The sequence below is a fragment of the Terriglobales bacterium genome (assembly GCA_035567895.1).
GTDB lineage: Bacteria > Acidobacteriota > Terriglobia > Terriglobales > Acidobacteriaceae > Gp1-AA112.
Genome location: DATMPC010000102.1, coordinates 1 through 115,343, shown reverse-complemented (window position 1 = coordinate 115,343; position 115,343 = coordinate 1). Strand labels below are relative to the sequence as shown.

Here is a 115,343-nt window from a genome sequence, read left to right as displayed (position 1 = left end):
CCTGGGGTGATCTTGGGATCGAGCGGGCGATGGATTACGTCGTCCATGTCCAGGGCGGAGAGATACCTGAGCTTGACAACCCAGACTCACCCATCCGCTACCGCGGGCGGTACTGCCCCGGCGCGCTAGGGTTCCAGCGTGCAGATCGAGTAGTGCTGAAAGACCTGTGAAGAAGTGGGTCGGCCACGATACTTCCGATACAGCTCGCCGGTACTAAAGTTCTCGACGACCCGCAGGCCCAGTTCGCGAGCGAGGCTGTGGATATCGTCGATTCCGGACACCCAGGGCGCGCCCATCCCCTCGAAGCTCTCGACGAGAATCGTGAGATCCGCATCGCCGGTTGTTTTGGTGATCACCGACTCGGTCAGATAATCGAACGACAGCCGGAAGCGCTTCAGGTGTCGCTTCAACTCCAGCATCGTGTGCTTGCCGTGCCCGAGCGGCATGTACATGACGTTACCTTCCCAGATGAGATACGTCGGCACGTCGAACTCGAAGCCGTTTGACCGCAGCAGGTCGATCAGGCCATCGGTGACGTAGTTTCCTGGAATGTGGGTCACGCCGGCGTCGATGCACGCGTCCGCGTAGCAGCGCCGCTTCAGTTCCATCGTTGCCGGATCGTCGATCTCGAAGTAGCGCACCCCGGCTGACTGCTTGCGGACGGCACGGGTATCGAGCCCGGCGCCGAGGATCAGCACCTGGCCGATCCCAGCCGCGATCTGTGCGTCCAGCATGTCGTCAAAGTAACGCGTCCGCGTCTTGACCATATCCTTGACCTTGGGAAAGCGCGAGGCAACGCGCTCAGCAGCCTGGCGGCTCGCGTCGCTGAGAAAGAGCCCGACCACCGGATCGTTGTAGATGGGCATGAGCTCCCGATTTTCTTCCGCGCGGTATTCAGCGACGACAAACGCAGTACCGCTGACATCCTTGATAGTGGACATGAGTGCTCCCGATGAATTCCCGCACATTACAGCAGGACTTACTAGACCATTTTGGGATTAGCCGCCGGCAAATTCAAAACAATGTGTGCGCAGCTTTGGGACGGCTTGCCGACAGAGAACGTAGCGTTCATCTCCAACCTAGCACGGCAGCGCTTGAGCTTCCCCTGCAATCTTCAAATGGAGGAAGAAAAGCGGGGATGAAGCTGGGGACCAGGCGGATGGTTTCCTTAAGTGGGAAAGTTGGTTCAGGATTGTAATTCACGGACAAGAAAGGGACGACCAGACAAAAAAGCGCCCAGACGGAATGTTTTCCTACTCTGGGAACAATCTTCAGAGAACGTTCCGTCTTTCGCCGGTTTGTTAAACGTGCTGGGTGGACGTGGACCTGCCTTTGCTGCGATATTCAGCCATGCTTTCTCGCCGGGATTTCCTCCGCTCAGGACTTGCCGCCGTAGGGTCGCTTGCCGCAAGTCGGTACCTCTTTGCCGACCAGTACATACATCCGCCGCTCGGTGTACAGCTCTATACTGTGCGCAGGCAGGCCGAAGCTGATCTGGCCCCCCTGCTGAAGCAAATTCGCGCAATCGGTTACGACGAGGTCGAGACTTACTGGAACGTCTATTCGCGCCCAGCAAAAGAGCTGCGCCAGATGATCCTCGACGCCGGGCTCAAGGTGCCCAGCGGACACTTCGATTACCAGGGGCTTCCGGCCAAGCTCGATTACGCCAGGGAGCTTGGCGTGAGCTTTGTGATCTGCCCGATGCTGCCGGAAAACCTTCGGAACACAGCCGACGACTTCCGGCTGGCTGCGGACCAGTTCAATCGTTGGGGAGAACGGGCGCGGAGTATGGGCATGCGCTTTGGCTTCCACAATCACAATTACGAATTCCGCCAGCTCGGCGCCACGACCGGCTTCGATATCCTTGTTGAGAATACCGATCCCAAATTGGTCTGCTTCGAAATGGACTGCTACTGGGTTACCCAGGCCGGCCAGGATCCGGTCGCGATGCTGCGAAAACTTGGCAATCGCGTGCGTATGCTCCATCTCAAAGATCGTCGCCAAGGATTCCCGCCATCACGGGAACTTAACAAAGCAGCCGAGCACTTCACCGAGGTTGGAAATGGAACTATCGACTGGAAAAAGGTTCTGACTGCAGCGGAGCGACTGGAGGTTGAGCACCTCTTCGTCGAGCAGGACGAGAGTGATAGGCCGGCGGTTGAGAGTCTCAGAATAAGTTATCGACATCTAATCGACGTGTACCTCGACAAAATGGGCGTCATAAGCTGACTGCTCCTCTGTAATGAGGGCCATAACGAATGGTGGAAAATCGGGGACTTTCGGAGCGCTACTGAGCAGCCAGCTCAGGTTCTCCGACGAATACTGAAGGGTCGAGGTGCTGAAAGAGTTCGCTGTGCTTGGCGCGGAGTGAGGGGTGACAGTCCATGGTGGGGCCAGCGTTGCCTGAACCACTCACATAGACCCTCAACGCTTTGCGTCATTTATGCCGCTTGCCCGCATGCCTGCATCGCATCGAACTCCGACGTGTAAATTTCCAGTACAGTATTCAGTTTGGTAATGCGAAGCAGGTCGCGAACTTTCTCCGAAGTGCCGCCAATCAACAACAAGCATCCCAATGATCGCGCCTTTTCCACACATCCAACCAAGGTGCCCAAACCACGAGCGTCAATCTGACGAATGGCCGTCAGACTCAACACACAAATCGAGAATTGCGACAGCACACTATCGACACACTTCTTCAACACTTGGCACTCTTTTCCGAACTTTAATTGTCCGCGACAACGTATGAGAGCGATTCCCTGTTCTGCAAGGATTTCCAAATTCAATTGCAATGAATCCTCCATGGCACAGCTACTCCTATCAGTTGAATCGGCCTAGTAAGTGAGACGGATATGGAACGAAAATGTTCCTTAATCTTGTAGGAAATTATTTACTTAGCGGGCGCGCGTTCTTGGTGCATTCAAGCGATTGCGGATTGTGACTAGAGGTAAACATCAAAACTACTCTACCTTTCCTTCTACATACGTTCAAGCGAGCCGGTTCGTTGCATACAGCACGCCTCTCATCCCGCAAACGGACTATCGATTCTCAATTTGGGACCACTACTTGCGATAGTGGAGTGCAGCGATATGCAGCGACGTTGCAACGGAGACTGCGTGTATGCGCGCCAAGCTCATCAATGCCCGTATTGCGTCGTATAGTGCAGCTTGATGACGCCGCAGGTGCCCTGCTGGTCAGAATAGACCACGCAAGTATCAAAAGGACGTGAATAAACGTGAAGGCTGACCGCGCGCTGCTTTAGTTCTGCTGGGTTATGCACACGATGCACCGGCTCCTGCGGATCGACGGCAACTGGGTTGGTTTGATTCATTTCCAAAGTGTCAGTAGGTTCAATCTTGCATGTGCCGGCTTCAATATCCTGCGCCATCACGCGGTAGTTCTGAACCATCAGCGTGCCAATCGGAGCCGCCATCCAACAATTTTGATCGCGATGATTGTGGATCGAACTTGCCTGTCCAACCTCCCAACAGATAGCGACCAATTCATAAAGATCGCTCTTGTCAATCAGGTTTCGCGTGTAGTGCTGATGGTCCCAACAGAGATAAGGCGAGAGACTGTCGGGATCGACAGGATGCTCGCGCAGAAAGCGTTGCACGGCGTCGACACGCTCGAAGCTCGCAGGAGGCAGTTTCCGAAGTTCGGAGGTGAACTCCTGAATCGACAACTGACTTTGGGCACGCGGGGTGGCTATGGACATACATCCCTATTATCGATCATTTCGATTCGAATTGCTCGTCTGTGGATTCGCTTGAGGTTCGTCGCGTCCCTGAATTCGGGAGATTCTTCCGGCTTTACTTTCCTAGGAGGCGGGTGCTCTCGTTCGCCTTCTTAGACTCTGTCGTCCTGAGCCTGCCTTTGGTGAAAGATCTTCCGGAATGTTTCGGACTCGCTGCCTTTCTCGGGGCATTAAAGATGAGCACGTATAGATCTGGCGAGGTCCATATTGGGAACAAAAGCGCTCGCGCTAATCGTGAGGTTGAGCGCTGAACTCCGCCAGTTCCTTTGCGCTCGAAAGTATATGGAAGAGTTCGTACAAGAATGTAGTTCGCAAGGCGCTCTCGACCTTCCGGGAGGGAGCAATGAGTTTTAGATCGCCTCCTCGAGTTCGAGTGGAGGTGAGCAGAGAGGCAAGCGCGCCAACCCCAGTGCTATCGATGTGATTGATGCCGCTAAGATCAAGCGCGAACGTTGGGCGATTCCGCTGAAGCATCTCTGAACATTTTGCGGAAAAATCCTTGGCTGTGTCGCCGATGCTGATTCGGCCGGAACAGCGCAGGATGGGAATGGAACGGACCTGATAGTCTACGATTACATCGAACTTGCGGCGATCGAGGCCGCTGCGACGATCGGCAACACGGCGTTCCGGCCCACCGTTGGCCCTGCCAATGCGACGGTCACCTCCAACCCGGGTTGGACCCTTTCGCCGTTGCTGTCTTCTGCGCTCCATCATCAACTCGTTCCAGAAATGGCCGCATCTATAGTTGTCGCACGTTAGCTGGAGTTATGGCAAAAACTCTTTAGGCAGGAGTTGGCCGGGCCTCTCCTCGTCCCATTCTGCGAAAGTGATCCACCAGCGATGACCATCGAAAAGCATTTCGATGCTGTTGATGCCGCGAGCGGTTGGAAGCCCATCAGGAGTCTCGCGCGATTCGTATGTGCTGAAAACATGCGCGATGTGTCCGAACTGGTGCACGGTGCGGTGAATCTCTTTCTCAAAGAATCCGTTTTTTGCGAGACCAGGCTGGGATGATTCAGCGAATGTCTGATGATCGAGGATCAGTGCAGCAAGCTTTCCGGTGCGACGCTCAGTGACGCTAATGAAGCGGAGATCGGGAGTGTACAGTGTGCGGTCGCGTCCCCAATCACGTGGTTGTCCTTTGGGTCCAGACACGACTTCGTAGAACGCCTTCATCATGCCGTCGATCGTTGCTACATCGAGAGCGCGGACTGGTGAAGTCGTGATGTCCAAAGCGGAAAACTTCCCGCAAGGATGAGCTTTCGTGCACAGCACGACATCAATCGATGGTTGGTCGGTTGAAGTGGTGGCAGCTAGCGGAAAAACCAGCAGTGCAACGAGCAGTGATTTGAACATGGCCGCCAGAGTGGCACAAAATGCGATTTGTTTCAAAGCTTGTGAATGTCGTTCCATATCGCAGCATTAATTGGGATGCCGCGGGACAGGTTCTCGCTCCGAGTCTTGAGTACCTGTTCGCCGGGATAGCGAACGGCTGCGCCGGAATACTTCGAGCCACGCAAGTTCTCGATGACAGCATCGGCAATTTGGCTCATTCGCTCCGGAGGTCCAATTAACGATGGAGCGATCGCGATGAACACTTGAGAAAGTCCTGTTTCCCGTTCTGGGTCAGCCGGAATCTGGTGCGTTGCCTTGCCGCCGGAGAGCACGCTGGCAAGCAGATCGAGCATCAGGGCCAGACCAGAGCCCTTCCAGTATCCGATCGGCAGCGGTCGATAAGACTTTTCAATCGCTCCGGGATCGGTCGTCAGTTCTCCATCGACGGTAAATCCACCGGGAACGGGCAGTGGTTGTCCCTTCAGCCGATACGACTCGATAGCTCCATACGAAAACTGCGACATCGCCATGTCGAGGACAACATGTCCTTGTGCTCGAGGCACTGCGATGATTACCGGATTGTTGCCCAGTCGAGGATCGCTCGCGCCCCATGCAGGCAGGTTCGGCATCGTGTTGGTCCAGCAGATGCCGATTACTCCGGCATCGGCCGCCTGCCATCCATAGTTGCCACCGCGCATCCAGTGGTTCGTATTGGCCAGAGCTACACAGCCAATGCCATTCGCACGGCTCAATGCAATCGCTCGATCCATGCATTGCTGCGCGTTCAACATGCCGGGACCGAGACGGCCATCCCACCGCTCCAGCGCCCCAAACTGCGAGATCACCACGGGCGTTGCTTTCGGATCAACGACTCCATTCCGCAATGCACGCACAAAGCGCGGGAATCGATTCACGCCGTGGGAATAGACGCCATCGCGGCTCGCGTCGGCAAACAGGCGTGCTGCGCGAAGCGCGCGATCTTCGGAGAAGCCAAGTTTTGCCAGAATAGTGGCCAGTTCATGGACGAGGTCGTTGTAGGGGACACGAATTTCGGTGAGCTCCGTCATCTGTCGCTAATCTCGTATTCCGGGACGCTGAACAGCTTTGTTGAAGATTTTATGTGGAAGATTCCGTACACTCTCATGCTGCTTGGCATGAATTCGCTATTTTGCGTTGTGAAATCCTCAGGAGAGTCTCACAAATGCTCATCGGTATTTCTCACTTCAGTGGTTTTCTGGCGTTGCTGACCGCCGGAGTCATGGCGTTTGCTCAAGGCGCGAGTCCCGAAAAGACGAGCGCAACAGTTCAAACTGCGGCGAGCAGTGGTGTGAAGTACTACTCAAAGGACGAGGTTGCTGCGTCCTTCGCCAAAGGCGGCACGCTCGTCACGGAAAGCAATTACAGGGTGATGACCGCTCATCGCACCGAGTCGGGCAATGTAGAAGTTCATCGCAGCTACACCGACGTCTTCTACATCGTGCAGGGCAGCACGAACATCGTGACCGGGGGGAAAGTCATCGGTGAAAAAGCGACCAATCCGGATGAGCCGCGCGGGGATTCGATCGAAGGTGGAGAAACGCGGAAGCTCTCGGCAGGAGATTCGATCGTGATTCCCGCAGGCGTGCCGCACTGGATGAAGGATGTTGAAGGCACGCTGCTTTACTTCGTCGTGAAAGTAAAGAATCCGTAGGTTTTCAGTGGAGACGCAGCATGCTGCGTCTCTACCGTTGCAATCTAATTCTGGTGAACAAATAATGCGAACTCGCATACAGGCGACACTCCCGCTGCTGCTGCTCTTCCTCTCTTCTTGTCTGGTCGCGCAAAGCGCGTCCAAGACGCTCCAAGTCTACTCAATCGACGTGGAAGGCGGTCAGGCGACGTTAATCGTGAGCCCAACCGGACAATCGATGCTGATCGACACCGGCTGGCCTGGATTCGATGGCAGAGACGCTGACCGGATTGTCGCGGCAACAAAGCTCGCTGGCGTGCAGCAGATCGACTACTTGGTGATCACTCATTATCACCGCGATCACGTCGGCGGCGTTCCGCAGCTTGCTGATCGAATTAAGATCGCAAACTTCGTCGATCACGGCGACAACATGGAAAACGCCGATCAAACGCGGACCGGCTACAGTGATTACCTCGCTACAATCTCCCAAGCACACGGCAAACGCCTGACCGTAAAACCGGGAGACCACGTTCCTATTTCAGGAATCGATGTCCAGGTCCTCACTGCCGCGCGTCAGCACATCAGCCGTCCTTTGCCAGGAGGAGGACAGCCGAATTCCCTCTGCGCGTCCGAACCGGCACAACCCGACGATCCCACCGAGAACTCGGCTTCCCTCGGCGTGCTCGTCAGCTATGGCAAGTTTCGGTTGCTCGACATGGGCGATCTGACCAAGAAGGCTGAGCTCGCTCTGGTTTGTCCGAATAATCCCCTCGGGCGAGTGGACGTATTCTTCGTCACGCATCACGGACTCGACCAGTCGAACTCTAAGGCTTTCGTGCGCGCTGTACATCCGCGTGTAGCCATCATGAACAACGGCGCGCACAAGGGCGGCAGTCCGGAAGCGTGGCAAACCGTGAACGATACGCCGGGGGTTGAAGATCTCTGGCAGCTTCACTACGCGATGGACTCGGACCAGAAGCACAACAGCGCCGAGAACCTGATCGCGAACGTCAATGACGCCGAAGGAAATTATCTGAAGCTGGCTGCGCAGAACGACGGATCGTTCACCGTTCAGAATTCGCGCAACAACTTTCAGAAAAGCTATGCGGCGGCTGTGCGGCGGCGTTAGTCCCTCCCCTAAGAGCCAGTTTGAGATTGCGCCTCATGCAAAAAAATCTGATTTTTGCGTGATCCCCAAATCTAAAGACTTAGCTGGCGAGATCCCCGAGTGATCCCCGCAGTTTCGGGGATCAATCCCCGGGAATCCTTGGAGGCTCCGGGGATTTCTCGGGGATCATCGAGCCTAAGGTGCCGGACAACTGGCCGTCGCGTTGCGAACGGCCGCCCCGGTTTTCATCTGACCGAATATTCCCATATTGGAATTCACGCGCACCTCCGCATGATGCCGCAGTTAACCCAGGAAAAGCAAGTCTCGTCCGTTGCTCTAGAAGTTTTGCGATCCAGTCTGCTCAACAGGTTACAAAGGAAGAAAGGAATATTTTCGCAATCCGTTGCTCTAGCGAAAAAGGAGGCACGCTTCGTGCAGGTTGCCGGCGTCGATCATCTCGACACAGCATGCTGCGTCTCCACTTTTGCGTGCGTCACGGCTATGTGACTTGTAAGAACGCTGTCGGAATACCCTTTGAGGAAACGCTTACCTGGGAGCTGCCACCCTTGCGCATAAGAGAGATCATGGCGCGTCCGTTGCAGAGTTCTACCACGCGGGCTGCGGTGTTAACTCCAAGATCGTCGATCAACTCACCATCTCCTGCGAGCGCAAAGCCTACAGCATTACGTGCGTCAAGACAAAGAACGCCGGTGGCATCGGTCACCTGGGCTTCAATAGTCACGCGATCTCCATCGCGGGCGACTTCACGAAGCTGAAGTTGCGCCGGCTTTTGCCATTTCTGCGTCTGATATCGAAAGCTGATCTCATCCTCGACCGTCCTGTTCCCCTTGTGACCGACAGCACGTACTTGGTTCTCGGGGGAAGGGTCCACCATCCAGCGCAAACCGGCAGCAGGAAAGTCCTGGCTGTCCCGTTTCTTCACGCCTAGTGATTTCCCGTTCAGAGAGAGCTCTACGGTGTCGCAGTTCGAGTACACCTTGATGAGCTTCTTCTCCCCGGCGTCACCCCAGCGGATCGGCCAGGTATGCCCATAGATGCGGATCATCGGCTTCTCTGTCCAGTAGGACTGAAACACGTAGTAGCCTTCTTTCGGAGTGAGGTCGCGCTCAACAACTCCCTTCTGGTTCACTTTGGGAATTGGATTCTCCGGGCGCTCAGGCGTTGAGAAATCTTTGAAGATCCACTGGGCTGAGCCGGTAAGATTCGGCATTGTTTCCTGCTCTTTCAAGTGCCAGTCGAACAGGTTGCAGATGTAGCTCTCCGACCAGTCGCCATCCCGCGATGCCCGCGCAATTCCGCCGGTACGGAGGAAGTCCAAACCGCGCTCGTCGGTGCCTTTGCCCGTGGCGATCTGCGAGATCAATTTGTCGGGATCTTCGGAGTGACGGCGAGCATGACTGTCGCCTCCCCACTCCATGTGGAGGAAGTGGTACACCTTCTGCATCTCTTCTTCTGTGGACGCCTTGTACTCGGTGTAGCGCCCGCGATACCAGCCTGCCCAGATCGACGGCGAATACACATCCGGAATGTCTTTGCAGAACTCGCAGCGGCGAATGCTGGTCACGCGCGTGGGATCGAGCTTGTGTGCCTCGTCGTTCAGTTGCGACAGAAAACCGCGAATCGCCTGCTGATCCTGTGACGGGAATTCGCCGGGCCAGTCATTTTCGTTGCCCAATCCCCAGAGAATCACCGAGGGATGGTTGTAATGCTGATCGATCATGTTGCGCAGCATCCGATGCGCTTGCGCCTGCCACACGTCATTGCCTACTCCGCTGCGACACCACGGAATTTCTTCCCAGACCATGATGCCAAGCTCGTCGCAGAGATCCAGCACGATACGCGACTGCTGATAATGCCCGAGCCGAATGAAGTTTGCGCCCATCTCCTTGATCATCTGCAGCTCTTTGCGGATCAAGTCCTCGGTCATGGCCGCGCCGAGCCCAGCGTGGTCCTCGTGCCGCTGAGTTCCGCGAATGAGCAACCGCTCGCGGTTCAGCTTGAACGGACCGTGATTCACGAATTCAAAGTGACGGATTCCGAAGCGCTCGAAGACAGTCATTTCTCCGTGCGCATTGCTGAGAGTGACTTCGCAGCGGTAAAGAGCTGGATGTGAAGGGGACCAAAGTTCTGCTTTGGGAATCGTGAATTTCGCAATTTCGCGTTCGCCAGTCCAATTTCCAGGCCCCGGGCCGCTGTGAACGTTTGTCCCCGAAGGAGAAAAGACTCGGATCGACACACGTGTCGGATCAGCGATTGGGACCGGGCTGTAAAGCCGGGCCCGCACTGCAACCTCGGCAGAGCCATCTGCCCTTAACGTGGGAGTGATCAGCACACGCTGGATTGAAACGGCCGGCACATAGATGAGATCGAGATAACGGTAGAGTCCGCCGTACAGATTGAAATCGCTGAAGTCAGAAGGAATCATCTGCAGATCGTGTGAGTTATCGCAGACGATCGCGAGCGGAATCGCACCTTTGTTCTCAGCATTCGCGAGAGCCTTGGCAGCCGCATCGGTGATGTCGACCGTCCATTCGTCGTAGCCGCCAACATGCTCCGCGACTTGATCGAGATCAACGAACACGCGCGACTTCTGTCCCGCGCCTTCAAACCGAAGGAGCGTGCGGCCATTAGGAAATGGATTCGCGACCTTCAGATTCGTCCGGTACCAGCCCTGCCCGCGATAGTAGGACGTGTCAGGATCGACGGCATCGCGAGCGTTGAAGCAGTGAGGCAGTTCCACCTTCCTCCACTGATTTGGATCTTTGGCAAACGATCCATGCCAGACCTCCCACGGACTGCCGAGGGAGCCGCGATGGTGCTCCCAGCCGCTGATCAACCGCTCAGAGCTTGTTGTAGCCAGGGTTGAATCCGCGCTTAGAGCCTGAGAATTCGTTGTCAGGGCGGCAGCGGTAACAAGTGCAGATGTCTTCAGGAAGTCGCGGCGAGTTACTTGATCCATGGGACGAACACCAACTTACAGCAAAACTCCGCTTGACTGTTCACTTTCCTTTCATATAATGGTCCGCCGTGCCGCATAGTAAGACAAAGCGTGACGCAGGGTCGCCTTATCAGATCCAGGTAGTCGACCGAGCTCTCGCGCTGCTCGAGGTCTTGGCTCATCAGGGACCCGATCTCACGTTGGTTCAGATCTCCGAGATGCTCAAGCTGCACAAGAGCACAGCGCATCGCCTGCTCATGGTGCTGGAACGCCATCGTCTGATCGAAAAAAATTCCAACACCGGAAAGTACCGACTCGGTCTGAAGCTGTTTGAACTCGGTACCAAGGCTATCGGGCAACTCGATCTGCGCGAGCGCACGCGTCCATTCCTGGAGCGGGCAGTGCGCGATACCGGTGAGACAGGACACCTCTGTGTTTACGATGACGGCGAAGTTGTGTATCTCGACAAAATCGAGCCCTCACGCAGTGTTCGCCTCACCTCCAGTGTTGGACGCCGGAACCCGGCATACTGCACGGCCGTAGGCAAAGCCATCATGGCGTTCTTGCCCGAGGCACAGGTAGAAGAGGCGGTGCACAAACATGGCCTTGCTCAGCTCACGCGCAAGACCATCACCAACATGCTCGATCTTCGTGCTGATTTAGCAAGGGTGCGCAAGCTGGGTTATGCGATCGATGACGAGGAGCACGAGGAAGGCGTTCTCTGTGTGGGCGCTGCGGTCTGGAGTGTCGGCGAGTATCCGATCGCCGCCATTAGCGTCTCTGGGCCGGTCTTTCGGCTGAGCCACGAGAAGGTTCCAGCAGTCGCGGAATCGATCATGGCTATCGCCACGACGCTCTCAAAAGAATTAGGAATGCAAACGCCTTCCAGCAGGAACGGAGAGTATTCGAGGGATTCGCAGGTTGAAGTAATCGGGGCCTAACGCAATTACACCGCTCGGCTACGGCCGGGCTTTTTATTGGCCAAGTGCAGATGCGGTACATAGTACCGCAATGCGAGACAAGAAAAAGTAGCCTGAAAAAGGTTGGAGGTTCTTCACAATGCGCGTGCGCAAAACAAAAGGGCTGCTTGCCCTCGCAGTCTTGCTGAGTCTTTTCGCCGTGACCTTGCCCGTCGTTTTCGCGCAGGTCACCACAACAAACATAGCTGGAACAGTCACTGACGCCAGCGGAGCTTCTGTAGCAGGCGCGCAGGTCACCGTTACCAATACGGGAACCAATCAGATTCGCACTACGCAGACCAATGCGCAGGGCGACTACCGCCTGGAATTTCTGCCGGTCGGAAGCTACAGCGTGGAAGTCAGCGCTCCCAGCTTCAAGAAGATGATCCGAAGCGGCATCGTGCTGCAGGCCGATCAGCCTGCGCGTGTCGATGCGCAGCTGCAGCTCGGGCAAGTAACGGAGACCGTCCAGGTAACCTCCGACATCCCGTTGGTGAATACCTCGAATCCCGAAATTGGGCGAACGATCGATTCGCATGAAATCATCAATCTGCCGATCGTCAATCGCAACGCTTACACTCTGCTCGACCTCGTTCCCGGAGTTCAGAAGAACGACAACAGCATCGTGCTCGGCTATCCCGAACAGCGCACGTTGATCAACGGCGGCATCGATGCCGGCGCCGGATCCGTGAACTACTACCTCGACGGCGGCATCAACATGACCGGGCTTCGCAATACCGGTAATATCCTGCCCAATCCGGATGCGATTCAGGAATTCCGGGTTCAGACAAACAACTATGCCGCCGACTATGGGCGGTTCCAGAATGGGATCGTCAACACGATTACGAAGTCGGGCACAAATAATTTTCACGGCTCACTTTTTGAGTTTGTTCGCAACACCGTTTTCAATGCGAACACCTGGGCCAATACCGGTGCAACGCCTCCTCTGCACCGGAATCAGTTCGGCGGGACCATTGGCGGACCTGTCATAAAGAACAAGACGTTCTTCTTCGGCTCCTACGCCGGACTCCGTGAGATCACAAATACATTCCTGAACGGCGCAACCGTTCCATCCGCGCTTGAGCGAACAGGGGACTTCTCGCAGTCGAACGGCAGACCCGTTATCCCTGGCAGCCAGACCACCACGGGCACAGGGGGCACGCGATATGCGAACGACCAGCTCACCGGTCTCGATCCGGTTGCGATGAACATCATCAACAAATTCATTCCAGTGGCGAATCTGCCGAACAACAAGTGGCAGGGAGTGATTCCCAACCCATACAACAGCGACGAGTTCCTCGCGAAGGTCGATCACAACCTGAGCGACAGCCAGCGGCTGAGTGTCAGTTACTTTGAAACCAGCGGAGAAAATAAGATCCGTTCCGGTACGGCCAATTTACCTTGGTCAATCCAGCAGTTTTCGTGGAGGCAGCACAACGCCAATGTGAGCCACACCTGGAGCCTGAATCCCAATATGGTAAACCAGGTTTGGATCGGTTACACGCGCAACTTCGGGGGACGCCTAAACTTACCGCAGACATCGCTCAGCGATTTGGGATCGGCGGCCGTCATTCAGGGCACACCGTCTCTGCCACAGATCGGCGTTACCTCATTTTTCAACCTCACGCAGGCGATTGCCGGCCCGGTTGCTGGAACAAACTACTACTCGCTGCGCGACGTATTCAGCGTTACACACGGACGTCATGCCTTCCGTTTCGGAGGCGAGCTTTCGCTGGACAAGGACATCCAGGCCACGTTGTTGAACAATTACGGCGTCTTTGGCTTCAATGGCACGGCGACATTAGCGGGAACAAAAGGCGCAAGCTGCCTGGCTTGTGGTCTTGCTGATTTCGAACTGGGAATTCCGAATTCCATCTCGCAGGATGCTCCCGTAACCGCCCTCACTAACAGTTGGTATACATCGTTGTTTGCTCAGGACGATTTCCGCGTTACTCCAAGGCTGACGTTGAACCTGGGAGTGCGTTGGGATGTCCAGACGCCGCCAACCGATCCGCAGGACAAGGAATCAACCTTCGTTCCCGGAGTGCAATCTACAGTGCGGCCCACCGCACCTGCTGGCATCTTGTTTCCCGGCGATCCCGGAATTACACGCGGAATTGTCCCCATTCAATGGAACCATGTCTCGCCGCGCGTAGGTTTTGCGTTGGACCCATTTGGAACCGGAAAAACCTCAATCCGGGCCGCCGCGGGAGTCTTCTACGGCAGCGTCTCCGGAAACGAATGGAACACTACGTCAAACTTTGAGCCTTTTGCTGTTCGCCTCAGCCTTGCGAATGTGAATGTGAAGGGGACAGGGGCAACCTTGTCGAACCCATATAAGGGCCTCACTCCGGCGCCTTTCCCATATAACGGAGGGTTCGTATCCGGAGGCAGCATCTTTGGTCCGTCTCCTAATTTCCGTTGGCCTTACACCTATCAGCTGAATTTCTCTGTTCAGCAGCAACTGACTCAGAGCCTTAGCTTGCAGATAGCTTACGTAGGTTCCCTGAGCCACAATCTGCCGTTTGCTACTGACATTAACTACCCGCTCCCATCCAGTACGGCCACCACTGCGGGCGCCAACATCCTGTCGCGTCGGCCGAACAAAGCTTTCGGTACGATTTTCGCCATGCGTTCCGATCAGACGGCGTCCTACAACGGCCTGCAGATCAGCGCGCAACAGCGTATGTCGCATCACCTCACGTTCAGTGGCTGGTATGCGTGGGCCAAGGCCTTCGACAGCGTACAGATCGACAACAGTACCGCCCAGGGACTGGTTCAGGATTTCAGTAACCCGCGTGCCGACCGCGGCCGAGCCGACATCGACGCGCGGCACACGGCCGTGATCTCGCTGACGTATCAGCCGGACTACTACACCGGCGACAGCCGGGTAGTGCGGAGTCTGATCAATGGCTGGTCGATCTCGCCGATCGTCCGGCTGCACACCGGACTTCCGTTCTCGGTTTCGAATGGCGCGGACGCCAACCTGGATGGCAATAACAACGACCGCGCCCAGTTGATCGGCGACCCGCATATTTCCAATCCGAACGCCGCGCAGTGGTTCAATACCGCTGCATTCGCGAAGAATGCAGTGGTAACCGGCGTTCCGGTCGATGGAAGTTCACCGAGGAACTTCCTTGATGCTCCGGGATACAAGAATGTCGATCTGGCGATCTTCAGGAATTTCCCGGTGACGGAACGATTTAAGTTGGAGTTCCGTGCTGAAGCTTCGAACGTTCTAAACATCGTGAACTTAAACACGCCGAGTGCAACAGTGGGAACCAACAACTTTGGGCAGATTACAACGGCCCAGCCCATGCGGCAGCTTCAGCTTGGATTGCGTCTCACATATTGAACTGCAGTAGCGGTTTCCCCTGATCTAACCGGATAATGGAAGCCGGAAATGAATCGAGCTGCACATCGTGAACTCGCACTCACGCTGGGCAGCTCGATCAATCCTTTATTCGCAGCTTCTCCTGAAGCTGCAGCGGAGTTGCAGTTATGAGCACACAGCCCCAGGTCTTTACCGAGCCGGTCACGCGTGAGGGCAACGTATTTCGCAGAACTAATTCCCACAAAGGGCGGAAGGTCTTCATTACTCCGGCGAATAGCACGATGAAGCATTTGTGCTACTCGCGCATCATTCTGGACAAGACTGTTTCCACAGTACAGTTCGAGAATGGCAAGCAGGAGACCGCTCTTATCTGCTTGTCGGGAGAGGTTGAGGTTATGGTTGGCGTGGAGCGTTTCAAGTTGAGCGAACGCGACTCTGTGTACATCCCGCGCGGATCCTCCATCAGCCTGGAAACCAGCAGTTCAGCGGACATCGCGGAGTTCTCTGCCGATGTCGATCAAAAATATCCGCTACAGATCGTCCGCTACGCCGACGTAAAAAATGACAAATCTCTTCATTTTACCGCCGGTGGTGCCGCTACTACTCGCGATCTGAATATTCTGATCGGCAAGAACGTGCAAGCAGGACGTCTCCTCGCTGGTCTTACCATTTCGGAACCGGGCAATTGGACGAGCTGGCCTCCACATGAACATGCGGCGATGTTGGAAGAGATGTACGTTTACACGCACATGCCACCGCCTGGCTTCGGCATACAGTTCGTGTACACCGATACAAAGGAGCCCGAGTTGGCAACCATTGTCCGCGATGGCGATGCCGTCTTGATGCCGCGCGGCTATCACCCCAACGTTGCTGCCCCTGGACATCGCATCGGATTCCTGTGGGCCATGGCCGCACATCGTGAGAAAGAAGACCGTCAGTTCGGCGTGGTGAACGTGCAGCCGGAGTTCAGCCAATCGGGATCGGGGCTGGAGGCGAGCCGAAAATAACTCTTGATCCTCGACCAATTCAGACTTGACGGCAAGACGGCGCTGGTCACGGGCGCTTCGGCTGGGCTTGGTGCCGCGATAGCAATTGCACTCGCGGAAGCTGGAGCGGATGTCGTTTGCCACGGCAATTCGCGGTCGCCCCAGGAAACCTGCAACGCGATCGAGAAGCTTGGGCGGCGCGCAGCCGTGATTCAAACCGATCTGGCGCAATCTGGAGCGGCGGAGAAGCTGTTTGGAAAGGCCCAGCAATTTGCACCAATAGACATCGTCGTCAATAATGCTGGGACTATTCGGCGCGCCAAGGCAGTCGAGTACAGTGATGCCGACTGGACCACGGTTCTCCAGGTGAACCTGAATTCGCTGTGGAAGTTGTGTCAGGCTGCCGGCAAGTCGTTTATTAAGAGACGGTCGAGCGGCAAGATCGTGAACATCGCTTCGCTGCTGGCGTTTCAAGGTGGCATCACGGTACCGGCGTACGCTGCCTCAAAAGGAGCTGTCGTGCAGTTGACTAAGGCATTAGCCAACGAATGGGCGTCGCAGGGGATAAACGTGAATGCCATCGCGCCAGGTTACATGTGCACGGATAATACCGCTGCTCTGCAACGCGATGAGACGCGCAACCGCCAGATTCTCGAGAGAATTCCGGCACAGCGATGGGGAGAGCCGGGCGATGTCTGCGGAGCGGCCGTATTTCTTGCCTCTCGAGCGAGTGACTACGTTCATGGTCATGTACTGGTAGTCGACGGCGGTTGGATGGGCAGGTAAAGCAGCAACAGATAAAGGGAGCGCGAGTTGCATCAGACGAGGCTTGACCAATCAGCGGACGCGCCGCCGAACGTTGGGGCTGCTGTTCAGACTACCGCGGGCGGGAACTATCGTTGGGTCATCTGCGCTCTCCTGTTTTTCGCCACCACCATCAACTACATGGATCGTCAGGTGCTCGGCCTGCTGGCTCCTGACCTGCAAAAGATCTTCCGATGGAACGAAATTCAATACGGATATATCGTCACCGCCTTCCAAACCACTTACGCCATAGGACTGCTCCTCATGGGCCGGTTCATGGATCGTGTTGGGACGCGAATTGGCTATGCGGTTTCGATCGCGATCTGGAGTCTCGCGGCGATGGGGCATGCGCTTGCCAACTCCGTGCTTGGATTTGCCTTTGCTCGCGGAATGCTCGGACTGGGTGAGTCTGGCAACTTTCCTGCTGCGATAAAGACCGTCACCGAATGGTTTCCAAAAAAGGAACGAGCTCTTGCAACCGGCATTTTCAATTCCGGCACCAATGTCGGAGCCATTATCGCGCCGCTCACCGTTCCCTGGGTGGCAGTTCATCTTGGCTGGCGGTGGGCGTTTCTGTTCACGGGATTCTTCAGCGCAACCTGGCTGGCGTTGTGGCTTCTGCTGTACCGTCGTCCGCAGGAACACCCGCGCCTCTCGCCGGGCGAACTTCAGTACATTCTCAGCGATCCGGTTGAGCCGACAACGCGAATTCCATGGATGCGGCTATTGCCGCATCGCCAGACGTGGGCATTCGCGCTCGGCAAGTTCATGACCGACCCAATCTGGTGGTTTTATCTGTTCTGGCTGGCCAAGTTCTTTGCCTCAGCGCATGGCCTGACTCTTACGAAACTTGGCCCGCCGTTGGTGGTGATTTACCTCGCAGCCGACGTTGGCAGCATCTTTGGAGGCTGGCTTTCGTCGAGCCTGATCAAACGTGGCTGGAGCGCGAATCGCGCTCGCAAGACCGCAATGCTGATTTGCGCGCTGTGCGTGGTACCCGTGATGTTTATTTCTCAGTTGACCGGCCTCTGGCCGCAAGTCGCGCTCTTCAGTTTGGCAACGGCTGCGCATCAGGGATGGTCGGCCAACATGTTTACCACCGCTTCCGATATGTTCCCGCGCAGGGCTGTAGGCTCAGTGGTTGGCATCGGCGGCTTTGGAGGCGCCGTGGGCGGTATGTGCATCGCAAGCTTCACCGGATACCACTTGCAACACACACACAGTTATTCACTGCTGTTCGTCATCTCGGGGTTTGCGTATCTCTCAGCATTGCTCATCATTCAAGTGCTGGTGCCCAGGCTGGAACCAGCGCTCATTGAAATCGAGGCCAAATAAAACATGACCAAGGAAGAAGTTCGCGCGCGAGTACTGGAAGTCGGGATCGTTCCTGTTGTGCGGGCGCCTTCGGCCAAACATGCCATCGCGGCTGCCGTAGCAGTCGCGGCCGGCGGGATCTCCATCGTCGAAGTCACTATGACGGTTCCTGGAGCGATCGACGCCATCACGCAGCTTATTAAGACCCTTGGCGGCGAAGTGATTGTGGGAGCGGGAACGGTCCTCGACGCAGAGACTGCGCGCCGGTGCTTCGACGCAGGCGCGGAGTTCCTCGTTACTCCTGGTCTCGATTTGGGAACGGTGAAGGCGGCGAATGATGCAGGGAAATTGATTATGGCCGGCGCGCTGACTCCTACCGAAGTCATTACTGCCTGGAAGGGCGGAGCAGACTTCGTGAAGATTTTCCCTGCGAGTGCGATGGGCGGTGCAGCCTATTTGAAGGCCCTGCGCGGTCCTCTGCCGCAGGTGCCTCTTGTCCCAACCGGTGGCGTGAACCTGAACACCGCAGCTGATTTTCTCAGGGCAGGCGCATCTGCTCTCGGAGTTGGAGGCGAATTGGTGTTGCACTCTGTGCTCACCAGCGGCGATGTTTCGCAAATCACGACGCTGGCCAGGAAATATCTGGAAATTGTGCGGCAGGTGCGCGAGACCGAGAAACCGGCGTTGGCGCCCGCTTAGAGCCTGGCAACAGGCGCCCTCGCCTGTGATTTGGAAGCCCAACACAGGCGAGGGCGGCTGTGCCACATTGATTCCATTACATACGAGAATGAATACAAAAAGCGCCGTTCGTGTATGCGCAGTATTGTTGAGCCTGGGTGCTACTTCCCTTCTGTGGGCAGAGCCGCACCTCAAATCAATCAAAATCGCAATCACCAACTCCACAGACCAGAATCGTCCGGCAGAGAACATCGTTCTCGCAGTTGCTGAGCTGCGAAAAGTCGCTCCCGATATCTACATCGGCTCTCATATCGTGACTGCCACTGATGCAACCACGGTTGCGGAAGATGCGGCTGTTCTGCACACACAGGAACTTCCGTCGCAAGTCGATGACATTGATGGCGACCTCAAGCCCGACGAGCTTGCATTTCAGATTGATCTAAAGCCGCGTCAGACACGAATAGTGACGATCACCTGGGGTCCCCCGGATCGTATCTTTCGTCTCCGTGGCGACTACGAGCCGCAGACCAATGCCATCTTCACGAAGAAGATCGACGGCATGGGCTGGGAGTCGAAGCGAGATTCTTTTCGTCTTTACTTTGACAAGCGAAACGCCATTGATCTGTACGGAAAGCCGCGTCCCACTTTGCAACTGGAGCGTTACGCAACGCCTGGGTACATCTACCACAATTACTCGCCGGATGGCCGCGACATCTACCTCGTGGCGGACGCGCTGGGCATCGGCGCTCCCGGCGCGTGGGTGAACGGAGAGGCCCAGCACATCTCTGAGGTGGACAATCGCACTTGGCGCATCATCTCTACAGGACCCGTGCGAGCGATCGTGGAGTTCACATATCAGGGCTGGAAGATCGCCGGCAAAAGTGTGAACCTGCGCGTGCGTGTGACGCAATGGGCCGGCGAGCGCGGTTTTCTCCAGACCGCCGCCTCGGCAGATGCTGGCGATCTGACCCTTGCTACCGGTCTCACCCAGCAGCAGGGGATTCCCGAGGTGCGCTCGAAGGCTGGTGATGATCCGGCGTGGCTTGCAATGTGGGGAGAGCAGGCGGTTGAAGGCGGAAACAAAGCAGTCTCTCCGATTCTGCATGGGACCAATTTAGGACTCGCGATTGTTGTGGCTCCGGGTTCCGGAGCAGCTCCAAACAAGGACAGCAAAGATTATCTCTTCACATTCCCACTCAAGAGCGGTACTGCAAGCTGGTACTCGCTGGCAGCTTGGGATCAGGAAGGAAGCAACGATCCTGTTCCCGTGGTGGGAGCGCGAGAACCACGCGAATACATCGCTCGCGTTTCCGGAGTGGATGCCATTACCAGTCAGGATCAACTGGTAGCCTCCGTCAGAGAGATTGCTGCGCGGATGAAGACACCAGCAAGTGTAAAAATCCTCTCCGGCTCTCCAGAAGTACAGTCTGGCCCGCCGGATACGCTACATCCTGCAAGCTCCCGGACCTACAAGCAGGCAATCGATCTCTTGCAGAAAGAGATCGACCGCACCGCTGTGAAGTGGGAACCGGCTGTTTCCGCGGCCCAACCGTCAACAGTCACCGCCCATGGAGGCGATGGATTCTTTACCGATGGCAACAATCAAACCGGCGAATGGCAGAAGCAGAAGGGCTTCTTCTGGACCGGAGCGTTCTGGGCAGGCGAGTTGTGGAAGATGTACGCGCAAACTCACGATGAGAAATACCGGAGGTGGGCTGAGTTGTGGACCTCGCGCATCGTAGACAAAGAGTCCGAGCAGAACCACGACACGGGCTTCCTCTATTTCTATTCGTCGGTCGGGGGCTACCAGCTAACTCACGATCAAAAGCTAAAGCAGAGCGGGATTCGTGGCGCCGACCATCTTGTCCAGATGTATAACCCGACCACACAACTGATTCCAGCATGGGGTCAAAACGGGGACGACACCATCATCGACACGATGATGAACCTTCAGCTTTTGTGGTGGGCAAGCCACGAGACCGGCGATCCCAAATATCGTGACGTCGGGCTGAAGCATGCTCTCCGTACCGCGGATTGGTTCATTCGTGCTGATGGATCGGTGATTCAGTCGGTTCACTACAACCCCGGCGACAATCGCCAGGAATTTCGCCTACACGGCGGCAGCCCGAACGATCAACCCCTGATGTTTCCGAACAAAGCGCGCCCAGGAGAGCGAGTCTTCTACCACACGCATCAGGGATACTCGTGGGAAACCGGTTGGTCGCGCGGCACAGCGTGGGCGCTCTACGGTTTTGCCAAGGCGTACCAAGAGACGCACGATGCGAGACTGCTGGCTACGGTACAGAAAGTTGCAGAATACATTCTCGCGGAGCTTCCTGAAGACGGTGTGCCTTGGTATGACTTCAACGATGAGGGAGTAATGTTCCGCAATCGGGATACTTCGGCTGCTGCGATCATCGCGGGAGGCTTGCTGCAACTCGCCGCCCTGACGCAAGACGCGCAAAAGGCTCAGCTCTATCGAACTCAGGCGGAGCGCATTACCCACTCCCTGATTGACCGTTATTTAACTCCCGCATACCAGGGAGATGACTCGCCGCCTGGAATCTTGCGGCACGGCAGCGGCACGCGTCCCGCGGACGGGATGCTCATCTACGGACAGTACTATCTGCTCGAGACGCTAATGACTTTGGACGCTGCCCGACCATAGCGATCGATGGAACCGATTATGCACTTGTCATTCATTCTGTTGTTGCTCTCGATTGCCCCAGATGCGGCTGATGCAAAACTCCCGCGAGTCTTCCTGCTGAACGCCAAAGTCCTCCAGCAGGAGCGTCGATCCGCTCAGTCTCATCCTGACAAGCCGAGTGATCTCGTGCGAGCTGCGCTCAGTGAGGCCGACAAAGGTATGAGTGAGGGCCCGTTCTCTGTAATGCAGAAGAATTCAACACCTCCCAGCGGCGACAAGCACGATTACATGAGCCTGGCGCCGTACTTCTGGCCCAATCCGAATACTCCGGATCATTTGCCCTACGTTCGTCGAGACGGTGAGCGCAATCCTGAGATCAATCAGATCGCCGACCACGAGACCATGAGCAAGATGTGTAGTGCCGCTCGCACGCTGGCCCTTGGGTACTACCTTACGGGAAACGAAAACTACGCCGCGCGAACAGCCTTGCTGCTGCGTGCGTGGTTTCTTGATTCAAAGACAAAGATGAATCCCAATCTGGAATTTGCTCAAGCGATACGCGGCGTGAATACCGGGCGGGGAATCGGCATCATCGAATCTCGCGGGCTGACCGAAGTTGTTGACGCAGTGGGTTTGCTCGAGGGCTCAAGAAATTGGACCGGCGAGGACGACGCTGGATTGCGCAAATGGTTTACCAGCTTTCTCGATTGGTTGCAAACCAGCAAGCACGGGCAAGACGAGTCGAACGCCAAGAACAACCATGGCAGCTTTTACGACGATCAGGTCGTTGACTTCGCTCTGTTTGTGGGGCGTCGCGATCTAGCTCACGAGGTTGCAAGCAAAGCAGCTCAGAAGAGAATTGCAACCCAGATTGAACCCGATGGCAAGCAGCCACTCGAACTGGCGCGCACAATGTCATTTGGGTACAGCGCTTTCAACCTTCGCGCGCTTACGGAGCTGGCATCGCTTGCCGATCAGGTCGGAGTAGATCTCTGGCACTTTCAAACAGCCGATGGACGAAGCATTCGGAAGGCTCTCGACTATCTTCTTCCTTATGCCATGGGAGAGAAGCAATGGCCGTACCAGCAGATCGAAGAAACGCGCCCTGACGAGCTAGCGGTGCCGTTGCTGGAAGCGGCGGCGATTTACAAAGATCAGAAGTACGAGGCAGCAGCAAGAAAACTATCTGCGGGCCATCGCAACGTCAGCCTTGTGTCGTTAGAAGCTGGCACAGAGTGATCGGCGCGTCCCGCCTGCATGGTAGAGACGCAGCATGCTGCGTCTCTACGTTGGTGCGTGGGTGTTGGTTGCTGTCTTAAACGTACACGCGCTCGGCTCGTCGAATTGCGCGGTAGCGCTGGAACGCTTTGCGCTCATCTTCCAATCCCAACACCGTTTTTAGAGTGCAGCCCCGAAAAGTATGGGCAATCATCTTTTTGCCCTGGCGCAATACAAACCCGGGATTGCGAAACAGAGCGACCGGGAAGTGCGCTGCCTTCATCCATCGCTCCGAGCGCCAGCGCAGGAACTCGATCTCCTCTGCTTCCAGCTTTTCCGATCGCACAACGGCGGTAGTGCCGTCGTACTCTTCGACGCGCTCGTTGATGATGAGCCGGCGCTGGCGGAAGTCTTCCGTCATTGGGGTGCCGGGATATGGTGTTGGGTGCTGAATGTATGGCCAATCGATGTAGCGACGCGCAAAACGCAAATTTGCTTCGACTGATTCGCGAGTGTCGTTGGGATTGCCGACGATTAGCCCGCCAACCACGTACATCTTGTTGCGATGGATGTATTCGATGGCCTGCAGGGTAGCGTTGCCGACCTTTTGTCCCTTCGCGCGCATGATGTTTTTGGAACTGGCGCGCAGGAACTGAAGGTCGTCTTCAAGTATGTTTTCGATTCCCAGAAATACATACTTGAATCCGGCTTTTCGCATAAGGGGAGCAAGCGTCTCACCATGGTTGGCGATGGCCGAGGTCATACCTTGGATGACGTACTCGATATCGTTCAGACCCGCAGCGACAATCGCCTTGCACAGCTCCTCAAAGCGATGAACATTGAGAGTGATGTTGTCATCGACCAGAAAGAGGGTTTGCGCGCCATGTTCGCGAGCATCGCGAATATCTGCCAGCACGCGATCGAATGAATAGGTGTGAAAGTTGCGTCCGCGCATCTGGATGATCGAGCAGAAGCTGCAATCGAAAGTACAGCCACGCGAGGTCTCGATTACATCTACCTGCCGCCCGAGCATCGTGTATCCATGAAGGACGCGAGCGTCGCGATTTGGCAATCGAATCTCGTCGTCTTCCAGACTGTGCACAGGGCGTAGAGAATTTTGATGCCAGCCCTCTCCGCTGCGATAAGACAATCCGGCGATACGGCTATAGTCGCGGTCCTTTTCCATGGTCCGAACGAGCTCGCGAAGCGTGACTTCACCTTCGCCGCGAACGATGAAATCGATGCCAGAATCTGGTTCCATGTAAGCGGCGGGAGCCAGGCTAGGATCGTAGCCGCCAACTGCGATTTGTACATTGGGCTTAAGCGTGCGAATCAGGGCGGCGATCTTCAGCGCGGTCTTTCGCTGAAAGGTCATCACCGACATTCCCACCAGTGCAGGATCGATCTCGCGAACCAGGCGCTCCACCGTTGCACGCACGTTTCTTTGGACAAGAATGAGATCGGCGACGGCAACGCGGTGACAGCTATCCACATTTCCCGCAAGTGACGTGAGAGCCCCATTGGGCATGCGAATCGCCACTGCGGGCATGTGCTCGAAGGAATCCGGCATCGAGAGCAGGAGGATATTCATTCAACCACCGAAACGAGGAGACCGACCAAGGGATCTTCTCGATTACGAAAAGATACTCTCAAACCGGGCTCTTGCGTAGTAGGCGAAAACTCGGGGGGACAGGTTGCATGGTGGCAATCGCTCACGCTCCGTCCCGCGGCTTATCCTTGCGGACGAAGATGTTGTCCTGCGTCGGCTCCGAGTCGCACTCGATCGCGAGCGTCGTAACCGGATGATCCGGCGCCTGCTGCGGCAGGTTATACATGTGGAGCTGATACGGATCCTGCTTGAAGTCGACCTTCTGATTGGTGGCATATAGCCGCACCGATTTGGCATTTGCCTTCAGGCCGCACATATTCACGTCGCCGCCCGGCCAGTAATGGACATGCATAAATAACGTGTTGCCCGTTCGCGTATAGCTGGCGTATGCGGAGCGGCGTGGCTCGCAATGGTCGGATTTGTAAATCGTGTCTCCATTCTTGGTCATCCACTGGCCAACTTCCTGGAGAATGCGAATGGACTCTTCAGGAATGGAACCGTCTGCGCGAGGACCAATGTTCAGAAGGTAATTTCCACCGTCGCGCGAGCACGTGATGAGGTTACGAATCACAGTCCTGGCGTTCTTCCAGTTGTCGTCGGCGCGCTGATATCCCCAGCTATCGTTCAGCGTCATGCAGGACTCCCACGCGCGGCCTCCGGCTTCTGCGGTGATGTGTTGTTCCGGAGTGGAAAAATCGCCCTGAAGTTTGTTGCGATTGTTCACGATGATCTCCGGTTGAAGCTGGAAGACCATCTCGTTCATCTTCACCGACTCCCAACCTTGCGCGTCGAGAGGCCAGGCTACGTCGTACCAGAGGACGTCGATCCTGCCGTAGTTGGTCAGCAGCTCGCGGATGAGCCCATGCGTGTAGTCGACGAACCGTCGTCGCGCAGCTTCGTCAGTAGCGCACTTGGCTCCGTCGGGATGATGCCAATCCATCAGTGAGTAGTAGAACCCAACTCGCAAATCTTCAGCCCGTGCTGCGTCTACATATTCGCGTACCAGATCGCGTCCGGGACCTTGCTTTGCTGCATTGTAGTTCGTGAGCTTGGTATCCCAAAGACAGAAGCCTTCATGATGCTTGGTGGTCATCACGATATACTTTTGTCCCGCCGCCTTAGCCAGGCGAGCAAAATCACGAGGCGCATTCGGCTTGGGCTTGAACTGCTTGGTCAGCGCCATGTATTCCTCAACTGGGATTGCTTCATTCTCCATGGCCCACTCATGGCGAGCCCGCGCGCTGTACAGTCCCCAGTGAACGAACATGCCAAACTTTGCCGCATGCCACCACTGCATGCGCTGCTCACGATTCGCGGCAATCGCAGGAGGTTCTCCGACTTGCTCTTGCGGATCAAGCAAGTGAGTTGAGGTTTGTCCCTCGGGGATCTGCTGCGCGGGAGGTTGAGTTGCAGTTTGGGCCTTGAGTGTCGCGGCCGTTAGCAACGATGCGCCAACGCCCTTGAGCCAATCACGTCGATTGATGCCTTTGTTGTTCATCCTTCCGTGTTCCCCCTATAGTTCGACTTGATCAGTAGACACTGTCATCCCTCGCGTCCGCCGCGGCGGACGCGGGGGCTCTGTTGTTCGTCGTTCCTCGATGCGGTTGACCAACGCCAGATCCCCCGCTCCTCTGTTAAATTTCTTCAGTTATCGACATCGTCGCGGCGGAGCGAGGGATGACAGTTCACATAAGTAGTTAGCGCGAGCATTACTTCTCGAGCTTGAAGATTCGTTGCATCAATAGCCACTTCTCTCCCGGCTTTGCTTGCGGAAGAGGCTGCTGGAACTTCCACATCAGCGTTTCCCATTCCTGCACCCTGGGATTACTGCGATCGGCTGCTCCCTTAGCTTCGAATGAGAAGCGGTCGTTGACTTCCATGATCATGAATAGTCGTGTGCCGAGCAGATAGATCTCGAGATCCTCGATTCCCGATTGCTTAATGCTCTGCGCAATCTCGGGCCAGATCTTTTCGTGATATTTCTTGTATTCGGCGATCAGCTTCGGATCATCTTTGAGATCGAGAGCAAGACAATAGCGGCGATTCATGCGCGCTGGGCTCCGACCGCCTGCTGTATAGCGGATGTTCCTGAAGGCCTGTATCCCGCGAGAGCGAAGTACAGGATGTATACATAGCAAATCAGTGGGACGATGAATGCGGTCTGGATATTCGTAGCATCGGAGATGCGTCCCATGATCGGTGGGAAGAGTCCTCCCCCCACGATTGCCATCACCATGAGCGAAGAGCCGCGCTTGGTAAGGGGTCCGAGATTCTTGATGCCGAGCGCGAAGATGGTTGGAAACATGATGGAGTGAAAGAAGCCGATCAGCACAACAGCGCACACCGGCACGACTCCATGTGCTAGAAGAGCTACCGAGACAGAAACCAGACAGCCAATCGCGAAGATTGAAAGCATGCGCGCCGGAGCAATAGTCTTCATGAGTGCTGATCCTATAAAGCGGCCGGTCATGAAGCCTATCTGGTGTCCCAGCAAGTAATACGCAGCGGTGGCCTGAGTGATGCCGGCGAGAGTGTGCTGCGCAAACCGAATCACGAAGCTGGCAACTCCCACCTGCGCTCCCACATAAAAGAACTGCGCAATCACACCTTTGACCAAATGCGGATGCGAGAGAACTGAGGCACCGGAGTGCAGTTGAGCCGCTGCTGATGAATCAGCTTCCTCAATCACGTCAGGCAGATGTGTGAAGTAAATGGCTGCCGCGACAGCAACAAATATCGCGGCCATCAGCAAATAAGGCAGCTTTACCGTGCCAGCCTGAGACGCGCGATACGCCTGAACCTGTGCAGCGCTCATCAAGGCAAGCTGCGCTGGAGTGTATTCGACGCCAGTCAGAATGAGCGCACGACCGAGGAGTGGCGAGATAGTTGCGCCGACGGCATTAAATGACTGAGCGAAATTTAATCTGCGCTCAGCGCTCGCTGCTGGACCGAGTACCGTTACATAAGGATTGGCGGCTACTTCCAGGAAACTTTGGCCGCACGCCATGACGAAGAGTGCGACCAGGAAAAACGCATAGAGCCCAATCGAGGCAGCCGGCAGGAAGAGCAGTGCTCCAGCCGTGCACAACATCAGCCCGAGCAGTATTCCCCGCTTGTAGCCGATTCGCTCCATCAATTTGCCTGCGGGAAATGCGGCAAGACAGTAACCACCAAAGAAAGCGACCTGGATGAAGGATGATTGAAAGTCCGTCAGCCCAAAGGCGAGCTTGAATCGCGGGATCAGGATGTCGTTCAGGTTGACGCCGAATGCCCACAGAAAAAAGAGGGAAGTGATGAGCACAAACGGAACGAGGAATCTGCGCTCCGTGATTGGCGCCGATGTAACGGCGACAGATTGAGATGGACTCGACATTCAGCGGCCTCTCTATGTAATTGCGCGATCCAAGTGCACGTAACCTCCGTCCACGAACAGTTGCTGTCCAGTCGTATGGCCTGACCGTGGACTCAACAGGAAGATCGCGGTCCACGCAATCTCCTCAGCAAGCGTCATGCGTTTGCCCAGCGGAATCTTGGCGGTGATGGCGGCCAGCTTTTCGTCAGGATTTGGGAACGTATCGAGCCATTGACGATAAAGGGGCGTCATCACTTCGGCCGGCACGATCGCATTAACGCGGATTTGATATGGGAGGAGTTCGACGGCCCATTCTCGCGTCAGTGCCAGGATCGCACCCTTGGCTGATGCGTATCCTGAAGTACCGCCCTGTCCCGTGAGTGCTGTTTTGGAACTAATGTTGACGATCGCCCCGCGCGCTTTCTTCAAATGCGGCAACGCATAATGCGCCATGTTGTAGTAGTGCAGAAGATTCCGTTCAAGCGATGCGATGTATTCCTCGGGACTACCTTGCTCGAGACCAACTTTGTCATTTACGCCAGCGTTGTTTACCAGCGCATCGATTCGCCCGAGCTGACGGCTGGCTTCAGAGATAATCCGGCGACACTCTTCCGGCTTGCTCAATTCGGCAGCCATACATACCACTTGCTTGTGCTTGGCCTTCAGCTCCTTCTCGATTTGTTGCAACGCCTGCTGATCGCGATCGACAATCACCGGGATCGCGCCCTCGTCGACACTGGTATGCGTGATGGCTGCGCCAATCCCCTTGGCGCCACCCGTGATGACGATGACCTTGTCTTTAAGCTGCAAGTCCATAGAATCGGGCTGCGTTCAGTCCAAAGATGCGTGCCTTCTCATCCGCGGAGAGATCTCGTGTGTAATTCTCGATAACTTCCTTCACCTGCGCGTAGCTGGCAGCCAGCAAACATACCGGCCAATCAGACCCGAACATGAGACGATCTGTTCCAAACGCCTCAAATACAACATCCAGGTAAGGACGAAGAGTCTCGGCGTTCCAGGAGGCCCAATCGGCTTCAGTCACCAGACCTGATAACTTGCAGTACACATTTGGGCTCTTTGCCAAATCGCGGATGTTCCGAGCCCACGCGTCAATCTCCCCCGATTTGACCGATGGCTTGGCAAGATGATCCACGACGAACTTCTGCGCGGGAAAGCGTTTGACAAATTCGACAGCAGCCGGAAGCTGGCGCGCGTAGACAAGGATGTCGTACGTAAAGTCGTGGCGAGGCAGAGCGCGTATTCCTCGGAGGAAGTCATCGCGCATCAGGAAGCGATCATCAGGTTCGGCCTGAACGATGTGCCTGAACCCCCGCAGCTTCGGATTACGCGAGAATTGTTCCAGTCGCTGTTCGACGTTCTTGTCCAGTAAGTTCACCCACCCCACCACTCCTGCGATCGCCGAATTCTTTGCTGCAAGATCGAGCAAGAAGTGAGTTTCCGTTTCCGACTGATCCGTCTGGACAGCGATCGAACAATCAACCCCGCTCTCCCGCATTCGCTCACTCAGCTCCTCGGGCATGAAATCCCGTTTCAGGACTGCCATTTCCTGTGTAATCCAGCCGTCTCGTACCGGGTCATAGCGCCAGAAGTGCTGGTGGGAGTCGATCCGCATGAAGGAGTCCTGCCTGCCTGACCTAGCCGTGCAGGTTGAGAAATCCTCCGTCAATCGGATAATTGGTTCCGGTTATGAAACTGGAAGCGTCTGAACAGAGAAATAGAGCGAGCGACGCTACCTCGCTTGGCTGGGCCATTCTGCCCATCGGCTGCGATTGGGCAAGCTTCTGAAACATGTCCTGCTCGCGTCCGGGATAGTTCTTGCGCACGAAACCGTCGACAAAAGGAGTGTGAACGCGGGCGGGCGAAATGCAGTTACAGCGAATATTCTGGGCCACATAATCGCGCGCCACCGAGTAGGTCATCGTCAGCACTGCTCCTTTGCTCATGGAATATGCAAAGCGATCCGCGAGTCCGGCAGTGGCCGCAATCGAAGCGAGATTCAGGATTACGCCGCCACCGCCCGTCTTCATGTAGTCGATCACGGCGTACATGCAGTTGTAAGTGCCCTTAACGTTGATGCGGAAGATGCGCTCGAAATCTTCCTCTGTTGTGGTTTCGAGTTTGCCAACGTGGGCGACTCCGGCATTATTCACGAGAACGTGAATTGGATTGCTGCCACCGATTTTGCAGAACACGTCCTTGACTTGCTGTTGGTTGGAGACATCACAAGTGTGCCACTCTGCCGTCCCGCCCTGCTCACGAATGGTTGCCGTCGTCTGCTCTGCATTGGCTTTGTCTAGTTCAAGAATGTGGACCGCGGCTCCCTGTTGAGCGAAGCAAAGCGCGATCGCCTGTCCGATACCGCTGGCGCCGCCGGTGATGACGGCGGTTTTTCCATCAAGACGAAACATCGCCGGATTGCTGCCGTTAGGGTTCAGAGCGAAACGCCTCGTTTCCAGGGAATGAAATCGTCTTGTCCAAGCAGTTCCGCTTTGGTCTTCATCTCGCCACTTGCAACTTTTGTGATCACACCAAGGATGCGTTCACCAGCGTCTTCCACGGACTCCTCGCCGGCGATGATTGTTCCCGTGTCTACGTCGATCGCGTCCGCCATGCTTTGAGCCAGTTGTGAATTGGTCGAGATCTTGATTACGGGGGCGATGGGATTGCCGGTGGGAGTGCCGAGGCCTGTAGTGAAGAGAACAACGTTTGCCCCCGCGCCGACTTGCGCAGTCACGGCCTCCACGTCGCTGCCTGGAGTGCAGAGGAGGTTCAGCCCAGGTTCGGTTGCGTACTCCGGATAATCCAGGACGGCGGTCACCGGGGAATCTCCGCCTTTGCGTGCAGCCCCTGCGGACTTCATCGCGTCGGTAATGAGTCCATCTTTAATATTTCCCGGCGACGGATTCATTTCGAAACTGGCGCGTACAGCCTTGGCACGCGCCGCGTAGTCGCGCATCAACGTGATGAATCGATCAGCGACTTCTTGGCTCGTCGAGCGATTGATGAGTGCTTGCTCGACTCCGCAAAGTTCGGGAAATTCAGCAAGGATGCTGCTTCCACCCAAAGCCGCGAGCAAATCGGAGACATGTCCGATAGCCGGATTGGCGGAGAGTCCAGAGAAACCATCCGATCCGCCACATTTCAATCCGACACAAAGTTTGTCGAGACTCGCGGGCTCTCGTTGCGCGCGATTGGCTTGCACCAACCCGAGGAATGTCTCTCGTATCGCCTGCGAAAGCATTGCGCGCTCCGAGGCGCTGCCTTGTTGCTCGAGAAGGATCAGCGGCTTGGCAAAATGTGTATCGCGCTTAGCGATCTCCTCGCGCAGGATGTCCGCCTGAGAATGCTGGCATCCGAGGCTAAGGACAGTAGCCCCGGCAACATTGGGATGGTGGAGATAACCGGCGATCAGCCCGCACAGGTTTCTCGCATCCTCGCGCGTGCCGCCGCAGCCACGCTCATGCGTGAGGAATTTGACGCCATCGACATTTTCAAAGAACCCGTGAGGTTGCCGGTGTCCATCTTCGCTCGTGTGCTGGTACGTCTTGATTGCATCGACTCGCCCTTCGCGATACAGGCGAGCAAGATCCGCCACCTGCTGACGGTAAACCTGCGGCGGAGCGTATCCGAGTCCTTCGTCGAAAGCCTTGCGCAATACATCAATGTTGCGGTTCTCACAAAAGACCAGCGGAACAACCAGCCAGTAATTGCGCGTGCCTACCTGTCCATCGGCGCGCTTGTAGCCCAGAAACGTGCGGTTCTTCCAGCCCGACACATCAGGAGCGTGCCATGCATAGTTTTCTGATTTCTGGTGAAAGTCGGAGGCTTCATGTCGAATGTTGCGAGTAGTAATGACCTCGCCTTCGCGGATGGGCTGCGTTGCCTTGCCCACGACCACTCCGTACATAATGATCTGATCGCCCGGCGCAAACTCCTTCAGAGCAAACTTGTGCTTTGCCGCGACGTTGGTCACGACGCTGTGAGTCTCCTTCCCGAGGCTCACCTCTTCTCCCGCACGCAGGTCTGCGAGCGCGATCATTACATTGTCGCGGCGATCAAGTTTCAGTATCCGGGTTTGAGTCAGAGTTTCAGGCACGCTTTTCCACTACGGACGTATCCGCTCCTTCGGCAAATGCGACCTCCTGCACGCCCTTCGGCACGCGATTCAATGCCAGCACTACATCCCGCGATCCCGGTCCATGAAATTCAAGCAGAGCGCGGCTCGACTCCGGCGCCTGGCAGGACGTTACAGATACATTTTCGACCCGTTCCATGCGAATCACAACCTGCTCCGGAGCTGTTTTCGCTGAACGAAACCGAGAGATTTCCAGATCGCGCACATCACTGAAAGAGAAGGAAGGGCCGGTGTCTGAGTTCACAGTAAGACGTTCAAACCGTGCTTGCTGCGTGTTGGAGCAGTTTAATCCAGTTCCAACGCCATTCACACTTACGTTTTCCAGGCTAAATTCCCGAATCGGATTCTCTGGCAGGCCTTCGACGATTACGCCATGAGGCGCCTGTTCAACAATGATGTCGCTGAAATGAAAATTCCGAAACGTAGGAGTGGCCTCGTTCTTCTCCACGCGTGCAGTGCGGTCGCTGCCGGTATAGAACATTCCGACGTGGACTGCAGTGTCGGTAATGTTTTTGAGCACGACATTCGAGGCCCTGAAGTTCTCGACGATATTTCCCCGTCCTCGAGCGCTCTTGATGTACAGCCCACGCCGCGTGCCGTTGCACACACAATTGCTGACGGTAACGTTGCGCACCCCTCCAGAGGTCTCGCTGCCAATCGCGACTCCCGCATGGCCAGTACCGAACACACAGTTGGTGACAGTGATGTCTTCGCTGGGAATCTGTTTCACCCCGGGCTGGTACTTGTAGCCGGACTTGATGACCACGCAGTCATCGCCGGTACTGATGTAGCAGTTAGAAATGCGCACCAACCGGCAAGAGTCAGGATCGATGCCGTCTGTGTTCGGAGAATCTCCCGGCGCCCAGATGGTCACGCCGTCGATGCAGATGTCCTCGCAGAGCACAGGATGCACCTGCCACGAGGGCGAATTCAGAATGGCGATTCCCGAAATGTGGACGTTCTTACAGCGATACAGATTAATGAGGCGGGGACGAGGCCATTGCAGCGGCGATCCCGGAGGATTCTCCGGCTCACGCCCTTCGAGGCCCAGCTTGCGCCGTAGTGCCTGAGTCTCGCGGTGCGCCTTCCACCATCCCTGCCCTTGACCATCGATAGTTCCGCGTCCCGAGATCGTGACATTCTCGAGATCCTGGCCGGTAAGCAGGGAAGCAAAGATGGTACGGTCGAGCCCTTCCCAGCGGCCCTGGATGGTCGGATAGTCATCGAAGTTCGTGCTGCCGAGCAGATAGGCGCCGGGCAGAAGCTCAAGCTCCATGTTGCTGCGCAGAAACAAGGGAGCGCTCAGATATCTGCCCGGCGGGATGACTACTTTTCCTCCACCGGCTTCGTGGCACTTGTCGAAAGCAGTCTGGATTGATTTTGTGGCCAGTGTCTTGCCGTCTGGCACTGCGCCGAAGTCACGTACGTCAAGAATGTAGCGGCGGTCTGCCTGTCCGGAAGCCCTTGACTTACTGCCGCCAGGAGAAACCGCTTGTGCGATTCCTGATATGGGAACGGCGGTTAGTCCCACCGCGAGGTTTCGGACAAAATTACGCCGGCCTGGAAGCTGTTTGGTCGACATTAGAGCTGTAACTGTAGACGACTGAGGCCCGCTGCTTCGGTCAATATCGACCGCCGAAAACAGCGAGCCCGAGAAGGTTAGAACACGAACCGCAGGCCGAACTGCATCTGCCTCGGCGTTGTTCCCTGAGCAAGGGTTGTGATTTGCCCTGCTTTCGGATTAACAGTTGTCCCAGACGAGTTGATCGTGACCTGAGACGGAGCCTCCCAATTCTGCACGTTGAAGATGTTGAAGAACTGGAATTGCAGCTGCAGTCTCATTTGTTCGCCCAGTAAGAAATTCTTCATCAGAGCAAAGTCCGTGTTCCAAACTGCCGGACCCCGGAAACCATTTCTTCCAAAGTTTCCAAATGAGCCCTGAGGCTGTGTGAAGGCACAAGGATTAAAGTAATTTGTACTGTTCCCTACCACGTCAGGGGCACTGCCCTTTTTCCCGGCGCTGGGCTGGCCAGCAGGAATCGTTTGAGAAACAGTGAAGTGACATAGCGGATCGGGATTGGCAGCAACTGGTCCAGCAGCGAACGGATTGGCGATGACGTTCGGCCTTCCATAAGTGCCGATGCTGGGAGCGCTGCCTTTCAGGTTCGCAATATCACCGCTCACCTGCAAATTGTAAGGAGTTCCCGAACGGGCCTGCAGAATGGAGTCTGATTCCCAGTTACCCAGCAGCCAGGACAGAGGACCACCGGTGAGGAATCGTTTCCCGCGTCCAAAGGGAAGTTCGTAGACATTAGCCCAGGAGAAGAAGTGGGTAATATCGTAGCCGGAGACGCCACGGGCGCTACGCAGATTGCCGAAGGTCTGAACCGTGGAACCTCCACCGGATAAGGAATTCTCCACTCCAAAGTACCCGCTGCCCTCGTCGATGGACTTACTCCAGGTGTAGGACACTAACGAGCTCAGCCCGTTCGCAAAACGATGATCCAGCTTGCTCTCGAACCCGTTGTAGCTCGAACGAGCGATGCTCATCGTGTAATTGTTGATATTGACCCACGGCATATACCGCAGGGCATCGATGGAAGCGGTATAGGCATTCTTGCAAGCTGTATCGGTTGCTGCGCAGGTACTGTTTGGAGTGGCTTGTCTGGCGGCGTTGGCCAAGCCTGAGAACGGCAGCCTTCCGTTCTGGCTTCCAACGTAGCCAATCGAGAACATCGTGTGCGCCGTCAACTCCTGCTGTATCTCCACGTGGTACTGCAGTGAGTACGGATCTTTGTACCGCGGATCGTCGCTGAATCCACCGATCGCCCACGGAGTAGTGGTGGGTAGTGTGACTGGGAAGTGTCCCTGGATGCCGCTGACAGGCTGGGCCGAGCCATTCGTGAATGCAGCATCAGTGTTGACATTGCCTGTCGCAAAGGCTACGGCATCAGGCCACACTTCGGCTTCCAGGTCATTCTGCGCATATTGACTTCGTGCGGGTAGAGCATCCCAGTAGAGACCGGCTCCGGTTCGCAAGACGGTCTTCGAACGAAGTTGCCAGGCCAATCCGAATCTTGGCCCGAAGTTGTCCTTGACTGGACCTGGAGCGAAGAACTGCTTGCCCGCCAACACTACATTTGCGAAGTGCGGATCGTTCCGAAAATCGTTTGCTGCCGTGTAGACGCCCGTTGTTAGATTGATCCCGTCTGGAATACAAGGCGCTTGCTTCGCAACGCTGCATAACGCCGGCATAGTCGTTGCTCCGATAATCCAGCGCTGATTTTGCAGGTCGAGAGAATTCCAAAGGCGTCCATCGTCCGTTTGCGGCTGCGTCAAATAGTCATAACGCAGGCCGAAGGTTAAGGTTAAGTTTGGCTTGACCTTCCATTCGTCCTGGAGGTAGGCGGCCCAAGACGCATATGTGAAGGAAACTTCTCCGCCAGCTCGATTCGGGAGCTGTCCCGAAGCGGAACTGGGAAAAGCTAGTAGCGCCGAGGCCAAAGACAGGCCGGTGTTGCTCGTATTCTGTGGATTCTCGGTCTGAGTGTTGCTAAATCCAAAAGTTTGGAAGGTATTGTCCTGGACACGCTTTGCGTTGATGTACCAGAAACCAGCCTTGATGTTGTGGTTTCCTTTGAGCCATTGAATGCTCGGTGTGAAGCTTCGGGTTGGGTTTTCTCGCAGTGCACCACCCCGGACGCCGTAACTTGAGCTTCCGCCCGCGTTGTTCCACGGTCCGGCGAGCGTCACTAGCATACCGTTGTACTTGTCGATGTCTGTGAACCCAGCCTGAGTCAGTGGCGCCGTTCCAGCGGTGTGAGTGTTCTGTTGGCTGGAATCGACCCCCGGTCGCCCAGCGTATCCCGCCCGGAAGTCGAAAATCAGATTTGGTCCAAACGTGTGTACGTAATCACCGCCATAATTTCTCCCCGGTGATCCGCCGGAGGTCGATCCCGCTTCGCCGATAGGAGAAAATGTGTTGTTGTTTTGCTGGGTGAAGCGCAAGAACACGTTGTCTCTTTGACCAAAACGGTGATCGACTCTGGCGTTGTATCCGTCTGAGTTATTGATTGATGGGCGATTCTGAATGAAGTTCTTGGTCGGGTCGATTGGATTGGCGTAGTTCGGTGTCGCCGAATAGGTCTTGAAGAATGCCTGCATTGCAGGATTAATCAAAGCTTGAGGAATCTTGTTGCAGATCACCCCGGTCTGCGTCTGCTGGTTTTGGGCGTTGACCGGAAGCGGAGCGCCCGTGGTGGCATCGCAGCGGAAGGGATCGCGGACCAGATTGCTTCCAGTGCCGCGGGTCGAATACGGATTGTAGATCTGGTTTGAAGTGCCTGACACAGTGGTTTGTGAGAAGTCGCCATTTATTTCTGCTGGCGTCGGTATATAAAACGTTTGCTGAGTCGGTTGACTGTATCGCCATCCGTCATATCCAAACGAGAAAAATGTGCGATCGTGGATGATCGGGCCCGAAACGGTCGCACCAAACTGATTCTGGTGGTACGCGGCCGGTGCTTTGGGATTGCCGAAAGCGTCCACATCAGTGAATCCGTTGCGAGCGTCAAAGGCATTGTTCCGAACATATTCGAACGCCGATCCGTGGAATTTGTTAGTTCCAGACTTCGAGACCATGTTGACGACGCCGCCGGCAGCGCCGCCCATGTCGGCATGGGCATCTTGGCCGACGACCTTGAATTCCTGAACCATGTCGAGGTTCGGGATCACGATATATGTCGGGCCGCGTATGTTGGTATTGATGATCCCGTCATAGAAGTACAGCTTCGATCGGTTCTCCTGACCGTGGAACGACGGATCAGAGAATCCTGATCCAGGAATCCCGACGTTACCTTCCACGCCGCCAATGCTCTTATTCTGTGAAGTCGAAACGGGCGTAACTCCTGGAGTAAGCGTCAACAGTTGCGTAAAGTTTCTGCCATTCAGCGGCAGAGACTGCACAGTTCTCTCTTCAATCACAGTACCGAGCTCAGTGGTTGTGCTATCAAGCACGGGAGCTGCGGCGGTGACCTCCACGGTGGTTGACGCACTCCCAACTTCGAGCGTCATATTTTGCGCCACAGCCTGGTTAACCGTAACTTGGAAAGAAGATTCCACAGACTTGAACCCAGGCTTCTCCACTTTCAGTTTGTAGGCGCCGGGCTGCACGTTCACGAATACGAAGTATCCGTTGTTATTTGTATTGGCCGTATTCTGGATGTTTGTGCCCTGGTTGGTGAGCGTGACGGTTGCGCCAGGTACTACCGCGCCTGATGAGTCGGTGACTGTTCCGTTGGTCTCACCACCTCGAGCTTGGGAAAATGCAGGAAGAGAAAACGCGATACATAAAATGATCGACGTCAGGGTCGATTTCTTTGTGAACAGCATCGATGCCTCCACTGTCTGGGAGCAGGCCGGCGTTAGCCTTCAACTGGAGAGCCGCGTCGAACGTTGGTCTGCAACGGACGAGAACCTATATCAGAGGATTTGCGACGAATTCAAGATGAAAAATATTAGTTTTAACCTTTAAAATATCTGCGCAAGTATTCCCGAGCCGATCGCCCTCGGCGGGCAAAAGCTATAACAAGGATTTACTTACGAATTCAAGCTAAAAAATGTATATTTCAGAGCATGAAATCTGTGGCATCCTGTCCCGGCAGTAAATTGAGGAGTTTCCGATGATTAGGCCGCGTGAGTCGAAGTCAGCCCCAGTAGGGGTCGTAACCAAGGTCTTACATATTTTAGAAACGCTGCACGATGCTCCTTCCGGTCTGCAATTGAAGGACGTCGCGATGCAAACCGGAATCAATAAGAGCACTGCATATCGCTTTCTTGCGCACTTAGAGCATGAGGGTTATGTCTTTCGCGACAGCTCGGGAGCCTATGCTATCGGCGTTCGTCTGGCGCGACTGGCATCGGGGCTGTCGTATCAGACGACGTTGCGCAAGATCAGTCGTCCGGTGCTGCAGCAACTCTGGCGTGCGACTGGAGAGACGGTGAATCTTGCGGTTCTGGATGGACGCGAGGTTCTCTATCTGGACGTAATGGAGAGTAGCCACACGTTCCGGCTCGTGTCGCAAGTCGGCATTCGACGCCCGGTGTATTGCACGGCCTTGGGAAAGGCGATGCTGGCTTTCGTGCCGGAAGAAGAGCAGCAGTACTTCTTCACCGGTTTGGCATTCGAGCGATTCACTCCCCACACAGTCAAGAATGTCGCAAGTTTGCGCAAGGACTTCGCGCAAATCCGTCAGCGCGGATACTCCCTCGACAACGAAGAGGCATACCTTGGGTCGCGGTGTATTGGTGCTCCGATCTTCGAGTCGTCAGGAAAGATCGCGGCCGCTGTGAGCGTGTCGGGCCCGACGACACGGGTTACCCGCGAAAAGGTGCCGGTATTCGCGGCTGCGGCCAAGAATGCCGCAACGGCGATTTCCAGGAGCCTTGGTTATTCGGTCGTCGACAAGACGAGCGGGAGGAGTGACGGATTGGCAGCAGCGGTCGGGCAGTAGCAGTAGGCATCGAATGGGAATTGCAGATCGGCCAGCCGCAACTTCAAGGGCTAGAGTTCTGGTCTAGCCGGGCTGAATATTTTTTCCCGAAATGGGATGAAAAATCCCTGCTTCGTTTCCTGTTAATTTTTTGAATCCCGCAAAAAATGGCGCTAAATGCTTCACTGCGGGCAGGTTTGACGAAACTTTACAGAGTTCCCTGTTAATTCCCTGCCTCGAACGAAAATTTGCAGATTTTGGGCAGAATTCGACGAATTCCAGGCCGAATTGGAAATCTCCCCTATTATTTTCCTTGTTCCTTGCTTCGGCTCATAGATTTTTCTGGATCGCCGCGAGCACTTCCATTGGATGAAAGACCTTGCGCTGCAGTCCAGCATGGAGTTGTTCCTGACATGACGTGCCGGTGGCGACTAGCGTCCGCCTACCACCTTCGGCTTCGGCGGCTCGCACTTGATTGAACAGATCCTGCCCCACTGCCATGCTGAGATCGTAAAAGTCCTTTTTGTACCCAAAACTGCCGGCCATGCCGCAGCATTCGACGCGGGACGTTACCACGTCGAATCCCGCCGCGCGGAGGAATGCTTCAGTCGGAGCGGCGGCCCCAATTGTCTTTTGTTGACAGTGGCTGTGATAGAAGAGCCTCGCCCCCAACGGATGACGGGAGGCCGCAAAGAAATCGGCAACATCTAGCTGCCTCTCCTGGAAGATTCGCCAGAGATATTCAACGCCTTCAAAGCTGTGGGCCCGTATTTGCTCAAAAATGTCTGGCGAGAGGAAGCGACGGTAATCGAGGCGAAGCATAGCCAGCGCGCTCGGCTCGATCACGATGATCTCTCGTCCATCGCGAATGTATTTCAATAGCACTTCGCCGGTGCGCTTGGCCTGCTGTTCTGCTGTTCGAATCAGCCCTTGCGATAGCGAAGCGCGACCATCGGGAGAAACCTCGGTAAGTACCAGATCGATACCGAACGATCTTAGGACTTCCACAGTCGCAACTCCCCTTTCGGGAGAACCGTAGTTCGTAAAGATGTCAGGAAAGAGAGCTGCGCGGCCGCGATCTGGCGATGACCTTGCAGGAGCCGATCTTCTAGCTGCATGCGCGAGACTCTTATTGGGAAATGACGGAAGCTCGCGGCGGCGGTCCACTCCGACGAGTCGCTCCATCAACGCGCGTGTGAGCGGCAGATGGTTCACCCAGTTCGACAGAGGAGCGAGGCGAGTTCCCCATTTTCCGAACAAGTCGTATCTGCCGAAAAATATCTTTGGCAACGGAGCCTTGGCTCGAAACTGCGCAGCGGCTGCTTTCTCCAGGATGCCGCCGGACTTTTCCAAATCGCGTTCATTGATCCGCTCACGCAGATTCGAATTCAACCAGGGAATATCGATGCGAACCGGGCACTGCATTACGCAGCGCGAACACCCTGTACACAGCTCGCTGAATCGTGCGTTGAGCAGTCCGCGAGTCCCGGCCTCCCACGATCCGCCGATTCCGCCGGAGTAGGTTTCGCCGCCGAACGCGTGGCCTCCAACCGTCTGGAAATTTGCGCACGAGTTGAGGCATGCGCTGCAGCGGATGCAGTACAAGGCTTCATGCAGTACAGGGTCTTCGCGCATCTGTAGCCGGCCGTTATCCACCAGCACAAGATGGAACTCGCGCTGTGTAACGCGATCCGACATCAGGGGTGCGGCAGTCAGCGGAGGTGTCAGAACGGTGGTATAGGATGCGAGACCTTGTCCTGTTGCGCTGGGTGCGATCAGTTCAATGAACGGACCGAGATCTTCGCGCTTTGGCAACACCTTTTCAACGCCAGTAATTGCGATATGCAGCGGCGGGAGTTGTGACGTTAGGCGAATGTTGCCTTCGCTCTCTACTAGCACAATGCTGCCTGTGTCCGCAGCCACAAAGTTCGCTCCGGAAATGCCGGCGTCGGCATTCAAAAACTTTTGCCGCAGCATCTCGCGCGCAAAGCGGGTGAGCTCTTCTCCAGTGTCAAGAGGCAGATCGGTTTGAAACTTCCTTTTGAAGAGCGCAGTAATGCGCTCGCGGCTGTAGTGAATTGCGGGGCCGATAAGGTGTGACGGCTGCTCATCCGCAATCTGCAGAATGAACTCCGCCAGATCGGTTTCAGCGACTTCGATACCTGCAGCCTCGAGGTAGTGATTCAGATGAATCTCTTCCGAAGTCATGCTCTTGCCCTTCACCACGAGGCGAACCTGGTGATCTGTGCAGACCTTGGTTATGTAGCGCCCAGCTTCCTCTCCGGTCTTCGCCAGGAAGAAATGTCCGCCGTTGCGCTTTACGCTGGCCTCGAGAGTCGCCAGTAGCTCCGGCAGCCGGGCGATCGCAGCTTCTTTTGTGGCTCGCGCTTTGTCTTTGAGTCGGTCGTAATCTGGGATCTCGGCCGTCGCGAGATAACGTCCGCTGTTAAATGCCTGGGTGTTGTGGCGAACGGCGGCGCTCTCGATCTCAAGTGCCATCCGAATCGCGGCGAGTAAGGCTGGCTTCTCGCTCTTGTCGGCGACTGTCCGAGGCGAAGCTACTGGGGCAGGACTCGACACTCTCTACTCCAGGATGATGATGTGCAACTTATGAGGACCGTGCACCCCGCGTACCAGCGGACCCATATCGGCAGTTGCGCTCGGGCCAGTAATAAAAACGAAGTTCCGTCGCATAGCTTTCCCATTCAGGAACTGTGGATTGAACAGATCGCCTGGCCGTTCGGTAATCTTCTCCGCAGAAAGTACCGCGATATGCATGCGTGCGAGCAGGCTTATCGAGCCGGAGTAGTCGTGATCCACGGCAACGCAAACTGAGCCGGTTCGTGCAACGCCCGCAAAGGCTTCCGTAATGCCCACGTCGCAAGTGGCCAGTTCCTGTTTGGATCTACCAGTGACTACACCGGGCAATTTGCGTAACTCAGAGAACAGGTCGGAGGGAAGGTCGAGTGTTTGCCCTACCGCAATTCGACCGGTCGCTATCTTCTTGACCGCCGCCGCAAGAGCTCCCGCAGCATAAATCACACGCTCCACGGAAGCTGCAGCAGACGTTGCTGCCGTCTCAAATTGCTGCACGAGATCGTGTCGTGGCGCTGAAGAGATAGAGCTCATAGCGAGATTCGTCACAACAGTACACCAGTTCGGCTCTGGCAGAAGCACAGCCCACGGTGAGCGTCGCTACTGCTTCACCCACAGGAGTGGCTGACGGATTGGATTATTACGAACTATTTCCTCGACCTCAGGTTCAACAGGAAGAGTCTGCCACACCTCTATGTATTCCGGATTCGAGAACGCACGGCCCGCAAACAGCAGACTGGGCTGACGGATCGGCCAATACTGAAAGTACTCGACGTCGGGCTTGTGCGGCCAGGACGCCTTGTTCCGTATGTAAGGGAACATGTAATCCATAGCCTTACGAAGCCCTCTGCCGTCCGGGAGAGCAAAGGTGAACAGATTGTCCTGTGAGTTGCTGAGAGTTTGGCAGATCGTTGCCAGTCCAGCCATGTTGAACAGCGTGTAGTTGTAAGGCTTGGTGCGGCGTAGTTCTTCAGGAAAGCATCCATCCGCAGCAATCTGATTCGGCACGAACACCGTTTTGAAACGATCACGGCAATAGCTCAACAGCTTTTCGTCCCCAGTGAAGGTGGCAAACTCTGCAACCTGCGTCACCCACCAGGTGCCGTGATTATTCTTGGCGTCGCGTTCGTCCTGCCCGTTCTTCGATGTGGTTAGCCAATTGACGTACTGCGCGAACCATTTCTTCACGCCTTCGTGATCCGCGGACGAGAGCGACCTGGATGCGGCTAGAAATGGAACCGATCGAACCACTTCCACTAGATGAATCGTATCGATGATCCCGGTTCCGCGCCCGGTGGTACGACCGTGAATAGCCTGCGCGTACTGAAGATTCGGATTCATCAACGTGGCGGGATTCAGAAACCAGGCCCGCAGATGCTCTGCGGCGGCATCCGAATAACTGCGATCACGTGTGAGGATCCATGCCGCGGTCAGCGCTGGAACCCGAACACCCAAACGAATCAGCGCATGCCTGTGCCCAGTGAAATTCTCCGGGTTCGACATACCATCGCGCTGGATATAAGGACCATTCGGATTCTTCGGATCGGGCCACCAATAGTCCGCTTCGGAGAAGTAGTCATGCTTTCCGCCGGCGCTGCGTGGGCTTGAAGAGTCTGTGATCGTGATGGGACGCTCATGCAGGTAACGCTTCGCGGCTGCCAGTACTCCTGGGCGTTCAAATTTCGCTAAGTCAAGTCCGAGGTTTGGAGTCTGAGTGCTGTCTGCGGAGAGAAGTTGTGTTGCCGCCAAGCTGGCGATACCGGTGAGCGTACTTTGGCAAAAAGCTCGGCGTGAGACTTGTTTCAAAACAGTGGCCCTCCACTGGATTTCAATGCACTGCTTTCTCAGCGATCACCGGATTACGCAACGTTCCAATCCTGTCGATCTCAATCAGCACTTCCTCGCCAGGCTTCAGCCATCGTGGTGGAGTTCGTCCGAGCCCGACTCCTGCGGGAGTCCCGGTACTGATAATGTCGCCAGGCTCAAGCGTCATCATTCGCGAAAGGTATTCGATCAGCTCGGGTATACCGAAAATCAGTTCACGTGTATTGGAGTGCTGCAGCGTTTCGCCGCCGATGCTGAGACGAATGTCCAATGCATGCGGATCGGGAACTTCGTCAGTCGTAACTACGTGGGGACCCATCGGAGCGAACGTGTCGAAGCTTTTACCCAGCGTCCACTGTGATGTCGCAAGTTGCACGTCGCGCGCGCTTACGTCGTTCACGATCGTGTATCCAAACACGCAGTCTTTCCACTGCGCGCGCTGAACTTGCTTCGCTCGCTTTCCAATCACGACGGCGAATTCGGCTTCATAGTCAGGCTTCTGCGTTGCCGAGGAGAGCACGATGGCATCACCGGGGCCAATCACAGACGAGGCGTACTTTGCGAATACCGTCGGCACTGAAGGAACTTCCATATTGGATTCCTTCGCGTGATCGCGGTAGTTGAGCCCAATGCAAAGAATCTTGGGCGGTCGAGGGATCGGAGCCGTTAGCTTTATGGAATCCAGCGGGATCAGATCGCGCGACGAAGCTCCCTTTAGCCAACCCTCGACACGCTCATGCTCCTTCTCTCCTGCCGCGATGAACGACACTGCATCGGCAAACCCTACGTTCTTAAGTGGAAACACACGGTCCTCGCGCAAAAGTCCCGCCCCGGCGTGTCCGTCACTCTGAAAGCTTACTAATCGCATAACTGCGTTTGCCTCTATCCGGATCAAAGCTTTGACTACCACCGAATTGAAGTAGTAGAGCAAATGCGGAATGCGATTGGAAAGGGCCAAGCCAAAAATTCGGAGATTTTGACCACTCGGATTTCACTCTACAAAATCCTTGCGGGTGATCATCGGTTTCGGTGGCGATTTACCGCGATTTGACAAAGAGTGCTGCTTCTTCGAGAATGTCTCGCACTTCGTGGAATGGAATTTTTGTTTTGCCTCCCGAAACCTTACTATGAAGTTACCGCGAGAAACTAACGACAAGTATGTGGTTGAAGCTGTATTGAAGGCCCTGGACGTTCTTGAGAGCTTTCGAGATTCGGAAGAGCTTCAGCTTAGCGAAATTTCAAAACGCGTTTCGCTGAACAAAAGTCGGGCATTCCGTTTGCTGCACACACTCTGCGAACGCGGATACGTGGAACGCGGAACGGACGGTCATCGCTATCGTCTCGGAATCAAATTGTTCGAGCATGCTTCGAGCCTGCGCCGTGACGTGAAGCAGGTTGCACAGCCTTATATGCGCAAATTGCAGTTGCGCTTCAACGAGACCATTAACTTGGCGGTCCTGCATGGTGGGGAAGTGCTGTACATAGATTTGTTGGAAAGCTCTCGGCCATTCCGTATGTCAGCGATGGTTGGCAGCCGTATGCCCATCGCAAACACTTCACTTGGGAAAGCCCTGATCACTCACGCCGCTGAGCACGATCTCGAAGCGGTTTTTGACACTCTCACTCCAACCGAGTTGCGCAAGTTGCGAACCGAAATGGAGATCGTGAAGCGACGGGGCTATGCCACGGATCAGGAAGAAAACGAGCCTGGCGTTGCGTGTATTGGCGCGCCGATTGTTAACGAGTCGGGAGTATCCGTTGGCGCGATCAGCATTTCCGGTCCATCCTCGCGCATCCTGAAACAGGAACGCGAAATTGGCGCGACACTGGCGGCTACTTGCAAAGAGATTTCCCGTCAGATGGGATTTTCCGAGCGGACTATCCCGCAGCCGCTGCCGAATCGTAATGCAGTCATCCGACGTGCTGGCAGTTAATGCCGACGAACGAACCGCTCGATGCCGCCACTCACGATCAAGCCAAAATCAGAATGTAGATGGGACCTCGTAAGCCTCGGAGAGGTAATGCTTCGCCTCGACCCTTACGACACTCGCATCTCGACCACGCGGACTTTCCGGGTTTGGGAAGGAGGCGGCGAGTACAACGTGGCTCGCGGTCTTCGCCGCTGCTTCGGTATGGACACTGCGGTGATTACGGCGCTTGCGGATAATCCCGTCGGTCGTCTGGTGCAGGACCTCATTTATCAAGGTGGCGTTGATCAGTCGCACGTCAAATGGGTTCCTTACGACGGTGTAGGACGGACAGTTCGCAATGGCCTTAATTTCACTGAGCGCGGATTCGGAGTGCGTGGGGCGGTTGGCTGCTCCGATCGCGGACATACCGCGGTCTCGCAACTTCGTGCTGGAGACGTCGACTGGAATTTCATCTTTGCCAAGGAGCGGGCGCGCTGGTTCCACACCGGCGGAATCTTCGCGGCATTGTCCGAAACTACTCCGCAAGTGGCAAAGGAAGCGATGTCCGCAGCGCGGGCGAATGGTGCAGTCGTTTCTTACGATTTGAATTATCGCGAGTCTTTGTGGAAGGCGATCGGAGGAAAAAAGCGGGCCACTGAGGTCAATCGGGAACTGGCGACGTTGGTCGATGTCTTGATCGGCAATGAAGAGGATTTTACGGCCGCACTCGGATTCAAGGTCGAGGGCGTAGACGAAAACTTGTCCAAGCTCGATGTTGAGCATTTTCGTCGCATGATCGAACGCGTAGTTTCCGAGTTTCCCAATTTGAGAACTGTTGCTACGACGCTCCGTAATGCGAAGACCGCGACATTCAATGACTGGGGAGCAGTTTGTTATCACGAAGGCAAACTATATCGCTCGATAACCCGCGAGAATCTCGAGATTTACGATCGTATTGGCGGCGGCGACTCCTTTGCTTCGGGGCTGATTTATGGATTCCTCATCGGACGCGATCCGCAATGGGCGGTTGAATGTGGCGCCGCGCACGGTGCCTTGGCGATGACAACTCCGGGTGACACCACGATGGCAACGCTGTCCGAAGTCGAGAAGCTAATGAAGGGCGGCGGTGCGAGGGTGGCCCGTTGAGTAAAATCACGAAGCGGACGACGTTGCTGCACTTGAGTGAGGTGTGCAGATGAAGATCAAAGACGCCAAGGTCCTGGTCTGCTCTCCAGGAAGAAACTTCGTTACGCTAAAGATCGTTACCGACGAAGGCATCTACGGCCTCGGTGATGCAACGCTCAATGGTCGTGAACTCGCCGTAGCCAGCTATCTCAGCGATCATGTAGTTCCGTGTTTGATCGGGCGCGATCCTTTCCAGACCGAAGACATTTGGCAGTACTTGTACCGCGGCGCGTACTGGCGTCGCGGGCCGGTCACCATGAGCGCAATTGCGGCAGTCGACATGGCGCTCTGGGACATCAAGGGCAAAGCGCTGAAGACGCCCGTGTACAACCTGCTCGGCGGCAAGAGCCGGAATGGAGTGATGGTATACGGCCATGCCAACGGAGCCGACGTCAGCCAGACGATCGACGAAGTTGGGAAGTACATTTCGCAAGGCTACCTGGCAGTGCGCGCGCAGTCAGGCGTTCCGGGACTGAAGAGCACCTACGGAGTCGGTCGCGGTCAGATGTTCTACGAGCCGGCAGAGAAAGGACTTCCCCCCGAGAATCTCTGGTCGAGCGAAAAGTACCTGATGCACGTGCCCAAGCTCTTCGAGGCACTGCGAGTAAAGTTCGGCGACGATGTGCATCTGTTGCACGATGCCCACCATCGACTTACTCCCATTCAGGCCGCACGACTGGGGAAGGAGCTGGAACCGTATCATCTTTTCTGGCTCGAGGACGCCGTACCTGCCGAGTTGCAAGAAGGCTTCCGCATTGTCCGCCAGCACACTACGACGCCGCTGGCCCTGGGCGAGATCTTCGACAGCGTCTGGGACGCCAACATCCTTATCTCCGAACAGCTCATCGACTACTTGCGGATGACGGTGGTTCACGGCGGGGGTATCACCAATTTGAAGAAGGTTTCGGCCTTCGCCGACATGTATCACGTGCAGACCGGGTGCCATGGTGCTACAGACCTCTCGCCGGTGACGATGGCCGCAGCGCTGCACTTCGATATCTCGATTCCCAATTTTGGAATCCAGGAATACATGCGGCACACCAAGGAGACCGATGAGGTCTTTCCGCATTCCTACTATTTCGAAAAGGGCTACCTGCATCCGGGCGACAAGCCGGGACTGGGAGTCGACTACGACGAGAAGCTCGCGAAGAAGTTCCCATACGAGCGCGCATATCTGCCGGTAAACCGGAAACTCGACGGAACCATGTGGAATTGGTAGCGACAATGTCTAGCGTCTTCGGGCACACAAGATGAGCTTCGCTCCGTTCGACCTGAGCGGCAAAGTTGCCGTGGTGATTGGCGGCACGTCCGGCATTGGTCGCGCGCTAGCCCACGGTCTCGCGGAAGCAGGAGCCGACGTTGTACCCACCTCTCGCCGCGAGGACCAGGTCGAGGCGACGGCTAAAGAGATCGAGAAGATTGGCAGGCGCACTCTTCGAGTTGCCTCCGACGTGGGGAACCGGGCATCGCTGGACCACCTGCTTCAGCAGACGGTCTCCCGTTTAGGGAAAGTAGACATCTTGATCAATTCCGCCGGAAAGACCAAACGTACGCCCACGCTCGACGTCCCCGAATCCGAGTGGAACGACATCATGGAGACCAACCTGACCGGTGTTCTGCGTGCCTGCCAGATCTTCGGGCGGCACATGATCGAACGCCGTTACGGCCGGATCGTGAATATCGCGTCTCTCAGCTCGTTCGTAGCGCTCTATGAAGTCGCAGCCTATGCTGCAAGCAAAGCCGCCGTCGCCTCCCTTACGAAGTCGCTGGCCGTGGAGTGGGCACAGCTCGGAGTCTGCGTAAACGCGATTGCTCCGGGAGTGTTTCGCACTCCACTCAACCAACGGCTACTCGACGAAACTGCACGAGGTCAGGAGTTCCTCATGCGTACTCCCATGAAACGCTTCGGCCAGGTGACGGAGCTCGCAGGCGCAGCGGTTTTTCTCTCCTCAGACGCTGCCAGCTTTGTCACCGGAGAAATCCTGTGCGTCGATGGCGGATTTCTGGCCAGCGGCGTGAATCAATAGTTTGTCGCCTCTTCGGCTGTAATGTGCGGAACGGCCGCACTTCGGAATAGCTAGTCCGCAATCTTCTCGCCGCGAAGGATGCGGCCGATTGCCTGGTCAACCTCTTCTGGTTCAGCGCTTAGGAGATGATGATCTGCATCTGCAACTTCGGGACTGATGCGGCACAACTCCAGAATTTTTGCATTTCCGCAAAGCTTGCGCGTGATGCTAGCCATTTCGCGCTTTGTGTTTCCATCGATGGAGAGGCCAAGGATTACGAGATCGAAGTCTCCAGACTTCAAGGCGTTCCGGGTTTCGCGCAGATTTGCAGCGGAGACCACATCGTAGCCCCGGCTCTTGAGCAGCATGTGCCGAGTCACACGTAGGGCATCGTTGCCTGAGATAGACAGGACCTTTTTGGGCATCGGTTGGAAATTGCGAAGTAGTGCCCTTAATGTATCCGTATCAGGCCCGGATGGCTACAAGTTGTTCTTTGAAAGTCCAACCAACGCGCCAGAAGAGTCCGAATATTCGGAAGTCTGAGAGGCGAGAGTGAAGAAAGCAACTGCAAGTGCAAAGACTCACGCAGATCAACACAGATTTTAGAGATTCACACAGATAGGCAAGGGAGATCTCCGGAACCTCTGAGTCCCGTTGGTGAAATCCTGTGGTTCACGAATGCACGTCGGTAGAGGGTCTCCAAGGTACAGTTCCCGTCACAATTCCAAGAAAATCCGCGTCAATCCGCTAAATCTGCGTTGATCTGCGTGAGTTTGGTTTTGGCTTCAGATTACAAACCGCCCAACAGTACGTCCATAAAAAGTCGCTAACTCTGGGCTGCGGGGAGAGTCTCTCCTTTGCTGGATAGAACCCGCCGCCACTCACCTTCGTAAGACACCAGAGGCCCTTGCATGCAAAATTTGCTCAGCAACCTGCGCTACACGCTTCGGCAGTTTCGGCAATCACCGGTCTTCACCTCGGCGGGGATACTCACGCTGGCTTTAGGGATCGGCGGCACTACCGCAATCTTCACGCTGATCCATGCCGTGATGTTGCGCTCTCTGCCGGTTGCTGATCCGGCGATGCTTTACCGCGTTGGCGATGGCGACGATTGCTGCGTCGAGGGCGGTCCCCAGGACCGGTGGGGGATGTACTCGTATCCGTTATTCGAGCGCCTCAAGGCAGAGATGCCGGAATTTGAAGACATAACGGCGTTTCAGGCGGGTGGCTGGCAACTGAGCGTGCGGCGTGAGGGCCTGGAGTCGGCTGCCCGACCCATGCGGTCTGAATTCGTTACGGGAAACTATTTCTCGGTACTCGGAGTCGGCTCCTTTGGTGGGCGAGTGTTCACTCCAGAGGATGACAACCCTTCGGCCCCGCCCGTTGTGGTTCTCAGTCACCATGCTTGGCAAACCACCTACGGCGCCGACCCTGCGGTAGTCGGTTCCACCTTCATGATCGCCGGGCACCCGTTCACTGTGATCGGTGTTGCGCCTCCCGGATTCTTTGGCGAAACACTGCGCAGCGATCCACCCGACATTTGGCTGCCAGTCCATCAGGAACCACTTATTTCAGGTCAGGCCAATCTGATGACGCAGTCGGTCAGCGCGTGGCTCCGCGTGATCGGACGCCTGCGGCCCGGGGCTTCGATCAACGGGATGGCTCCGCGCCTCACTGCTATGCTGCGGCAATGGATGGAACGTGATTCAGGATATCCCGCCAACTGGATGCCCGACGTAATCCGCATGCTTCCCAAACAGGTAATTAGTGTAGTGCCTGCAGGCGCCGGTGTCGCGGTTATGAAAGAGGAGTATGGACGCAGCCTTCAAATCCTGCTGGCAGTTTGCGGATTAGTCCTTCTGATCGCCTGCGCCAATGTTGCGAACCTGCTGTTGGCACGAGGAGTCGCACGTCGTGCGCAAACCGCGGTACGCCTTGCCATTGGCGCCACCCGGAAGCAGATTGTCACCCAAGCTCTTACTGAGAGTGTGCTGCTCGCCATAGGCGGTGGCATTGCTGGACTGATCGTCGCCGTGGCGGCGGCGCGATTGCTTCTTTCTCTAGCTTTTCACAGCGCTACGTTTCTTCCCATCAGCCCGGTTCCGTCTCTTCCTGTTTTGGGATTTGCCTTCGTCCTCGCGCTGTTGACTGGAATCATCTTTGGCGCGGCTCCTGCATGGTTTGCCACTCGCACCGATCCCGCGGACGCTCTTCGGGGATCCGGACGCAGCACTGGCGATCGCTCGTCGTTTGCCCGCAAGGCCCTGCTCGTCGTGCAGGCCACTCTCTCCGTCGTGCTCGTGGCTGGCGCAACCATGCTGGCCAGAAGTTTGAACAAACTAGAGCACCAGGATTTTGGCTACGAGATCAAGGACCGAGTCGAAGTAGCGCTGAATCCGCCGCCATCCACGTACTCGCTGCCGAAGCTGCAGTCGTTGTACCGGCAACTGGAAGATCGCCTGAACCGTTTGCCCGGCATTCAAGGCTCGGGTCTGGCGCTCTATAACCCGCTCACTGATAACTGGGGCGAACTCGTGCTTGTCGAAGGCCATCCCGCGAAGAAGATGGATGAGGAAGCCGGTTCCTCGTGGGATCGCGTAAGCGCCAATTATCTGCAGAACTTCAATATGCGGATCCTGCGCGGTCGCAACTTCACCGCCGCCGACAACGAAACCACCGCGAATATCGCCGTCGTGAATGAAGCTTTCGTGAAGCGTTTTTTCAAGAGCGACGAAGATCCCATCGATCATCACTTCGGCCTCGATTTGCCGGAGAACGTCGGCACGTTCCGAATCGTTGGCATCGTGCGCGACGCAAAGTTCGCCGGATGGGGGCTTAGCAGGCCGGCGCGTCCGATGTTCTTCGTTCCACTTGCGCAAAATGTGGATTACAAGAACGAAATCATGAGGCGAATCGAACTGCAGTCGCATTTTGTGCAGGGCATCATGCTGGTGACGAAGCTCTCGCCCGGGCAGCTTCAGCCTCTTCTGACCAGGGCGCTTGCTGAGGTCGATCCCAACTTGACCATCATCACTGTGAGAGCCATGCGCGAGCAGGTTGCGCTCACTTTTGATATGGAGCGTGCAGTGGCGAGCCTCGCCGGACTGTTTGGCATCGTGGCGCTGTTGCTGGCAGCCGTTGGCCTCTATGGTGTGACTGCTTACACCGTAGCTCAGCGTACGAATGAAATCGGAATTCGCATGGCACTGGGCGCCGATCGCCAGAATGTGGTCCAACTGGTCCTGCGCGGCGCATTCAACCGCGTGGTTATTGGACTGATCATAGGCGTACCGCTCGCGGTAGGAGCGGGACGCCTGATCTCTGCCCAGCTATACGGAGTGTCATTTTGGGATCCGCTTGCACTGAGCCTCGCCGCGAGCGCGCTTGCGTTCTGCGCGTTCTTCGCCGCAATCATTCCCGCCGGTCGGGCGGCATCGATTTCTCCTATGAGTGCATTGCGGACTGAGTAGCGGGCCGAAAACGGAGAGGCGAACACGAAGGTCACGAAGGCTGAAATCCGAGGTCACGAAGAAAACCCGCAGGGTCAGTAGCAGAATCAGTGCGTACAAATCTGGGATTCATGCCCTCCGCTTATTCTCTTTGTGACCTTGTCTCTTGCCTTCGTGACCTTCGTGTTTGCCTCTCGGTCTTGTTCTCTGAGCAGCTCTCGATTTTCCTGACGCTGCTCTGGATTCGCGGGACAATTGTGGCTGGAGGAAAATCAACATGCCACAAGATCTTTCAAAAGGTCCTTCGTCGGAACGCAATACAGGGCAAGGCAGCCAGAATCTTACATTCCGATGTTCAGACGTTGGTCAGGGCAACTGCAACTGGCAGGCGAGCGGAAAGAGTGAAGACGAACTTCTTCCGAAGATCGAGCAGCATGCTAGAGAAGTCCACCACATGAACATGGACGAGAACACCCGTTCGCAGGTGCGAGGGGCGATCCGTAGACAAGCCGCCGCCTAGTAGCTGACTCCAGCATTCGAACGCCCCACATTGGTGGGGCGTTTGCCATTTCAGGAAATCCTCACACCATGCTTCTCTTCCACCGTCCGCGACGGAAGAGCACAGTGCTGAGTAGGGCGAGCGTCGAGTAGCCGATCATGATTGCGAGGAAGACACCCAGCGGGCCGAAGTTCAAGACTCGCGACAGGACATAAGCCAGCGGAATCTCCCACAGCCAGAAGCAGAACAGGTTGATCCAAGTAGGGGTCCAGGTGTCTCCTGCACCGTTGAACGACTGCGTGAGGACCATACCGAGAGCGTAGAAGACGAAGCCGTAGCTCATCGTGCGCAGCGCTTGCGCGCCGATCGAGGCAGCCGCAGGGTCATGCGTAAATACGCCAACGATGGGACCTGCGAACGCGATGAAGAGGAGTCCCACGAACCCCAGAACGGCCATGTTGTATTTCGCAGCGATCCAGACGGCGCGTTCGGCACGGTCAGGATCTTTAGCGCCGAGCGATTGGCCCACCATGGTGGCTGCTGCGTTGGACAGTCCCCATGATGGAAGCATCCAGAAGATGACAAGCCGGATGGCAATTGTGTAGCCCGCGACGGCGTTACTGCCGAACGTCGAGAGGATACGGACCAGACCGATGTAGCTCGCCGTCCCTACCAGCACCTGAAAAGTTCCCGATCCCGAGAGCCGGATCAAACTCGCCATGATTGCCGGTCGCAGAGCGAGATTCCTTCGCGTGACGGTTACTCGGGAGTCGCCGCGAGTGAGGCGGTAGAGCTGATAGAGCACTCCGGTGCTCCGTCCGATGGTCGTTGCGACTGCCGCACCGGTAACGCCCATACGCGGGAAGGGACCGAGGCCGAAGATGAGGCAGGGGCCGAGAATAATGTTGATCGCGTTCGCGAGCCACAGCACTCGCATGGCGATGGCAGCATCACCGGATCCGCGAAAGATTGCATTGACCAGAAACAGCAGAAGGACGCTTGCGCTACCACCCAGCATTACTCGCGTGTAACTCGAGCCGATGGCCATGACCGAAGGCGAGGCGCCCATGATGGCGAGAAGCCGCGGAGCGAGAGTGATGCCAACTGCAGCGACGATCGCGGCAACACCGAGCCCGAGCGCGATGCCTTGCACCGCTGCTTCGGCTGCTGCCTCGGGCCGCTTCTCTCCGATGCGGCGCGCCACGGTTGCCGCCACGCCAATCGAAAGGCCGATCGCCACGGTGTAGACAATCGTGAGCATCGATTCGGTGAGGCCAACCGTGGCAGTGGCGTCAGGTCCGAGCCGTGAGACGAAGAAGACGTCGCACACGGCGAAGACTGACTCCATCATCATCTCGAGGATCATCGGGATGGCAAGCAGCACAACCGCACGAGCAATCGGACCAGCAGTGTAGTCGTGATGTGTGCCGCGAACGGCGTCGCGGACGACCGTCCACCAGGTGATGCGCTCTTCGTGTACTACAGCCGGTGTGCTCACAGCGTTGTCCTCGTTACACAATGATTCATGATTCGGATTCCCTGCTCCTGGCAGGTGAAGCGCTCAGGACGCTGTACTCACCCAGCGGCTACCGCCGCCGGTACCGATCGTTAAGGCAAGGTCTGTGCAGATGTTGATCGCCGACTGCTACTTCGGCTGAGGCGCTGCTTTCTGTCCTGGCTTCTGTGGGCCATTGTTCTTTGTGACATCATTGCCGTAAATGATGTTTGTAGTGGAGCCGAAGCGTTTGTAGTCCGTGTATTTGACGATTGCCTTTACGTGCGCATCGCTGGTGTAGAAATGGAGTACTTCGTCCGCCTTGCTGTAGGTTGGGAACCAGTATTTTCCGTCGATCTGCTCTCTATAAGTTACAAAGTGGGGGAAGAGTTGTTCTTCCTCCGGATGCTTTTTCTTCTTCTTGGGGCTTAGATCTCTTCCTATATCGGGAACGCCCTTACCGTATGTTTTGACGATCTGCAAGTCCTGGTTATCCACCCAGATGCGTCCTTGGAAGTAGCGCTGTCCTTTTTCGATGGTCTTCGGCGCGACGTCGAAAACGTAGGTCTGCAAGTCGTCTACTTTCTGCTGTCCTACGTACATGACCTGATACTTGGCCAGGTCCTCGCTTGTCAGCGAGAAGGCGGTTCGTTTGCGCAGGTCGTCCATGTCTTCCTTGGTGATGTAGAGACTGGTTTGTGGCGCGAATTTCACCTTTTCGAGTCTGCGTCCGCGATCGTCGGCGACGATATCGGAGACTTGGCGGAATTCGCCGACGACGCTGATGCCGTCGAGCTGCTGGTACTTCACGTCCTCCGTCCAGGTGTAGTGGTCGCGAGCTTGCTTGAAGTCGTCTTCCTTGACCGTGAATTTCTGGATGATTTCCTGAACGGAAATTCCCGCCGGTTGAGCCGGATCGAGGGGTCCGGAACCCTCGTTTGCGATGTCGGGAACCTGCTGAGAATTGCCGGAACCGACTGTAAACTGCGCTTGAGTGACCGCAGACAGCCACAAAAGTGCCGCAAGAAGCGCGAATACTGTCCTCAAAACCTGCTTAAGTAACCGCATTTTTTGATCCCGGCTGGATATTGTAGCCCCTATTTGGGCATAGTAAGTTACACAAAAGTAAGCCAACCCCGCCATATCGGCGGTGAATAAGCCGTCAAAATTGTGAAATAATTCTCGTTAGGCGGCGGCCAAATCGCTGAAAATCGTCTCTGAGGCCACTTACCGCGCATGATGTTCGCCTTTCACCGGCTCCCAACCATCCTTCTGCTCGGTGCGCTAGTCCCCATTTTCTGGTTCTTGCGGCGCAGAGATCGCTCTTATCAGGTTCGTTTGTGGGTTATTGCGTGGAGTTTGGTGCTTTTGCGCGTCATTGTGCAGGTCTTTGGCGGCGCAGTTGGGTTCTCCAGCACCGCTGTTAATGCCATCGATCTTGGAGGATTGCAGCTTAGCGGCGTCGTATTAGCAGTCTCGATGACGCGAATTTTCCACGATCCGCGTCAACGCTGGCCGTTTTTCCTGGTGGCAGCAGTGCCATCGGTCACTTATGCGGGGCTGTTTGCGCTGAGATATCAGCGTCTATGGGTGTTTGCGCTCCTTAGCATCGCGCTTGGAGTAGGTATTTGTGCGTGGATTCTGATCTATTACCGCCGAAATGTTGAGAAATACATATTGGGAATCTGCGCGATTCTGCTTATCGGCGCACTCTGGGGCGCCGCAAGGACGCTCCAGGGACGCATCGATCTAGGCTTCTACACCATTGAGGCAGCCACTTATGCGCTTGCTGGATTCCTATATTGGCACTCATATAAGCGGTTTTCTCCCGGCGTGGTGCTCGCATCGATTGGATTCTTCGCCTGGGCAGCGGTTTTTCCCGTGTTTTATCTTGTTGCTCCGACGCATCCGAACGCCGTTGAAGGCCTGATTGCGCTCGCAAACATACCGAAATTCTGGGTCGCGATCGGCATGATTGTGACCCTGCTGGAGGACAAATCGCGCACCGCAGAGCTCGCCGAAGCTCAGGAACGCGCGACCAGAGAGCAGATTCAGGGCTTTTTTCAGGTTACCTCGCGCCTGCTGAGTGGCACGGATGTCGCCAGTTTCTGCGACGAGATCGCCCGCATCGTAACCGAAAGCTCCAATTTTGCCCGGGTTGTCATCCTGCTCACCGATGACCAGCGCAATCTGTACCTCGCGGGCTCAGCCGGAATGGACGCTAAGAACCTCGCGACACTGCGCGAGGAGGTCGGGCAATTGACGGTTGGGCGTGTCGAGGAATTACGCCATTCGGCGTTGAGGGTGGGATCGCATTCGTTTCGATTTGCTTCGGAGCCGCCTCGAGATGCGGCGAATTTGTCGAGTTCAGCGCATTATCTGCACACGCGTCAATGGCAGCAGGGCGAGAGAATTCTGGTCCCAATGTCTTCTACGCGTGGTTCTTTACTGGGGTGTTTCCTGCTCGATGAACCCAGGGATGTGCTGCGCGTGACCGCGGAAGACCTCGCAGCTGTCGAAATGTTGTGCACCGACCTGGCTATCGCTATCGAAAATTCGCATTTGCAGCGCCAGTTGGTGGTCTCGGAGAAGCTTGCCGGATTGGGAAAATTGATCGCCGGAACCGGGCACGAACTCAACAATCCGCTGACTGCGGTCCTCGGATACGCAGAAATGCTTTCCGGATCGACTGATGATGAGGGCACACGACGCAGTGCAGAGGTAATTCGGCGCGAAGCATTGCGCATGAAACAGATCATCGAAAACCTGCTGAGCTTTGCCCGGCAGACGAAGTTTGAGCGGCGCCCTGTATCTTTAGCGCACGTTTTGCACGAAGTTTTGAATCTGCGACGCTATGAAATCAGACACAAAGGGCTGCAGGTTGTTGCGGAAATCTCTCCGGCACTGCCCGGAGTCCTGGTCGACGAAGGCATGTTGAAGCAGGTTTTTCTCAACGTGATCAACAACTCGATAGAAGCCTTGCGTGAGGTCTCCGCCGGGCGCATTGACATCGAGGCGACGCGGCAAGGGGAGCGCATGCAGCTTCGCTTCAGCGATAACGGCCCCGGATTCAGCAATCCTGACCGCGTTTTCGATCCATTCTTTACCACGAAGGATCCCGGCAAGGGTCCCGGATTGGGACTGAGCGTCTCCTATGGAATTGTGAAACAGCATGGCGGCGAGATCAGCGCCTACAATCTGCACCCTTCCGGCGCGTGCATTCTGATCGAACTGCCGATTGCCAGCGCCGTAGACTCAATCCTCGAGCCTAGCGGAGTAGCTGAACGGTAGGCCTCGAAGCCCTCCAGCCTTGTTACACTGTCCGGTTTGCCCCAGGAGAATCCGAATGCTCCGCAAGCTTTTGCTTCTATTTGCTCTTGTTAGCCTCTCAGTCGCTCAGAGCGGGCCCCAGAGCACCAGCGCGTTGGGATCGAAGCATCCCTTCACGTTCGAAGACATGATGGCTCTCAAGCGTGTTGGCGATCCGCAAGTCTCGCTGGACGGCCGCTGGGTGATCTTCTCGGCGATCGATGTGAATCTCGCGGAGAACACGCGGAAGCCGCATCTTTGGCTTGTCCCGGCCGCGGGAGGCGACGCGAAGCAGATCACGAACGGGGCAGCCGGTGAAAATCGCGGAAGATTTTCACCCGACGGCAAGAGCCTCTCATACACCTCCAGCGCAGTTGGAGGCTCGCAAATATGGGTAGTCGGGTTCGATAGCGCCGCTGGATCCCCCTCCGCCGAAGCTCGTCAGCTTACTTCGCTCTCAACTGAAGCCGATGGAGCGGTCTGGGCGGCGGATGGCAAGCACATTGTGTTTGTTTCCGAAGTCTATCCTGACTGCAAAGACGATGCCTGCAACAAAGTCCGCGATGAGGAACTGGTCAAATCAAAGGTAAAAGCCAAGGTCTTTACGCGCCTTTTTTACCGCCATTGGTCGAGTTACACGCGTTTTAAGCGCAGCCATTTGTTCGTCGTCGGCACTGAAGGCGGCGTCCCGGTGGACATTACGCCCGGCGATCACGATGTTCCACCGTTCAATCTCGGCGGCCAGGACCTCTATGCGATTTCGCCAGATGGGCAGGAGGTCGCATTCACCAGCAACATTGACGAGGTAGAAGCGACCAGCACGAACAACGAGGTCTTTATTGTTCCCATTACGGGAGGCACGCCGAAGAAGATTTCGAGTAGCCCGGGAAGCGATTCCACTCCTCTGTATTCAGCCGATGGACGCTACATCGCGTACCGCTCCCAGGCGCGCGCCGGATATGAAAGCGACCGCTTTCGTCTGTTGCTGTTCGATCGGAAGAGCGGAGCGACTGCCGATCTGACCAAGAACTTCGATCGCTGGGTGGAGGCGTTCACGTGGAGTCCCGACTCGTCGACGATCTACTTTGCGGGCGAAGATCACGGAGGCTCGCCGCTGTGGCGCATCAAAGTGAGCGGTGGAGAGCCTCAGAAAGCAATCCCCGGTACAAATGACGATCCTGTTATCAGTCCCGACGGAAAGACCATTTTCTTCAGTCGCCAGTCAGCTACGGCGCCGAACGCGATCTATCGGGCGAACCTTGCAGAGGGCGGAGCAGCCGAAGCGCAGCAGTTGAGTCATCTGAACGATGGCGTGTTGTCGCAGGTGGCGATGTCTCCGCTGGAATCATTCGAATTTACTGGCGCCGAGAAGACGAGAGTGCAGGGTTTTCTGCTCAGGCCGCCGGGATTCAACGCCGGGCAGAAATATCCAGTGAAGTTTCTAATTCATGGCGGTCCCCAAGGCCAATGGGGTGAGGAATGGTCCTACCGCTGGAACGCCGAACTCATGGCGGCGAGCGGCTATGTTGTGATCTTGATCAATCCGCGCGGTTCGACCGGGTATGGTCAAAAATTCATCGACGGAATCAATGGCGATTGGGGCGGCAAGCCCATCATCGATCTGATGAACGGCCTCGATTATGTCGAGAAAACGTATTCGTTCATAGATAAAGAGCGCGAGTGTGCACTAGGCGCCTCCTATGGCGGATATGCGATCAACTGGTTGCTAGGCCACACCACACGCTTCAAGTGCATGGTCTCGCACGATGGGATGTTCAATACGATTTCCGCTTTCGGGACCACAGAAGAGCTGTGGTTCAACATCTGGGAGTTCAAAGGCACTCCATGGACGAATCCGAAGACATACCAGAAGTGGTCGCCCAATCAATATGTCACGAAGTTCAAGACTCCAACGCTCGTAGTCCACGGCCAACTTGACTACAGGCTGGACGTCTCCGAGGGCTTCCAGCTTTTCACCACGCTGCAACTGATCAAGGTGCCGTCAAAGATGCTCTACTTTCCAGACGAGGGTCACTGGGTGTTGAAACCGCAGAATAGTCAGCTCTGGTACAAGACCGTGGGCGAGTGGGTGGATCAGTGGATAAAGATCCCCAACACAGCGGCGGTCACAAAGGGTAGATAAGCGACTGTCCCACTGTCCCATCGCATATAGGGGTTTGGGACAGTGGGACAGATAAGTTGCTGAAAACAATGCTCGTGGCGAATGCTGAAATCATTACTGTCCCACGTTGGTTCAATCAGCGAATCCAAGCCGCACATGTACCTTGCCATCCTGGCTCAGTGGCGTTCATATCTCCGGATAGATGTCGAAGAAAGCTTCCACGCTATTTCGCAATTGAGCTTCAATCTCCTCTTTGCTGCCTTCAAGAATGTGCATGGTGACCCGGGCTGTGTGTCCGTTCTTCAATTCCACTGGAGCATCGCCCACTGATTTGATTTCGTCTGACGGCAGCAGGCGCATGCCGTATACAAGTATCAGATTCGCCATGTTAAGTAGTTTAAGCGTTGCAGAAGGTAGAGACGCGCCATGCTGGAGGGCTGTCCAAATTAGTCTTAGGGAAGGGCACCGGCTTCAGCCGTGCCGTTTGAAGTTTCGGATTGATCAGGCTTTAGCCGCTGGGGTTGTGCTTCTCGATGAAGTTAGCTATTAGGTTTCGGGCAACCGATTTAAGGTGTTCAGTCACGAAGCGGAATCCACCGCAGCGGCTAAAGCCGGATCGATTATGGATTCCGTCTCGGCACGGCTGAAGCCGATGCCCCTCCCTAAATCGCTAAATTCCTAATTTGGACAAGCCTGCACCATGCTGTGTGCTTACCTGAGCGTGCTTTTCTGTTCTACAATCCGCTTCGTGCGAGTCCTCCTCCTCATTATCCTGTGCTCGTTCGCGACGCTTGGCCAAGACGCAAAAGACAACGCAGCCAAGCCGGATCAAGGTCCGCCGGTGAAGGTCAACATTCTGAATGTCTGTACGCCAGGAGCGGAAGAGCAGCAGGAAATGACGTCTGCGTTAGCACGTTTGCCTAAAGCGCCTTCTTTTATCAGCGATTACGAGATAGCACGCGGGGTTTCAACACTGGGGGAAGCTAGTGCGAAGTACGTCCGATTGCGCCGGGAATTCAAGAGCGACTCGCCGTTGCAGACCATTCAGTATTCTTTAAGCTCCGACGCGGAGAACACGATCGAGACGCTTGTCTTTCGCGGACGCGATGTGAAGGATCTGCTGGCGCTCTCTATTGAAGACAAACTTTCAACTTCCGTCAGCAAAGCTTCAATTGTGATTCAATCCGACACGCCCGCTTCGCGTTTGCGTGTGGAGCGTGCGGGAAAGACAACCGTCGGGCTGGCGCGCTGCGTGGGTGTTGATCAATCGAAGTATGAACCGATTTTCGCGCAGGCATCCGCCGCGCTCGCGGGCTATCGCCGCTTCCTCAAGCTGCGGACGATCTTAGCCAGTGACATTGCCTGGTTGAATTCGGGCTCCGCCTCTACAGGCCACGCAACCGGGCCGAAGAAATCTGCAGGCGCTCCGATGCCACCGTCTGGCCCACACTAGCGGGAGCGGCGGGTACAATGTCTGTTCCCGAATCCCCCGGTCTGAGTCTTCTGACACGACTGTTGAATCCAATCTCTGAGGCATATGGACAACTCCGTACGCAACGTGGTGATTCTAGGCTCCGGATGCTCCGGACTGACAGCGGCTATCTATGCCGGCCGCGCCAACCTGAAGCCATTGGTGATCGAGGGACACGAACCGGGCGGTCAGCTCGGCATTACTACGCTGGTTGAGAACTTCCCTGGCTTTCCTGAAGGCATTCAAGGTCCCGAATTGATCGAGAACATGAAGAAGCAAGCGGCCCGCTTTGGCGCCGACTACATGATGGGGCACCTGGTGAGCGCGGATTTCACCAAGCGTCCATTTGTATTGAATTTCGGTGACAAGCAATTGCTCACGCGCACGCTGATTGTCGCCAGCGGTGCCTCAGCGCGTTGGCTAGGCATTCCGAATGAACAGGCGCTGATCGGTCATGGCGTGTCCTCATGCGCCACTTGCGATGGGTTCTTCTTCAGCGGCAAAGACGTCGTAGTGATCGGGGGCGGAGATTCGGCGATGGAAGAGGCTCTTTTCCTCACGCGCTTCGCCAACAAAGTCACGATCATTCACCGGCGTGATAGCTTCCGCGCGTCGAAGATCATGATCGAGCGTGCCCGGCAGCATTCCAAGATTGAGTTCCTGACCGACACCGTTGTGGAAGACGTCCACGACGTGCGGAAGAAGGAAGTCACAGGACTCCGCCTGCGCAACCTGAAGACCGGAAAGAAATGGGACTTTCCCGCCAGTGCGATGTTTCTCGGTATTGGACATGAGCCCAACGCAAAATGGGCGAAAGGGCAGTTGGACACCGATGTAGACGGTTATCTCGTTACGAAGAACTACGTCTTCACCAAAGTGCCGGGAGTCTTCGCCTCCGGTGATGTGCAGGACCGGCGCTATCGTCAGGCGATCTCAGCTGCCGGCACTGGCTGCATGGCAGCGATGGAAGCTGAGAAGTTCCTGGAAGAAGAGGGACTGTAGTTCTCCTCATATCTTCGCGGGTCGCCTTACGCCTTATTCTTCTTCGGCTTCTTCTTTTCTCGCTTTGGTGCGTTCTTGTTTCCCATGGCTCAATGCTGCCATACTCCGCGATTCGCCGCCATACCCCGCAAATTCAAACTGAGACACTACCCAGTTTGAGTGTCGGTTGCAAATAGCCAATTGCGGTGCTACTCTGTTCGGCCATCCCCCGAACGTCTTTAAGTTCCACCGGCCAAATCTCCCGCTCGCGCAAATTCGTTCTCTGGCTAGATAGTCTCGCGCGATAAAACTTGTGTGCGTGTGCAGACAATGACAGGTAAGCAGCGTCTCCAGTGTCTAACTGTGCTCGGAGCCTCCGTTTTCACATTTGCTTGCGGAGGCCGCGCCTCCTTGCACACCAACACCAAGCCAGCCCTGGATCCACTCCGTGGCTCTTATGTTTTTTTCGCCAGCGGGACCGATCCGCGTAAGGGCGACTACTTTGTCGCGGGCAGCCTTACATCCGATGGCCGTGGAAACCTCACTGGCGTTGAAGATCTGAAACGCGGCTCAACCCTGGACAGCGCGGTGCAACTGGAAGGGACTTATCAGCTGGATTCCATCGGCACGGTCAGCGCCACGCTCTTCGATGGAACAGCCATGGCGGCTACGTTGACCTTTGTAATCCCGAGTGGCTCCGCGAAAGCGGCGTTTCTGTACAACGGTACCGGAACGGGAACCGTGCAGCGTCAGAGCACTTCGGGTTTCAGCAATGTGGGGAAATTTGATTTCAAGCTGAGTGGGAAGGGCGAGGAAGGCGAGGCGTCGGCGTCAGGCTCGTTCACCACCAGCTCTACCGGAGAGATCAGTACCGGGACTGAAGAGTTCGAAGACGGAATCTTCTCGCGGACAACCGAGGCCCTGACCGGCCAGCTCGGCACACAGCTTGGGCGCGGACGCGGCGTAGCAATTATTGAGCTCCATAAATTCAGTTATTACGTGGTTTCGCCGAATCAGATTATTCTCGCCGGCCTCGACAGATCCACATCGCTGTTCGGCACGGCAACGGCGCAGTAGTTGTTTCCGGCCATCATTCGGAGGAGAAAGATGAAAATGAATCGGGCTCTTTATTTGGTTGCAATGCTGGTGGCGCTGGCGCTTTTCGTGGCGGTGCCCTGCTGGCGCGTTCCGACCGCCTTGGCGGCGGACCACCGCGAGGCGCCGATAGTCGACGGTATTCCCGAAGGTGATATCACCGATGTCTACCTGTTTACGGATCCGAACGATTCGTCGCGCGTGGTGTTTATCATGAACGTGAATCCCTTCAGTGTTCCTGCTGAAGCTTCAAGTTACTCGCTGTCGCCCGACCTGCTTTATCAGTTCAAGATCGACAATACTGGCGACGCACGCGAAGATCTCGTTCTTCAGGTGGTTGCCGACATCCGAGGAACGGGTCAGACAATTCGTGTGTTTGGGCCGTCGAGGCCGTCCAACACAGGTGCGCGCAATACTCTGCTCCGCGGAGATCCAGCGGTGAAAGGCGCATTTGGACAGGTAATTCAAAGTACCGATGGAGCTATCAAGGCGTTTGTGGGATTGCGTGATGATCCCTTCGTCTTCGACATAGGACAGTTCTTTCGAATTCTCAACAATACGCAGGACGTTTTCCGGGCTATCCCGAGCGCTGGTTTTCGTGGACGTGCAGTGCGAGCCGACGGCACCAGCGGCGTTGACGGATTCGGCGGGTTTGATGTAACGACGATCGCGGTTTCAGTACCGAAGTCCATGGTGCGGGGACAGAAGTCGAAGATCAACGTGTGGGCGACTGTGAGCCAGCATGTTTCAGGTGGTGAACCGGGCTTTGCCAAGTCGGAAGGCAGGGGCAAAGGCGACCACGATGACGATGAAGACGACGATGCTCCGCGTCCCCATTACCAGCAGTTCGAACGAATGGGCCAGCAGGTCTTCGCGACCGTGTTTATTCCGAAGGGAACACCTCGGGATGCCGAGAACGCTGAAATTCCTGAGCACGATATGGCGAACTATTCAGGATTGATCCCTGATGCTTTAACGGACACCGATGCTTCAGTAGTCGACCCAGCCTTGAAAAACACCATTCAAAATCGAGCGAACCTTCTTACGGCTCTCGGCTTAACGGGGCTGCCGAATGGTGCGCCATTGTTAATTACAGGTAACTTTGTCAATAAGGACAAACACCTTCTGCGCGCTGCACTGCTGCCAGACGTCTTGCGGTTCGATCTCGATGTGCCGGGAACCGAACAGGATATTGGCCAGTTTGGACTGCAAAACGGCCGACGACTTCAGGATCCAAGCGTCGATATCGCGGTGCAGCTACTGCGCTCTCTCGCGGATGTGCACTTCCCGGCAGGTGTCCCTGGTGGTGGTAGTCCGATCGGACGGGTTGCGCTTGAATGCTCTGCATTTCCGGCATGTCAGGATCGTCGTGTTCTGGTTGTCGTGCAGGGAACAACGTTCAACAAGCCGGATGCACAGCTCAACGACTTCACAGTTGTGGGCAACGACCGGCCGTTCTCAAATACGTTCCCATACGTGGGCACTCCTCATCCGCTTCCCGGCGAACCAGGAACCGTTGGGTTCCCGCCTCAGCAGTAGCGTTTAGAAGAGACGCGGTAACAACCGCGTCTCTTCAGTCTCTCCATATGAGGGCCAATCGTTCTTATTCGTCCGTACTCAGTTTCAGATTCGCTCTCTTAGCCCTCGTCTGCCAGCTTGTTGTTGGACAATCTGCTCCCAAACCACTCGCAGCAGACACGACTGACCAGCGAATCCGCTTCTTTCAGGCGCAGCTCGCACGTGATCCCGACTACTACGTAAACTACAACCGGTTGGCGGGTGCCTATGCACTGAAGGCCCGTGAAACCGGCGACATCAGCTACTACGAACTTGCCGAGAAGGCGACCAGAAAATCGCTGGACCTGGAGTCGCAGGATGAGGAAGCTGTAACCGCCTACGGGCAATTAGGGGCAATTCAATTCGCGGAACACCGTTTTTCGGAAGCAGCTTCGAGTGCTGAGCGCGCCCTCAAGCTTGCTGACGATCCAGATGCCTTGGCACTTGCCGGGGACGCGCAGCTCGAGATGGGAGAGTATGCGAAAGCCGAGTCCTTCTTCGCCAGAATTGCCGCCCCAAATGATGGGCGTCCGCATACCGGTCGCGAGTACTTAAGGACCACGCGCCAAGCGTCGCTGGCGTGGATTCGTGGCGAGGTCGAGCGTTCGATTTCACTGATGAAGCAGGCCTGCGCACTCTCTGAACAGGCACACCTACCGGCGGAAAACCTGGCTTGGACCCACTTCATGCTTGGCGAGCAATTATTTCAGTCCGGAAATGTGTCGAGTGCGGAGAAGGAGATGAGTGCCGCTTTGTCGGCCTTTCCGCTCTATCACCGTGCGCTGGCGGGCATGGGACAGGTTCGCGCTGCCCAACACCAGTTCACAGTAGCTGCCGATTTCTACAGGCGTGCGATTGCCGTCATACCTTTGCCCACATACGCCGCCGCGCTGGGAGATATCTATCACCGCGAGAAAAAAGATGCGGAGGCGGAGAAGCAATACGCACTCGTGGAGTACATCGGACAGCTCGGGGCGCTGAATAAGCAGGTCTACAATCGCGAGCTCGCGTTGTTCTTTGCCGACCACGATAGGCGCTTGGGCGAATCGCTTGCTCTAGCGCAGAGAGAGTTGGAAGTGCGGCACGATGTATACACGTGGGACGCTCTCGCGTGGGCATTGCTGAAGAACAATCGTGCGCAAGAAGCTCACGAAGCCATGCAAAAGGCTCTGGCCCACGGCACGCGGGATCCGGTTATGTTCTTCCATGCCGCTGCGATTGAGCGCAAGCTCGGCAACCCGAGTGCGGCAGATTTCGCCCGCAAAGCACTCGCGATCAATCCTGAGTTTCATGTCCTGTATAGCGATGAGGCGCGACGGTGGCTTAACCCTTCCAGTGCCAGCCGACAAAATGGAGAGGTCGTAAAAACCGAACTGCGCCGGCCTGAGACTGGAACCACGAGATGCTTTGACGGTGAGCATTCATGCGCTCCCAAACGAACCGGACCGGCGAGCACATTTGGCGCAAGCCGATCCATGTTCCTGGTGCCTAATTGTGTTTCTTTTGAAACTGCCTTGTCAGTTCGTGCAGCTGGCGACTGGGTCGGGGATCGTGGGATCGCCTACAACGATCGTGCTGCCCGCCGGGGCACCATTGGCCACCCAGACGCGAAGAGTTCCGTCAAGCTTGAAGTTCGGCGCGCCCGCCATTCCTATCCAGACCGAGTGGAAAGGAAAGTCGTAGCTTGATGCTACGGTGTCGAATTGCCCGCTAGATTCAAGAGTCGTGCCATAGGGACTGCCGGACCCGTCCTGGCCGTTGGCATCAATTCGGAGGTGGACAGTGACATGAGGAGCGTCACCCGTTGGGTTCTCGTGGTAGTCGATCGTAGTCGGTCCCTGAATCTGGACGCCCGAGCCGTTGCAAGGATTGGGATAAGTAAGGTTGCTGTCAAACCCTTGCGTCGCATTTTGCGCGCTTAAGGTGGCGGTCAGGAACAAAACACAGACTACTGCGAGCATAGGCAAGCAACGCTTTGTGCCTTTCATAGCCCTCCTTCTCGGCGGGGATACCGAGCACGAGAAATCATGCCACGTCGGGCGCGGTTTGGGGACACGTTCGGAAGAACCGAAGTCGTACTCCTATTCGATTCGGCGCGCAAGGTGATTGCCACTTCGGGAAGGAGCTCTATCCAAGGGCGGGTACTTAAGTGCTATCCGATATAGGGCCAACAGGACACTTGGGAAAGGCCCTGCAAAATTAGCCCGTTGGAGGGCGGATTTTGCTTCGCAGCTATACTTTTCAATTCAGCCGCGATGAAGACCAGTAAACGCAGAGTCCGAAGAACGTGCACCAGGATTGTTGCTTCTGTGAAGCATAAAAACCAGTGCGTCCAACTTCTCGCGTTTCTGCTGCTTGCAGCCGGACCACTGCTTGCCCATCCCATGGGCAACTTCAGCGTGAACCACTATTCGAAGATCACCCTGACCCGCGGGCAGATCGAATTGCTCTACATCATCGACATGGCGGAGATCCCCACGTTCCAGGAGCTGCAGGCTGCGGGACTCAAAGCTGATCCAGCAGACCCTCATATCGCCGCGTATCTCAGATCGAAGGCTGACGAGTTTTGGCAGGGTCTGATGCTAAAAGTGGACGGGCAGCCTGTAGAACTGGAATGCGCGGAGCGTCAAGTGATCTTCCCGCCCGGCGCAGGTGCTCTTCCCACAATGAAATTTGGTTTCACCTGCCGGGCGCCGTTGACCAGGCTGAGTTCCAGCCAGCATCTCCTGGAGTTCCGTGATGACAATTTTCAGGGGCGCGCGGGGTGGAAGGAAGTGATCGTCCATGCCGACCCGGCGTTGCAGCTTGTCAGCAATGCGCCGGACAAGGACCGCAGCGCGGAGTTGTCAAACTATCCGACCGATCTGCTGAACAGTCCGCCGCAGGTTCTAAGCGCGAATGCAACGTTCATGTTGCCAGCGATTGCTTTGCCCGCGCCCAGCGCTCTTTTCGCTAAGAAAGTTGCTGCGCCTGCAGCCAGCGCGACGATTTCGGCTGCTGATAGCCAGACTCCAACGAGCAAAGCGACAACAGGACCTGAGACTGAACCACCAAGGCTATCCTCTAATACTCAAGGCACGCCGCGCAGTGCCTTTACGCAATTGATTGCTTCAGACCAGTTGAGCCTCTGGTTTTTTCTTACGGCCGCCCTAATCGCAATGGGCTTGGGCGCGCTGCATGCCCTTGAGCCTGGCCATGGCAAGACACTGGTCGCTGCCTACCTCGTAGGATCGCGTGGTACAGCGTGGCACGCAGTGCTCCTTGGAATAATCGTTACCGTTGCTCATACGGCGGGAGTGTACGCGCTCGGGGCGGTCACTCTATACGCTTCGCGTTATGTTCTTCCCGAGAAGCTGTATCCCTGGCTGGGCGCTATCTCCGGGTTGATCATTGTCGTTTTGGGAATTTGGCTGTTTCTCCGCAGATGGGTGGGTCACGATCCATCCTTGGCGGAAGATCACACGCACTGGTATGACGCTTTTGCCAGCCGTAGTAGTGATGCGGTAACTGTCGGAGGCGATGGTAGCGCAGCCGCTCCTGCGCGACAGCCAGTGGCGACGCGGCAACTCGTGATTCTGGGAATTACAGGCGGCCTGGTCCCTTGTCCTGCGGCCTTGGTGGTGCTGCTCAGCGCCGTAGCAATGCATCGCATCGCACTTGGTTTTTACCTGATCGTTGCTTTCAGCGTTGGACTTGCGGCGGTGCTCATAGCGATTGGATTGCTGATGGTGCATGCAGGGCGGTTCCTGTCTCGGCTGCATCCCAATAGCGAACTCGTACGGCGACGCCTGCCTTTGCTATCCGCGGTTTTCATCACACTCGTGGGAGTTGTGCTGGTTGTGCAATCGCTGAAGCCTGTCGGCTCTGTCCAGGTCGGATCGTTCGCCAGTCCGAAGTGGTTGTTAGTAGCAGGTATTGGATTATTACTAGGAATGCGGCACTCTACCGATCCTGATCACGTGATTGCGGTTACCACCATCGTGACACGCTTGCGCACTCTCCGACATGCCAGCTTTGTTGGGATGTTGTGGGGCGTTGGTCACACACTGACGATTTTCATTGTGGGTTCGGCGATCATCTTGTTCGATCTTGTGATTCCTCCACGCATCGGGCTCTCGATGGAATTTGCGGTTGCTCTGATGTTGATTGTGCTCGGGGTACTGAACCTCACCGGAGTCTTGGCGTGGTTTACGAGGCGTGCCACGCCAGCCTCGGCTGAGAGCCAAGGCGTTACGGAAGCTCGTGCGGCAGGCTCAAACTCAGAGCGGGTGCTCGACCGCGTGCTATCCCGTTTCGGGACTTATCAACTCGTGCGACCCCTCGTTATCGGAATTGTCCATGGTCTGGCCGGCTCAGCGGCCGTGGCTTTGCTGGTGCTCGCTACCATTCATAATCCAGTTTGGGCGATCGGCTATCTGCTTCTCTTCGGATTAGGAACGATTGCCGGAATGATGCTCATGACAGCCGTCATCGCCATGCCGGTAGTGTGGACAGGAAAGAGCTTCGTTCGCCTGAATCGCTATATGTGCGCAACTTCAGGAATCGTGAGTGTCGCCTTCGGGCTGTTCTTGGTTTACCAGATTGGATTCGTCTCCGGACTGTTCAGCGCTGCACCGAAGTGGATTCCTGGATAACTGGTGCCCCGGTCCGCGTTCTATCGTGACTTGCCGGCACGTAGCGCCGTAGTCCGTCCGAAGTCCGGCGAAGTGTCGCCCGATTCGAAGCTGTGCATCTCCTCCCGCGCTTCTGGAACGGGTATTTGCTCCAAGAGACGGACGCAACGATTCCAGCGCAAGATAGCTTCGTCATTTCCCGCAGGGCGACGCTGCTCAGCGCCTGCGAAGCAGCGCATCGCTTCCTCAAGTTCGGCGGCGACGGCCTGCGGCGGGCGTCCGGCGCTTAGCTGCGCCTTGGCGTGCCGCTCGTGCAGAATGCCTCTGTAGTAGAGCTGTGCATACTGTTCCTCGAGGCTGTCAAACACTGAGGAAGCCTCGGTGACGCGGTCGTTAACTCCACCGGAAAACTGATCGGTAATCGCAAGACCTAAGATGCGCTTTGCCAATTGATGATTCGGATCCACGGCGAGGATATCCCGGCAAATCGACTCCGCTTCTTCCGGCTCATTCAAGTAACGATAACGCTCGGCCTTCGCTATGGCGGGACTGATGCCAGCCTGGGAAATAGACTTTAACTTAAACTCCATCGTGCAACTCCTATCAACAGGGGACCATGACGGACTCTGTTCGCTCATAGCGTCCAAAGCAAATATCCCGCCGCCAGGGTTCCCAAAATTGCGATCCCGTAGCATCCCGCGAACACGACTTCGTTCAGATGTTTGATCTGAAGTCCGTCATAAAGCGTGTAGCGAAACCGGTGAGCAAAGTGGAACAACGGAAGCGAGCACAGCACGAACAAGTAGAGGCGTGTGATAGGAGAATGCGCCAGGGCCCGCATCGATTCGTACGTCGGAGCGTGCATCCATCCCAGTGGCACCGCCAGCGCGAATATGAACAACTGGACTGGTAGAAAGAGTGCTGCGACGACTCCACCGGCGCTGAACAGCGTCCAGAAGATCGGTTCGGTTTCTCGGTTAACCATTGCTTTCCTCTATCCACGCGAAATGATGATGACGAAAACGATCGCGGAAATGACGATCCACGCCAGATACTGCGGCCCGGAAATCAGCGCCGCAGGCAGCCGCTTTCCGCCAACCCGAACTGCCATTGCTTTCGGCGCGAGATTGAACCATGTAATCGAGTGCAAGAGCAGAAACGCGAACGCGATCACGTTCAGCGCGATCATCCAGGGTGAACTCATGAGATGTCCGAATCGCGCGTATGCTGCCGAACCGCGAATTAACGCCCAAACCTGAAGCAATATGAGCGCCACAGTCCATGCCACGGCCACACTGCTCAGTTCGCGAAGAATAAATTTCACATACGCCCACTTGCCCAACCACCAGTAAGTCGAAACCGGCGGCCGATACCAGCGCGGATGGAACTCGGTGTAGCCTGGCGAACCTACCGAGGGCGGCGCTGCGGACACTTGCGTCGATGCATGTCCCGGGCTGGTCATTGCTTCTCCTGTCGCTGTCCCCAGGGCATGAGGAATTGCTTAATCCCGTCGATGGCTGCAGCCAGTTTGTATTGCTGAATTGCGCCGGCCGGGTCTACCTGCTTCGGGCAGACCTTCGTGCATTCACCAACAAACGTGCATCCCCAGATGCCTTCAGGATGTGACAACACTGCCATGCGCTCCGCAGAGCCCTGATCTCGCGAGTCTTTGTTATAGCGATGCGCAAGGGCCAGGGCAGCAGGGCCCACGAAAATAGGATCCAGTCCCGAAATAGGACATGCTGCATAGCACAGCAGGCAATTGATGCACATGCTGTGCTGGCGAAATTCTTCGAGCTGATCCGGAGTCTGCAGGTACTCGCCAGCCGGGTCGCCATTCTCGTGAATGAGCCATGGCTTCACTTTCTTGAGCTTTTCCAGAAAATCGGTGATCTCGATTACGAGATCGCGGACAATCGGAAAATTTTTGAGCGGCTCGATCGTTACTGGACCGGGTGTGTATTGCGTCAGGAATGTCGCGCATCCGAGCTTGGGCTCGTTGTTCACCATGTAACCGCAACTCCCGCAAATTCCCATGCGGCACGACCAGCGGAATGTAAGGGTGCCATCGATCTTGTCCTTGATGTAATTGAGCGCGTCAAGGATCACCCATTCTTCTCTCACCGGTACTTCGTAGGTTTGAAAGTACGGTTGGGTGTCGCGTTCGGGAGAGTAGCGCGAAACTCGGAGTTGGATCGTCTGGGCCATGTTATGCCTTTGCTGCCGTTAGCGTTGGTTGTTGTCCGTACACACGTTCCCCAGGAGGCCAGCGCGTAATCACCACTGGCGTGTATTCGATGTGTACGGATCCATCGGAGGACCGCGTGACAACCGAATGGGCAAGAAAGTTGGCATCATCGCGTGCCGGATAATCGGTTCGCTGATGCGCCCCGCGGGATTCCGTTCGGCTCAGCGCGCTGTGCACCATCGTCTCTGCGACATCAAGCATGCATGTCAATTCCAGCGCCGACAGCAACTCGGTGTTGAAGGTGCGCGAATGATCGTCGATCAACAAGTTCTGGGCACGCTCCTGTAATTCGCCAAGCTTCGCCGCAGCATCTCGCAAAGACTTCTCGGTTCGATAAATACCCGCTCCGTCTTCGACTGCCTTCTGCATGGCTTCGCGAATCGTAGCCACCCGCTCCTTGCCGCCACTCTTGCGGAGAAGGTCCTGCTCAAGACGTCTTCGCTCATCCTCTGCTTGTCTAAGAATCGGCAGGCTTACCGTGTCGGGAACACCAGAGGCATACTCGGCAGCTACTTTTCCGGCGCGTGCGCCAAAGACCAGAATCTCGGGCAGCGAGTTCGAGCCAAGCCGATTGGCTCCGTTGATGCTCACACATGCGCACTCGCCTGCGGCGAATAGGCCTCGGAGCGGAGTTACTCCGTCTATGTCCGTAGAAATGCCGCCCATCATGTAGTGCACTACTGGACGCACGGGAATGAGCTGCGTTACCGGATCGAGCCCCTCATACTTCAAGCACAGCTCACGCACGAACGGCAGCTTCTGATTGATCAGCTTCGCGCCCAGATGGCGCAGGTCAAGATGCACGACAGGCCCATATGGCCCATCGATGGTGCGTCCTTTATCGAATTCCTTGACGAAGGCCTGCGACAGACGATCGCGAGGGCCGAGCTCCATCGAGCGCAGTACCGGTTTGGGCTCAGGCTTGCCCAGGTTGTAGTCCTGAAGATAGCGGTATCCGTCCTTGTTGATCAGGTATCCGCCCTCAGCGCGCGCGGCTTCAGTGATGAGGATTCCCGTAAAGGGAAGTCCTGTAGGGTGATACTGCACAAACTCCATGTCCTTCAGTGGCCCACCCGCGCGATAGACGAGAGCCATGCCGTCGCCCGTCTTGATCGCTGCATTAGTTGTGTACGGGAAGACGCGGCCACAGCCGCCCGTGCACATGATCACCGCTTTTGCCGTGATCGCCTGAATGCGGCCCGACATCAATTCGATTGCGACTACGCCTTGCACGCGGCCATCGTCGACGAGCAATTTCGTGACGAACCATTCGTCGTAGCGATGGATTTCGTCGTACTTCAGCGTGGTCTGAAACAGCGTGTGCAGCATGTGGAAGCCGGTCTTGTCGGCAGCGAACCACGTGCGCTTGTTCTTCATTCCGCCAAACGCGCGTACCGCGATATGACCATCGGGCTCGCGACTCCACGGACATCCCCAATGTTCGAGACGCAAAAGCTCCTGCGGAGCTTCCCTGACAAAAGCCTCAACCGCATCCTGATCGCAGAGCCAGTCACCGCCTGAGATGGTGTCATAGCAATGTTCGTCGAGAGAGTCGTCGGCTTTGGCCACGCCTGCGGCGCCACCCTCGGCGGCAACCGTATGGCTCCGCATGGGATATACCTTGGAGATAACCGCGATGCGTAGGTTCGGATTGGTCTCAGCAACGGCGATTGCCGCGCGCAGACCTGCGCCGCCACCACCAACGAGTAAGACGTCGTGGGAAGAGGTGTCCATGGGGCCTCAACGAACCGCGCCAATCCCAGCTATCCGGCGTACCGGAGGCTGATGTAATTCTGTAATCAGGGCCTGAGACCGGGCCTAAAGGGTGCCCGAAAGGACGAAGCCAACTTAGCGAATCAAGATTCGCCTGGCTTCTCCAAACTGCGAACATGCTCGCCAGTGGCGAGCTAAATCAGGGCCGACGTTCGGGGCCTGTGAGCTCGTGCGAATTGCACCGAGCCTCTTATCTTAAAACCAAACGCGCGGTGCCAAGGCCCGGGCTGCCGTGAGAAAGTGAACAGAATCAAGCAGCTCGAAGCGGCCAAAATTCTGCTACAGAACCCAACAAGTTGCAAGCGTGAAGATGGCGGCTAGACCCGCGCACGCTCTGAAGCAGAGGACGAAATGGCAGGTTACCTCGGTGACGCGGAAAAGTCGGCGTATTCGGAAATGTCACGGCATCCTGATTGTGGTTCTGCGAATATGTACAAGGTGCAGCTCACAAACAGCAACCCACAATTGCGAATGCGGATCGCATTGCGACCGTTTTTGTGCCTTGCACTGCTTGCGCCATCGCTGCCGGCGCAAACCCCGCATCCTTCGATCCCAGTGGCTCCGACGAAGCATCCGGGAACCTCGCTGACAATTGTTGTTACGGACGAAAACAATGTGGTTGTTCCGGATGCTTTGGTGTCTATGACCGACACACAGAGCGCCGAAATACTGCGTGCCCAAACCGACGCCGCTGGCCGGGGAAGGTTTCTCAATCTCAATTCGGATGACGTATTTACCTTAAGGGTAGAAAAAAAGAACTTTTATCCAATCACCAAGCAGGACTTGAGAATCACTGGAGCACAAACGCTCGAAATCGATATTCCCCATGTACAGGAGCTGAAGGAAACGGTCAATGTAACCGCTTCAGTCCAGGAGATCGATCCAGCCAAGACCGCCGACACCAAGACTCTTGGCACTCCGGAGATCATCAACATTCCCTATCCGACGTCGCGCGACATTCGCAATCTCTTGCCGTTTCTGCCGCAAGTAGTGCAAGACTCGACTGGGCAAGTTCACGTTGCCGGAGCCGACACTTACGAAACCACCGACGTGCTCGATGGCTTCGACATTACCGCGCCCGTAAGTGGCAGCCTTTCCATGCGATTCAGTGCCGATGCCGTCCGTGAAGTTAGCGTGGAGAGCACGCGGGTATCGACCCAGTTCGGGAAGGAGTCGGGCGGAATCATTAACTTCAACACCGGAATGGGTGACGATCACTTGCGCTTCGACGCCACCAATTTCATTCCTACATGGCAGAACAAGAACGGCAAGGGCTTCAGCTTCGACAAGTGGGTCCCGCGTGCGACCGTGTCTGGACCGATCAAGAAAGGCAAGATCTGGTTCTTCGACTCCGCCGACGCTGAGTACGCCAACTACGTGTTCAAGGATCTGCCCGAAGGTTCCGACCACGATCCGTTCCTACGCGGCAGCAACCTCGCTAAGGTACAAGTCAATCTTCGCCCGACCGACATTGTCAATTTTAGTTTTCTGAACAACGTGCAAGACGAGGATCGCCAGGGGCTCTCGCTCACAACGCCTACCTCAGCGACCGTGAGGCGCGACTTCAACTCCTACCTCGGCACCGTAAAGGAACTGCACTATTTCTCCCGGGGAGCGCTGCTTGAAACTGGATTTGGGTGGAACTTCTTCCGCGATGAGTACCATCCGCAGGGGCCGAATGCGTTTGTGATCACTCCGAACGGCAACCTGGGGAACTACTTCGAAAAATTTCACGGCACCTCGCGCCGTGCACAGGGAATCGCGAACCTGTTTCTGAATCCGTTCACGGTAGCTGGGCGTCATGAAGTAAAATTCGGCGCCCAAATCGCTCAGATTAACTTCACCCAGCAATATCAGGATCAACCGTTTCTGCTGCTCCGGGCTGATGGCACCCTGTATCGCCGCAGTGTGCTGCCGCCCGTCACCTCGCTGGATCGCAACAATCTGGAGATCGGATCCTATATCGAGGACCGCTGGTCGCCTCTTGAGCGAGTGCTGGTGCAACCCGGAGTTCGTTTCGATTGGGACGAGATCCTGCGTCGTCCGTTGTTTTCACCTCGTATCGCAGGCACTTATGTGCTCGGGAGGGGACACAATACCAAGGTCTCCGCGGGTGTGGGGATTTACCACGAACGCACGCACCTGGATTATCTGGCTCGGGCCATGACCGGACCGCGATTGGACTACTATTACGACGCACTCGGAACCACCCTGATCGGGCCTCCATTGGTGACGAGCTTCGCGGTAGATCAAAGCTCGCTGCGCGAGCCGCGATTCTTAAATTGGAGCGCGGCCATCGAACAAAAGTTTCCGGCCGGCATCTACGGCGCCTTCGAGTATCTGCAGAAGCGCGGTACTGATGGCTTCGTGTTTCACAACCTCAACACTGCGTCGGACCTGTCGGGCAACTACGTTCTGACCAATGATCGCCGGGATCGCTATCGTTCGGTACAGATCAGCGGCCGCAAGCACTTCCACGGCGACTACAACTTTTACACCGCATATACGCATTCGTATGCGCATTCCAATGCGGTGGTGAATTATTCGCTCAACAATCCAATCTTCAGCACTCAGATGGGTGGGCCCCTGCCCTGGGACGTACCGAACCGTGTCATCAGCTGGGGATGGTTTCCCACGCCATTTAAGCGAGTCGACCTCGTTTACTCGCTCGACTATCACACGGGATTTCCCTGGACAGCAGTAAACCAGAGTCAGCAGATCGTCGGTCTGCCCTACTCCCACCGCATTCCGGCCTACTTTTCGGCGAATCCGGGACTCGAATGGCGCTTCAGTTTTCGTGGATACGCTTTGGCACTACGCGGAGTCGCCGAGAATGTAACGGATCGCCAGAACCCAGCGTTTGTGAGGAATAACGTCGATTCTCCCGACTACGCGACGTATGGCGGTTTTCGCGGGCGGGCCTTTACAGCGAGAATAAGGTTTTTGGGGCGCAAATGAAGGCCGCCGGCGCTTACGAAGCCGTGGCGTGTTCGCTTGAGATACGGGTTCCTATCCAGCAAAGGAGAGACTCTCCCCGCAGCCCAGGGTTAGCGACTTTTTATGGACGTACTGTTGGGCGGTTTGTAATCTGAGGCCAAAACCAAAAACTCACGCAGATCAACGCAGATTTAGCAGATTGACGCGGATTTTCTTGGGATTGTGACGGGAACTGTACCTTGGAGACCCTCTACCGACCTGCACTCGTGAACCACAGGATTCACCGACGGGACACAGAGGTTCACAGATCCCCTTGCCTATCTATGTGAATCCCTAGAATCTGCGTTGATCTGCGTGAGTCTTTGCAGTTGCTTTCTTCACCGCTCACCCTTCACAAGGCTTCCGAGTATTCCGATTCTTCTGGTGCGTCGGTTAGGCTTTCAAAGACCAACTTGTAGCCATCCGGGTCTGATACGGATGTAACCCACATGGCGTTGCCGACGAATGGCCGTTGCGCTTCGACGCCCTTTGACCTGAGCTCGCGATAGATCGCGAGGGCATCCCTGCAGGTGAAGCAGATCGAGACGCCCACTCTTCACAGTCGCGATAGAATCACTCTGCGCCTCTCGTTTCAGAAAACGTATGCGGCAATTCTTACTTGTAGGTACGTTACTTTCTTGCGTTTCCGCCAATGTGTGCGCTCAGTCCGAAGCCGACTTGCGCGAGTACTTTGAAGGCCGAACGGTGGTTGTGAAGCAGGATCTACCTGCAGGCAAAAGCGCAATCGAGATTTATCCGGACTCGGCCTCGCCCACCAATTACGCCGACTATGGCAGACGAATCAAACAGCTCGGCGTCGCGTTCCGGCGCAATCAGTCAGTTCCGCTGACCAGTCTGAAGGTCAACGACAGGAGCATTGAATTGCAGCTCGGAAGCACTGTTGCAGCAGGGGCGGACGATGGATCGCCCGCTGCATCTGTTGCCGTCGAGAAGAGTTCCCGCGAGCGAAGCCTTGAGCGTGATGCCGAACGCGAGACGGATCCGGAGCGGCAAGCACAGATGCAGCAAGAGCTGGATGCTCTTCGCAAGCAGCGTCAGAGGGAGGACGCGCGGCTCAAAGCTGCGCTTGCGCAACTGTCGAATGGGAGCGACGACCGCCAACGGACAGCAAATGCTGTGGCGCGCATTGACCTCGTGTTTAACGGCGGAGTGCCCGCGCGTGCTCTCAATCCTGACTACGTGAAGTCGGCGCTGAAGAACTGGCTCGACTTCAATGCGGCGGAACGTCCGGCTCCCCCTCCCCCTCCGCCTATTGTTTCGTCGGACGATAATGCCTCTCCTTATGGGCTCCGAAAAGGAATGACGGAGGCGGAACTCGTACGCCTCTTCGGCGAGCCCGCAAAGCGCGAGTCCAGCACACAAGGCGATCTGCACGTGGATGTGCTCACTTTCAAACGCGATGGAACTACTTTGGAAGCCACTATGGTTGAGAGTATTCTCGTGCGTTTTCGGCAGTGGTCGGATTAAGAGGTACTGGGCTAATTCTGTGTTGACGACGATTCCTGCAGTGTGACTGCTTGGGGGCTTCCCGGCCAAGGCTCGCCCCGTCGTTTGCAATCCTCAAAAACCTCAATTGCTGACTCTATCTCGGCGATCTTCTGCTTCGCATCAGAGATAGCCCCATTCCAACTGCCGCACATTCTTCGATTTGGTTTGCACTTTCGTCTTGACTTTATACTTACACATGTGCAAAATATTAGTGTAACGCTTGCTGAGGTATCAGGCATGACAGCGGACTCCTATAAAACGGCGCTCAAAGAAGCGAAGCGCGAGTTGTTCGATCTGGCACAAGAACGGGACAAAATAAACGCCAGGATTTCTCAAGTACAGGGTGTCATCACGTCGCTGGCGGGTATGCTGAACGACCCGGGTGAAGCCTTGGAAGAAGTGGCCGAAGCCCAAGCTATTCTCGGTCCTTCCGGTTTGACTGATGCGATTCGCGGCATTCTCCGCAGTGATCCGAGGAAAACTTGGACTCCGGTTGAGGTTCGCAATTTGCTCGCTACCGCAAACTTCCCTCTTGGCGAGTATTCCAATGCGCTCTCCGCGATTCACACAGTTCTCAAGCGTCTTGCGAAGTCGCCTGAAAATGTCGCTGAAAAGGTGGGTGACGGCTATAGATGGGTGGGGACGATTAGCTACGGAGCCCCTAATAGTCTCGCGAACCAATTTGCTCGCGCGCGAGAGAACCTGACGCCGCGTACAGGACACAAAGGATTTGGCCAGCGCTTGGTAGAAGCGCACAACAAGTCGCAGGACAAGAAGAAATAGGTTTGGAGTGAAATGCGAAAGCCCCGAGTTTTATTTATCAACACGCAATTAGCCCACTACCGATTAAGAGCTTTTTCCCAATCTGCGGGCAATTTCGTTTTGATTTCCGCCTCGTGTCAGGGCATCGACTTTAGTTGTGCCGGAATGAAAGTGGCACCTCCCATTCCATGCTGCCGCAGGCCGGAGCGTAGACCCTGAGCGAAGCCGAAGGGTCGAAGCGACAAAAGAAAAACCTTCTCTTTCTGAGGAGCTCCGCTTCGCTGCGCTGGCCTTCGGCAGAGCGGAAGGAAATCTTTTCGCATCATTCCGGCACGACCAAAGTCGATGCCCTGACACGAATCCACCACAACTTTCGCCAGGATAATAACCTTGACGCAAGGTGGTGGTCGAGCGACACACTTAGCGGAGAGGTTGATATATGGAAGAAGGCAAGAAACCACGATACACGCTGGCAGGAGCTGTCTGGCAAGCCCCATTCGTGATTCTATTCGCCTACTGGCTTTGCAAACAGCCGGAACCAGGATTAGCGGTGACCATACTTGGCCTTGCGGCGGTAATCATGGCCATCAGAGCAGAGCATTTTACCCGCACCGAAGAGGTTATATGGATTGTGGTTGCCTGTGCGCTCTGCGTGATTGAAATTCGTGCGATCCGACATGACAGAGAGGTCGCTGCCAGCGAACAAGCAGAAGTGAGAAAACGAGAAGAGGAAAATTTCAGAACAATCGCATCAGGGCTTCAGGCGTCAATTGATAATAGCCGAAGTCAGTTTGCGGCCACGATGGAGCAAACTAAGACCGTTCTAGATAAGACCGAGTCCGTTTCAACGCTTACAAAAAAGAACCTGGAAAATATAACAGGGGGCGAGTCGTTCGCTTTCGTTAGACCGCAAGTGGAAGCTGCTGGGAAAGGCCCAATTGGTCTTGTCGTTTGGAATCGCGGCAATGAAGTGCTTACCGGAGTAACAATAGGGTTCTCGCGCACCAATGACCCTAATTGGGGTAGTGAATTCTTCAACCGTTACACGATTGGTACTATTGCGCCTCACGATATGGCGATGATCCCGATAACGATCACACCACAATTAGGCGACAACGGCATAGATCACTACTGGCTAATGATCTCCGCTCAGAATGGAACTGTAGATGAAACGCTTGACTTCAGGGAATCAAAAAAGTTCCCTGGTACGTGGGCGGTGCGTCTTGGCGTAACGAAGCGATTCAAGATTGATAAGAACGGCACCGCCTCGATTCCCGTGCTTGTGCGAGAGTGGACGGACGAAGGCGGCGCAGATCAGAAGCTGCCCAATGTGAACACCTCATTAAAGCTATTGAAGAGAGAATCCAAAAGGCGGCATTAGGCAGCCGTGTTAGCGGTCAGTTCCTTGTATTCCATGTTCTCCGATTCGATCATTTTTAGAAGCGTATCCCGGAAGAGAAAAGGGTTCTTGCGATTGTTAAACCGGAAGCACATTTCGTTCAGATAGGCTTCAAGATGCTTTGCGCTAATCCGATGCCACGTGCCAATGATGCCTCTCTTGAGCAGAGAGAATGCGGATTCAACGGTGTTGGTGTGAACGTCGCCTTCGACGTAAACCCGCTGTTTGTGGCGGATCGTCTTGTGCCGAGTCCCATGCACTCCTGTTTTCATCATTGACGGGTGGCCCGCCCTGTTCCCGTTTTGGCTGTTTGTCGTGCGCTCCCATGTAAAGGGTGCCCCGTTCTCGCGCGCTGTTTGCGAGGGCTGGGTAAGAGAATGCGGGCAACTCCGGCTTTGACTCTTGCCTTCGTCCAACACGACCTAATACACGTTCCACAAAGTAATCACTACCGCTATAATGCCGCGCATCGAGAGCCGAGTGTCATGACAATCGACGAACTGAGAGCTTTCCAAACAAAGAAGAAGCCAAAACCGGAATGACCCGGTTCCTCTAACCCCCGCCCTCGCGAACAGCACGCGAGAACGGGGCACCCAGCTGATGGAAGTCGGATATAAAACCCAAAACGGGAAAGGCTGGGCCACCCGTCCGGGTCAGTACACCGGGTCAGTACCGTTCGCGGTAGCGAATGGGTTCCGGCTCTCATCCACTACTAGCGACTCACCCATCCGCTACCGCGGACGGTACTGACCACTCTGACGCGCAAGTGAAGCACCGGGAAAGAATTCGGGCACAGCTAACATTATTTCCCTTTATCAGAGAGCAGGCTTCTAGCCAGATCACAAAATGTCTTAACAATCGCGCGATCCTCACCTTTGCGGTAGGCAAGTTCGATATCGCTTCGGGTTTTGGTTCCTCGCACGCTTCGGAAGACCACATCTGGAGTGGCGATTCGCTGCACGCAGGCAGGCGCCACAGACACGCCAATGCCTGCTCCTACGAGGCGAAGGATCGTTAGCCACTGAGGCGCCACTTGTACAACTTGCGGGCGAAATCCAGATTCTTCGCAAAGTGAAACTAACCTGTCATAAGCGCGGCGGCTTGCGATTACCGGCGGCATGACGAAGGGCTCATCGCGCAGCTCCGCGCCGTTCAGCGTCTTGCGCTTTGCCAACGGGTGGCGACTGGGCACTACCCACACGAACGATTCGGAAAAAAGCGGTTCGACCACGAGTCCGTCAGTGGGGCCACTGTCACGCATGACGCCAACATCCATTGCGCCATCGAGCAGTTGCTGAATGATGCCGGAGGTATGGAACTCGCTCAGCTGCAGGTTCACTTTGGGGTATTGATGCCGATATCGTCCGAGCATTCCAGGCAGTGCGGTCAGCATGCTCGATCCGATGAAGCCGACGCGTAGAAAGCCGACTTCGCCGCGGCCAATGCTCCGCGCCTCTTCCAGATCCTCCTGGACTTTTCGCAGCGTGCGGCGCGCGCGCTCAAGAAAGATTTCGCCGGCGCTCGTGAGCTTTACTGCGCGAGAGGTTCGCGTGAACAGCGCGTAGCCGACGATCTCTTCAAGCTTGCGAATCTGCTGCGAGAGTGGAGGCTGCGCCAGATGCAGACGATTCGCGGCGCGTCCAAAGTGCAACTCCTCGCCGACTGCGACGAAATAGCGCAGATGTCGAAGTTCGATGTCCTGATTCATGGCCACAACACTGTCATTCTGAGCCCGCCGCGGCGAACTCAGGATGACAGTCTCAGAAATCCACTCACACCGCGGCCTGGGGAAGTGAGCGCGAACCAAAGTCAACGGCTCACGCAGATGCCCACAGATCTCAGGGATTCACGCAGATTTGTGTGGCTGTACCCATCTCAAAGATCTGCGTGAATCTCTAATATCCGCGTTTATCTGCGTAAGTTTTTGGTTTTGCTGTTGCGGTTGGTCACTCGCGCACAACCGAGCCAATTTCGTAGGTGGTCGGGCATTCATCAGCCGTTCAAGTGACATGAATCGCTACTGGGACTGAAAACTTCAAGCCGGGGCCAGTACCGCGATGAACACTATAGCCAGGAGCCATCTCAGAAATCCACTCACACTGCTACTACTTCGCAGTGCCTTTCAACTCAGTGTAGATGGTATCGATCCAACGGTCAGAGTTTACGAAGCTGCCGGAGTACTTGCTGTACGCCGCGAGCACGTTTGCCTTCTTGATGTCATCCGCAGATTTGCCCTGGCCTACTTGCGCTGAGACCAGGTTGAACGTTTCTTCGACCATCTTCGTGAACGCGCGCACATCGTCGAGTGTGGAGAGATCGCCGTGTCCGGGAATAACCTTCACGTCCTGGGGAACTAGGGTGACTACCTTCTTCAAAGCGTCAATTAATCCGCGCACAGTACCACCGCTGTTCAGGTCAACGTAAGGGAAGCCGTAGGTTACGAAATCGTCGCCCATGTGCAGGACATTCGACTGCGGAAAGAAGATCACGCTGTCGCCGTCTGTGTGTCCTTTTGGGAAATGAATCGCCTGGATATCTTCGCCATTCACGTGAACGGAGACCTTGTCTTCAAAGGTGATCACGGGCAGCACGTTCGCGGGTTGCGGAGGGACTTCCGGGCCAGGACCTTTACGGCCTGCCGCAAGCCGCTTGCGCACGTTCTCCTGCGCGATGATGGGCGCTTGCTGCGAAAAGACTGGGTTTCCGCCGGTGTGATCGCCATGCCAATGTGTGTTTAGCACGAAGCGGAGCGGCTTGTCGGCGATGCCCTTGAGCGCGGCTTGGATCTTGGGTGCAAGCGGAGCGTATTGATCGTCGACGATAACGATGCCGTCGTCGCCTGCTGACACGCCGATGTTTCCACCGGCTCCCTGCAACATGTAAACGTGGCCGGCAATCTTCTGCACTTTGATTTCAACTTTACTGAAATCCTGCTGAGCGAACGAAACGATTGGAACAAACAACACAGCCACAGCGACGATGAGCTTGCGCATGCTGCCCTCTCCTGAGTTGGCTTACGGAGTTGTATACGTGTGGGACAAGAAGGGCAAGCGCGGAGCGACTGTCATCCTGAGCCCGCCGTGGCGGGCTCAGGATGACAGTGCATAAGTCGTCGTAGGTTCGTCCCGAGTTATCGTTCCCATCGGAAGTTTGAATCGTTCCCTCTGAATCATTCCGGATAGGGTGGCATCTAAAAGTCAGTTTCAACAGCTGCAAGCGATTGGGCTGGAGTAAGAATCAACGTTGGCCAGCAAGCTTTGACAGCAGTAGAGAGGCGGAGCTATGGCCCGTGTGATTCAGTTTTATATTCCGGATAGTTTCAAGCCCAAACCCAGGGCGTCGTCATCGACTGAGGAAGGACAAGTGCTGGAATTCCCACGTCGCGAGTCAGAAAACTATCAGCAACCAACGTGGGTTTTCCCAGAGGTTGACGCCGATATTTCTCTCCGCGAAGGGCGCGTTTGATTACGGAAAACTGACGGGCACTCTGACTGGTGTGTGCCCGCAAGTAAGATCTAATCTACGCAGCCTTGCTCGCGTCGTTCAGGGCAAGAACTGCAAGCTCGAGGCGGTCTCTCGCACCGGTCTTCCCAAAAATACTCTGCAGATGTCGCTTAACCGTGTTTTCGCTGATGGTCAGTTGGCTCGCGATATCACGGTTCTTCATTCCGCGCGCGACGGAATAGGCGATTTGCCGCTCGCGGTCTGAAAGCCGATGCAACGAAGCCTGGGGAGCAGCGTGAGTCTCACGCTTGTCGTTTGCCAGAGTGCTCACCACCTGATGCGCCAGCTCGTCGGAGAACGCCAGTTCGCCGGAACCAACAAGGCGGATCGCTTCAAACAGGCTTTGCGGGCCATCGCCTTTCATAACGAGCCCACGCGCGCCTAGCCGTACCACCTGGGCATAGTCAGTGTCTGACTCTGAGGCGGTGAGTACCACGGTCGCCACGCGATTGCCTGAGCGGTCCAAGGTACGCAGCACTTCGAAACCATCAAAGTCGGGCATGAAGAGGTCGAGCACGAGCACGTCGGGATGGTACCGCTGCACCATCTCGAGCGCCTCTTGCCCATTCGACGCTGAGCCTTCCACCTCAAAATCGTTCTGAGTTGAGAGCAGCAACGACAACGATTCCCGCAAAATAGCATGGTCGTCGGCGAGGACGATCCGGATCTTGGGCAGGTTGGATTCGGACATACGCTATGCGTTAGATGCACAAAGAGTAACTAGGGTGGGAGGCTCCGGAAGTGCTATGTCGAGAGCTGCTCGAAGGGGATTACGAAGGTTCCGAAGGCGCCGGATAGGGAGGATTTCCTGTGCTATAGTCCGCTCCAAGCGGCTATTTACGGGGCCTCGGGTGCGATTTTGACGATCGACGAAGAACTCAATCAACTCGAGGACGGCGTCCGCCGGCTGAAAATCGAGTACGACATATTCTTCGGCGGTGGGGCCAAAAAACCGCCTACCGATCTGGAGTGGCGCGTCCAGTCACTCCTGAAAAAGTATAGCGACGGCCGCCGCCTCTCCTACGGACAGCGTTTCAAATTCAGCAGCGTCCAGCAGAAGTTCGCCGTCTATAACTCTCTATGGCAACAAAAACTTAGGATCAAGGAAGAGGGCTATCGCCGTCCCCAGGATGCCTTGCTGGCCATTCAGGGTGTTCGTGAGTTTGAGGATGAAGCTCCTGAGGCCATCGACATCAGCAAACCGGAGCCTTTCCGGATTGCCTGTTCGGACGTGGACGCCGAAGTGAACAAAGTGAAGGCTCTCTACGACGCAATGGCCGCAGCGCGAAAAGAGCACAAGGCGAAAGGCCCAGCCGGAACCTTCGAATCATTCCAGCAGTTCGTTAAGAAAAAGACCGAGCAGCTTCGCAAGGAGTACGGCACCTCAACGGTCGAGTATGCCGTTGAAGTTGAAGACGGCCAGGTACGGCTCAAGGCGAAGGCCAAGGCAACACATAAGTAGAACTGAAATAGCGATCGCACTCGTGGTTCGTGCCGAGTTTCGCGGCACGATTCGAAATGAGCCCGGCATCCCATGCCGGGCTGTACGTCGAGAATCAGAGCCCTGTAAGGGCGGCACGTTCCAGATGTGTCGCCCCCGCGGGGCTCAATTGAGAATCCAATCTCGCCTCAAGGCGAAGGCGGGTTAGGAGATTGCGGCCGCGAAAGTTGCACCCCCTCTTCTGCTCGGCAGTTGTTGTGGGTGACCATGCAATTCAGCGTTTTTCTGCGAACCTATCGACTGCCTACCTTCACCGTAAAGTTATAGGTGTTCCGGTCGCCAGCTTTCGCATGCCAGCTCCCCTCAGCGCAGAACTGGAACACGGTTCCATGATCGAAACGATAATCAATCTTGGCGGTAGACCCACTTGGTACATCGTGAGCGTTGGCTAACGGGTTCGGAAATCCTCCGGATGGCAGATGTGCGCCTTCCGAGTAGAGATCAAAGGATGCTTCTGCTGGTCCGTCCCCTAATTCGATCTCGATGTGGAGAACCCCACCGTTGGAAAACCGTGTTGCATCCAGGTTGGTAATGGAATAACCGTGTTTCCACATTCCCGGTGCAAGCAGCGTCCCGCTTCCGGTGGAAGTTACCCCGGGAACCAAGTGAACGGTGACATCGGTAGTTGCAGCGAGGTCATCGTCGCTGATGACCTTCGTGACTGTGGCCCCCTCCCGAGCTTTTTGTTTACGGTTCGCGCGCGCGGCATCGGCTAACGACTGCCCGTAACAGGTGCTGCCGATCAGAAGAACAATGCCCAAGCTTTTTAGAGCAACTCGCTGCATAAGACTATCCTCTCGGACGATTTGGCAAGATGGTACTTCGGTTTGCATCAGGCCGGTAGTTACCGACGTACTAGCCAATTCTTAAGTAGAACTGTTGATAACCGCGATTGCACTCAAAGGCTAGAGTTTTCCAAAGTTGCAGGATGAGTCTCTGGACGGCGGGTTCTCGAATGGCCCTGACAATCAGAATCTGGCTTGTGAGGTGAGGTCTCCTCTTTCCAGTCCGCGCATTTATCAAAGTTCGACGGGATAGTCCCGTTTTGACTTTTCCCGCGCCTAGAGAACGGGGGGTGCAACTTTCGCGGCCGCTATCTCCTAACCCCTCAAGGCGAAGGCCAAGGCAACACGTAAATAGAACCGAAATCGGGTAGTGTCTCAGTTTGAATTTTCAGGCCGATCCCGTTCTCTCCTGGTAGGGTCTTAGTCTGAATCTCTGAGCGCAGTCCGCCGGGCGAGCCGCGCGATTAAGCAGGAACGTACGACAACCGAATCTCGTCATCCGCGATTAAATCGCTGGCCACCAGGTGGAGTGGCGGACGGGGGCCGGCGAAGAATGGCTGGCCACCGCCAAGCACCACGGGGCGGAGGTAGAGTCGATACTCATCGATAAGACTAGCCTCGCTCAGGCTTTGCGCCAAGACTGGTCCGGCAACGTGAATCTCGCCAGCCAGCTCAGCCTTCAGCCTGCGTATCATCTTCTCGAAGTCACCCGCGATCAGCGTGGCGTTGGGGCCAACGGACTTGAGGGAATGCGACATGACCCACTTCGGCTGGCTCCGCCACACCACCGCGAAGTCGCGGTCCTCCGCGTCCCAATCTGGAAGATCTTCGTCCCAATAACGCATGATCTCGTAAGTGCGGCGTCCGTAGATGAGGCCCGTCAGGCCACGCATCTCCTCGAGGAAGTGACGGGAGACCGCGGGCACAGGCGGCCCAAGCTTCATGTGGTCGACGTAGCCATCGAGGGACTGCATCAATCCGTAGACAAGTTTTGCCATGCTGCAAATCTCCAAACTGAGACACCAGATGAAATCGCCGAAGCAGTTAAAAGTGTTCCTCGGTGATCATCAGCGTGTTTGAGCCTTCAATCTTCTTCCACGCACTGGTCTGCCAGTTATCCTTGCGCTCCTTCTCCGCGCGAAATGGCGGAAGGGTGAGAACAAAAAACTTCGCCAGAGCTCGGGCGTGTGGCTCATACAACGCTCGCAGACGCGTCAATTTCTCGGTGGCTTCTGCGTCGTCTCGTAGCGCTACCCCTTGGTCTCGCAGAGCTTTGCGAAACGCGGCGAGTTTCTCGGGCGGCAGCCGGTCGTTATTCTTGCCGTCGAGAATGGGTGGAGTATTGAAGATCTGGGTCAGGTCGACCACGGTGTGCCGCGCCATGGCAAAAGTGAGTCGCGCCTGTGCGGGCGGAATTCCATCGACTCCCACCATCACTAGAGCGCTTAGATCGAGGATTGTCGTCAGCGCGGACAGCCATGATTGGTTGTCGTGCTGCGAACGGTACATGCATAGCACGGGATACGAGATATGGCTCTCGAGGATGTCGGCCGCCCAGCTTTCAAACTGTTGCAGTATCGAGACTACTTCCTGCACGTTGTTGGTCCGGGCCGCTCGCCGCAGAACCTCGAATGCCGTGGGAGGTGAACCGGCCCGGGAATCGAGGAAGGCAATCGTCCGTTCCCGTTCTGAGAACGACTGATAGATTACCGGCAGGTAGCCGATGATGAGACCTAAGAAGCCAATGCCGAGCGCGCATTCGACGATGGTGAAAAACTTGGCCCCTGCGGTCTTCGGCAAGACGTCTCCCAGCCCGAGCGTGAAGAACGTGGAGCCACTCATATAGAGAACGTCCCAAAACGTAGTTATTTCGCGGCCGGTGACGGTCTCGTGCGCTCCCATTCCCCATTGCAGCAAACCGAATCCGAGCGTGAGGCTCACGGCCCACGTTGCCAATAGCATGAGCAGCGAGAGTGGTCCGAAGAAGCTGAGAAACGTTTCGCGCCGCCGTCCGGGAGGCATCGCCCTGGCCAGCAGCCGCCATGGCCTCCAGGTGAGGCGATAGAAGAGAGTCGTCAGGCGGAATGGGCGCGTCACCCGCCGAGGCAGCACGATGGTCTCGAACGCGTCCAGCAGGACGAGAACGAGCATTGCAATGCCAATCACCAACGCCGCGGCGTGCATCGCTAGAGTCTAGCCGATTCAATCAACGCTAGTCCGTGGCCATGCCGGGTGGCACAGGCCGTGGTGCGAGGAATTCGGTTGCCTTGCGGATGGTCTTGGGCTAGCTTCGAAACAGGGCTGGTTGTCTCAGGCTGAAGAAGAGAAGCGGTAGTCAGGCTTTCGTCGACAGAAATGGTTGCCTATCGGCAGGGTGGGAGAGACGCAGGTATGGGAATCGCGCTGGATAAATTCCCTGCTAATTCCCTGCAATTTCCCTGGTCGTTTCGAGTTCCCCGCTATTCATGCGGGTTTGCGGTTGGAAAAAGAAATCCCTGGTAGATTCGCTGCTATTTTCACTGTTATGTTCCCTGAATGAGCGCTAGCAGCGAGTGGACAGGGAATTCGATTTTGCAATGAGAGCTCTTTTAGGTTAAGTCGTCTTGGCAGCCTTCTCGTTATGCGTCACTGTGCGCAACCGCAGGGCCAGCAGGAAGACATAGTGGAGCGCTGACACAATCGTGAGCGCGAATACCGTCCAAAGTCCTACTCGCTTTACCACTTCCACCCACAACCACGATTTCACTTCCACCAGGATGGTGGCTCCCAGGGCAACGATCTGGACAACGGTGTTGGCTTTCCCGAAGATGCTGGGGCTAAAGTCGCGCAACGGTGTCGTGGCATAGACCAGTGTGCACACGATCAAGATAATGATGTCCCGCCCGAAGACGATGACGGTCACGCGCCACGGGATGCGGTGGGTCGCTGAAAGAACCAGAAATAGAGTGCTGAGTAGCAGCTTGTCCGCGATGGGATCGAGGTACTCTCCCAGCTTGGTGCGCTGGCCAAGGGTACGGGCCAGAACGCCGTCGAGGGCGTCGCTGATGCCGGCGAGGATGAACAGGATGAGCGCTACCTCGTAGCGGCCCTCGAGGATCGAGCTCACTATAAAGGGAATGAAGCTGAGTCGGAGTAAAGTGAGCAGGTTGGGAAAGCTGCGCAGTTGAGCGAGCAAAGGGCGGCGTCCTTGAGGTTTCGTGTGCGCTACATACCGCAGAAAACTCGATGTGGGAGCGGTCGAGAAATAAATCTGCAATCGACCTGGTTTTCTGCAGGATGTAGCTGTGTCCTCCTCCTAGAATACTGCTGTGGACCGGAATCCGGCAGCTACTGTTGAGGACACCATCGAGAACGCACCTCCGGAAGAAACTCGGCCTTCCCGGTTTTCCTTCAAGCAACGGCTCTCGCTATGGCTGATCTCGTGGGCAGGCTACCTGGCAATACGATTGATTGGCCCCACTCTGCGTGCCTCATTCACTTACGAGCCTGGTTCGGACAACGAGCCGCGTACGCGTCCTGCGATCTACTGCTTCTGGCATCGATGCGTCTTCCCAGCTGCACACTTGTTCCGGAACAAGGGAATCCGCGTGCTCACCAGCCGGAGCTATGACGGCGAATACATTGCTCGGATTATCGAGCGCCTCGGATTCCGCGCTGTCCGCGGATCGAGCTCCCGCGGCGCCGTGCAGTCGCTGCGGGAGTTGCAGCGCGAGTTGGAGACCGGCGCTTTTGTTGCGTTCACCATCGATGGCCCGCGAGGTCCTCGGTATGTAGCCAAACCGGGACCGATTCATCTGGCACGAGTGTCTGGCGCTCCTATCTTCTGTTTCTACGTGGCCGTGGAACGAGCCTGGATTCTGCGAACGTGGGATGCGTTCATACTTCCCAAGCCGTTCTCGCGCATTCACTGCTACGTGCGCAGTCCGATCAGGGGTGCGGGCGATGCTAGTCATGAGCCGTCGCTCGCGCGGATGCAGTCGGAGCTGGAGATTGCGCAGCGGCGTGCCGAAGCCGTGTATCGGCCGTGACATATCACTGTCTCGACGGTATATCCCAATGATATATTCGCGGGATGAACGCCAGTGCGCTTCAGGAAGAGCTGCGTCGCGTCTTGTGGGAGCGCATTAAAGCCAGAAAACTCACCGGGCTCGGCCTGGCCAAGCAGACTGGATTCGAGCAGGCGTACATTTCCAACTTTCTGAACCGTAAGCGCTCGCTGAGCCTGGAGGGAATGGATCGGATCCTCTCTGCGCAGAATCTTTCGGTTTATGACCTGCTGAAGCGGGAAGAGATCAACAAGCGCGCCAGCAGCATCACATCCTCCGACGGCGACTTCGAGAATGTCGTTCTCACTGAGCCGGAGGTCGCTGCCACAGCTCCAACCATCACGCGTGACAATGTGCGCGACATTCTGAAATTCAAGAAATCATTTCTACGACGCCTGCGTCCGGCCGCGGCCAAAGGCAGAGAAGAATGGCAGCGCTTTGTGCTGATGAAAGTACACGCCCAGGAGGCATCGAGTATGTATCCGCGCCTCTTGCCTGGCGCTACCGTATTGATCGATCGTCACTACAACCTGCTGCAGCCCTATCGGCGTAATGAGACCAATATCTATGCCGTTCGTCGGAATCGCCAATGCACCATCAAATATGTAGAGCGGGACGGAGATCACCTCGTGCTCCGTCCGCATAACCAGCTACATCCGATCAGTGTGCTGCCACTAGAAGGCTCAGATCCTTCAGAGATGATCGTCGGGCGAGTGTGTCATGTGGCCATCGAAGCGTAAAACAAATTGAACACGGAGGACACGGAGGTCATGAAGGAAGTCTTAGGTTGGGACCGTTCACGACGCGATGAATTCCCTCGCGCAGGTGAGGCACGTTGAAGTTCAGCAACAACCCTACTCTTTACTCTTTTCTTACTCAACCGCAGATAAGAGAGCAATTGGGCTTTGTGAACAGGTACGACCCTCTCGATTGCTTTTATCTCCACGATAATTTCATTCTCGATTAGCAGATCGATCCTATAACCGATGTCCAGGGCGACGTTGTCATAGATCACCGGCAAGGCCACCTCCGATTTGACCTCAAGCCCCGCCTTTCGAAGCTCGTACGCGAGGCATGCCTGCTAGGCACTTTCCAGCAATCCCGGTCCCAACTCAGAGTGGACCTTCAACGCCGCTTTGATGATTTGATGTTCCGAAAGTGAAATCGCCCTCCCTGCGCCCTCTTGCATCCCTCCGTGCCCTCCGTGTTCAGCTTTGGGGTTTTTCAGGTTACCACCAGGCACAAACAACGAACGGGATGCTCTTGATATCCTGCTGACATTCCGATGATGTCTGCTAAATCCGCTGTCATTCTAGAACGTGAAACTGAAGCCCTTCGTGATCAGATTCGCCATCACGAACACCGTTATTACGTGCTCGACGATCCGGAGATCAGCGATGCCGACTTTGATCTTCTTATGCAGCAGCTCAAGAACCTGGAAGCGGCGCACCCTGAGCTGATTACCCCTGACTCGCCTACTCAGCGTGTGGGCGGTAAGCCACGCGACGGATTTCCTAAGGCTAAGCACTCTAGCCCCATGCTGTCGCTCGATAACGCGCACAACGAGGAGGAGTTTCGCGATTGGGCTCGTCGGGTCTACGAGCTGACAGGTAAGAAGAGCGTGGACTTCGTTTGTGAACTCAAGCTCGACGGCATGTCGCTGGCGCTTACATATAAAGATGGTCAACTCACTCGCGGGCTCACGCGTGGCGATGGCACGACTGGTGAAGACGTAACCACGAATGTCCGCACCATGCCAACCGTTCCATTACGGATTGATCAGAAAAAACTCGCTGAAGCCGGTCTTCCTCCGGATTTTGAAGTGCGCGGCGAAGTCATCATGCCGATCAAGTCGTTCCTGCGCATGAATGAAGAGCGCGAGCAGCAGGGACTTTCGCGCGCCGCGAATCCGCGAAACGCGGCCGCGGGAAGCATTCGCATGGTCGATCCGAGCACTGTTGCTGAGCGTCGGCTCGACTTTTACTCCTATTTCCTATTGCGGGACGGCAGCACTTTTCTCCCGAGTCACTTTGAGTCTCTCGACGCGCTTGAGAAATGTGGATTCAAAGTGAATCCACATCGTTTGCGAACGAACGATCTCGGCAAAATACTGGATTTCGTTAACAAAATGGAAGCTCAGCGCGAGAAGCTGCCCTACGAGATCGACGGCATTGTCGTCAAGGTGGATTCGACGCAGTTGTGGCGGCAGCTTGGCTTTACCGGCAAAGCTCCGCGATGGGCTATTGCCTACAAGTACGCGGCGCGCTCAGGAGTTACACAGATCGAAGACATCCTGGTACAAGTCGGACGAACCGGAAAACTGACTCCCCTCGCTGCGTTGCGTCCGGTGCCCATTGGTGGAACGACTGTCAAACGCGCCACGCTGCACAACCAGGGTGAGATTGATCGACTCGGAGTGAAGATTGGCGACTGGGTCTTAGTGGAGCGCGGCGGTGACGTGATCCCCAAGATCGTCAAAGTCATCGATGACAAGGATCATCCCCGCGGCAAGCGCACGTTCGAGTTTCCGACGCACTGTCCAGAATGTGGCGGAAAAGTCGTGCGCGCCGAGGGCGAGGCTGATCATCGCTGTGTGAATGCGAAGTGTCCGGCCAAGCTGCGCGAGAGTTTGCTCCATTTCGCTTCGCGCGGTGTGATGAACATCGAAGGCATGGGCGAGTCTCTGGTAAATCAACTTGCCGACCGACAGCTCGTGAAAGACGTCGCCGACATCTACTCGCTCACGGAAGATAAGCTCCTATCGCTGGAGCGAATCGGGAAGAAATCTGCACAGAACTTGCTGCGTGAGATCGACAACTCCAGGGAGTTGCCGCTCGAGCGCGTCATTCTCGGGCTCGGCATCCGGTTCGTCGGAGAGCGGACCGCTGAGTTGCTCGCTGAACACTTTGGCAGCATGGATTCATTCATGAACGCCGGCTTCGATGACCTTCAGCAGGTGAATGAAGTCGGACCACGTGTGGCCGAAGCAATCACCGAATACTTCTCGGAACCGCGGAACCGCGAGCTAGTTGAGCGTCTGCGCAAGGCTGGCCTGAAGTTTGAAGGTCAGAAGAAGCAGCGCGGTACAAAGCTGGCTGGAAAAACCTTTGTGCTAACTGGCACCTTGCCTAATCTCAGCCGAGATCAGGCGAAGAAGATGATCGAAGATGCGGGCGGGAAGGTGTCGGGCTCGGTTAGCAAGAAGACGGATTACGTCGTTGCAGGAAGCGATGCGGGATCGAAGCTTGACAAGGCGCAGGAACTCAAAATCTCAGTAATCGACGAGGACGGACTGACAAAACTCCTGGCTTAAACAACGAAGAGACGCAGCATGCTGCGTCTCTTCCTATTGTTCCCTAGCCAATATCCTCTGACCAATTCTCGAGGTAATTGCGAATCGCCACCATGAACTTGTCGGCATCGGCGCCGTCGATGATGCGGTGGTCGTAGCCGAGGGTGAGACGAATGATGGAGCGAATTGCGATCAGATCGTTTCCATCTTTATCTGTAATTACGACCGGCTCTTTGAACAGTCCGCCCATACCGAGAATCGCGCTTTGAGGCTGCATGATGATTGGAGTCCCAAACTGCGGACCGAAGATTCCCGGATTGGTAATCGTAAACGTGCCGCCCACAACTTCGTCTGGCAGGAGTTTCTTGGCACGGGCGCGCTCAGCGAGGTCGTTGATGGCGCGCTGCAGGCCGACGAAGCTGCGCTCTTCCGCCTGCTTTACTACCGGCACAATCAATCCCCAATCGAGCGCGACCGCGATACCGATGTTCACATTCTTGTGATAGCGGATGCCATCGCCTTCCACTGACGAGTTGATAATCGGCATCTGCTTGATACCGGCAATCACTGCGCGTGCTATGAATGGCATGTAGGTAAGCTTTACGCCATTGCGCGTTTCAAATTTAGCGCGCTCGCGCTCGCGGATCTTCACTATCCGCGTCATGTCCACCTTGAAGACCGTGTGGACGTGAGCGCTGGTGTGCTTGGACTCAACCATGCGCTGCGCGATGATCGAGCGCATCTTGGTCATCGGCACCAATTCGCCGAGAGTGGGAGCGGGCAGCAACGGAACAGGGACTGCCGCTGCTTGTGGGGCGCTTGGCGCCGCAGCCGCCGGACGCTGCGCTGGAGCCGGGGCCTGTGCTCCTGCAGGATATTTCTGGATGAATCCGAGGATGTCCTCTTTGGTAATACGCCCGCCCGTTCCCGTTCCGGGAACCTGAGTCAAGTTGACGTTGTTCTCTTTTGCGATCTTGCGGACCAGCGGGCTGGAGCGGACGCGATCGCTATCGCCAGTGCTGATCTCAGTAACATTTGAAGGTTGAGCACTAGAGCCTGCGATACTTTCTGTCTCAGTTTCATCTTCGTCTTGAGACGGGGCACTGGGCTGAGCGGTGGTCGCGGGACGCGCAGGAGCAGAAGCTTTGGCTGGTTCTGGTGTCGCCGCTTTGGCGGGAGCACTCGGCGCAACACCTCCGGCGCCGTCACCATCGATAACACCAACGACCGTATTTACCTGAACGGTTGTACCTTCTTGAATCTTTACTTCCTTCAGCACACCGCTGGCAGGAGCGGGAATCTCGGCGTCGACCTTATCGGTGGAGATCTCAAAAAGAGGCTCGTCGCGCTGCACTTTATCGCCGGGCTTTTTCAACCATTTGGTAAGAGTGCCTTCGAAGATGGATTCGCCCATCTGAGGCATGATTACATCTGTTGGCATGCTGTCTCCACTAGCAAAAATCTGAGCTAGAACGCAACTTTTAATTATAAGCGCAACAACTGCGGCGCTAGTGCGAGGCAATAGGCGATAAGCAACAGGCAATAGGCTGAAACCGAAAAGGCGTTTTCGCTTATTGCCTATCGCCTATCGCCGTCTCCTCACGCATATATTCCGCGCTGTCGAATTGTGAACTGCACACGATCTACTGCCAGCATGTAGGCGGCAATGCGATTGTTTACGTTGTGCGTCTCTGAATAGCGAACCACTTCGTCGAACGATTCTTTCAGAATGTCTTCGAGTTGCTCGTTCACTACAGACTCTTTCCAGAAGAAGCCCTGGCGATCCTGCACCCACTCGAAGTATGAAGCGGTTACTCCGCCGGCATTCGCGAGAATGTCGGGAATTACGAAGATGTTCTTGTCGGCGAGAATGTCGTCGGCTACGGCGGTGGTCGGGCCGTTGGCTCCTTCGGCAATGATCCGGGCTTTGATCTTGTCGGCGTTGCGGCTAGTGATTACGTTCTCAGTTGCTGCCGGAACAAGGATGTCGCAGTCCGTAACCAGCAACTCATTGGTGTTTGCCGCCTCTGCTCCTTTGAATCCTGTGATCGTGCCATTGCGTTGGCGATGCACGAGGAGTGCATCGACGTCGATTCCGTTCTTGTTATAAAGACCGCCGTCGTATTCGCCGATGCCGATGATCTTGTAGCCGGCGTCGGCCATCAGCTTGGCGGCGTTTGAACCAACATTGCCGAAGCCCTGGATTATCACGCGTGTAGTTTCCGGCTGCATACCTAACTTGCGCACGGCTTCGTTGCAGACGATCATCAGGCCACGTCCAGTGGCCTCACGGCGGCCTCGCGATCCACCGATGTTAAGAGGCTTGCCTGTCACTACGGCCGTGACAGTCTGACGCATGTGCATCGAATAGGTGTCCATGATCCACGCCATCGTCTGCTCGTTCGTGTTCATGTCGGGAGCGGGAACGTCCTTCTCCGGACCGATAAACTCGATGAGTTCGGCAGTGTAGCGACGAGTAATCTTTTCGAGTTCGATTTGCGAAAGCTTCTTGGGATCGCAAATGACTCCGCCCTTGGCTCCTCCGAAGGGAATGTTTACGACCGCGCACTTCCACGTCATCCAGCTAGCCAGGGCGCGCACCTCGTCGAGCGAGACATCCGGGCTGTAGCGGATTCCACCCTTTGCCGGTCCGCGTGCGATCGAGTGTTGCACGCGGAATCCCGTGAAGACCTCGATACTGCCGTTGTCCATTTGTACCGGAATGTGGACGATGATCTCGCGGTTGGGATAGCGCAGAACCTTCCAGATGCCGGGATCAAGCTTCAGTTTCTGTGCCGCCAAATCGAAGCGCGCGGCCTGGGCTTCCCACGGGTTGAATTCCTGTTCGGCGGAGAGAGTACTAATGCTGGGTTCCTTCGCTTGAGTCGTCATCGGATGGTCTCGCTAAAGATCGGATTGAGAAATATGAACGCCGCAGGCAAGACGGGAGCCATCTCTTGAAACCTGCCGCCCGAGCAAACTTATCAGTATAGATTTCGGATACCACACTGCGCAAATAACGAACCTTCAGGGTGGTGTCTTATCAGCATGTCCCATTAAGACACTACCACTTCAGCGGCAATGTTGGATTTGATGTAACCCACAGGGCGTTGCCGACGGCGGGTTCTATCCAGCAAAGGAGAGGCTCTCCCCGCGGCCCAGAGTTAGCGACGTTTTATGGACGCACTGTGGGGCGGTTTGTAATCTGACGCCAAAACCAAAAACTCAGCAGATCAATGCAGATTTAACGGATTGACGCGGATTTTCCTGGGAATGTCAACGGGAACTGTACCTTGGAGATCCTCTACCGACGTGCATTCGTGAACCACAGGATTTCACCAACGGGACTCAGAGGTTCAGGAGATCTCCCTTGCCTATCTGTGTGAATCTCTAAAATCTGCGTTGATCTGCGTGAGTCTTTGCACTTGCAGTTGCTTTCTTCACTCTCCCCTTTTCACAAGGCTTCCGAGTATTCCGATTCTTCTGGCGCGTTGGTTGGACTTTCAAAGAACAACTTGTAGCCATCCGGGTCTGATACGGATGTAACCCACATGGCGTTGCCGACGAATGGCCGTTGCGCTTCGACGCCCTTTGACCTGAGCTCGCGATAGATCGCGAGGGCGTCTCTGCAGGTGAAACAGATCGAGACGCCCACTCCTAGCTTTTCCGTCGGCACATTCGCATGGTGTCCCTCGCGCCAGAACTCCTGCAGCATCAAGGCTGCCTCGCCCAATTCGAGCCAGCACCAGCGAAGCTTGCCTTCGTGAATCCACTTGTTTGTCATCACAAAGCCAAGGCTTTCCGTGTAATAGCGCACCGATCTCTCGATGTCTGACACGCCAAAGAATGGCACAGCCTGTCTGACATTTGCTTCCAATTTCGCTTCAACGCTCACGGTTGAGGCCCCCAAAGACGTTGCCATTCTAAAACTATTGGCACCGCCTTGGATTCCTCCTGCCACTGGCGGAAACGTCCGAAGGATTCGGCGAAAGAGTCTGCAAGAGTTCCGCCGATCCACATTCTTCCTTCCTGCAGCGGCTGAGCCGGAGTGTGCCCGGCCGACTCCACACCTGGAGGACGAAATGTCAGCTGGAAATGTGAACTACTGGAGGATCGCGAGTTGGTTCTTACTGATGCTTCTGGCGTGCGCCATCTTTCTCGGTGCTCACGGGCAGATTGAGCCGCGCACCAGAACGGTAGAGGCTCAGGAATTCGTCTTGAAGGACAGCAGTGGACGAGTCCGGGCCAGGATGGGTATGAAGAACGATCAATCGGCGATCGAGTTCTACGACGAGCAAGGATCCGTGGTGTGGACGGTGCCGAGCAAAGGTTTCAAGCCACTCCAGGTTCACTAGCCTGAGTCGTCGACGTTCTTGGGAGTGAAAAGAGCTGTCAGCCAAAAGCCAAAGAACAGCGAATTTAACAGTGAATTTTCTCAAACTAACTCAGCAGTTATCGACTTCTGCCGAGAATCCGCAAATTGCGGTTTTAGGAACAGTGAATAACAGTGAATTAGCAGTGAATTGTTTCCGGACAGGGCCCTGACTGTAGGTCGACCTTTTTTCGCAGGCCGCTGTTGGACCTGATTAGTTCCTGCGGGCCAGTTGAGGCCACAGCGTCTCGAGGGCGAGCCCAGGACGATCGAACTTTGTCGGCTGACGATCGACGTACTTTCGCCGTGCGTGCTCCAGCGCTTCCAACTGAACTGGATTGAGCACCTGCGGAGCCCCGATCTGACGAGCCGCTAAGGTTACTTTGGCAAAGTGCTCGACGGCTTCCATGCGAAGGTATGCCGTCATCAGATCTTCGCCGTAGGTCACCACGCCGTGATTCGCCAGCAGAATCGCCTGATGATCGCGGATAAACGGCAGGATGCTGCTGGTCAGCTCAGGTGTGCCCGTCGTCGCATATGGGGCCAACGGAACTTTGCCAAGCGTCATCACTACTTCGGCACAAATGGGTTCTTCCAGGGAGATTCCGTTGCAGGCGAATGCCGTTGCCGTACATGGATGCGCGTGCACGACCGCGTCTACGTCACGTCGCTCCTGGTAGATGGCGAGGTGCATCTCAACCTCGCTCGAGGCGTTATAAGTGCCTTCCAGCTTTCCTCCGGCGAGATCGACGACGACCATATCCTCAGGCTGCATCATCCCTTTGCTGAAGCCCGACGGCGTGATCATCACGCGACCTTGCTCAAGCCGCACCGAGAGATTGCCGTCGGTAGCCGCGACAAAGCCGTTCTCATGGAGCAGGGCGCCGAAGCGAACCAGCTCGTGCCGCGCCCGGTCCTCGCAGCTCAGGGAACCGCGCAGAACCGCAACTTGCTCGCGGAACATTGCCATCTGTTGGAGAGGAATCACCGCTCCCCTCAGCATGATGTCTTTCCAGTGCCCCATCAGGACCTCCAACCTCACCTCAGCCAACGCGCTGGCCACAATCTAAAGCAGAACAATATAAAGAAAAATCAGCCATGCAGGAACTCGGATGCGTGACAGATTAGCAGAGCATAACGCAAGTTCGCCCTAGCAAAATGTGGCAGTCGGACCAACCAGCTTCGCCCGAAAGCCTTACCAGCCGTGGACTATCTGTGGGGGATAAGAGGATGAGAAGAATCAGGATTAACGGAAATACGGGAAACTTAAGAGTGTTGGTGGCAGCCAGCTCCGGGAGAGGGGAAATCAACACATACAAAATCGCCCCAAGGACAACACCCAGCACTACCAGTTTGGCCCGGCGACTCACCGCAAATAGTCTAATGCCGGAGCGCAAGTTCCGTCATCCGGACTTTCACGCTTTAGGAACCGAACATGTCAATCTCTGGCGAACTGTGGCCAGTCATGTAAAGAAACGTTTCTTCCGCCCCGATATCGCCTTACTCATTGACAACATAAGCACTTAGCCCGTTATTAAGGTTTGACAACGACAATCGATCCCCACTAGCATGCGACGGCTTGAAAATCTCGCGGGACCCCAATCGCGAGACCTCATATCCCAAAAATTTCACTCTATCGGAGGAGCAAGATGCGTGTGTTGTTCCGTTTTGGACTCATAGCCGCGCTGTGTTGCTGGCTGGCCTGTGCCGCAATGGCGCAAGAGAACACTGGATCGATCTCGGGAATCGTCAAGGACCAAAGTGGGGCCGTCGTTCCCAATGCCAAAGTCACTCTCACCGATACGGACAAAGGCGTTGTCGTTCGAACCGCCAAATCGGGAGGCGGCGGTGAGTTTTCCTTCCCTGCGTTGCCGATCGGACACTACTCCGTAACAGTGGAGATGCCCAACTTCCGGACCTTTTCGCAAACGGGCATGGCGCTCAGCGTCAACGATAAGCTTCAAGTAAATGCCACTATGCAGGTCGGGTCTGAGGAGCAGAAGGTTACAGTCGAAGCCTCAGGACAGCAAGTAAACCTGGAAAGCGCAGTAGCCACTGGTGTGGTAAATGGCACTCAGATCCGCGAACTCGCTATGACCAGCCGAAACTACATGGAACTGGTGGCATTAGTGCCGGGAACGTCCAATTCCGGGAATTCCGACCAGCTCTTCCCCGGGGCGACTGCTCCCCTCGGCACGAATTTAGCGAGCATCCAGGTGAACGGAAATCGGCGTGAAGAGAACAATTGGCTTGTGGACGGCGCCGACAACCTTGATCGCGGCTCTAACCTGACTTTGCTCTCGTTCCCCAGCGTCGACGCTATCGCTGAGTTTCGCGTCGTACGCGGAGTCTACGATGCCGAGTCCGGCCGCTCTGCCGGCGCTCAGGTCAACGTCTTGACTCGCTCCGGGACCAGCACTTTTCACGGAGGCGCGTACGAGTTCTTCCGCAACGACGTTCTCAACGCCAACACTTTTTTCAATAAGCGCGCCACACCCATCGTTACACGTCCAAAGCTTCGCTACAACGATTTCGGTGGCACTTTTGGTGGGCCCGTCTGGATCCCTAAGGTTTACGAGCAAAAGGACAAGACGTTCTTCTTCTTCTCCGACGAAGCTCGTCGAATCGTGACTTATTCAAACCCCACTGCCAGCGTGCCCTATGCCAGCATGCTGAGTGGACAATTCCAGCACACCGTTTGCACGAAGTTTGCGAATTCCGGCGGAACGGCGGGTACCTGCCAGGCTTATGGCACTTCGATTCCGGCATCTTCCTGGGACCCGATTGCAGCAGCATATGTGAAGGACATCTTTTCTCTTTATCCCCAGCCAAACTCTCCCGCGGCAGCGAATCCCTTCAACAACATTTCTGCGCTTCGGGGAATATTCAACTTTCGCGAGGACATGATCAAGGTTGACCACGTCTTTAGCTCGAAACTCACGGTCAATGGCAAATACCTCCACGACGTCAACCCGACAAGAGAAGCTGGCGGATTGTTCTTGAACATGCCACTCGACAACATCGCTACGACGTCGACTAACTCACCAGGCCATCAATACAGTCTTGCTGCCACACTCACGCTAACGCCAACACTGCTCATCGATGGCGGATATCGTTACTCATACGGTGCGCTGATAAATACGGCAGTAGGCGCGATTAACTTCGACAAATCGCCTGATGTCAAATCGGCAGTGGGTAACACATTGCCATTCGCAAATCTTCTTGGTCGCGTCCCCGGCCTAACTATCTCGGGCATCAGTAGCGGTCTTTCGCCAACTGCGCCCTACAATGACTTTAACGTCAATCACAGCTATTACAGCAATGTGACGAAGGTCGTCGGCAAACACACAATGCGGTTTGGCGGAATCTTCTATCACTACAACAAACATGAGAACCAACTGAGCGGATCGAATAATGGCGCGTACTCTTTTGATACGGTCAATGCGCCAACAGCGACCACGACTTTCGGCGGCGCGCCTGTCTGCACAGGCACGGGAGCAGCAGGTGGAACGTGTCCCTTCGGCGCCGAGCAATCGTGGGCGAACTTCCTGCAAGGCCAGCTCAGCAGTTTTTCACAAGCTAATTTGGACGTTACAGCCAACATCTTCGACAATCAGTTCGAATACTTTGCTCAGGATACTTGGCGCGTTCGTCCAAACGTGACCGTAACCTACGGTGTGCGGCATTCTTTCTTTCGCCAGCCCACCGACGCCAGCGGTCCGAACGGCACCAGCCGTTTGAGCAATTTCGATCCTGCACTTTACGATCCGAGCAAGGCTCCCTGCATTACCTCTACCGGAGTGAACGATGTAAAGCTCACCAATGGCATTCCTACCAGTAGCACCTGCAACCCCAACTACACCCCGCTGAACGGCTTCATCTACGCAAATCCGCCGACATTCGCCGGGTTCACAGGAACAAAATCGCCATTCGGTAGCAAAGTGGGCAAGGAGTTCAACCGCGCGATTGCACCCCGAATCGGAATCGCTTGGGATCCATACGGTGACGGCAAGACATCGGTCCGCTTTGGCTATGGCATGTTTTATGACAACGGTCTCGAGTTCGGTAATGCCGAGCTAAACGTTGGCTTAAACCCAGGCTTCCTGCAGAACCTCAGCATCACTCGCAGCACGCTGTCGAGCCCGGTGGGAACCACTACCGTCGCAGCTACACAAACACCTCCCTCGATCAACGCCCGCATGCCCATCGACTACCAGTCGCCGTATTCGCAGCAGTGGAGTTTGGATGTTCAGCGTCAACTCCCGGGAAATTGGTTTGTCGATATCGGTTATTACGGCAACAACGGTATCCACCTGCCGGGCATCATCGATCCGAACCAGCCGGCACCCGCGGCATACGTGAAGTGCACAACTGCAAGCCCCTGCTTCGCCGGCCCCACCGCCGTTGCGGGCAACGGGGTGGATATCTCAACCGGGTGTCCAACATCCCAGCCATGCGTCAACGGTTCAGGCAATACCACCAAGCTGAACGTTGTGCGGCCGTTTGTCGGCTACGGTCCAGAGACTGGGTTCCTCGACATCTACACCTCCAACTATCACTCGCTGCAAACGCAGGTACAGCGTAAATTCTCGGGCAACACATACGTGAATTTCTCCTATACCTGGTCGCATGGCTTGACCACCGATCCTGCTGATCGCTCAACCGGCGGCTACAACCTTCCCCAGACGCCGACTGACTTTAGAAATAACTACGGTCCTACCGTTGCGGATCGGCGCAATGTAGCAACTGGAAACTTTGTATGGGAGCTGCCCTGGATGCGTGACCAGCATGGAGCCATCGGCCACCTGCTGGGTGGATGGGAGTTCTCGGGTGTGCAGACGTTCCAGAGTGGACTTCCGCTTACAGCAATTATCGGGAACCTCGGATGCAACGCCGGAACAGGTACGAACTGCTTCGATGCAATTGGTTCAGCCTGCTTCGGCGCTACTCCGATCGGCTGCCGTGTAAATCAAGTTGGCGATCCCAATTCGGGCGCGCAGCACTCATTCACGAATTGGTTCAATGCGGCTGCGTTCCAGACTGCCCCGGCAGGACAGACAACTACGCCGACCGAGCGTCCCGGTGCAATCCGCGCCCCTGGATTCTGGAAGACGGATCTGTCTCTCTTCAAGAACATAAAGTTCACCGAGCGCTTCACGGGACAATTCCGGTTGGAGTCGTTCAATACCTTCAACCACACCAATCCGATATGTTGTAACAATGGCGCGACCACCGGCACGAACTTCTCTTCGACGTTCTTCAACCAGGTCAATAGCACGCGCGATCCGCGGATCGTGCAGTTGGCGATGAAGTTCAACTTCTAAGTAGCTGCTGTGAAAAAGCCCACTCGAAAGAGTGGGCTTTTCTTTTGGAGTCCTAGACCAGCTTCTATCGACGAGCTCCGCCGCCGCTGGCTACAGGAGCGACCTCGTCCCAAATCAGGACATGCCTTGTTTCCTTAAGCAGCAACGAGCCTACGATGAACGTGATTCCGGCCACCGTCATCGGGTACCACAAGCCGGCGTAAATATTCTGGGTTGCGGCGCAGCTCCATAGACCAATGAGGGGCAACAAGCCTCCGAACACACCATTCCCGATGTGATACGGCAGTGACAGCGAGGTATAGCGAATCCTCGCTGGGAAGGCCTCTACCAGATATGCGGCGATCGGTCCGTAGACCATGCACACGTAGATCACCTGAATCCAAACCAGGAATACGAGCATGGCAAAATTCGGATTCTTTGCTTCTGGAGCCGGCACAAGCTTTCCGGTGGGATCGGGAGTCAACGGGGTAAGCTGCGTGGCTCCCGTCACTCTATTCTTCGTCGAGCTCACGCTCACTACGTTGTTTCCGGCCGCGGCTTGCATACCGTGGTAGATCGGATAGTAAGTGATCACGGCAAGCAAACATCCCGCCATGATGATTTTCTTCCTGCCAATTCGGTCGGAGAGGGCACCAAAAACGGTGAAGAACGGCAGCGAAAGCAGCAGCGCCGTGGCAATAATGATGTTCGCGGTCTTCGGGTTCACCTTCAGGATGCTCTGCAAATAGAAGAGCGCGTAAAACTGTCCTGCGTACCAGACCACGCCTTGTCCGGCCGTAGCTCCGAACAACGTGATGAGCACGCGCTTCAGATTCGTCCATTGCGTGAAGGATTCCTTCAGCGGGGCGAGGGAGGCCATTCCCGCACTCTTGATGTGAGTGAAGATAGGAGACTCGCGCATCTTCAATCGGATGTATAGCGAGATGGCCACCAACACGATCGAGATCAGGAAGGGAAGGCGCCATCCCCAGGCGGCAAACTCTTCCCGGCTCATGGACGACTGCGTCGCCAGGATCACAATCAGTGACAGAAACAGGCCGAGCGTAGCGGTAATTTGAATGAAACTCGTGTAGAAACCTCGTTTCTCATCAGCAACGTGCTCGGCAACATAGATCACGGCTCCGCCGTATTCGCCGCCGAGCGCAAGACCTTGCAGTACGCGAATGCCGATCAAGGCGATCGGAGAGAACAACCCAGCCGTCTTGTAGGTTGGCAGACATCCGATCAGGAAGGTCATGCCTCCCATGATGGAGAGGGTCACGAGGAAGGCGTACTTTCGCCCGACCAGATCGCCGATGCGGCCAAAAAAGAGAGCGCCAAACGGACGCACGAGGAATCCCACGGCGAACGTGGCCAGATAGGCGATGTAGGCAAATGTGTCGTTGCCGGGTGGATAGAACTGCGGAGCCAGAATCGCGGTGAGGCTGCCAAAAATATAAAAGTCATACCACTCGATCATCGTGCCCACGGCAGATGCGGAGATGACCTTCCACGGATTAAAGTCGGCCGCGACGCTGCCCGGTCTCGAGACATTCGTGGCTGCTCCCATCGTTAAGTTCTCCTGTTGCGCAGAGTCACATGCTGGCGTGTCACTGTAGCCGGAGCTTTGAGGTTTGTGAAGTTAATACTGGATTAACAAAGTTGTAATCTGCGAGACTGCCCACCCACGCATCGCAAGCATGTCCTTGTGCCTCGCTTACCGTGAGGCTAGAGTGGATCCAGCAACCATGCCATCCGATACCAGTCCAGAAGCAGCCGCAATCCAGGCAGAAATCTTCCGCCGCATGACGGAGGCAGAGCGAGTCAAGATGGCGCTGGAGATGAGCGATTCCATGCGCAACGTAGCGCTTGCAGGTCTGCGCAGCCGTCACCCAGAAATGACGGAAGAGGAATTAAACTGGGAGCTCATGCGGTTGATGTATGGGTTCGTTCCGAAGCCGTGACGCTGGAAGCATTCCTGTCGCGCCTAATACCTGCACTTGAGCTCTCACAAGTGCCATACATGGTGACGGGTTCTGTGGCGAGTTCTGCACACAGTGTACCAAGATCGACCCTTGACCTCGATATCGTAATTGCGCCGACGCCTCCCGAACTTCTCCTACTGATGCAACAATTTCCGAGCAATCGGTACTACGCCGATACAGAACAAGCGTTGCAGGCTCTGGCAAACAGGAGTCAATTTAACGTAATTGATTTTGCAACCAGCTGGAAGGTGGACTTCATTATTGCCGAAGATACTGAGTACGGGCGCACTGCGATGAAGCGACGTAGGCTGATCCAGATTGCCGGAAAGGCCATCTACGTCTCATCAGCTGAAGATGTAATCATCGCCAAATTGCGATGGGCGAAACTGAGCGGCTCAGAACGGCAACTCCGCGACGCCGCAAGTATCGTAGGCGCACAGGCTGAAAAGCTCGACATGAATTACATCGAACGATGGGTTCTCGAATTTGATGTAAACCCTCAATGGTCCGCGGTGCGCAAGAGCGCATCCTGAGAGACGATTTTAGGACCACGACCTCGCTGGAGATATAATCGCGCTCCTTCACTCGAACGAGGGGGACCATGCGTTTCACGCGCAGAGAGGCACTGATTTCCGCGGGCGTGCTCGCTAGCGGCGCCGCGTTGGCTGCCAAAGCCGACCAAAAACTTCAAGATCCGGCTCCCAACGCCACGGACAGAAAGCAGCAGAACACGCATGTCGATGAAGTCTCGACTGGGACGCGATTAGCGTGCCTGGCCGATTACGAGACCGCCTCCAGGCAGCGCATTCCCAAAATGTTTTGGGAGTTTTACAACGGGGCCGCCGGCGATGAGCTGACCATGCGCTGGAATGTCGAAGCATATCAGCGCATGCGACTCAAGCCTCGCGTACTGGTAGACGTTTCAGCGCTCGACACGCGTGTGACTCTCTTTGGGCAGGAGCATGCTTTCCCGATCCTGCTTGCGCCGACGGCGTACCAAAAACTGGCACATCCCGAAGGCGAAATTGCCACTGCTCGGGGCGCAAATACCGCGGCTGCGACGATGGTCTTGAGCACGAGTTCGACGACGGCGGTCGAAGACGTCGCTCGATCAGCAAAAAGGCCTCTGTGGTTTCAGCTTTACGTGCAGCGCGACCGTGGCTTCACCCGCGAGCTTGTCCAGCGCGCCGAAGCCGCGGGCTGTCAGGCGTTATGTCTCACGGTGGATACGCCGGTGGCGGGAGCCAGGAATCGTGAGGATCGCGCTGAATTCCGCCTGCCCAGCGGTTTCGAACTGCCCAACCTCCGCGGTCTCAAAGTCGATGGCGTCGATGTCGCAAAGAGCGGAACAGGCCACCTCGCGCTGGGCAACAGTATCTACAACGCAATCACTGATCCTTCGCTGGCGTGGAAAGATGTTGAATGGCTTAGGAGCTTCGCCAAGATTCCCTTGCTACTCAAGGGAGTGCTGAACCCCGATGACGCCGACCATGCCTTGAAAAGCGGAGCGTCAGGACTCATCGTGTCGAATCACGGCGCACGCAACCTTGACACTGTGCCGCCCACAATTGAAGCCCTGCCTCTGATTGCGGAACAAGTCTCGGGACGCGTGCCTGTGCTGGTTGATGGAGGCATCCGCCGTGGGACAGATGTTCTGAAGGCTCTGGCTTGCGGCGCAAATGCAGTCTTAATTGGACGCCCTTATGTCTATGGGCTTGGGGTGGCGGGTGAGGATGGAGTCGCACGAGTGGTGGAGATTTTGCAGCGCGAGTTCAAAATGGCGATGGCACTGACAGGACGTCCAACGATCGCGAGCATTGACCGCTCGGTGATCTGGGCCAGCCCACTCGGAAGGGGATAAAGGCTCAAAAAACTGGCGCGCCCTGAGAGATTCGAACTCCCGACCTACTGGTTCGAAGCCAGCCGCTCTATCCAACTGAGCTAAGGGCGCGCTGAAAGTCATTGTACCGCGCTTTTGCGGCGGCTTCTCACTGTCCTGCCGTCCCACATCGACGTGGCCCATTTACCGCTCGCTGCGTATTTACTGACTCACCCTGCCCGGTTTGCTATATTCGATGGTCATTCCCAACAGCAGCAGGGACATGCGTAGTATCCCCGCGGGAGGATCGGTGCCCAGCCAGCAGCAGGTGAAGTGGTCGCAGCTACGCGTCGGAATCACGGTCCTGGTTGCTACTGTCACTCTCTTCGTTCTCATCTTCTTCATGAGCGGCACGGTCAGTCCTTTCAGTAAGAAGATTCGTCTGCGTGCCTACTTCGAGAACGCCGCTGGGTTGGTAAAGGGAGCGCCTGTACGACTCTCCGGTGTGGACATCGGGAACGTTGACAGCATTCACATTGTTCGCGATCCCAAACGTCTACTGACGCCGGTCGAAGTCATGATGAAGGTAACGGCGCAAGCGCGCCCGGATCTGCGTAAGGACTCGAAGGCTACGCTGGCCACCGCCGGAGTGCTCGGGGCTACCTTCGTTGACATCGATAGTTCACGAGCCAAAGACTCCCCGGTAAACGACAACGACGAGCTGCCCACTACTGAGACGCCGGCCTTGCAGGATGTTCTCAAATCCAGCCAAGGTACGATCGACAAATTGAACGTGATCCTTACTCGCGTCGACGACATCGTCTCAGCGATCCAAAACGGAAAAGGATCTGTTGGCAAAATCATCAACGATCCTGAACTGTACAACCGCGCCAACACGACGATAGCTCAACTGCAAAGACTTACTACCCAGGTCTCGGAAGGCAAAGGCAGTATCGGCAAGCTGCTGTATTCGGACGATCTTTACGACCGAATCAACGATTCGGTCACAAAGCTGAATAAGATGGTCGACGACGTGAATTCCGGAAAAGGGAACTTGGGCAAGCTCATGAAGGATGAGCAGCTCTACACGAACCTGAATCAGACTGCCGCAAAACTGAAAGATCTGATGGCTGACATCGACGCCGGCCGCGGCACTTTGGGCAAACTCGCCAAAGATCAGGAGTACGCGCAGAAGATCGATCGCATCACCACGAATATCGAGAAACTCTCAACCCGCCTCGAAGCCGGGGAGGGCACTGTCGGCCTGTTGTTCAAGGATCCCGCACTCTACAACAACGCCGATCAAATGCTGGTGGAGAGTCGGCACCTGGTGAAGGCCATTCGCGAAAATCCGAAAAAGTATCTGACGGTTCACTTCAAGTTGTTTTGAGGGAAGCTTCTAAGCAGCTGAGCTTCGGAGCTTCTAAGCAAAAGGCAAAAGCTAAGGCCTCGCGATTGCTAGGCCTTTTTTTTTGCTTAGCAGCTTAGGAGCTTAGCCGCTCAGAAGCTGTTTTTACTGCAACAGCCCGCCATTCTCGTTCTTCTCCTCTGGCGGAATCACAACAGCAGCGGCCACGCGATCGCCGGGATCCAGGTGCAGCAGGCGCACCCCTTGCGCATTGCGTCCGGTCTCGCGGATCTGGCTGTTCGGCAGACGGATGATCTTGCCGTACTGGCTGATGAGCATGCATTCCGAATCCTCTTCGACTTGCATGATGGCGACCACTTTTCCGTTGCGCTCTGTCGTCTTGACATTGATCACACCTTTGCCGCCGCGATTTACTAGTCGATACTCCTCCGCATCGGTGCGTTTGCCGTAACCGTTTTCTGTGACGGACAAGATGAGCGATGGCGCCGGCTTGGCCTCGCCTTCGGTGTCAGTTCCCCTTCCGTCCCCGGGCTTTTTGGCGCCTGGAGGATCTGTCACCGCCATTCCGACGATGTAGTCTTTCACTTCGAGATTCATGCCGCGCACTCCGTACGCGGGCCGGCCCATCGGGCGCACATCGGCTTCTTCGAAGCGAACTGCCATTCCTTCATGCGAAGCCAGGAAGACGATCTTGTTTCCGTCGGTGATACGGGCGGCAACCAACTCATCGTCTTTCTCGATGCCGATGGCGATGATGCCGCGCGACATTACGTTGGAAAAGTCCTTGAGCGGCACCTTCTTCACCGTACCCTTGCGCGTGGCGAAGAAGACATACTTGCCCTCTTCCTCAAGGTCACGGACATTCTGAATGGCGCATACTTTCTCGCCAGGCTGCAAAGAGATCAGGCTGGCGATGGCCTTGCCTTTGCCTGCGGGTCCCACATCGGGAACCTCGTAGACTTTGAGCCAGTACACTCGACCGGCGCTTGTGAAGATGAGCAGGTACGCGTGTGTGGACGCGATGAGCAATTGCTCGACGAAGTCCTCTTCGCGCGTGCTCATGCCCTTGCGGCCCATGCCGCCGCGGCGCTGCTGGCGATACGTGGAAAGCGCGGTACGCTTGAGATAGCCGGAGTGAGAGACGGTTACTGCCACCTGCTCGTCGGCAACCAGGTCTTCCAGCGTAATCTCAACACCCTCGTCGGTGATTATGGTGCGGCGCTCGTCGCCGTACTCCATCTTGACCTCCTCGAGTTCCTTCACGATCAAGTTACGCAGCTTCTTCTCCGAGGCGAGGATGCTCTCGTACTCAGCGATGCGCTCGCGAATCTCCGCGAGTTCGTTGAAGATTTCTTCAGTTGAAAGCCGCGTGAGTCGGTAGAGCTGCAGATCGAGAATTGCATCCGCCTGACGACCGCTCAGCTTGCCGGTTGAGTGGATCTCCTTGTCGGTGATCTTGAAATTCGCAGCAAGCAGAGCCTCGCGAGCTTCGGTCCGCGATGCGGATCCACGAATCAGCTTTATGACTTGATCGAGATTGTCGAGGGCGATCTTGTAGCCTTCGAGGATGTGCTCGCGTTCCCGCGCGCGCGCCAGCAAGTACGCTGTGCGGCGCCGCACTACATCGACGCGGTGATCGATGAAATGCTGAATGGCCTGCACCAGTCCCATCTCGCGCGGCTGGTTGTTCACCACCGCGAGGAAGATCATGCTGAAGCTCTCTTGCATCGAGGTGTGCTTGTAGAGCTGGTTGAGCACGATCTGGGATTCGGCTCCGCGCTTGAGCTCGATGACGATGCGCATGCCGTCGCGATCGGATTCGTCGCGCACGTCGGAGATGTCGTCGACAACTTTGTTGTTCACCAGCTCAGCGATGCGCTTAATCAGCGCCGACTTGTTCACCTGGTAAGGAATCTCAGTGACGATAATCGCCTGCCGGCCTTGCGTCAGGTTCTCGATTGCCGCTTTGGCACGCACCATGAAACGGCCACGGCCGTTCGTGTATGCCTGTTCGATCCCGCCGCGACCATAAATGAAGCCTCCGGTGGGGAAGTCCGGTCCCTTCACGATCTTCAGAATGTCTTTGAGTGTCGTCTGCGGACTTTGAACCAGGGTAATCGTCGCGTCGACGATCTCAGTCAGATTGTGTGGCGGAATATTCGTCGCCATACCCACCGCGATTCCGTTTGAACCGTTGACCAGCAGATTGGGAATGCGAGTAGGAAGAACCGTCGGCTCGGTGGTGGATTCGTCGTAATTAGGAACGAAATCGACGGTGTCCTTGTCGATATCCGAAAGCATCTCGCCTGCAATTCTCTCCAAGCGGCATTCGGTGTAACGCATCGCGGCCGGCGGATCGCCATCGACTGATCCAAAGTTTCCCTGGCCATCTATGAGTGGATAACGCAGAGAAAAGTCCTGCGCCATGCGGACTAGCGTGTCGTAGATCGCGCTATCGCCATGCGGATGGTACTGGCCCATCGCCTGTCCCACGACCTTGGCGCACTTGGTGTACTTCTTGTTGTACTGCAGGCCCATCTCGTTCATCGTGTAGAGCACACGACGATGCACGGGCTTGAGTCCATCGCGCACGTCAGGCAATGCGCGCCCGATGATGACCGACATGGCATAGTCGAGATACGAACGGCGCATCTCCTCTTCCACGTTGATGGGAATAATGTTGGCTGCGCCAGGTCCTTGCGGCGGCTCACCGCCTGGTGGCGTTAGGGGAAGTTGGGGGTTCTGTTCGTCAGCCATTCTTGAAAAGCTGCTAGCTGTTGGCTGCTAGCTGCTGGCTCCTTGTGTTAAGTCGTTACTGGATCTGCGTTCCCACGCCACAGGGCGTGAAACAGGCATGGCACTCGCTTCGACAACGCCACTGGCGAGGCCTGTCGGATTGCCTGTAAACTGTTGTTTTCTCAGGATGTTAGCTGCCCAGCGTGCAGGTCTGATTATAGCACGGAAGTGCCTTCTTCTGGCCCGCTAACAGACGGGGATTTAATGCTTCCGGGAGATGGTTAGTCGAGGCTCGGTTCAGCGCAAGAAGTGCGGCTCAGACGCTCGCTTCACGGCACATGGAATTCCACACCGTTCTCTTCGTTCTCGCGGCGCGTAGCCTCCAAATCGAGCGAGTCCAGCGGGATCTTCTTCAGAAACGTGCTCTTCGTAAGGTCAATGAGGTTGCCGCCCACAATCGCGTAATTTCGAAGTTCGGCCTTGTGCCCGTCACGATACACGAGCGTCGTCTTTGGCAGTTGCTCCGGGGGCGCTGGTGGAGCAGGATCAGCGTTCGCGCGTGCCGATTCACGCGGAGCCGGTCGCAGATGTGAGTCGCCTTCCTCGAACCCCTGATCATCGTACCGCGCCTCATCCTTCGCAGACGAACGTTCGTCTTTGATGATGATTACCTGGGGCGGCGGAGCCTGAACCTGTTGCTGCACAGGCTGCTGCGGCTGGTCATAGTACGACGCGTCGGAATAGTCCGGATAACCGTAGTAGCCGTAGTACGGAACCGCATATACCGGTGTTGCAGAGTGTTTGTGCCCATGTCGGCAGCAGAAGCCATTGGGCTGCAACGTGCTAGGCCTTGGATCTGAAACGCTAGCGGGAACGCCGCGAAGTGAGCCGTCCGCTCGAGGCGAAGTGACCGAGGCAGGGATGCCCTTGAATTCGATTCCGCCTCGCTGAGCAAAGAGCCCGAGAGGTGCGCAGAACGCCGAAACCATCAAAAGCGTCTGGATTAACCTGCGCATGACACTATTTTAGACTCGCGCTGGAGCCTAGAGTTGCGAATTCTTTAACGATCCCGGGAGCAAGAAGTTTCCCACGCAAGGGGATTAAACTATTCAGGCCTTGAAAAAGCCACGATTTACGAGGTTTCCTGCAATAACACTATCTCTGTTGAGCCGTATGCCGACCTATCCCACCCCTCGTCGCCTTAAGCGTGGCTGACAAGGATTCCCGCGGAATCGACGTGATAAACGGCCCGATCAGCCATCCCAAACCCGTCGGTACGTCGCGCGTCAACGAGATCGCGTCGCAGCGCACATACACTCCGCCGTCCCGTTCCAGGAATCGCCAATACGTGTCCATGCTCCACATGTACCCCTCACCCTTGCCCGGAGGTTTCTCGCGCTCGTCCGGTTGATTCGCATTTTCCACCTCGGTCACACGAGTGGTATGCGAGCGGCTGTAGGCGCGTTTGGCATCGAGTTTGTAGTAGTGCGCGTCGTGCTCGGTGTTGAGAACCACGGTAATGATCTTCTTCTTGGCGAACCGGAGGTAGGCAACGAAGTGATCGTCGTCGCGATGCAGCAGCTTCGAGCGGGCGACTTCAGGCTTGTAGTAGTCCTGGTGATGATCGTAGTCCTCGAGAAACGACAGCACTTTATCGAGGTTCGTATCGGGAATGAAGACAAAACCAGACCAGTGATGAACCAGCCCATCTGGAACTTTGGCATCCTTCGAAGAAGCCAGCGATGCTTTCTCGATAACTATGCCGCCCTGCTTTAACTCCTCATCGCGCGGTGCGACATCTCCCCAGAAGAAATTTGGACTGTTCTGCTCGGCATCCACCTTCTTTTCAGCCAGCACCAAATACCGATCGTATGCATCGCGCGTTTTCTGCTTGAGGTCGAAGGCGATGAGTGATGGATCCAGCGCCAGCACAAACATCAGGAAAGCCAGCGGGCGAAGCAAGCCAAGCTGCATTTTCACATTGTATTTGGCGCGTCTTTTGCTATACGGCGCGCAATAGCCGACGTGTGAAGACGGGGTCTGTTGGCACCCGACCACGGCTTCCGTGGCTTTATCCCACGGAATTTACGCAAAGGCTGGAATGGGATCTTCGGCTTTGCGTAAGCTCGAATTTCGTCACCAAAGCCTATGAACTGCAATCGAGAACTTGTAGCCGAGATTTTCGAACGAGCCACTTTCATCCGGGATCTCGGAATTGTCGTGACTGGCTGTGATTCGGGCAGCTGCGACACCGAACTGCAAATGCGTCCGCCGCTTCAGCAGCAACACGGATTCCTTCATGCAGCGGTCATCACCGCGATGGCCGATCACACCGCAGGAGCCGCTGGCGCGACCCTGATGCAGGCCGGCCAGGACGTAATCACTGTCGAATTCAAAGTGAGCTTCCTGCGACCCGCGGTCGGTCCGCTATTCGCGTGTCATGCGCGGGTACTTCGGGCAGGAAAGGATCTGATCTTCACTGAAGCGGACGTGGTTGGATGTACCGGCCGGGAGTCGCCAACAAAGCTGCTGGCCAAATTCTGCGGGACGTTAAAGATTATTCCTCACACTTATTTGTAGCGGATGGAGCTGCACGAGTCGGCACATTTCTTCTCATACTGTCATCCCTCGCGCCGCCGCGACGCCACCATCCAAGCGAGACACAGGTTTGCGGCGCGGGGGATCTGCTGTTTTGTTCGCAGAGAGGAAAGCAGATCCCCCAGGCCGCATCTGCCCCAATCCCAAATTGGGATTCATGGCGGCGGCCTGAGGGATGACAGTCTATGTATTAATGCAATCGGTGCAAAGGGCTGAGCACACCTACGCCGGACTCGATTGCAATTGGTACGGAGCAAACCACTCCAGTCCGTGCTCGGTAGTGAGGAGAGGATCGTATTGGCAACCAATCCAGCCGTCGTAGCCGATCGCATCGAGATGTCGGAATAGAAAATTAAAGTTGATCTCCCCGGTGCCTGGTTCGTTGCGTCCGGGAACATCGGCGACCTGGACGTGGCCGATGTGACTGAGGTTCTCCGCAATCGTACTGGCGAGGTTTCCCTCGGTAATTTGCATGTGATAGACGTCGTAAAGCATATACAAATTGGAATGATTCACTTCTTCCATGATCGCGAGCGCATGTGACGATCGATGCAGGAAGAAGTTGGGGTTGTCGTACACATTGATGGGCTCGATCAGCAGCTTGATATTCAGCTGAGCCAGTCGTGAAGCTGCATGCCGCAAATTGCCAACCAGAGTTTCGTGAATCGTTAGGGGACAACTCTCGGCGGGCATGATGCCGGGAAGACAATTCAGTCTCTTGCAATCGAGAGCAATGGCATATTCGATTGCCGTTTCCAGGCCTTCTTTGAATTCGGGAATGCGATGCGGATCGCACGCCAGCCCGCGCTCGCCCGCCTCCCAATATCCCGAAGGCAGATTGAACATAACCTGCTGCAGACCGTGCCGCTTCAGAAGCTCAGCAAGCTCTTCCTTGGGGTAATCGTAGGGAAGCAGACATTCGACAGCGGAGAACCCGTGTTTGGCGGCCGCCTCGAAGCGATCTGGAAATGGAAGTTCAGTGAATAGACTAGAAAGGTTCGCAGCGAATCTTGGCATTCGTCCTGTTGTTTCTTAGTGCTGTTTTACCAATATACCGTGCTGATGAGGAAAAACATCGACTTCACAGGCTGCAGAAAACTACGTGGAATCTAAGGCCTGTCATCCTGAGTCCGCCGTGGCGGGCGAAGGATCTCCCCGGAATGCTTCAGACTTGATTGCCCCCTCCTGGCACTTCGGCCAGAATTCTCGTGAAAGAGCCCAGAAAGTGCAATTGAGATCGATGCATCCCGGGAGATCCTTCGGCCAACATCGCGCCTCAGAATGACAGTTCACCATTGGCCCGAAATTTATGTCCGTTCTCTTACACTTGACTACAACGCCGCCACCCCACGCTCGTAATTGCGAATGCGAATCGCTTCGTCGACTTTGTAGAGAAAGATCTTTCCATCTCCAATGCGTCCAGTCGCGGCAGTTTTCACGATGGCATCAACGACGGAATCTACCGTTTCGTCCTCAATCACAACCTCAAGCTTGATCTTCGGCAACAGGTCGACAGAATATTCACGCCCCCGATAGGTTGCTGTGTGCCCTTTCTGTCGCCCGTGTCCCCTTACGTCGGCCACCGTCATTCCTTCGACGCCCAATTCGGTGAGAACGTCTTTTACGCTCTCAAAGACCGATGGTTGAATAATCGCCTCGACTTTAGTCATGCATCCTCTTGTCCGCTCTGTGCAACATTGCTAACCCAACACAACTAGAACGCAGCAAGCCCGGTTGGTGATCCGAACTCGCCGCGTTGATTTGTTTAGTCTCCGCTTGCTACGCGGCTTACAGTGTGGATTGGCATCGCTTCCACCTCCAGTGCCGGAGCAGGCGCTGTTACACCCGAAGGACGCGACAAGGAAGAGATCACATACTCGGGATAAGCGGAGATTCCATGCTCGTGCAGATCCAAACCGTAGAGTTCGCCTTCTTTAGACACGCGCAATGTGCCGGTAGCGTTCACCAGGTACATCACCGCGAGTGCGAAGAAGAAGGTGGAAAGCGTGATGATCAGGCTGCCGAGCGCCTGCGCCTTCAGCACTTGAGTTCCTCCGCCGTAGAAGAGTCCTTTCAGGGCGGCGGAATTGTCAGGCGCGAGTGGTCCGGTTGCTCCGTATTTTCCGCAGGCGAACAGGCCCAGTGATAATGTGCCCCAGATGCCGCATAAACCATGAACGGGAACAGCCCCGATGGGATCATCGATCCTCATCCATTCCAGCAGTTCGACGCCGAGGACAACCAGCACACCCGCAACTCCACCGAGGAGAATCGCTCCCGTCGCGCTCACCCAATAACACGGGCACGTGATCGCCACCAGGCCGGCGAGAAATCCGTTTACGGTGAAACCTACATCCCATTTCTTACTTCCCAGGTAGGCATAGGCCATGGCGGTGAGTCCTGCGGCGCATGCCGCAAGGGTAGTATTCGTCGCGACTCTGCCGATGCCTTCAAAGTCCATCGCCGACAAGGTGCTGCCCGGATTGAAGCCGTACCATCCGAACCACAGGATCAGTCCGCCGCTTGATGCGATGACGAGATCATGAGGCAACATCGGAGCGCCACCGTCGCGCTTGAACTTGCGGCCGAGGCGCGGGCCCAGCACGATGGCTCCAGCCAAAGCGATAAAGCCGCCGATCGTGTGCACCACGGTAGATCCGGCGAAATCATGGAATCCCATTCCTAAACCGGGAAGGAACTGTCCGGGACTGCCCATCAGAGCCAGGAAGCCGTCGGGCCCCCACGCCCAGTGCCCGATGATCGGATAGATGAAACCAGAGACTGCGACGCTGTAGAGGAGATCGCCAACAAACCCCGTGCGTCCAACCATCGCTCCGGAAGTAATCGTCGAGCAAGTGTCGGCGAACGCAAACTGGAAT

General features: G+C 55.8%; 89 protein-coding genes, 1 tRNA gene and 1 pseudogene. 41 read left to right on the top strand and 50 right to left on the bottom strand.

Going from position 1 to position 115,343, the window contains the following annotated elements; translation table 11 throughout:
• Positions 1-125: 125 nt before the first annotated feature.
• Entirely contained in the window at positions 126-941 is an 816-nt protein-coding gene (locus VNX88_21140) for an SAM-dependent methyltransferase (protein ID HWY71185.1), read from the bottom strand.
• Between the two features lie 409 nt (positions 942-1,350).
• Here VNX88_21140 and VNX88_21135 point away from each other — a divergent pair, with 409 nt between their 5' ends.
• Complete coding sequence (locus tag VNX88_21135) at positions 1,351-2,229, top strand: sugar phosphate isomerase/epimerase (protein HWY71184.1); 879 nt, start codon at positions 1,351-1,353, stop codon at positions 2,227-2,229.
• 212 nt (positions 2,230-2,441) lie between these two features.
• Here the strand turns inward: VNX88_21135 and VNX88_21130 are convergent, their stop codons facing one another.
• The 5 genes from VNX88_21130 to yiaK form a co-directional block, all read right to left on the bottom strand.
• On the bottom strand, positions 2,442-2,804 hold the full coding sequence (locus VNX88_21130) for an STAS domain-containing protein (protein ID HWY71183.1): 363 nt from the start codon (positions 2,802-2,804) through the stop codon (positions 2,442-2,444).
• A 332-nt stretch (positions 2,805-3,136) separates the two neighbouring features.
• Positions 3,137-3,718 carry a cysteine dioxygenase family protein gene (locus tag VNX88_21125; protein ID HWY71182.1) on the bottom strand — a complete coding sequence of 194 codons (582 nt, stop codon included), beginning with the start codon at positions 3,716-3,718 and terminating at the stop codon, positions 3,137-3,139.
• A gap of 267 nt (positions 3,719-3,985) precedes the next feature.
• Positions 3,986-4,471 carry an STAS domain-containing protein gene (locus tag VNX88_21120; GenBank protein ID HWY71181.1) on the bottom strand — a complete coding sequence of 162 codons (486 nt, stop codon included), beginning with the start codon at positions 4,469-4,471 and terminating at the stop codon, positions 3,986-3,988.
• A 51-nt stretch (positions 4,472-4,522) separates the two neighbouring features.
• Positions 4,523-5,149, bottom strand: a complete 627-nt coding sequence (locus VNX88_21115; GenBank protein HWY71180.1) for a hypothetical protein — start codon at positions 5,147-5,149, stop codon at positions 4,523-4,525.
• Positions 5,146-6,159: a 3-dehydro-L-gulonate 2-dehydrogenase gene (gene yiaK / locus VNX88_21110; protein ID HWY71179.1), complete on the bottom strand. Its 1,014-nt coding sequence runs from the start codon at positions 6,157-6,159 to the stop codon at positions 5,146-5,148. The genes VNX88_21115 and yiaK overlap by 4 nt, the downstream gene beginning before the upstream one ends.
• Positions 6,160-6,293: 134 nt before the next feature.
• Here yiaK and VNX88_21105 point away from each other — a divergent pair, with 134 nt between their 5' ends.
• Together VNX88_21105 and VNX88_21100 are read left to right on the top strand one after the other, a co-directional pair.
• Positions 6,294-6,782 (top strand): cupin domain-containing protein, encoded by a 489-nt coding sequence (locus VNX88_21105; GenBank protein ID HWY71178.1) that lies wholly within the window; start codon positions 6,294-6,296, stop codon positions 6,780-6,782.
• A 64-nt stretch (positions 6,783-6,846) separates the two neighbouring features.
• Positions 6,847-7,890, top strand: coding sequence for an MBL fold metallo-hydrolase (locus tag VNX88_21100; GenBank protein ID HWY71177.1), 1,044 nt, complete (start codon positions 6,847-6,849; stop codon positions 7,888-7,890).
• A 478-nt stretch (positions 7,891-8,368) separates the two neighbouring features.
• On the opposite strand, the gene VNX88_21095 is transcribed toward VNX88_21100, so the two are convergent.
• On the bottom strand, positions 8,369-10,849 hold the full coding sequence (locus VNX88_21095; protein ID HWY71176.1) for a glycoside hydrolase family 2 TIM barrel-domain containing protein: 2,481 nt from the start codon (positions 10,847-10,849) through the stop codon (positions 8,369-8,371).
• Between the two features lie 68 nt (positions 10,850-10,917).
• Between VNX88_21095 and VNX88_21090 the strand changes: the two genes are divergently transcribed.
• The 8 genes from VNX88_21090 to VNX88_21055 all read left to right on the top strand — a co-directional run bounded on the left by VNX88_21090 (position 10,918) and on the right by VNX88_21055 (position 22,789).
• The gene (locus VNX88_21090) at positions 10,918-11,769 is read left to right on the top strand and encodes an IclR family transcriptional regulator (GenBank protein ID HWY71175.1); all 852 of its coding nucleotides are present in this window, start codon (positions 10,918-10,920) and stop codon (positions 11,767-11,769) included.
• Positions 11,770-11,887: 118 nt separating this feature from the next.
• Entirely contained in the window at positions 11,888-15,142 is a 3,255-nt protein-coding gene (locus tag VNX88_21085) for a carboxypeptidase regulatory-like domain-containing protein (protein ID HWY71174.1), read from the top strand.
• Between the two features lie 146 nt (positions 15,143-15,288).
• A complete protein-coding gene (locus VNX88_21080; GenBank protein HWY71173.1) occupies positions 15,289-16,128 on the top strand; it encodes a 5-deoxy-glucuronate isomerase in 840 nt (279 codons plus the stop codon).
• A 3-nt stretch (positions 16,129-16,131) separates the two neighbouring features.
• On the top strand, positions 16,132-16,893 hold the full coding sequence (kduD, locus tag VNX88_21075; protein HWY71172.1) for a 2-dehydro-3-deoxy-D-gluconate 5-dehydrogenase KduD: 762 nt from the start codon (positions 16,132-16,134) through the stop codon (positions 16,891-16,893).
• Positions 16,894-16,920: 27 nt separating this feature from the next.
• Entirely contained in the window at positions 16,921-18,246 is a 1,326-nt protein-coding gene (locus tag VNX88_21070) for an MFS transporter (GenBank protein HWY71171.1), read from the top strand.
• Between the two features lie 3 nt (positions 18,247-18,249).
• A complete protein-coding gene (locus tag VNX88_21065; GenBank protein HWY71170.1) occupies positions 18,250-18,924 on the top strand; it encodes a bifunctional 4-hydroxy-2-oxoglutarate aldolase/2-dehydro-3-deoxy-phosphogluconate aldolase in 675 nt (224 codons plus the stop codon).
• Positions 18,925-19,012: 88 nt separating this feature from the next.
• Complete coding sequence (locus VNX88_21060; protein ID HWY71169.1) at positions 19,013-21,571, top strand: DUF4861 family protein; 2,559 nt, start codon at positions 19,013-19,015, stop codon at positions 21,569-21,571.
• 18 nt (positions 21,572-21,589) lie between these two features.
• Positions 21,590-22,789, top strand: a complete 1,200-nt coding sequence (locus VNX88_21055; GenBank protein HWY71168.1) for an alginate lyase family protein — start codon at positions 21,590-21,592, stop codon at positions 22,787-22,789.
• A 76-nt stretch (positions 22,790-22,865) separates the two neighbouring features.
• On the opposite strand, the gene VNX88_21050 is transcribed toward VNX88_21055, so the two are convergent.
• The 10 genes from VNX88_21050 to VNX88_21005 all read right to left on the bottom strand — a co-directional run bounded on the left by VNX88_21050 (position 22,866) and on the right by VNX88_21005 (position 37,276).
• Entirely contained in the window at positions 22,866-24,359 is a 1,494-nt protein-coding gene (locus VNX88_21050) for a radical SAM protein (protein ID HWY71167.1), read from the bottom strand.
• 121 nt (positions 24,360-24,480) lie between these two features.
• Positions 24,481-25,875, bottom strand: coding sequence for an alpha-L-fucosidase (locus VNX88_21045; protein ID HWY71166.1), 1,395 nt, complete (start codon positions 25,873-25,875; stop codon positions 24,481-24,483).
• 211 nt (positions 25,876-26,086) lie between these two features.
• Positions 26,087-26,425 (bottom strand): L-rhamnose mutarotase, encoded by a 339-nt coding sequence (locus VNX88_21040; protein ID HWY71165.1) that lies wholly within the window; start codon positions 26,423-26,425, stop codon positions 26,087-26,089.
• The gene (fucP, locus tag VNX88_21035; GenBank protein HWY71164.1) at positions 26,422-27,750 is read right to left on the bottom strand and encodes an L-fucose:H+ symporter permease; all 1,329 of its coding nucleotides are present in this window, start codon (positions 27,748-27,750) and stop codon (positions 26,422-26,424) included. The genes VNX88_21040 and fucP overlap by 4 nt, the downstream gene beginning before the upstream one ends.
• Before the next feature lie 12 nt (positions 27,751-27,762).
• Positions 27,763-28,545 carry an SDR family oxidoreductase gene (locus tag VNX88_21030; GenBank protein ID HWY71163.1) on the bottom strand — a complete coding sequence of 261 codons (783 nt, stop codon included), beginning with the start codon at positions 28,543-28,545 and terminating at the stop codon, positions 27,763-27,765.
• Complete coding sequence (locus tag VNX88_21025; protein ID HWY71162.1) at positions 28,529-29,362, bottom strand: amidohydrolase family protein; 834 nt, start codon at positions 29,360-29,362, stop codon at positions 28,529-28,531. Before VNX88_21025 ends, VNX88_21030 begins: the two co-directional genes overlap by 17 nt.
• A gap of 22 nt (positions 29,363-29,384) precedes the next feature.
• On the bottom strand, positions 29,385-30,158 hold the full coding sequence (locus VNX88_21020) for a glucose 1-dehydrogenase (protein ID HWY71161.1): 774 nt from the start codon (positions 30,156-30,158) through the stop codon (positions 29,385-29,387).
• Between the two features lie 23 nt (positions 30,159-30,181).
• The gene (locus VNX88_21015; GenBank protein HWY71160.1) at positions 30,182-31,846 is read right to left on the bottom strand and encodes an altronate dehydratase family protein; all 1,665 of its coding nucleotides are present in this window, start codon (positions 31,844-31,846) and stop codon (positions 30,182-30,184) included.
• The gene (locus VNX88_21010; GenBank protein HWY71159.1) at positions 31,839-33,467 is read right to left on the bottom strand and encodes a glycoside hydrolase family 28 protein; all 1,629 of its coding nucleotides are present in this window, start codon (positions 33,465-33,467) and stop codon (positions 31,839-31,841) included. Before VNX88_21010 ends, VNX88_21015 begins: the two co-directional genes overlap by 8 nt.
• A gap of 77 nt (positions 33,468-33,544) precedes the next feature.
• Complete coding sequence (locus tag VNX88_21005) at positions 33,545-37,276, bottom strand: carboxypeptidase regulatory-like domain-containing protein (protein ID HWY71158.1); 3,732 nt, start codon at positions 37,274-37,276, stop codon at positions 33,545-33,547.
• A gap of 290 nt (positions 37,277-37,566) precedes the next feature.
• On the opposite strand from VNX88_21005, the gene VNX88_21000 reads away from it, so the two are divergent.
• The gene (locus VNX88_21000) at positions 37,567-38,397 is read left to right on the top strand and encodes an IclR family transcriptional regulator (GenBank protein HWY71157.1); all 831 of its coding nucleotides are present in this window, start codon (positions 37,567-37,569) and stop codon (positions 38,395-38,397) included.
• A gap of 309 nt (positions 38,398-38,706) precedes the next feature.
• Here VNX88_21000 and VNX88_20995 read toward each other — a convergent pair whose 3' ends face one another.
• The 4 genes from VNX88_20995 to VNX88_20980 form a co-directional block, all read right to left on the bottom strand.
• Complete coding sequence (locus VNX88_20995) at positions 38,707-40,956, bottom strand: LUD domain-containing protein (protein HWY71156.1); 2,250 nt, start codon at positions 40,954-40,956, stop codon at positions 38,707-38,709.
• A 3-nt stretch (positions 40,957-40,959) separates the two neighbouring features.
• Complete coding sequence (locus VNX88_20990; protein ID HWY71155.1) at positions 40,960-41,505, bottom strand: LUD domain-containing protein; 546 nt, start codon at positions 41,503-41,505, stop codon at positions 40,960-40,962.
• A gap of 66 nt (positions 41,506-41,571) precedes the next feature.
• On the bottom strand, positions 41,572-42,777 hold the full coding sequence (locus VNX88_20985; GenBank protein HWY71154.1) for an alginate lyase family protein: 1,206 nt from the start codon (positions 42,775-42,777) through the stop codon (positions 41,572-41,574).
• A 22-nt stretch (positions 42,778-42,799) separates the two neighbouring features.
• Complete coding sequence (locus VNX88_20980) at positions 42,800-43,663, bottom strand: fumarylacetoacetate hydrolase family protein (GenBank protein ID HWY71153.1); 864 nt, start codon at positions 43,661-43,663, stop codon at positions 42,800-42,802.
• Positions 43,664-43,922: 259 nt separating this feature from the next.
• On the opposite strand from VNX88_20980, the gene VNX88_20975 reads away from it, so the two are divergent.
• Genes VNX88_20975 through VNX88_20960 form a run of 4 tightly spaced genes read left to right on the top strand, consistent with a single transcriptional unit; the run spans position 43,923 to position 47,917 of the window.
• Positions 43,923-44,729 (top strand): IclR family transcriptional regulator, encoded by an 807-nt coding sequence (locus VNX88_20975; protein ID HWY71152.1) that lies wholly within the window; start codon positions 43,923-43,925, stop codon positions 44,727-44,729.
• A gap of 21 nt (positions 44,730-44,750) precedes the next feature.
• Complete coding sequence (locus VNX88_20970; GenBank protein HWY71151.1) at positions 44,751-45,851, top strand: sugar kinase; 1,101 nt, start codon at positions 44,751-44,753, stop codon at positions 45,849-45,851.
• Positions 45,852-45,900: 49 nt separating this feature from the next.
• Positions 45,901-47,109, top strand: coding sequence for a D-mannonate dehydratase ManD (manD, locus tag VNX88_20965; protein HWY71150.1), 1,209 nt, complete (start codon positions 45,901-45,903; stop codon positions 47,107-47,109).
• A gap of 31 nt (positions 47,110-47,140) precedes the next feature.
• Positions 47,141-47,917 (top strand): glucose 1-dehydrogenase, encoded by a 777-nt coding sequence (locus VNX88_20960; protein HWY71149.1) that lies wholly within the window; start codon positions 47,141-47,143, stop codon positions 47,915-47,917.
• Positions 47,918-47,967: 50 nt separating this feature from the next.
• Here the strand turns inward: VNX88_20960 and VNX88_20955 are convergent, their stop codons facing one another.
• Complete coding sequence (locus VNX88_20955) at positions 47,968-48,321, bottom strand: hypothetical protein (protein ID HWY71148.1); 354 nt, start codon at positions 48,319-48,321, stop codon at positions 47,968-47,970.
• A 486-nt stretch (positions 48,322-48,807) separates the two neighbouring features.
• Between VNX88_20955 and VNX88_20950 the strand changes: the two genes are divergently transcribed.
• Together VNX88_20950 and VNX88_20945 are read left to right on the top strand one after the other, a co-directional pair.
• A complete protein-coding gene (locus VNX88_20950; GenBank protein HWY71147.1) occupies positions 48,808-51,366 on the top strand; it encodes an ABC transporter permease in 2,559 nt (852 codons plus the stop codon).
• A gap of 256 nt (positions 51,367-51,622) precedes the next feature.
• A complete protein-coding gene (locus VNX88_20945) occupies positions 51,623-51,865 on the top strand; it encodes a DUF1059 domain-containing protein (GenBank protein HWY71146.1) in 243 nt (80 codons plus the stop codon).
• 61 nt (positions 51,866-51,926) lie between these two features.
• On the opposite strand, the gene VNX88_20940 is transcribed toward VNX88_20945, so the two are convergent.
• A complete protein-coding gene (locus VNX88_20940) occupies positions 51,927-53,342 on the bottom strand; it encodes an MATE family efflux transporter (GenBank protein HWY71145.1) in 1,416 nt (471 codons plus the stop codon).
• Between the two features lie 147 nt (positions 53,343-53,489).
• A complete protein-coding gene (locus tag VNX88_20935) occupies positions 53,490-54,407 on the bottom strand; it encodes a hypothetical protein (protein HWY71144.1) in 918 nt (305 codons plus the stop codon).
• Positions 54,408-54,575: 168 nt separating this feature from the next.
• Here VNX88_20935 and VNX88_20930 point away from each other — a divergent pair, with 168 nt between their 5' ends.
• Both VNX88_20930 and VNX88_20925 read left to right on the top strand, forming a co-directional pair.
• Positions 54,576-56,630, top strand: a complete 2,055-nt coding sequence (locus tag VNX88_20930; protein ID HWY71143.1) for an ATP-binding protein — start codon at positions 54,576-54,578, stop codon at positions 56,628-56,630.
• A 55-nt stretch (positions 56,631-56,685) separates the two neighbouring features.
• On the top strand, positions 56,686-58,791 hold the full coding sequence (locus VNX88_20925) for a S9 family peptidase (GenBank protein ID HWY71142.1): 2,106 nt from the start codon (positions 56,686-56,688) through the stop codon (positions 58,789-58,791).
• A 165-nt stretch (positions 58,792-58,956) separates the two neighbouring features.
• Here VNX88_20925 and VNX88_20920 read toward each other — a convergent pair whose 3' ends face one another.
• Entirely contained in the window at positions 58,957-59,157 is a 201-nt protein-coding gene (locus VNX88_20920; protein HWY71141.1) for a hypothetical protein, read from the bottom strand.
• A gap of 361 nt (positions 59,158-59,518) precedes the next feature.
• On the opposite strand from VNX88_20920, the gene VNX88_20915 reads away from it, so the two are divergent.
• The 6 genes from VNX88_20915 (at position 59,519) to VNX88_20890 (ending at position 68,508) form a co-directional block, all read left to right on the top strand.
• Positions 59,519-60,223: a hypothetical protein gene (locus tag VNX88_20915; GenBank protein HWY71140.1), complete on the top strand. Its 705-nt coding sequence runs from the start codon at positions 59,519-59,521 to the stop codon at positions 60,221-60,223.
• Between the two features lie 84 nt (positions 60,224-60,307).
• Positions 60,308-61,243: a thioredoxin-disulfide reductase gene (gene trxB, locus VNX88_20910; GenBank protein ID HWY71139.1), complete on the top strand. Its 936-nt coding sequence runs from the start codon at positions 60,308-60,310 to the stop codon at positions 61,241-61,243.
• Between the two features lie 390 nt (positions 61,244-61,633).
• Positions 61,634-62,299 carry a hypothetical protein gene (locus tag VNX88_20905; protein HWY71138.1) on the top strand — a complete coding sequence of 222 codons (666 nt, stop codon included), beginning with the start codon at positions 61,634-61,636 and terminating at the stop codon, positions 62,297-62,299.
• 30 nt (positions 62,300-62,329) lie between these two features.
• Positions 62,330-63,856, top strand: a complete 1,527-nt coding sequence (locus VNX88_20900) for a DUF4331 family protein (GenBank protein HWY71137.1) — start codon at positions 62,330-62,332, stop codon at positions 63,854-63,856.
• 47 nt (positions 63,857-63,903) lie between these two features.
• Positions 63,904-65,562, top strand: a complete 1,659-nt coding sequence (locus tag VNX88_20895) for a tetratricopeptide repeat protein (GenBank protein HWY71136.1) — start codon at positions 63,904-63,906, stop codon at positions 65,560-65,562.
• Between the two features lie 621 nt (positions 65,563-66,183).
• On the top strand, positions 66,184-68,508 hold the full coding sequence (locus VNX88_20890; GenBank protein ID HWY71135.1) for a sulfite exporter TauE/SafE family protein: 2,325 nt from the start codon (positions 66,184-66,186) through the stop codon (positions 68,506-68,508).
• A 20-nt stretch (positions 68,509-68,528) separates the two neighbouring features.
• Here the strand turns inward: VNX88_20890 and VNX88_20885 are convergent, their stop codons facing one another.
• From VNX88_20885 to frdA, 5 genes are read right to left on the bottom strand one after another with little or no spacing between them, the layout of a single operon-like run.
• Positions 68,529-69,077 (bottom strand): hypothetical protein, encoded by a 549-nt coding sequence (locus tag VNX88_20885; GenBank protein HWY71134.1) that lies wholly within the window; start codon positions 69,075-69,077, stop codon positions 68,529-68,531.
• 44 nt (positions 69,078-69,121) lie between these two features.
• Positions 69,122-69,472, bottom strand: coding sequence for a fumarate reductase subunit FrdD (frdD, locus tag VNX88_20880; protein ID HWY71133.1), 351 nt, complete (start codon positions 69,470-69,472; stop codon positions 69,122-69,124).
• Positions 69,473-69,481: 9 nt separating this feature from the next.
• Entirely contained in the window at positions 69,482-69,949 is a 468-nt protein-coding gene (locus VNX88_20875; protein ID HWY71132.1) for a hypothetical protein, read from the bottom strand.
• Complete coding sequence (locus VNX88_20870; GenBank protein HWY71131.1) at positions 69,946-70,695, bottom strand: succinate dehydrogenase/fumarate reductase iron-sulfur subunit; 750 nt, start codon at positions 70,693-70,695, stop codon at positions 69,946-69,948. Before VNX88_20870 ends, VNX88_20875 begins: the two co-directional genes overlap by 4 nt.
• 1 nt (position 70,696) lies before the next feature.
• Entirely contained in the window at positions 70,697-72,469 is a 1,773-nt protein-coding gene (gene frdA / locus VNX88_20865) for a fumarate reductase (quinol) flavoprotein subunit (protein ID HWY71130.1), read from the bottom strand.
• A gap of 390 nt (positions 72,470-72,859) precedes the next feature.
• Between frdA and VNX88_20860 the strand changes: the two genes are divergently transcribed.
• The 4 genes from VNX88_20860 to VNX88_20845 all read left to right on the top strand — a co-directional run bounded on the left by VNX88_20860 (position 72,860) and on the right by VNX88_20845 (position 79,136).
• Positions 72,860-75,466 carry a TonB-dependent receptor gene (locus VNX88_20860; GenBank protein ID HWY71129.1) on the top strand — a complete coding sequence of 869 codons (2,607 nt, stop codon included), beginning with the start codon at positions 72,860-72,862 and terminating at the stop codon, positions 75,464-75,466.
• 621 nt (positions 75,467-76,087) lie between these two features.
• Positions 76,088-76,972, top strand: a complete 885-nt coding sequence (locus tag VNX88_20855; protein HWY71128.1) for a hypothetical protein — start codon at positions 76,088-76,090, stop codon at positions 76,970-76,972.
• Positions 76,973-77,230: 258 nt separating this feature from the next.
• Entirely contained in the window at positions 77,231-77,776 is a 546-nt protein-coding gene (locus VNX88_20850) for a hypothetical protein (protein HWY71127.1), read from the top strand.
• Positions 77,777-78,194: 418 nt separating this feature from the next.
• Positions 78,195-79,136: a hypothetical protein gene (locus tag VNX88_20845; GenBank protein HWY71126.1), complete on the top strand. Its 942-nt coding sequence runs from the start codon at positions 78,195-78,197 to the stop codon at positions 79,134-79,136.
• Between the two features lie 95 nt (positions 79,137-79,231).
• Here the strand turns inward: VNX88_20845 and VNX88_20840 are convergent.
• From VNX88_20840 to VNX88_20825, 4 genes and pseudogenes are all read right to left on the bottom strand, one after another.
• Positions 79,232-79,426, bottom strand: a pseudogene (locus tag VNX88_20840) (transposase).
• A 530-nt stretch (positions 79,427-79,956) separates the two neighbouring features.
• Positions 79,957-80,862 carry a LysR substrate-binding domain-containing protein gene (locus tag VNX88_20835; protein HWY71125.1) on the bottom strand — a complete coding sequence of 302 codons (906 nt, stop codon included), beginning with the start codon at positions 80,860-80,862 and terminating at the stop codon, positions 79,957-79,959.
• A gap of 397 nt (positions 80,863-81,259) precedes the next feature.
• On the bottom strand, positions 81,260-82,147 hold the full coding sequence (locus VNX88_20830; GenBank protein HWY71124.1) for an MBL fold metallo-hydrolase: 888 nt from the start codon (positions 82,145-82,147) through the stop codon (positions 81,260-81,262).
• A gap of 527 nt (positions 82,148-82,674) precedes the next feature.
• Entirely contained in the window at positions 82,675-83,349 is a 675-nt protein-coding gene (locus VNX88_20825) for a response regulator transcription factor (GenBank protein HWY71123.1), read from the bottom strand.
• A 168-nt stretch (positions 83,350-83,517) separates the two neighbouring features.
• Between VNX88_20825 and VNX88_20820 the strand changes: the two genes are divergently transcribed.
• Positions 83,518-84,120, top strand: coding sequence for an MXAN_5187 C-terminal domain-containing protein (locus VNX88_20820; protein ID HWY71122.1), 603 nt, complete (start codon positions 83,518-83,520; stop codon positions 84,118-84,120).
• Positions 84,121-84,392: 272 nt separating this feature from the next.
• On the opposite strand, the gene VNX88_20815 is transcribed toward VNX88_20820, so the two are convergent.
• The 4 genes from VNX88_20815 to VNX88_20800 all read right to left on the bottom strand — a co-directional run bounded on the left by VNX88_20815 (position 84,393) and on the right by VNX88_20800 (position 88,200).
• Positions 84,393-84,944, bottom strand: a complete 552-nt coding sequence (locus tag VNX88_20815; protein ID HWY71121.1) for a hypothetical protein — start codon at positions 84,942-84,944, stop codon at positions 84,393-84,395.
• 464 nt (positions 84,945-85,408) lie between these two features.
• Complete coding sequence (locus VNX88_20810; protein ID HWY71120.1) at positions 85,409-85,942, bottom strand: dihydrofolate reductase family protein; 534 nt, start codon at positions 85,940-85,942, stop codon at positions 85,409-85,411.
• 46 nt (positions 85,943-85,988) lie between these two features.
• A complete protein-coding gene (locus VNX88_20805; GenBank protein ID HWY71119.1) occupies positions 85,989-87,095 on the bottom strand; it encodes a potassium channel family protein in 1,107 nt (368 codons plus the stop codon).
• A gap of 442 nt (positions 87,096-87,537) precedes the next feature.
• On the bottom strand, positions 87,538-88,200 hold the full coding sequence (locus tag VNX88_20800; GenBank protein HWY71118.1) for a CDP-alcohol phosphatidyltransferase family protein: 663 nt from the start codon (positions 88,198-88,200) through the stop codon (positions 87,538-87,540).
• Between the two features lie 52 nt (positions 88,201-88,252).
• On the opposite strand from VNX88_20800, the gene VNX88_20795 reads away from it, so the two are divergent.
• The 3 genes from VNX88_20795 to ligA all read left to right on the top strand — a co-directional run bounded on the left by VNX88_20795 (position 88,253) and on the right by ligA (position 92,303).
• Positions 88,253-88,972, top strand: coding sequence for a lysophospholipid acyltransferase family protein (locus VNX88_20795; GenBank protein HWY71117.1), 720 nt, complete (start codon positions 88,253-88,255; stop codon positions 88,970-88,972).
• Between the two features lie 44 nt (positions 88,973-89,016).
• Complete coding sequence (locus VNX88_20790) at positions 89,017-89,730, top strand: S24 family peptidase (GenBank protein ID HWY71116.1); 714 nt, start codon at positions 89,017-89,019, stop codon at positions 89,728-89,730.
• Between the two features lie 545 nt (positions 89,731-90,275).
• Positions 90,276-92,303, top strand: coding sequence for an NAD-dependent DNA ligase LigA (gene ligA, locus VNX88_20785; GenBank protein ID HWY71115.1), 2,028 nt, complete (start codon positions 90,276-90,278; stop codon positions 92,301-92,303).
• A gap of 43 nt (positions 92,304-92,346) precedes the next feature.
• Here ligA and sucB read toward each other — a convergent pair whose 3' ends face one another.
• The 3 genes from sucB to VNX88_20770 form a co-directional block, all read right to left on the bottom strand.
• Entirely contained in the window at positions 92,347-93,804 is a 1,458-nt protein-coding gene (sucB, locus tag VNX88_20780) for a 2-oxoglutarate dehydrogenase, E2 component, dihydrolipoamide succinyltransferase (protein HWY71114.1), read from the bottom strand.
• Positions 93,805-93,881: 77 nt separating this feature from the next.
• Complete coding sequence (locus VNX88_20775; protein ID HWY71113.1) at positions 93,882-95,174, bottom strand: Glu/Leu/Phe/Val dehydrogenase; 1,293 nt, start codon at positions 95,172-95,174, stop codon at positions 93,882-93,884.
• A 562-nt stretch (positions 95,175-95,736) separates the two neighbouring features.
• Entirely contained in the window at positions 95,737-96,204 is a 468-nt protein-coding gene (locus VNX88_20770) for a VOC family protein (GenBank protein HWY71112.1), read from the bottom strand.
• Positions 96,205-96,364: 160 nt separating this feature from the next.
• Between VNX88_20770 and VNX88_20765 the strand changes: the two genes are divergently transcribed.
• Positions 96,365-96,637 (top strand): hypothetical protein, encoded by a 273-nt coding sequence (locus VNX88_20765; protein ID HWY71111.1) that lies wholly within the window; start codon positions 96,365-96,367, stop codon positions 96,635-96,637.
• Positions 96,638-96,868: 231 nt separating this feature from the next.
• On the opposite strand, the gene VNX88_20760 is transcribed toward VNX88_20765, so the two are convergent.
• Positions 96,869-97,678 (bottom strand): class II aldolase/adducin family protein, encoded by an 810-nt coding sequence (locus tag VNX88_20760; GenBank protein HWY71110.1) that lies wholly within the window; start codon positions 97,676-97,678, stop codon positions 96,869-96,871.
• Between the two features lie 625 nt (positions 97,679-98,303).
• On the opposite strand from VNX88_20760, the gene VNX88_20755 reads away from it, so the two are divergent.
• A complete protein-coding gene (locus VNX88_20755) occupies positions 98,304-101,978 on the top strand; it encodes a carboxypeptidase regulatory-like domain-containing protein (protein ID HWY71109.1) in 3,675 nt (1,224 codons plus the stop codon).
• Positions 101,979-102,042: 64 nt separating this feature from the next.
• Here VNX88_20755 and VNX88_20750 read toward each other — a convergent pair whose 3' ends face one another.
• A complete protein-coding gene (locus VNX88_20750; protein HWY71108.1) occupies positions 102,043-103,527 on the bottom strand; it encodes an MFS transporter in 1,485 nt (494 codons plus the stop codon).
• 163 nt (positions 103,528-103,690) lie between these two features.
• On the opposite strand from VNX88_20750, the gene VNX88_20745 reads away from it, so the two are divergent.
• From VNX88_20745 to VNX88_20735, 3 genes are all read left to right on the top strand, one after another.
• On the top strand, positions 103,691-103,921 hold the full coding sequence (locus tag VNX88_20745; GenBank protein ID HWY71107.1) for a hypothetical protein: 231 nt from the start codon (positions 103,691-103,693) through the stop codon (positions 103,919-103,921).
• 74 nt (positions 103,922-103,995) lie between these two features.
• Positions 103,996-104,475 carry a hypothetical protein gene (locus VNX88_20740; GenBank protein ID HWY71106.1) on the top strand — a complete coding sequence of 160 codons (480 nt, stop codon included), beginning with the start codon at positions 103,996-103,998 and terminating at the stop codon, positions 104,473-104,475.
• 68 nt (positions 104,476-104,543) lie between these two features.
• On the top strand, positions 104,544-105,803 hold the full coding sequence (locus tag VNX88_20735; protein ID HWY71105.1) for an alpha-hydroxy acid oxidase: 1,260 nt from the start codon (positions 104,544-104,546) through the stop codon (positions 105,801-105,803).
• A gap of 13 nt (positions 105,804-105,816) precedes the next feature.
• On the opposite strand, the gene VNX88_20730 is transcribed toward VNX88_20735, so the two are convergent.
• Positions 105,817-105,893, bottom strand: a tRNA-Arg gene (locus tag VNX88_20730).
• A 151-nt stretch (positions 105,894-106,044) separates the two neighbouring features.
• Between VNX88_20730 and VNX88_20725 the strand changes: the two genes are divergently transcribed.
• Complete coding sequence (locus VNX88_20725; protein ID HWY71104.1) at positions 106,045-107,151, top strand: MlaD family protein; 1,107 nt, start codon at positions 106,045-106,047, stop codon at positions 107,149-107,151.
• A 123-nt stretch (positions 107,152-107,274) separates the two neighbouring features.
• Here the strand turns inward: VNX88_20725 and gyrA are convergent, their stop codons facing one another.
• From gyrA to VNX88_20710, 3 genes are all read right to left on the bottom strand, one after another.
• The gene (gyrA, locus tag VNX88_20720; protein HWY71103.1) at positions 107,275-109,887 is read right to left on the bottom strand and encodes a DNA gyrase subunit A; all 2,613 of its coding nucleotides are present in this window, start codon (positions 109,885-109,887) and stop codon (positions 107,275-107,277) included.
• A gap of 308 nt (positions 109,888-110,195) precedes the next feature.
• Positions 110,196-110,882, bottom strand: a complete 687-nt coding sequence (locus VNX88_20715) for a hypothetical protein (protein HWY71102.1) — start codon at positions 110,880-110,882, stop codon at positions 110,196-110,198.
• A 139-nt stretch (positions 110,883-111,021) separates the two neighbouring features.
• The gene (locus VNX88_20710; GenBank protein HWY71101.1) at positions 111,022-111,840 is read right to left on the bottom strand and encodes a hypothetical protein; all 819 of its coding nucleotides are present in this window, start codon (positions 111,838-111,840) and stop codon (positions 111,022-111,024) included.
• A 174-nt stretch (positions 111,841-112,014) separates the two neighbouring features.
• Here VNX88_20710 and VNX88_20705 point away from each other — a divergent pair, with 174 nt between their 5' ends.
• Positions 112,015-112,446 (top strand): PaaI family thioesterase, encoded by a 432-nt coding sequence (locus VNX88_20705; GenBank protein HWY71100.1) that lies wholly within the window; start codon positions 112,015-112,017, stop codon positions 112,444-112,446.
• Between the two features lie 240 nt (positions 112,447-112,686).
• On the opposite strand, the gene otnI is transcribed toward VNX88_20705, so the two are convergent.
• The 3 genes from otnI to VNX88_20690 form a co-directional block, all read right to left on the bottom strand.
• On the bottom strand, positions 112,687-113,481 hold the full coding sequence (gene otnI, locus VNX88_20700; protein ID HWY71099.1) for a 2-oxo-tetronate isomerase: 795 nt from the start codon (positions 113,479-113,481) through the stop codon (positions 112,687-112,689).
• A gap of 314 nt (positions 113,482-113,795) precedes the next feature.
• Entirely contained in the window at positions 113,796-114,134 is a 339-nt protein-coding gene (locus tag VNX88_20695; GenBank protein ID HWY71098.1) for a P-II family nitrogen regulator, read from the bottom strand.
• Between the two features lie 95 nt (positions 114,135-114,229).
• On the bottom strand, positions 114,230-115,343 hold a 1,114-nt coding region (locus tag VNX88_20690), incomplete at its 5' end, for a hypothetical protein (GenBank protein HWY71097.1).

What these genes read in the sequence shown, in the direction of transcription:
- VNX88_20955 (HWY71148.1), bottom strand. Translation starts at nt 48,321, where the DNA reads ATGCCCAAAAAGGTCCTGTCTATCTCAGGCAACGATGCCCTACGTGTG.
- VNX88_21080 (HWY71173.1), top strand. Translation starts at nt 15,289, where the DNA reads ATGAGCACACAGCCCCAGGTCTTTACCGAGCCGGTCACGCGTGAGGGC.
- VNX88_21125 (HWY71182.1), bottom strand. Translation starts at nt 3,718, where the DNA reads ATGTCCATAGCCACCCCGCGTGCCCAAAGTCAGTTGTCGATTCAGGAG.
- VNX88_20770 (HWY71112.1), bottom strand. Translation starts at nt 96,204, where the DNA reads ATGGCAACGTCTTTGGGGGCCTCAACCGTGAGCGTTGAAGCGAAATTG.
- VNX88_20775 (HWY71113.1), bottom strand. Translation starts at nt 95,174, where the DNA reads ATGACGACTCAAGCGAAGGAACCCAGCATTAGTACTCTCTCCGCCGAA.
- VNX88_21120 (HWY71181.1), bottom strand. Translation starts at nt 4,471, where the DNA reads ATGATGGAGCGCAGAAGACAGCAACGGCGAAAGGGTCCAACCCGGGTT.
- VNX88_21010 (HWY71159.1), bottom strand. Translation starts at nt 33,467, where the DNA reads ATGTCGACCAAACAGCTTCCAGGCCGGCGTAATTTTGTCCGAAACCTC.
- VNX88_21130 (HWY71183.1), bottom strand. Translation starts at nt 2,804, where the DNA reads ATGGAGGATTCATTGCAATTGAATTTGGAAATCCTTGCAGAACAGGGA.
- VNX88_20855 (HWY71128.1), top strand. Translation starts at nt 76,088, where the DNA reads ATGCGGCAATTCTTACTTGTAGGTACGTTACTTTCTTGCGTTTCCGCC.
- VNX88_20850 (HWY71127.1), top strand. Translation starts at nt 77,231, where the DNA reads ATGACAGCGGACTCCTATAAAACGGCGCTCAAAGAAGCGAAGCGCGAG.
- VNX88_21140 (HWY71185.1), bottom strand. Translation starts at nt 941, where the DNA reads ATGTCCACTATCAAGGATGTCAGCGGTACTGCGTTTGTCGTCGCTGAA.
- VNX88_20715 (HWY71102.1), bottom strand. Translation starts at nt 110,882, where the DNA reads ATGCGCAGGTTAATCCAGACGCTTTTGATGGTTTCGGCGTTCTGCGCA.
- VNX88_21100 (HWY71177.1), top strand. Translation starts at nt 6,847, where the DNA reads ATGCGAACTCGCATACAGGCGACACTCCCGCTGCTGCTGCTCTTCCTC.
- VNX88_20945 (HWY71146.1), top strand. Translation starts at nt 51,623, where the DNA reads ATGCCACAAGATCTTTCAAAAGGTCCTTCGTCGGAACGCAATACAGGG.
- VNX88_21060 (HWY71169.1), top strand. Translation starts at nt 19,013, where the DNA reads ATGAATACAAAAAGCGCCGTTCGTGTATGCGCAGTATTGTTGAGCCTG.
- VNX88_20835 (HWY71125.1), bottom strand. Translation starts at nt 80,862, where the DNA reads ATGAATCAGGACATCGAACTTCGACATCTGCGCTATTTCGTCGCAGTC.
- VNX88_21055 (HWY71168.1), top strand. Translation starts at nt 21,590, where the DNA reads ATGCACTTGTCATTCATTCTGTTGTTGCTCTCGATTGCCCCAGATGCG.
- VNX88_21020 (HWY71161.1), bottom strand. Translation starts at nt 30,158, where the DNA reads ATGTTTCGTCTTGATGGAAAAACCGCCGTCATCACCGGCGGCGCCAGC.
- VNX88_21000 (HWY71157.1), top strand. Translation starts at nt 37,567, where the DNA reads ATGATTAGGCCGCGTGAGTCGAAGTCAGCCCCAGTAGGGGTCGTAACC.
- VNX88_21095 (HWY71176.1), bottom strand. Translation starts at nt 10,849, where the DNA reads ATGGATCAAGTAACTCGCCGCGACTTCCTGAAGACATCTGCACTTGTT.
- manD (HWY71150.1), top strand. Translation starts at nt 45,901, where the DNA reads ATGAAGATCAAAGACGCCAAGGTCCTGGTCTGCTCTCCAGGAAGAAAC.
- yiaK (HWY71179.1), bottom strand. Translation starts at nt 6,159, where the DNA reads ATGACGGAGCTCACCGAAATTCGTGTCCCCTACAACGACCTCGTCCAT.
- gyrA (HWY71103.1), bottom strand. Translation starts at nt 109,887, where the DNA reads ATGGCTGACGAACAGAACCCCCAACTTCCCCTAACGCCACCAGGCGGT.
- VNX88_20970 (HWY71151.1), top strand. Translation starts at nt 44,751, where the DNA reads ATGCCGCCACTCACGATCAAGCCAAAATCAGAATGTAGATGGGACCTC.
- VNX88_20760 (HWY71110.1), bottom strand. Translation starts at nt 97,678, where the DNA reads ATGGGGCACTGGAAAGACATCATGCTGAGGGGAGCGGTGATTCCTCTC.
- VNX88_20695 (HWY71098.1), bottom strand. Translation starts at nt 114,134, where the DNA reads ATGACTAAAGTCGAGGCGATTATTCAACCATCGGTCTTTGAGAGCGTA.
- trxB (HWY71139.1), top strand. Translation starts at nt 60,308, where the DNA reads ATGGACAACTCCGTACGCAACGTGGTGATTCTAGGCTCCGGATGCTCC.
- otnI (HWY71099.1), bottom strand. Translation starts at nt 113,481, where the DNA reads ATGCCAAGATTCGCTGCGAACCTTTCTAGTCTATTCACTGAACTTCCA.
- VNX88_20930 (HWY71143.1), top strand. Translation starts at nt 54,576, where the DNA reads ATGATGTTCGCCTTTCACCGGCTCCCAACCATCCTTCTGCTCGGTGCG.
- VNX88_20810 (HWY71120.1), bottom strand. Translation starts at nt 85,942, where the DNA reads ATGGCAAAACTTGTCTACGGATTGATGCAGTCCCTCGATGGCTACGTC.
- VNX88_21135 (HWY71184.1), top strand. Translation starts at nt 1,351, where the DNA reads ATGCTTTCTCGCCGGGATTTCCTCCGCTCAGGACTTGCCGCCGTAGGG.
- VNX88_21030 (HWY71163.1), bottom strand. Translation starts at nt 28,545, where the DNA reads ATGGACTTGCAGCTTAAAGACAAGGTCATCGTCATCACGGGTGGCGCC.
- VNX88_21040 (HWY71165.1), bottom strand. Translation starts at nt 26,425, where the DNA reads ATGAATCGCCGCTATTGTCTTGCTCTCGATCTCAAAGATGATCCGAAG.
- VNX88_20895 (HWY71136.1), top strand. Translation starts at nt 63,904, where the DNA reads ATGAGGGCCAATCGTTCTTATTCGTCCGTACTCAGTTTCAGATTCGCT.
- VNX88_20805 (HWY71119.1), bottom strand. Translation starts at nt 87,095, where the DNA reads ATGCTCGTTCTCGTCCTGCTGGACGCGTTCGAGACCATCGTGCTGCCT.
- VNX88_20900 (HWY71137.1), top strand. Translation starts at nt 62,330, where the DNA reads ATGAAAATGAATCGGGCTCTTTATTTGGTTGCAATGCTGGTGGCGCTG.
- VNX88_20705 (HWY71100.1), top strand. Translation starts at nt 112,015, where the DNA reads ATGAACTGCAATCGAGAACTTGTAGCCGAGATTTTCGAACGAGCCACT.
- VNX88_20725 (HWY71104.1), top strand. Translation starts at nt 106,045, where the DNA reads ATGCGTAGTATCCCCGCGGGAGGATCGGTGCCCAGCCAGCAGCAGGTG.
- VNX88_21005 (HWY71158.1), bottom strand. Translation starts at nt 37,276, where the DNA reads ATGCTGTTCACAAAGAAATCGACCCTGACGTCGATCATTTTATGTATC.
- VNX88_20765 (HWY71111.1), top strand. Translation starts at nt 96,365, where the DNA reads ATGTCAGCTGGAAATGTGAACTACTGGAGGATCGCGAGTTGGTTCTTA.
- VNX88_20735 (HWY71105.1), top strand. Translation starts at nt 104,544, where the DNA reads ATGCGTTTCACGCGCAGAGAGGCACTGATTTCCGCGGGCGTGCTCGCT.
- VNX88_20860 (HWY71129.1), top strand. Translation starts at nt 72,860, where the DNA reads ATGGCAGGTTACCTCGGTGACGCGGAAAAGTCGGCGTATTCGGAAATG.
- VNX88_20925 (HWY71142.1), top strand. Translation starts at nt 56,686, where the DNA reads ATGCTCCGCAAGCTTTTGCTTCTATTTGCTCTTGTTAGCCTCTCAGTC.
- VNX88_21105 (HWY71178.1), top strand. Translation starts at nt 6,294, where the DNA reads ATGCTCATCGGTATTTCTCACTTCAGTGGTTTTCTGGCGTTGCTGACC.
- frdA (HWY71130.1), bottom strand. Translation starts at nt 72,469, where the DNA reads ATGGACACCTCTTCCCACGACGTCTTACTCGTTGGTGGTGGCGGCGCA.
- VNX88_20875 (HWY71132.1), bottom strand. Translation starts at nt 69,949, where the DNA reads ATGACCAGCCCGGGACATGCATCGACGCAAGTGTCCGCAGCGCCGCCC.
- VNX88_21065 (HWY71170.1), top strand. Translation starts at nt 18,250, where the DNA reads ATGACCAAGGAAGAAGTTCGCGCGCGAGTACTGGAAGTCGGGATCGTT.
- VNX88_20980 (HWY71153.1), bottom strand. Translation starts at nt 43,663, where the DNA reads ATGCGATTAGTAAGCTTTCAGAGTGACGGACACGCCGGGGCGGGACTT.
- VNX88_20815 (HWY71121.1), bottom strand. Translation starts at nt 84,944, where the DNA reads ATGCAGCGAGTTGCTCTAAAAAGCTTGGGCATTGTTCTTCTGATCGGC.
- frdD (HWY71133.1), bottom strand. Translation starts at nt 69,472, where the DNA reads ATGGTTAACCGAGAAACCGAACCGATCTTCTGGACGCTGTTCAGCGCC.
- VNX88_20990 (HWY71155.1), bottom strand. Translation starts at nt 41,505, where the DNA reads ATGAGCTCTATCTCTTCAGCGCCACGACACGATCTCGTGCAGCAATTT.
- VNX88_20935 (HWY71144.1), bottom strand. Translation starts at nt 54,407, where the DNA reads ATGCGGTTACTTAAGCAGGTTTTGAGGACAGTATTCGCGCTTCTTGCG.
- VNX88_20710 (HWY71101.1), bottom strand. Translation starts at nt 111,840, where the DNA reads ATGCAGCTTGGCTTGCTTCGCCCGCTGGCTTTCCTGATGTTTGTGCTG.
- VNX88_20790 (HWY71116.1), top strand. Translation starts at nt 89,017, where the DNA reads ATGAACGCCAGTGCGCTTCAGGAAGAGCTGCGTCGCGTCTTGTGGGAG.
- VNX88_20825 (HWY71123.1), bottom strand. Translation starts at nt 83,349, where the DNA reads ATGTCCGAATCCAACCTGCCCAAGATCCGGATCGTCCTCGCCGACGAC.
- VNX88_20845 (HWY71126.1), top strand. Translation starts at nt 78,195, where the DNA reads ATGGAAGAAGGCAAGAAACCACGATACACGCTGGCAGGAGCTGTCTGG.
- VNX88_21045 (HWY71166.1), bottom strand. Translation starts at nt 25,875, where the DNA reads ATGAACAACAAAGGCATCAATCGACGTGATTGGCTCAAGGGCGTTGGC.
- VNX88_20950 (HWY71147.1), top strand. Translation starts at nt 48,808, where the DNA reads ATGCAAAATTTGCTCAGCAACCTGCGCTACACGCTTCGGCAGTTTCGG.
- ligA (HWY71115.1), top strand. Translation starts at nt 90,276, where the DNA reads ATGATGTCTGCTAAATCCGCTGTCATTCTAGAACGTGAAACTGAAGCC.
- VNX88_20885 (HWY71134.1), bottom strand. Translation starts at nt 69,077, where the DNA reads ATGGAGTTTAAGTTAAAGTCTATTTCCCAGGCTGGCATCAGTCCCGCC.
- VNX88_20920 (HWY71141.1), bottom strand. Translation starts at nt 59,157, where the DNA reads ATGGCGAATCTGATACTTGTATACGGCATGCGCCTGCTGCCGTCAGAC.
- VNX88_20870 (HWY71131.1), bottom strand. Translation starts at nt 70,695, where the DNA reads ATGGCCCAGACGATCCAACTCCGAGTTTCGCGCTACTCTCCCGAACGC.
- VNX88_21050 (HWY71167.1), bottom strand. Translation starts at nt 24,359, where the DNA reads ATGAATATCCTCCTGCTCTCGATGCCGGATTCCTTCGAGCACATGCCC.
- VNX88_20960 (HWY71149.1), top strand. Translation starts at nt 47,141, where the DNA reads ATGAGCTTCGCTCCGTTCGACCTGAGCGGCAAAGTTGCCGTGGTGATT.
- VNX88_21085 (HWY71174.1), top strand. Translation starts at nt 11,888, where the DNA reads ATGCGCGTGCGCAAAACAAAAGGGCTGCTTGCCCTCGCAGTCTTGCTG.
- fucP (HWY71164.1), bottom strand. Translation starts at nt 27,750, where the DNA reads ATGTCGAGTCCATCTCAATCTGTCGCCGTTACATCGGCGCCAATCACG.
- VNX88_20830 (HWY71124.1), bottom strand. Translation starts at nt 82,147, where the DNA reads ATGCGCAAGCTCATCGTCGCTGTGGCTGTGTTGTTTGTTCCAATCGTT.
- VNX88_21025 (HWY71162.1), bottom strand. Translation starts at nt 29,362, where the DNA reads ATGCGGATCGACTCCCACCAGCACTTCTGGCGCTATGACCCGGTACGA.
- VNX88_20975 (HWY71152.1), top strand. Translation starts at nt 43,923, where the DNA reads ATGAAGTTACCGCGAGAAACTAACGACAAGTATGTGGTTGAAGCTGTA.
- VNX88_20755 (HWY71109.1), top strand. Translation starts at nt 98,304, where the DNA reads ATGCGTGTGTTGTTCCGTTTTGGACTCATAGCCGCGCTGTGTTGCTGG.
- VNX88_20750 (HWY71108.1), bottom strand. Translation starts at nt 103,527, where the DNA reads ATGGGAGCAGCCACGAATGTCTCGAGACCGGGCAGCGTCGCGGCCGAC.